This window comes from Nesterenkonia pannonica (assembly GCF_019575955.1).
Lineage (GTDB): Bacteria > Actinomycetota > Actinomycetes > Actinomycetales > Micrococcaceae > Nesterenkonia > Nesterenkonia pannonica.
This window is the reverse complement of the sequence record NZ_CP080575.1, coordinates 865707-978092: the sequence shown is the minus strand read 5'-3', so window position 1 is coordinate 978092 and position 112386 is coordinate 865707. Positions and strand designations below refer to the sequence as shown.

Here is a 112386-nt window from a genome sequence, read left to right as displayed (position 1 = left end):
GGTCGCTGCTTACCCAAAGCTCAGCCTTCATGGGGATACAGGCCGGGAGTACATTCTCTTCGAGGCGGGCGCAGACGATTTCGCGAACCAGAGGTGGCCCGCGCGGGCTCCATGGGTGGAGGACCCGGCATGGGCCCAGTCCCCAGCATCCTGTGGCCCGAGGATCGAGCGTGGGTGCTCGCGACAGAAATCGACGATGACTCCACGCTCATCGCGGGAACGACCGAACTGATCCGTGAGCTCACGCACACCCCCGGCCTCGAAGTGCTGTCGGTGCGAACGGATGCCGACCTGTCGTGGGACGGCGACCCTCTGAACCGTCCTGCCTGGCGCTCAGGTCCTGCGAGCTTCAGAGACCCAGTTCGCTCAGCCCGGGGTGATCAGCAGGCCGTGGACCCTGCGGCCACCGGAACAGCCGGTCGTCCTCGCCGATCGCCTGATCATTGATGGACGCCATCCGCACCCGCATGAGCCCGTTGTCCGCGAACTCCCAGTTCTCGTTGCCGTGGGAGCGGAACCAGTCCCCGCAGCGTCCTGCCACTCATAGACGAACCGTACGGCCAGCCGGTTCCCCTCGTGGGCCCACAGCTCTTTGATGAGGCGGTACTCGAGCTCGTGGCCCCACTTCACGATGAGGAAGTCCTCAATCGCCGCGCGGCCGGTGAGGAACAGGTCCCTGTTGCGCCAGCTGCTGTCCTCGGTGTACGCCAGCGAAACCTTGTGCGGGTCTCGGGTGTTCCACGCGTCCTCCGCCGCGCGCACCTTCTGCGCAGCCGTCTCGGCGTCGAACGGGGCAGCGGCGGACGGCTCTGCTCAGCACTCATCAGCCCAGCCTCTCAATGACTCGTCAGGGAGCCCAGCAGGAAGCTGCGCAGCTCGTGATACTTGGCGTCCTGCTCCACGGTCTCCGCGTCGCGGGGCCTGCCGAAGGGGACAGTGATGTCGTGGATGATCTCCGCGTTGGGCCCTGAGCCCATCACCAGGATCCGGTCGGAGAGCAGCAGGGCCTCGTCCACATCGTGGGTGACCATGATGAACGTTCTCTTCTGCTGCTCGCACAGCCGCAGCAGCTGCAGCTGAAGCTCGTGGCGGGTCAGGGCGTCCAGTGCCCCCAGCGGCTCATCCAGCAGCATCACCTTCGGCTCCAGGGCGAAGGCGCGGGCGATTCCGACGCGCTGCTGCATCCCCGGAGAGCTGGGAGGGGCGCTGATCAGCCGCATGGCTGAGATTCACCAGGTCCAGGTACTTGTCGGCCCGCTCCCGCAGCTCCTCCTTGGTGCTGGTGCTGCCGGGCTCGGTCTCCAGGGCGAAGACGACGTTCTGCCGGGCGGACATCCACGGCAGCAGCACGTGCTGCTGGAACACGATGCCCAGCTGGCGGCTCGGGGCGGTGATCGGCTCCCCTTCCAGCAGGATGGCGCCCTCGTCCGCAGACTCCAGTCCGGCGAGCATCTTCAGGATGGTCGACTTCCCACAGCCGGAGGGCCCGATGATGGTGATGAATTCCCCTCCTGAATGTCGACGTTGGTCTCGGCGACGATTCTCTGGAACCCCTTCTTCCGGTTGGGGAAGCCTTTGGTGATCCTGTCGATCTTCACCACCGGGGGTGCGGTGGTGGTCTCCTGCGGCATGGTCTGTGCAGTCATCTCAGTGTCTCCTTAGCGTCTCAGCCCTTGGGGACCAGCCGCTGCAGCTGCGCGATCGAGCGGTCCAGGATGAATCCCACCCCGCCGATGATCACGATGGCCACCACGATGCTGGGGGTGTTCAGGGCGTTCCATTCGTTCCATACGAAGTGGCCCATGCCGCGTCCTCCGACGATCATCTCGGCGGCGACGATCACCAGCCAGGCGGTGGACAGGGCGGTGCGCAGCCCGGTGACGATGCCGGGCAGCGTGGCGGGCAGCAGCACCTTGAAGGTGCTGGTCCTGGTGTCGGCTTCGAGGCTCTTGGCCAGGTCCAGGTAGAGCGGGTTGACGCGTCGGACTCCGTCGATGGTGGCGATGAGGATGGGCCACAGCGCGGCCATGAAGATCACGAAGATCGCGGTCATCTGCGAGTCCCGGAGCAGCGCCAGTCCCAGGGGCAGCCATGCCAGCGGGGAGACCGGCTTCAGGACCTGGATGAAGGGGTCCAGGCCGTCGTTGAACACCTGCGAGGTGCCCAGCAGCAGGCCCAGGGGTATGGCGATGAGTGCCGCGATCCCGAAGCCCAGCAGCACCCGTTGGATGGAGGCCAGCAGGTGGTAGAAGATGCCCACGTTGTTGGGCCCGTCCAGCAGGAACGCATCCCCGAGCATCTCCAGGAGCCGGTCCCAGGTGGCCGCCGGGGTGGGCGCCAGGCCCCGTCGTCGAGCCCGGCCGTGCCCAGGTGCCACACGGCGATGAACGCGAGGAAGAACGCGAGGAACAGGCCCGTGGTGCGGACCCGATCCCGCGCTCGTTGGGCTCTGGCGCGGCGCTGCAGGGCCTCTGGTGCGCCCTGCTCGGCGGACGATGGGGCGGCGGTGGTCTCGGGTGCTTGGGTGCTCATGCGTTCACCTGTTTGTGGGTCCAGGGCAGGGGTCTGCCGGGTCGAATGTGCGGCCGATGATGGTTTCTGTCTCCCGGGAGAGGTGTCAGCGCCGAGCTCCTCCAGAATGGGCACGGCGGTGTCCGGGTCCAGCACGTCGCGCACGGCCCTCTGGTAGTCCTCCGCGGAGTCGTAGCCCTCGGTGGGGGCGAGATCCCACCGCTGCAGCTGGGTGAGCGCCCAGATGGCGTAGCTCTCGTGGGGGTAGGGCTGGAACCCGATGCGGTCCTCCACCGAGTGCTCCTGGCCGGTGCCGTCCTCGTAGTCGCCGCTGAGCACCGCGTCGAGCACGGCCGGATCCTGGCTGAGGAACGCCCGCCCGGCCATGGTCTCGGCGGCCAGGGACCGGTGGTCGGGCTGGTCGGTCCACATCGCTGAGTCGCCGATGGCGCGCAGCAGGGTCGCGTACGTGTTGGGGTTCGCAGCGGCGAACTCGTCGGCGACGGCGAAGCTGCAGCAGGGGTGCCCGTCCCACAGCTCCTTGGACAGGGTGTAGAGGTACCCGGCGCCGATGGCCACCGCCCGCTGGTTGAAGGGGTCCGGGGCGAGGAACCCGTCGATGTCTCCGACGTTGAGTGCGGCGACCATGTCTGAGGGGCGCATCACCTGGATTCCGACGTCGTAGTCCGGGTCGAGCCCGCCGAGGGCGAGGTAGTCGCGCAGCAGCAGGTTGTGGCCCGAGTAGTCGAACGGGACCGCGAGGGTGAGCCCGTCGAAGTCTTCGGGGCCGTTGACCCGCCCTTCGTGCTGCAGGCCCAGTGTGATCGCCTGTCCGTTGGTGTTGGTGATGTAGGGCAGGCGGGTGGCGCGGTGGCTTACGGCGAAGTTGTGGTGGATGCCCAGGGGCATGGGGATGAGCATCTGGGTGGCGTCGAGCTCGCCGGCGACGAACGCGATCCACAGCTCGCCCCAGCCGGTGTAGCGCTGCAGGGTGACGTTGAGGCCGTACTGCTCGAAGATGCCCATGGCTGCGGCGTTGATGATCGGCGAGGAGCAGGTGATCGGCACGAATCCGACGGTGACATTGCGCTGCTCGAGTTCGCTTACTTACTCCATGGCGGCGGCGAAGTCGATGCCCAGGGGTTGGTCTCGGGGTGCCGCCGGTGGGGTTGCACCCGGAGAGCAGCCCGGCGCCGAGCGCGCCTCCGCCCAGGCCGAGCAGGCTGCGGCGGGTGAGCCTGCCGGGGCGTCTGCTCTGCGACGGCGAGTGCACGTGGGGCGGTTCATGGTCACCACTGGTAGTCGAGGAATTTGCCGTCGAAGGTGACGACGACGCGGTCGCCGCCGGGGTGCTCGCGCCACGGACGCTCATCTGGAAGTTGATGGCGGACATGATGCCGTCGCCGAACTCCTCATGGATGAGCTCCTTGATGGCTGGGCCGTAGACCATGAGCGCCTCATGGAACCGGTAGACGGTGGGGTCGGAGACGACGTCCTCCGTCAGCGCTGCCCGATAGGGCTGCATCTGGAGGGCTTCTGCGGTGGAGTCGTCGAGGTCGAGGAGCTCCTGGACGACGTGTGACTGCTCTGCGGTCATGGGGTGGCTGCCCAGCAGGGCGGCGGTGCTCCACTCCTTGTCGACGCCGAGCTGCTCGGCGATCTGCGCCCAGCTCATCCCTGCGCGGTGCCGGGCCACACGCACCTGCTGGGCGGCTTCCTGCTTGCTCACAAATGGTTTCACAGCGACTGCCTCCTTGAAGGGTGAGAATTCCTCAGCCCGAGTGCATCCGGGCCGACGACTCCTCGAATCTATGGAGAATTACCGCAGCACCCCAAGGCATTCTGCGCAGAGTTATCCGTCATTTTGCGCAGAAACATTATTGAAACATGGGTGTAGGCCGCGTGAAACATGCGTCGCCTAGGATCAGCGCAGGATGCCATAGGACCCTCCTCATCCGACAAAGGAGCAGGACCGCCATGAGCCCCGGTACCGCCGGACTCCTCAGACCCGTCATCGACGCCTCCCCACTCCCATGTGGGTGATCGGCCCGGACGGTGCAGTCACTCTGGTCAATGAGGCGGCCGCCTCGGTGCTGGGATACAGCAGCGAGGGTCAGCTCATCGGCCGGTGCAGCCACGAGGCGCTGCATTCGCGGCGCCCTGACGGCTCCCGTATCCGATCCATCAGTGCCCCATCATCACCACCTCCGGCACGGTGCACCGCAGCCACTCTGAGGATTTCGTGGACCGGCGCGGCCGGATGGTGCACGTGCGGTGGAGGATCACGCAGCTGCGCGACTCGGACCACCGGCTGCTGACCTTCACGCCGGACCCGGAAGGCGCCCCACGATGCCCGGGGTCGGCGTCCGTCGCCTTCGACGATCTGGTGGAGTACGTGCGCCAGGCCTGCTCTGACCCGCTGCTGACCCCGAGCGCCTGGCCCGCCAGGCTGGGGTCTCGCTGCGCACCCTGCAGGCCGCCTTCCGTGAGCACCAGACCTCCCCGCCCGGGAGATCCGCATGGCCCGGCTGCAGAAGGGGCGGGCACTGCTGCAGGACGGCGCCGGGGTGACGGATGCGGCCTTCGCCTGCGGGTTCAGCGACCCGGCGACGTTCAGCCGCGCCTACCGACGGGCATTCGGCTCCGCACCTGCGGGGCCAAGCGGTCCGGCTCCTCACTGACGGGCTGAGGGCGCCAGGTCCGCCCGGAGCGCGCTCACCCGGTGGACTGGGTTTCGTAGCCGGTCGGCTGCCGTGAGGTCTGCCGGATGCTGCGGTAGACCGCCCAGCCGATGGATGCGACGGCCAGCAGGAGAAACGCTGCGGAGATGGGCCGGGTGAGGAACTCGCTGGGATCTCCGATCTGCAGGGCCCGCAGCATGGACTCCTCCAGGGTCCCGCCGAGGATGAGACCCAGGATCACCGGAGGCAGCGGCACCGAGAGCTTGACGAGGATGTAGCCGATCACTCCGAAGACGAGCACCACCCACATGTCGAAGATGCGGTTGTTCAGCGCGAAGGCGCCCACCGCGGTCAGCACCAGCACACAGGGCACCAGGACGGCTTTGGGCACCATGGTGACTCGGGCCAGGAACGGCAGCAGCAGGGTCTGGATGATCAGCACCCTGACGGCGGCGATGATGATGGAGAGGTATATCGAGTTCACCAGGACCGGCTCCCGGTCGAACAGCCCGGGCCCGGGCGCGATGCCATGGAGGATGAGCGCGCCCATCATGATGGCTTGAGCCACGTCGCCGGGGATGCCGAGGCTGATGGTGGGGATGAACGCTCCTCCGGCCACGGAAGAGTTGGAGGCCTCGGAGGCGACCACCCCGCCCGGGTGGCCTTTGCCGTAGCCGTCGGGGTCTCGCTTCTCGGCCTTCTTGGCCCGGTCGTAGCTGATGAAGTTCGCTGATTCGGCGCTTACCGCGGGAGGGTGCCGACGAAGGTGCCGATCATGGAGGATCGGCCCACGTTGCGCTTCTCCCGCCAGATGTCTTTGGCCACGGTGCGCACCGGCACTCGTATCTTGGCGATGTGCCCGGCTGCTGAGCGGGAGTCGATCCGCGATTCCTCCACGTTGATGAGCAGCTGGGAGATGGCGAAGAGTCCGATCAGCACCGGGATGACGTCGAGGCCGCCTGAGAGCTGGGGTTGTCGAAGTTGAAGCGCAGCTGCCCGGTGGGGGCCACGCCCACCATCGCCACCAGCAGGCCCAGGCACCCGGCGATGAGCCCCTTGACCAGGTGCTTTCCGGAGAGCCCGGCCACCAGGGTCAGTGCGAACAGGACCAGGGAGAAGATCTCCCAGGGGCCGAAGTTCAGGGTCAGCCGTCCGATCACCGGCCCGAGCAGGAAGAGCACGATGGCGCCGAGGATGGTGCCGATGACGCTGGCGGCGATGCCGATGCCCAGTGCTCGGGCGGGCTCGCCGTTCTTAGTCATGGGGAAGCCGTCGAAGATGGTCACCACCGACGACGGTGTGCCGGGTATGCCCAGCAGGGTTCCGGCGATCAGGCCGCCGGAGAGGCCGCCGATGTAGATGCCGATCATCAGCGCCAGCCCTTGGACGGGGCCCATGGCAAAGGTGAAGGGGAAGGCCAGCACCAGCGCCATCGTGAACGTGAACCCCGGGATGGAGCTACCACGATGCCGAAGAAGACGCCGAAGAAGATGGTCAGCAGCACCATCGGCTGGGCCAGCTCGTAACGGCCTCAAGAATGTTGGCGATATCCATGTGTTTCCCCTAGGGCAGGAACGTGCGCAGGGCGGTTTCGAAGAGCCAGGACAGCCCGAAGGGCAGCCCCACGGCCAGCAGGAGCGCGGCGATGAGGATGCCGCGGGTGCGCTCGCGGATCAGCAGGGCGAATGAGCCCAGCAGGAAGATGATCGATGCCAGGACGAATCCCAGTGCGTCCATCAGTGCGATGTAGGCGCCGATGGCGGCCAGCAGCGCTTACACCCGCCAGTGGAGGCGGAGGAAGCCTGCGATCCCGGTGAACCGCACGGCGTCCTCCGCCTTGGTGAAGCTGCGGATGAGCATGAGCACCGCCAGGGCGAACAGGGCGGCCAGGATGACCCGCGGCATGAACGCCTACCACGGCTGCGCCCCCGGACGCGGGCGGAGCTGCCCGGACTCTGTCCAGAAGGCGGCCACCAGCACCATCAGCACCAGGGCGAATACTCGGTCTGCCACGTCGGCTCAGAACTCCTGCATCTGGTCGGACAGCCCTGCCATGGCCTCGTCGAGCCTCGTCGAGGTGCGCCTGGTAGTCCTCTGGGCCGAGGTAGTCGGAGTAGGAGCCGAGGTTCTCGACGTCCTCCTGGAACTCGGGGTTGTTCACGGCGGTCTCGATGGCCTCGGCAATGATCTCGATGTGCTCCTCCGGGGTGCCTTCGGGGGCGAAGAAGCCGCGGTCGACCGTGAGCTCATAGTCCACGCCCTGCTCGGCCACAGTGGGCAGGTCCGGCAGGTTCTCGTCGCGCTCCTCGGCGACGATGCCCAGGGGCATGAGGTCGCCGTCTTCGATGTAGCCCTCGGCGGAGGCGTAGTCGCCGGTCATGCCGTCGATCTCCCCGGCGACGAGCCCGGCGTACTGCGGGCCGGTGCCGTCGTAGTCGACATAGTTGAGGATGCCGGTGTCCAGGCCTGCGGCGTCGAGGACGGCGGCGATGGAGTAGTGGTCCTCGGAGCCGGTGGTGAAGCCCCAGTTCACGGTGTTGGGGTTGGCCTCCACGTGGTCGAGGAAGTCCTGGAGGTCCTCGATGCCGTGCTCCTCGGCGAAGTCCGCGGAGACTGAGGGCAGGTGCGGGGTGACGGTTCCCAGGGCGATGGGGTCGAAGGCGTCGAAGCCGTAGTCGACGATGTCGTTGTGGTACGCCGCGGCGACCACCTGGTGCGACCCCAGGATGGTGTAGCCGTCGGGGTCGGAGTCCATGACCTGGCGGGATCCCACCGTGGCGGAGGCGCCCTCGACGTTGGAGGGGGTGATGGTCACCGGCAGCTCCTCGGAGGCGTACTCGGCCATGAGGCGGAAGAGCACGTCGGAGCCTCCCCGGGCGGGTAGGGGATGACCATTTCGATGTCGCTGGAGGGGAAGTCCTCCTCCGGCTCGCCGGCTGGATGCGGCTCCGCCGTCGCCGCAGGCCGAGACGACCAGCCCGGTGATGGCGGCGGCTGAGATCAGGGTGCTGTCTTCTTCATCGGTTCTTCTCCTCATTCTGATTCGGGTGCGAACTCTGTGGGTGTGCGGTGTGAGGGCTCGGGGTGACCAGGCTGGGGTCCGGCGTGTGAAGTAAGCCGCCCCGGAGCCTTGGAGGGCCCGTGCGAGCGAGTCGTTGCGGGTGGAGACGATGTGCTCCTCCAGGGCCGTCTGGGCTGCGGCGTAGTCGCCGGAATTCAGCGCTTCCAGGACCTTCAGGTGGTCCCGGGCTGAGGAGACGAGCTGCTCGAGGGCGATGTAGCCGTACATGCGCAGGGCACGGATGCGGTCGTTGATGTGGCTGAGCACATCGACCAGTGCCGCTCCCCGGAGGCGGCGAGGATCTCGCGGTGGAACTCCTCATCCCAGGCCGTCAGCCAGGGTTCGGCGGTTTACGGTTCGGCGACGACCTTCTCCCACCGGGCCTGCTGCCGCTGCAGGCGCGGACCGTCGTACTCGCCTCGCCCTCAGCCACTCTGCGGATGCCCTGCAGCTCGATGGCCAGGCGGGCTTCGTAGAGGCCGCTGATGGTCTCGGCACTCGGCAGCACCAGTCCGAAGCCGTCGGAGTGCCGCTGCAGCAGCCCCTCGGCGGCGAGGCGTCCGACGGCCTCTCGCACAGGGGTCCGGGAGACGCCGAAGTGCGCGGCGACGGTCTTCTCGGTCATGCGGTCCCAGGGGTAGACGCTGCTTGCGCGGATGTCTTCGCGCAGCCCGTAGTAGACCTTGTCGGCTGCGGAGCCTCCGGTGCCGGGAGCGGCGATATCGACGTTATGCCCATCTGTGGACATTGATGTATACATAGGTGAAGACACTAAGGATTGCGTGTTACAGCCACGTATCTTGGATCGTTCCAAATGGTTAAAGAAGCGCCCCACCTGCACAAACAACGTGCTGACATTCAGCATTCAACAGTTGCCCCCGCTCTGTGAGGAGAGCCATGAGCCACCGCCCCGTTCTTCACCCCGGCACCGGACCCATCCCCGGTGAGCACTACCTGCCCACCTCGCCGGACACCGCCCAGTGGGGGTGGCTTCCCACCTCCGCCTCAGACCCGGTTCTCGAGGTCTCCTCCGGCGCCTCGGTCACCGTCGACACGCTCTCGCACGAGGGGATCCTTCCGGATCAGGGACAGGACCCGGAGCGCTTCTTCGGCCAGTACGAGGTGCAGGAGGTGCTGCAGGATGCGGTGGACGTCGCCGCCCGCGCGGAACGCACCGGCGAGGCCCCGGGGCCTCATGTGGTGACCGGTCCGATCCGCGTGGAGGGCGCGAAGCCGGGCGACCTGCTGCGGGTGGACATCGAGGAGCTGACCCCTCGGGTCCCGTATGGGGTGATCAGCAACAGGCACGGGTTGGGCGCACTGCCGGGCGAGTACCCCCAGGCTGAAGGCAATGTGAGCCTCTTCAGCTGGACCGGTGACCACGAGGGTGTGGAGCACGGGTTCCTGGATGCGGGCGAGGGCCGGACGGTCCGGTTTCCGCTGGCCCCGTTCATGGGCATGATGGGCACCGCCCCGGCAGCGGCGGAGCCCCTGCGGACCCAGCCGCCGGGCGAGTTCGGCGGCAATATGGACATCAAGCATGCGGTGGTCGGCACCACGGTCTACCTTCCGGTGCTCACCGAGGGGGCACTGTTCTTCACCGGGGACCCGCACTTCGCCCAGGGCAACGGGGAGGTCGCCCTGACCGCCCTGGAGGCCTCACTGCGGGCGACGATGCGCCTGAGCGTGATTCCCGGCGAGCGCCGCGGTGAGACGGTAGGCGGTGCGGTGGGGCCGGTGATCGAGACCCCGACCCATTGGATCCCGTCAGGGATGGACGAGGATCTGAATCTGGCGATGCAGAATGCGACGCGCAGCGCGATCGAGTTCCTTCACCAGCGGCTGGGGTCCCGCAGGCGATGGCGATGGCGTACCTGTCGGCGGGTGCGGACTTCGAGGTCAGCCAGGTGGTGGACGGAGTCAAGGGCATCCACTGCATGATCCGCAAGGCGGACTGGTCGGCCTGGGTGTAGAGGGTCAGCCTACCCGCCTCAGAGGCTGAAGGCGACGGTCAGCCATTCGTTCATCACCTCGTGCTGCCAGCTTCCCCACCATGTGGCGGCCAGCAGCAGCATCATGACCAGCACCATCCCCGCCTTTGACCAGGCGGTCCGAGGCCGGGGAAGAACACGATGCCGATGATCATGGTGACCATGAACGTCGATCCGGTGTCCGCCAGGAGATCACCCCGAGGATGTAGCTTCCCATGACGACGGTGAGCACCAGTCCGCTTCCTATCGGCACTCCGCCGTGGCGGAGCACCGGCCACAGCAGCAGCCCGGCCAGGAAGGGTCCGAAGATGACGAGGCCCGCGGACTCCTGAGCCACACTGACCAGCCAGGACGCACGCTCGCTGGCGCCCTGCAGGAATGAGGTGTAGAGGGCCCAGGTCTCCCCAGGCCGAAGAACAGCACCTCGAAGACGACCCACATCAGGGTCGCGGCGAGGACCGGGAACAGCATGACGGTCATGTTCGCTCTGTGGACGCCGTCCTGCTCACCCCGCGCGTGGGGAAGGAACGGCATGGACACGGCCAGCACGGCAGCGCAGACCAGGGCCAGCGGGTGGCTGAGCACGGCCAGCAGCAGTGTGGCGCTAAGCTGTTGAACCCGGCACGGGTGTCGTTCCACATGGCCATGCGCATGGCACCGACGACGGACATCGCGAACAGGGTCATGGCGAGGATCAGCGGGAAGTTGGTCAGGGCGATGAAGGCGAACAGCGGGCTGGCGGCAATGGTGAGAAGACAGGCGGTGGTGACCGAGACGGCGACGCTCTCCCGCCACAGGGCGGCCAGAAGATAGTGCAGGAGCCGCCCGGCGAGCAGGCAGCCCAGCACCGCAAGGATGACGTACGCATGATCATGCGGCAGCAGCGTGACCAGGACTCGAGGGATCAGGCTTACTAGGCTGGGTCAGGCCGCCCTCATCGACGGCGGCGTGCACCTCGGCGACCAGCTGCTGGTTGATGGTGCCCATGGTCAGCTTGTGGGGGTTCAGGAGCAGCACGGCAAGCAGCAGCGGTGAGGCCAAGGCCAGATCGATGGCTCGGTTCCGCCAGAAGAGCCGCGGGGTCCGCTTCGGGACGATGCGACGGTCGGCGGGGGCGCTGGTGCTCCGCTCGGGGGCTTCAGCTGACATGGTTGGCCTCCTGCGCGGGCTCAGCGTCCGCGTGGGTCTCCTGGGTCAGCCCGTGGGCTGTCTTCTCCCAGTAGTGCGGGCGTGTGAGCAGCTGCCACAGCGCCTTGTAGGACGCGATGGAATGCAGCACCCAGTAGAGCGGGTTGAGCAGCGCCCACGGGACCATGGTGAAGGTGCCGCGCCGGTAGGGGCCCATCATCGTCAGGTGCACCATCAGCGCTGAGCCGACGAAGAAGTTAACCATGCCCAGCCCCAGCAGCCACACCGGCAGGTCCAGCAGGCCGATCAGCTCCGGGAAGAGCACGGCCACGGCGGTCACGGCCATGAACGGCAGCACCAGGAGGAAAGTGGCGGGGTGCCGCCGATGAGCAGCAGGAAGGAGAAGAACGCGACGGGGCCCACTTCCTTCATCAGGGCTGCCGGGCGTCGCGCGTGGACGAGCACGGTCTGCATGTAGCCCTTGATCCACCGGCTGCGCTGGCGAATGAAGTTCGGCACCGAGGTGTTGGCCTCCTCCATGGTGGTGGAGCTGATCACTCCCACCCGGTACCCCAGGGCGGAGGCGCGGATCCCGAGGTCGGCGTCCTCGGTGACGTTGTGCGGGTCCCAGCCGCCGAGCTCCCGCAGGGCGGAGGTGCGGAAGTGGTTCGACGTGCCGCCCAGCGGGATGGGCAGCCCCGCGGCGTCCAGGCCCGGGAGCATGTAGTAGAACCAGTAGTTGTACTCCAGGGTGAACATGCGGGTCAGCATGTTTTCGCGGGCGTTGAAGTAGTTCAGGGCGGCCTGGAGCACCACGGTGCTGCTGTCGGCCTGGCGGAAGGCCGCGACGGCCTTCTTCAGCTGGTCCGGCTCGGGGTGTCTTCGGCGTCGTAGATCACGAGGAACTCGCCGCGGGCGAAGCGCAGGCCCACGTTGCATGCCCGCGGCTTGGTGCGGGGCATGCCGTCGGGCACCGTCATGATGTGGAAGTGGGCCGCGGGTTGGATTCCAGCACCGCGTTGCGGGTGGCGTCATCCTCCGCCTCCACGAGGATGAAGACTTCGAGCTTGTCCTGCGGGTAGTCGATGCCGCCGAGGTTGCGCACCAGCTGCGCGACGATGTTCTCCTCGCGGTAGACAGGCACCAGCACCGTGTACATCGGCAGGTCCTCGTCGGGGATCTCCGGCGGCTCGGGGGCGCTGACGAAGCTGGTGATGTCGTGGTCGGCGCCGCGTGTGGCCACCCTGAACTTGAAGAGGGTGGAGCCGAGGAAGACGACGCTTACTGCTGCGATGAGCGCTCCCATCGTGATGGAGGGCCACAGGATCAGGCACACCAGCACAGTGATCACCGTCAGGGTCAGCCCGATCACCTGAGCGCGGGTGAAGACCGTCCGGGCGGAGGCCACCGGGTTCGCCCGGTGCAGCGCCATGGCCGCATCGTCTGCGATCTCCTCGCCGAAGGCCTCCAGGAGCAGCGACGTCAGCTCGTCCGGGGCACTTCGTGCACGTGGATGCGCTCGCCGTCCTCGGTGTGGAGCGCGTGGAGACGGCGTCGCGTCATCGAGGAGGTCGCGGCGATGTGCCGGACGCCCTCAGAGTCCCCGGGCGCGGAATGCGCTTCGCGATGGAGCAGGGGGATCCATTGCTGATGGATCAGGGCATCGAGGCCCAACTGCTGCGCATAGGCACGGTCGACGGCGGCCGGGGTGACACCCTCGGCCGGGGCAGGACGCTCCACTCAGAATTCCTCACCATCTCGGGCGCCCACGCGCCCGCACGGCACTCATACGTCGAATGCGGCTTAGAAGCTCGACACGCAAGGCCTTTGTGAGGAAGGGACCATCGTGTCGGCACACTTAGGACTTTGCAATTCTATACCCCTGGGTCTATTTGACGTGGTGCACTACCATCGAATGGGAATATGTAATGATGCCCACTGTGAACAGGATTTCAGGTCATGATCGATGAGGCGCGCCGACAGGCGGCGCTCGACTCGCTGAACGTTCTCTACACCCCGCCGGATGAGCGGGTGGACAGGATCACCCGGCTGGCCCAGGAGATCTTCGGAGTGCCGATGGTCAGCGTGAATCTGATCGACAGGGACCGGCAGTGGAGCAAATCCTCGGTCGGCTTGGACGTCACGAACGTCCCCGCGAGGAGGCCTTCTGCAGCACGACCATCTACCACTCCGACTCCCTCATCATTGAGGATCTGCAGCAGAACGGCCCCTTCAGCCAGAGCCAGTACGTGACCGGTGACCCGAACCTGCGCTTCTATGCCGGGCACCCCTGGAGGCTCCGGGCGGAGAGCACGTCGGAGCCCTGTGCCTGCTGGACACCAAGCCGCGGCGCCTCAGCGAGGATGACCGGACACTGTTCCGGGACCTTGCCCGCTGGGTTCAGACAGAGCTTGCCCACAAGCAGGAGCTGGACCATGCCGCTGTGGTGCAGCGGGCCCTCTCCCCGCCCAGCTGCCCCAGCCCGCTGGCTTCACCGTCACGGTAAGCTCCGCGTTTACTGGGAGCGTGGCAGGCGACTTCTATGATGTGGCTCTGCGCCAGGGTCAGCTTCGAGTCACTCTTGCGGATGTGATGGGCAAGGGCATCGGTGCCGGGATCGTCGCCTCAGCCATTCGCGCATCGATGCGCACCGCCCCGGACCGTTCGCTGCTGGCCACGGTCTCGGAGATCGACGAGCTGCTGGAGCAGGACATCGGGGAGCTCAACATGTTCGCCACCCTCTTCTGCGCCGACGTCGACACCACCACCGGCACTGTCAGCTATGTCGACGGCGGGCACAGCCTGAGCTTCATCCGTCGCGCGGACGGCAGCTGGAAGCACTTGGACTCCACCGGGCTGCCCTCGCCATGCGCATGGGGATCCGCATCACGTGGGCACGGTGCATCTGGAACCCGGGGATGCGCTGATGATCTGCAGCGACGGTGTGCTGGACCTGTTGGATCTGGATGATCCTTTCGGGCAGGTCGATGCGGTCCTCACCGAGTTCGGCGTCGACGGAGCGGTCGAGGAGACGCTGCGGCTGACCGAACGCATGAAGGCGCCCGACGACGTCACGGTCGCCGTCGTGCGGCGGGACGCCTGAGCAGGGCACAAGGACCCTCGCAGGTCTGAACGACGACGCCGCAGCTTACTCACGGGCCGATGATGGTGGTGGCCCGGGGCTCTCTGCCAGGCGACGGGCCACTCGAGTGATGTCATCGGCGGTGACGGCGTCGATCTCGGCGAGCGAGTCGGAGATGTCGACGAACTCCCCGCGCACCAGCTCAGCCTTTCCGAGCCGCTGCATCCGTGAGGCGGTGTCCTCCATGCCGAGCACCGTGCCTCCGCGCAGCTGGCCCTTGGCGCGTGTGAGCTCCTCGGAGGTGACCGGCTGGGAGGCGATCCGCTCCAGCTGCTCCATCATCACCTGGGTGACGGTGTCGACCTTCTCCGGCATGCACCCTGCGTAGAGGCCGTAGTAGCTAAGCGTCGGTGTAGGGCGCGGAGAAGCTGTAGGTGTTGTAGGCGAGTCCGCGCCGCTCACGGACCTCCTGGAACAGCCGCGACGACATCCCTCCCCGAGGATGGCGTGCATCAGCGACAGGGCGAAGCGGTCCTCGTCTCCGGCGGCGGGCCCGCGGCCGCCGATGATCACCTGTGACTGCTCGATGCTCTTGCGGTGCTTGACCACTCCTTCGTCCACCGGGATGGTCTGCACGTCCCCACTCGGCGGGCTGCGGGCTCTCCGCGGCCGCTGACGTCCCAGTCGCTGGCCTCGAGCGCCTGGGCGACCATGCTGACCAGCTCGTCGTGGTCGACGCCCCCGGCGGCGGTGATGACCAGCTCCTCGGGCCGGTACCAGCGCCTGTAGTGGTCGATGACGTCGTCGCGGGATGCGGCGAGGATCGCTTCGGTGGTGCCGCCGATGGGTAACCCAGCGGGTGCCCGGAGAGCACCTGCTCGGAGAAGCGCTCGTGGACCACGTCGGTGGGGTCGTCCTCGTCCATGGCGAGCTCTTCGAGGATCACGCCCCGCTCGGTCTCCATCTCGTCAGGGTCGATGACCGCGGAGGTGACCAGGTCGGTGAGGACCTCTGCGGCCATGGGAAGGTCGGTGTCCAGCACCCGGGCGTAGTAGCAGGTGGATTCTTTGCCGGTCATAGCGTTGGACTCCCCGCCGACGGTGTCGAAGGCTGCGGCGATGTCCAGGGCGGACCGGGTGCGGGTGCCTTTGAACAGCAGGTGCTCGAGGAAGTGGGTGGAGCCGTACTGGTGATCGGCCTCGTCCCGGGATCCTACGGCGATCCAGTAGCCGATGGTCACGCTGCGCACGCCAGGCATCTGCTCGGTGAGCACCCTGACCCCGGAGGGCAGAACAGTGCGGCGGACGGTGGAGTAAGCGTCGTCGTTGAGCACGCCTTCGGTGGTGGGGTGAATGGTGATTCGCATAGTGCCTCCAAGCTACCCGGATGTAATGCGGGGTGAGTTAGGGTATCCGTGATAAATATTCGCTCATTGTCAGGCCCTGAGGGAGGATGCAGCTATTCGCCGAGTCCTCCCGTATGCCCTAGGAATCATGGTCCTGGGAGCCCGCATGATCTACGCGGTGCTGAAGCTGCTGCCCACGCAGCGCAAAGTGGTGCTGATGACCAGGGATCTGCGCCAGATTCGGGTGGACTTCGCACTGCTGAAGGATTCCATCAGGCGGAATCACCCGGATTATGAGATCAAGGTGATCAAGCACAAGAAGCTTTCCATGGGGTACCTGTTCGCCGCGGTGCGGGAGATGTACCACCTGGCCACCTGCCGGGGCATCCTGGTGGACGGCTACATCATCCCGGTCAGCGTGCTCAATCATCGCAAGGGCCTGCCTGTGGGGCAGATCTGGCACGCGATGGGCGGGTTCAAGAACTTCGCCTACCTGGTGGCGGGCACCCTGAGGGCCCGGACCCGGCGGTGGCGAAGGTGATGCGGATGCATGCGAACTACACGTTCATGTGCGCGGTAGGCACGGTGCCCGCTGAGGTGTTCGCCAAGGCCTTTCAGATTGCGCCGGAGTCGGTGCAGCCCTTCGGCATGGCCCGGGTGGACTACCTGCTGGATGACGAGGGCAGCCAGAAGCGTCGGGAGCGGATCCTCAGGCGACACCCGGAGCTGGCCGAGGGACGCACTGTGCTGTACACGCCCACATCCCGGCTGAAGCGCGGCCTGCCCTATGAGGAGCTGGCTGAGCAGTTCCGCGGCACGGACACCAACTTGGTCATCATCCCGCACCCGGTGGACAAGACTCCGGTGCCCGACGACGGCAGCACCGTCAGCGGCGCCGAGTTCGGCATCATGGACTGGCTCTCGGTGGCCGATGTGATCATCTCCGACTATTCGGCGGTGGTGTACGAGGCTGCGCTGAAGGACATTCCGACGATCTTCTGGGCCTACGACCTGGAGGAGTTCCGGAACACGCGCGGCTTCCCGCTGGACTACGAGGCGGAATCGCCGGGGCCGATCGTCGCCACCGCGGAGGAGGCGGCCAACACGGCGATGCGGCTCAAGCACCTGGACTACAGCCGGTGGCGGGCCCGTCACCTGAACTTCGTCACCGGGCCCTCCGGTGAGCTGCCCGAGGAGGGCCCTGGCTGCGCCGACCGGATCGTGCGGGCCCTGAACCTCAGCTAGGCCTTCACGGGGCCTGAGCGGCCCCTGACGCGCGTCTGGCCTACAGCCAGGCGCGCAGCTGGCCTACAGCAGAGGCTGGCCCTCAGCTTGCGAATGGGCCTGCCAGTCGGCTCAGCCGGAGCCGTAGGTGTAGTGGCCGATGTCTGAGATCTCGAATCCGACGGCGGGGTTGAGTGCGCTGTAGCAGCTCACCCGGTCGTCCAGGGAGGCGCACTCGATGAAGCCGTCGGTGCCGATCTCGTCGTGCGGCATCGTCTCCCGATCGCCCGCGTCACCAACGTGGCTGTCGCAGTCCATCTCGGCGCCGTTGACAGTCATGGAGTAGGTGGTGCCCTCATTGCCGTCGCAGCCGTCGGTGTACTGGTGGTCATAGACGGTGCAGCTGACACCGTCGGAGAAGTCGCAGGCGATGTTGCCGTCGGGGGTGACGAAGCCGCTGACGGTCTGGGCTCCGCGGTCTCCGATGCCTCGGTCGACCCAGTCGTAGCTGAGCTCGTTGAGCATCTGGTGGTCGGGGCCTCGGCCCGGAGCTCACCGACGGTCATCCCGGCGTGCTCGGCGTCGCATGAGTCCTGCAGCCCGGCCAGGGACTCCTGCGCGGTGCTGACGTCTTCGTCGGTCATGCCGTCGCCCTCGGGGCGGCGCTGATCCATGCGGCGAAGGTCTCGGCGTCCTCCTGGGCCTCACAGTTGGTGTCCTCGGGCAGGGAGGCTACGGCTGCCTGCGCCTCGAGGACCTGGTCCTCCTCAGGTTCGGCGTCGTCCTCCTCCGGCGGGGTGGGCTCACCGTCGTCCTCGTCCTCGGCGGGGTCTTGGACGGGCTGCTCCTCGGCCGGTGGGGCTGGCTCGTCGGCGACGGGGTCTTCGTCGCCGGTGAGCAGCGCGAAGGCTGCGACGATGCCCAGTCCGACTACTGCGATGAGGCCGATCACTGCCGCCACGGGAACCATGGAGCGCCGCCGTCTGGCAGCCGACGGCCGGTATCCGGGGTCTGGTGGGGTGCAGGCGGGATGGCTGCGGGCTGCGCGGCCACTGCGGGGTAGGCCTGAGTGGAGGTGTCGTCGTAGTCGGCAGCGGGCTCGCTGGGGACTACGGGCGCTGAGGCGACCTCCTCGGCCGGGACAGAATGTGCTGGCTCCGACTGGGCTGGCGCGGGCGGCGCTGCCTCAGGCTGGGCCGGCGTGCGCTGCACGGGCTCCGGCTCCGGCGGCATGGCAGCAGGGGCCGTGTACGCGGCCGGCTGCGGTGTGGGCGGCTCCTCGTAGGTACTCGTCCTGGACGGGCTGCGCCTGGTAAGCTGCGGGGTAGGGCGCGTAATCCTGGTAGCCCGGCTCGGTGTAGGCGGGCAGTCGGCGGGAGGTGTCGAACATGCCGGCGAGCGGGTCTGTGGCGGCCCGGCCGGAGTTGATGCCGCTGCGGCCGCGCATGGCGATGGCCGAGTCGATCTCTGGATCTCCGAGGGAGGCGAGCGCGTCGATGAGCTCCTGGTAGGTGCCTGGGTTGGCTGCGACGGCAGGCCTGAGCTCCGGGTAGTTCTCAGCGATCCAGTGGAGAACATCCCAGTCGGTGTCCGGATGGCTGGCGAGTGCCTCGAGCTCGGCAGCGTCGTCCTGGGGCGATGTCATGACTCCCCAGCTTACGGCGCTTCAGTGCCGGGAACCAATCAGTGCTGGTCGGCGTACTGCTCGAACGTGCCCTCGCGCATGGCCTCGCCGGCTTCGTCGAAGGCGTCGTAGTCGGCGACGACGATGGACTCTGAGCCTGCGGTGCCGATGCCGTTGTTGGGGAGGGTGAAACTGGTGATGTCCCCGGCGCGGACGCTGCGCATGTCCCAGCCGAGGTCTGCGATGTACCCGGATTCGGAGAGCTCGGAGTCCACGGTCATGTGGGGGTGAAGCCGGTGACCATGTCGTGGACCCGGGCCGGGTTGAGAGGTTCTGGGGCGTGAGGACGCCGCTGAGAACGCCTTCCATGAAGGCTTGGTGGTTGGCCACTCGGGTGTAGTCGCCGTCGCTGAAGGCTTGGCGCTCGCGCACAAAGCTCAGCGCCTCGGAGGAGCTGAGCTCCTGGGAGTAGCTTCGAAGTGGTAGCCATCCTGGGAGGTGAAGCTCTGGGGCGAGTTCACAGTGACCCCGTCCTTGGCCTCCACGAGGCCCTGGAAGCCTTCCATATCGACGGCGGCGACGTGGTCGATCGGCACGCCGATGAGGTTCTCCAGGGTGGCGACGGCGGTCTCGGGCCCGTCGTAGCTCAGGGAGGCGTTGATCTTGGCCTCGCTCTGGTAGGCGATGGGCACCCAGGTGTCGCGCATGATGGACATGATCTGCACGGATTCGCGGTCGTGGGGACGTGGACCCACATGATGCTGTCGGCGCGGGCGGCGTCGGGCAGCCAGGGGACGTTCTCGTCCTCGCCGGAGCCGCCTCCTGCGTCGGAGCCCAGCAGCAGGATGTTCAGCTGCTCGGACTCTGAGCCGTCGTCGGCGGTGGGGCCTCGGGCCGGTCTGCGTCGGGAAGGTCTGGTCCTCGGGGAGGACGTTGACGGACTCTTCGTAGTTGGAGCTCAGGGAGCCGAGGTACAGGGCGACGGCTGCCGCTCCGCCGACCACCACCAGGGCTGCCAGGGAGAGGGTGACGAGCAGGACTCGTCTGCCGAGGGAGCTCTTCTTCCGTCCCCTTTCCTCGGGGGCGGGGTGCTGTCCAAAAGGTGATCCGTCACGGCCCCAGAGTACGGCAGGGGTCAAAGGATCACAGCATCATCACGACCTGGTGTGAACGGCACCTTCGTGGTGCTGAACGGTCACTGCCGCATGGCCCGGTTGGGCGAGAGCGCGGCCAGGGGTCCGCTCTCGAGTAACCGAGGTATTCGTCTTCGCTGAGGCTGAGGACCTCGGCGGCGGTGCCGTGGGCGGTGATGGTCCCGGCGCGGAGGAGGCGCTGGACGAACCGGAACTCGTAGCCGAGGTCGTGCATCATCACCAGGTCGTTCAGGGCCGAGTGGCGCCCGAAGGTGTTCTCCTGGTGCCGGTATCCGGCGGTGAAGGTGCCGGTCCCGGCGTAGAAGTCGGCGTGGAAGAGGCCGATCTCGGCGGGGGCGAACTGCAGCAGGTCGTAGAGGATGCGCTGGATGCCCAGGGGGCGCCGCGGAAGTAGAGGCCGTATTCGAACCGGGCGAAGCGCAGCCAGTCAGGGGCCTGCCGCCCTTCGGCGGAGAGGACGGTGTGCATCAGCGGCCGGGCCACGGCCAGCTTCACGCCGCTGGTGGGGATGGTGTCGGCGAGCTGGTCCCAGTCGGCGGTGAGGTCTTTGGTCTGGAAATAGGCGATGTCGGTGCGTTCGCCGACTTTTCCGGCCCTGCCTCGGAGGGTCTGGGGCTTGTACTGGGTGCGCACGACGATGTCGTAGTCCTCGATGGCCGCTCCGAGGGCGTCGGAGGCCGCGGCGGGCCCAACGACGGCGACGCGCTTGCCGTGGATGAGCTGGTGCATGGTCTCGTCGCCGGGGAGGGTGAGCTCTGCGCGTCGGCGGGCCGCGTGGGCGACGAGGTGGGAGGGGTCGCCGGTGTAGAGGGCGGCGTCGGCGCGCAGCTTTTCGGCGGCGATGCCGCGCGTACGGTGCCGGTGTCCAGGGGCGGGCGGGTGGCGGTGCGCAGCAGGCGGGCGTCCTGGTCCAGGTGGGCGTAGGCGCCGAGGAGGTGCTTGAGCCAGAGGGGGATTCCAACGGGATGCCGCGCAGTTCGCGGACCCTGTTCTCGGCCATAGCCGCGCGCAGGCTCTGGGCGGCCCGGAATTCGCCGAGAAACTGGAGACGCGCGGTGATGGTTTCGATGAGCAACTGGTGCAGCCGGATGACGCGGGGGCGGTACTGCTCCAGCAGGGGCTTGGCCCGGCGCAGCGCTTCGGCGGGCGGCTGCGGCTGGAAGAGCTGGTTGATGGGGACCCAGAAGAGGGAGTCGGCGCCGAGGAGTCCGCGCTTGGGCTTGAGCGCGGAGGCGGCCTCCCATACGCGCTGCCAGTCCAGGTCGGTGCGTCCGGTGGTGCTGAGGATGCCTTCGTAGGCGCGGAGGTCCTGCGGGTTCTTCTCGAAGGCGGCTTCGTAGAGCTGAAGGGCGCGGGTGAAGTCTGCGTTGTAGGGTAAGCGGGCCTCAGCGGCGGCGGCGAGCAGGTTGCCGACGGTGGGCTGGGCTTCGGCGCGGTCCAGGAGCTCCTGGTAGCTGACGTGTTCCGTTCGGGGGCCAGGGATGAGTCCGCAGACGGCGTCGAAGATCACGTCGGTGTGGTCGACGGGTGGTGCCGGCAGCGCCTCGCGCAGCATGCCGGCGAGGAGCCCGCGGTAGGACCCGCTGGCTTCGGCTTCCCTGCGGCGACCGTGCCGGGCTCTACAGCGTCGGCGACGGTGCTGATCGCTTTGGCGACCGGGGTGAGGAGTAGCCCGCCGGACGGCTCCCTTGAGCACGGCGGCGCCTGCGATCTTTCCGCGCAGCCCGTGCAGTGACACAGCCATGGTCTTTCTCCTATCGCAGGGCGCTTCCGGTTTCGAGAGCGCGGACATATTGATCTGGGGTGAGGCTGAGGACCTCGGCGGTGCGCCCGTGGGCGGTGAGGAGGTAAGCCTGCTGCAGCCGCTGCAGGAAGGTGAAGTCGAATCGCAGGTCGTGGTTGACGATGAGGTCGTTCATGGCGGATCCGGGGCCGAAGACGGTGTCCTTGTCCTCCCGGTATCCGACGGCGAAGGCGTCGGTGCCGGTGTAGAGGTCGGTGTTGAACACGGCGATCTCGGCGGGCTCGAACTGGGCGAGGTCGTAGACCATGCGGGGATGCCGAGCAGTGCGCCGTGGTGGGAGAGCGCGAACTCCTGCCGGTAGAACCGCAGCCAGGGCTGCTGGGCCGCGCCGTGGCGGCTGATGCTGCTGGGCCGGGCCACGGCGAGCTGCAGCTGACCGGCGTCTACGGCCTCCTGCATGGCGGTCACGGAGGCGTGGATGTCGTGGTCGTTGAGGTAGACGATGTCGGTGCGGCTGCCTTGGGCGTCCTGGTGCTGCTGGACGAACTCGGGGGCGAACCGGGGCCGGACGATGACGTCGTAGCTGTCGATGAGCTCCCGAGTCGGTCTCCGGTGTCGACGGGGCCGACGATGGCCACGCGTTTCCCGGCGACGAGCTGCTCGGCGGCCCCTTCGGCCTGCATGGGCTGCTGGGCGCGGGCGGCGCAGGAGTATTCGAGGTAGGGGCCGGTGCTGCCGCGCAGCAGGTGCACGTCGGCGGCGAGCTTGCGCAGCTGCTGGGCGGCCAGGGGGCTCTGAGGCTTCCAGGGCATGGGGTCGATGAGGGCGAGGGCCTCGTCGAGGCGGTCGAGGTAGACCTCGGCGGCGAGGAGCTTCTGCCGGTGGTAGGCGTGGCCTGCGGAGACGCTGCCGAGCCATTCGCGGGTGCGTTCGGCGAGCTGGCGGCGCAGCCGGAAGTAAGCGGTGAGGTGCCCGGCGAACTGCAGCCGGTAGGTGATGAGCGCGGTGGTGGGCCAGGAGAGTAGGCCGCGCGCTCCCCGGTGGCTTCCAGACGGGCTACGGCGCTGTGTGCGCGTGCGGGTGTGATGGGCGCTTCGGTGAAGAGGTCGGCGAACTCTGCGGTGAGGCGGCTGCGCCGTCGGCTGCCGGTTCCGGGCAGGCGCAGCCCCGGGAGCGTTCGTAGAGCAGGGCGCTGCGCCAGAGGCGGGGCCAGTCGTGGCTGGTGCGGCAGCCGAGGGTGACGACGGCTCGGAAGACCTGCCCGTCGCGGGGTTGAGCTGCAGGGAGCTCTCGTAGGCGCTGAGGGCGTCGTCGAGGCGTTGGATCTGCGGCTTGCGGTACCGCTGGCCGAGGTCTTTGTACCCGGCGGCGGTGGGCCTGGCGGCGACGGCCTCTTCGAGGAGGGCGAGGCCGTGATCCTGGTCGCCGTGGGCGAATTCGAGGTCGCCCTGCTCGCGGAGCACGGCGGGGTGCCCGGGCGCCAGCTCGGCGGCGGCTCGTAGGGCTTCGCGGGCTTCGTCGACCTGGGGCTCTCCGCCGGGCCGCAGTCCCAGGACGGGGTCGCGGGTGAGGCCCTTTTGCTGGCGCGCTGCAGGGAGCGGGCCAGGGCGAGGTGCCGACGGGGTCGTGGGGTCGAGTGCGGCGGCGCGCTGGCGCATGGCCAGGGCTGCTTCGAATTCGCCGAGCTTCATGTAGCGCACGGCCATGCGTTCGAGCTGGTCGGCGTCGGTCGCGGAGGCGAGGTCGAGCTGGTCCAGCACCTGTTGGGCGCCGCGCGGGTTGGCTTCGAACAGCACAGTGGCGGCTTGGGCGTGTAGACGTCGCAGGGCGGGGTCCTTGCCCGCGAATTCGGCTTGGGCGGGGTGGGCACGGCCCGCGCGGAGGCGATGACGGCGCGCGCCAGGCTTACTCGGCACCGGGTATGCGTCCGAGGACGCGCACGGTGCGCCGTACTTACTTCTGCGCCCATCACGAGTGTCTTCAGCATCACTGCTGAGTTTACTGCCAGGTACGGACGGTCATGACAGTGCAGAATGGCACGCGATGATTCTTTTTCCGTCTCTGCGTCAGGTCTCCCGTGCCCGTGATGAGCTGCGGCGTCGGCGGGCGCTGCGCTCCCGTGTCCGCAGCGCTGTGAAGGCGGTCTCGGGGACGAGCCTCTGGTGACGGTGGGCGTCACCGCGCACAACGAGGGTGAGCGCATCACCCGCTGCCTGGAGAGCATCCTGGAGCAGTCGTTGGGGGCTGGCCACATCGAGGTGATTGTGGTGGACGACGGCTCGTCGGACGGCACCGCGGACACGGCTGAGGCCTTCGCGGATTCGGTAAGCTGGGCAGGCTTTGAGGTGCATCGCCAAGGCAATACGGGCACGCCGTCGCGGGGCCGGAACCTGATCATGGAGCGGGCTCGCGGCGAGTTCGTGTTTCTGGCGGACGGGGATGACTATCTGGGCCCGCAGGCGCTGGAGGCGATGACGAGGGAGGCCGCGGTGCGGGATGCCCAGGTGGTCACGGGCCACTATGTGGGGGTGAACCGTCCGGCGCCGAACATCCGGGACGCGCAGGGCACTCGTGTGCACGAGTATCACTCGGGCTGGCTGAACAGCCTGCATGTGCAGAAGCTGTTCCGCACGGAGTTCCTGAGGTCGCTGCCGTACCGGTTCAATGAGCAGCTGATCTACTGCAACGATCACCCGTTCATGGTGGCGGCGTTCCTGTATGCGCAGCGGACGTCGCGGGTGGACGACGTGGACTGCTACTTCATCACCTTGGAGGCCGATGACCCCTCGGAGGTGCAGCGCACGGTCTCACGGGGCAATATCTCTCGGGCGGAGATCACGGCGGTGCAGCAGCTGCGGTTCCTCCATGATGTGTTCGGGCTGCTGGCGCTGGCCAGGGGCGGCGCCGGAGATGTGGGCAAGCTGGCGGGGCGGATGCGGGTCCATTATTGGAACCGGTTCCTGAAGAATCAGCTGCCCGCCCTGATTCTGCGCAAGCAGGAGCCGTCTCTCGCACTGGAGCTGGCCCAGCACGCCCGGTACATGACGGTGCTGTATGGGGTGCAGGCGTCCACGTCAGGCCTGACGGAGGAGGCACTGATGATGCTTGAGGCGCTGGGCAGCGATGACGCCCACACCGTCCAGGGTGCGGCCCTGGAGGTCCGCGAGCGCGCCCGGGCTAAGGCCGACGGGGCCTCCGCCTGATGCGCATCTCCTCGCCTGACCCGATACCTCGAGCTGAACGCGACTTTCTGCTGCAGCACACTGACGCGACGGAGACAGATTTCGCGCCTGAGAGGCTTCGCGAGAACCGGGTCGAGGTCATGGCCAGCACTGAGCTTCTTGACGCACAGGCAATTGAGTCGGCCTTGACCACCAAGGAGGTGGCCAAGCGTCTCGGGGTCTCGGACGGGGCGATTCGGCAGCGCCTGAAGCAGGGCAAGCTGTATGCAGCCGGCACCGACAGCTCAGGGCGGCAGCATCTTTTCCCAATGTGGCAGTTCTCCGACCAGGGGCTCTTCCCCACCTTGAGAAGGTCGTCAGCGCCCTTCCGGACGACTACCACCCGGCAGATGTCGAACACTTCATGACCACCCCGCGCCACGAGCTCGGCGATCGCTCTGCTTCTGAGTGGCTGAGCGGGGGCGGCGAACCCGGCACCCTCGTGCAGTTCGCCGAGGCCCTGACCTGGCGATGATGGTCGCACGTCGCAAGAATCCTCGGGCGCCTGCGCTCCAGACGACCGCTCGCTTCGGGTGGCCTGCAGTCACATTCGCAGGCTAGGGGTGTCAGGCGAGCCCGAGCTCGTGGAGCCTGGCGGTGACGAGCGGGACGTCGTCGGGGCGGTCGACGGGCATGGAGTCCTCTGACATTTCGAGAACGTCGACGGGCAGCCCGAGTTCGAGGAACCGCATCACCTCGTTGTCCTCGATCTCCTCCAGCGGGGTCTTCTTCCCCGGGGCGGCGAAAGCCTGGAGGACCTCCAGCGGGTAGGCGTAGACGCACACCTGCCGGTAGCCGACCTGGAATTCGCCGCTGTGGCCGTGGGGCACCGGGGCCCGGCCGATGTAGATGAGCTGCCTGTTCTGGCCGAAGAGCAGCTTGATGTACTTCGAGTCCTTCCACTGCTCCTCGGTCATCTCGCAGTAGCCGATGTAGGTGCGGGTGCGGTCGGCGCGGGCGGCCTCAATGATGATGCGCAGGTCTTCGGGGTTGAAGACGGGCTCGTCGCCTTGGACGTTGATGTAGGTCTTGGCGGGGATGCGCGCGGCCACTTCGGCGACGCGGTCGCCGCCGGTGGGGTGGTCATCGCGGGTCATCTCGTAGCGCACGTTGTGCTCCCGGCATGCTTCGGCGATGCGCTCGTCATCGGTGGCGACGACGACGTGGTCCCGGTCGACGACCTCGAAGCAGCGTTCGGCGGTGCGGATGATCATGGGCCTGCTTAGCGAGGTCCACCAGGGGTTTGCCGGGCAGGCGGGAGGATCGGTAACGGGCAGGGATGATGACGAGTTCGTCGAGCATGGTGAGTTGTCCCTCGGGTCGGAGTGCGCGCCTGTGATCGACGCCAGTATGCCAGCAGATGGGACTGCCGCTGAGCCCGACAGATCCGGTGTAATACGCTCGAATCGAAACGGCTGACGAGTTGATGTCAACGGAATGAGCGGATTGATGACCATGACGGATGAAGCACGTCGGCTGGCGGCGCTCGATTCCATGAACGTTCTCGATACACCCCGGATGAGCGGGTGGACAGGATCACCCGTCTGGCTCAGGAGCTCTTCGGGGTGCCGATGGTCAGTGTGAATCTGATCGACCGCGACCGCCAGTGGAGCAAGTCCTCGATCGGTTTGGACATCACGGACGTCCCCGTGAGGACGCGTTCTGCAGCACCACCATTCACCACACCGATTCGCTGATCATTGAGGATCTGCAGCAGGACGGCCCCTTTGTGGAGAGCCAGTACGTCACCGGTGATCCGAACCTCCGCTTCTATGCGGGGCACCCGTTGGAGGCTCCGGGCGGCGAGCATGTGGGGGCCCTGTGTCTGCTGGACACCAAGCCGCGGCATCTCAGCGGCGAGGATCGGAAGCTGCTCCAGGATCTCGCCCGCTGGGTGCAGATAGAGCTTGCCCATAAACAGGAGCTCGATCATGCCGCGGTGGTGCAGCGGGCCCTCTCCCCGGTGAGCTGCCTCAGCCTGCCCGCTTCACTGTCACGGCGGGCTCCGCGCCCGCGGGGAGCGTGGCGGGTGACTTCTATGATGTGTCGCTGTCTCAGGGTCAGCTGCGGGTCACGCTTGCGGATGTGATGGGCAAGGGCATCGGTGCGGGATCGTCGCCTCAGCCATTCGCGCCTCGATGCGCACCGCCCCGGAGCGGTCGCTGCTGACGACCGTCGCCGAGGTGGATTCGCTGCTGGAGGAGGATGTCGGGGATCTCAACATGTTCGCCACCCTCTTCTGCGCGGATATCGACACCACCACCGGGACCATCAGCTATGTGGACGGCGGGCACAGTCTGAGCTTCATCCGCGGTGCTGACGGCACGTGGAAGCATCTCGGTTCCACCGGGCTGCCCTTGGCGCTGAGCATGGGTGAGCCTCATCAGGTCGGCACGGCATATCTGGAGCCCGGTGAGGCGCTGATGACGTGCAGCGACGGCCTGCTGGATCTGTTGGATCTGGATGACCCGTTGGGTCAGATCGATGGAATCCTTGCCGAGTGCGGCGTGGACGGGGCGGTAGAGGAGACGATGAAGCGGGTCGAACGTGCGAAGGCACCCGATGACGTCACGGTCATCGTGGTCCGGCGGTACGCGTAGCCCGATAGAAGCTCGGGCATTTCGGCACTGAGACGACGGCGGTCCGCCGCTCGTTCCTTATGGAAGAAAGCTGGCCGGTCACTCTGGCCACTACGCAATGATTCTCTTCAAAAATGAAATAGATGGTCCGCTCTGCCGCATTTGTGCTGCGGCTGAGCAGAGGGCCAGCAAGAAACAGTTTCAGGCATCCTGCCTTGTGAGGTCAGGGTTCCGCGCCTCAGAAGGCGCTGACATGCGGAATCACATCGCTGTAAATATCCAGCCTTCGGTCAGGCGAGGGCATCCGCGTGGAGGCCTTACACAGGCGGGCGTGAGACGTTAAAATGAAACGAAAGTTCAAAGAGGAGCTTTCATCTATCTGTAAGGCAGGAAACTGTGCAACAGAGCTCTCGTCTCCCTCAGCAGCTTCAACCTCCCAATATGACGAGCCTCCTCGGCGCGAGCATGCCGAGAGCGCCTCCGTGACGGCGTGCGAGCTGGCCTCGCCGATCAGTCATACGCTGTGGATGACTCAGTCGTTGTCGGAAGCAGCGTCGAAGCTTGCGGACGGCAGCGAGGCGGTGGTGGTGCTGAATTTTTCCTCCCAGCCCATCGGTGTGATCACCGAGGCGGACTTGAAGGCCGTTGCTGCCCGTGAGCCGCAGTCATGGACGTGGAAGCGGTCGGCCTGCCTCGTTCCAGAATTGCGCAGGTGGGTCCGGCCTGATGCTTCTCTGGAGGACATCCTCGCGTGGTATCAGCGGGAGCAGGTGTGGCCGTTGCTGGTCTTCGATGGTCAGCGGGCCGGAGGGATCATTTACCCCAGCACCGTGTTCCAGTGGTGCGCTGAGCATGACCCGGAGGCGTGGGAATCTCTCGACCAGGGCACCGAGGCGGCGTCAGAGTCTTAGGACGCCCACTCCCCGCCCGCCCGCACAGAGACGCTCATCGTATGGACGCACGAAGCATGTGGTTGAGCATGGGGACGCTGCACCGGCGTGGCTGGCCGTATGCCGGATATTGAAACTCAGTGATGTCCGCCCCGGGCAGCACGGCGGTCACTCTCCCAGCTTCCGCGGAGTCGAGTGATGGAGCGACAATGTCAACGGCCGCGGCGGCTAACCCAGGGAATGCCCAAGTCGCGCTGACCGCGAGGGCTCCCAGTTCTGAAGCCATTGTGTCCAGAACGTCCACGCTGATGCTTCCGCCTTTATGCTCCTCCGTTCCGCGCGTAAGCTGCTGGATCTCTCCTGGGGCAAGGAGAGTTTCTCGATCTACCCCGACTCGAGCCAGGTCCGCCTCCTTCAGTCTGGGGATGCGGGCCTTCAAGTAGGCGCATTCCTTGCGCCTGCTCACTTCGCGGTCGAGCAGATCCCCACCGTGGACTCTCCGTCTCCGACCACGTGGAACGGAACACGCACTACTGCGGCCACGGCTTCCTCCCCAACGACGTAAATTCGTATCGTCAAGCCTGGCATATAGTCCTCGATCGCCACCTGTCGCTCGCTCGGGAGCGGTCAGCGACTGCTTCGTCAGCGTGTCGCCAAGCTTCCTCGAACTCCGCCCCTGGGCGCACTGCAACGCTGATGCCGCGTTTTGCTTGGGGCGAAGCGGGGCGCAGAGTGACGGGCCCAGGACGCTCGGCGACGTAGCGATCGGCCAAGCCCTTCTGCGATGCATGGAATGCTCGTCCATCGAGCATCGGAAGTTCCGCTGCTTGCAGATGGTGGCGGGCTGCCACGGGAGACTCTGCTGCTTTTCGAGCGAGGTAGCTCACTAGCGTGGTGTATTGCCCGTCGATACCTCCAACGATCGTTCCCGAACGTTCAAGAACGAAGCTCGAGACCACCTTCTTCACCGCAAGCCTTCTGAGGTGTTTTGCATCTTTGGCGATCATCTCGCGATGTCCAAGGAGTTCGCGCTCTTCCCAATAATTGGCCTGAGCAGCCTCACCCAATAGCGCCTGTGAGATGAAACGTGTCACCGCGTTGTTCTGAAATGTGGACCGGGATGACGGAGGCTGGGGACGTCGGTGGGCGCCGAAGTATCTGGCATGAGTCCTACAATACTCGTCGAGCTCCCACAGCTATCGCGCGGTTCATTGCAGAAAGATTAGAACCCCACATCCTCGGGTCAGCGTGACGAGGCCTGAGTACCGTCTGCAAGGCGTGCGATATCGTCTTCGAGCTGAAAGCGCTGACTCTCGAGCGTGGCTAGGAGCCTGCGCTCGGCGGCTTCAATCCTGTCCTGTGTGGATTCCAACGTCTTGAAGCGTTCTGCTGTGCGGTTATCCACGCGCCGGGTCGAAGCATGCACCATCTTGGTCAAAGAGTAGATCTCACGGACCCTAGAGCGCACCAATTGCGAGGATCTGGTCATCGCGGCGAGGCTGAAAGCCACAAAGAGAACGAACAGCCCGAAACTGCCCAGCGCTGCCAAAGCTGCGATGCGCCAGGCTTCTAGAAGCACTGATACGGCGGACGCCGCTATACCGAAAGCTATGACCGCCAAGAAAACCAGTTGATTCTTCGATATCCCCTTCACGATGCGGAAACCTCCTGTGGCTGGTCCGATGCCGCTGCGATCAGTTCGCTGATGAGTTCAAGGAAACCTCCGCGATGCTGCTGTTGGGCGAAGGCTACGCCAAGGCGGGACTGGCGCGCATACGCTTCGTCATCATCCACATACCGCCGGAGAAGTTCTTGTACACCGTCCGGCTCAGAGTACAGGGCCGCGTCACCATAGACGGGCCTATAGTCAGGAGGAGTACTGGGATGCAGCCTGCCGCCATTGCCTCAAGGATAGGAAGCTCCTCGGCGCGCACTCCGGATCTCTGCGGATAGTGCACGTAGAAGTCGATCGAACGATAGAAGGTCTTCCGCGAGAGATCGCCTTCCTGGAAGTTGACCCATGCTGCAAGCAATCGTTTGGAGTTGAGCGCTTGGAGCACGTAATTGGGACTTCCGTACAGCCGGACATCCGCGCTCATATCGGTAGGCCAAACCCTGAAGATATTGTCCTCCCCTTGCAGCCACGCGGCGGTGGTGTCACCCGTCCAGCGGCCCAAGACCGGACGCGAGCCCCTGGGCCCCGACGCCGCGCCTCCCACCGTCTTGGGTCGAAGCCCGTAACGAAGTCGTCGGTGGAAATCTCTTCCTCTGGAAGACATTGGTCAAGAGCGACTCTGACATCGTCACCCTCGGGACACCAGACAGGTCTGACACCGAAGAACTCAGCGGCGTGCTCAGCGCAGTCTTCCGGAACGTACCGTATGTTGTAGAACTCACTATCGACTGGTGTCTCATTGCCGATGACCGCAAGTTCCCGAGGCTTCCACAGGCTCTTTCCCTTGGGCATGAACTGCAGCAGCGCTGCTTGCCGGAGGACCACGAGCTCGACATTGTAGTAGTCCTCGTCCGCGAGTACGTGGGTGACCTTGCCCGAAGTGATCATCTGCTGAAACTGCATCGAGAAGGTACGAGCATATTCGGAGAGATGTCGTGCGTTCTCGAGGTGGAACAGGCCGACGCGAAACCCGGCGGCTACGAGCTGCTCGATCTCCTCTGCGGCCGCAGCCTGCGTCTCACCGGTTTCGCACCAGTCAGCAGCGTAGACGACGTCCAGATTCTCTCGCTCCTGTGGGGGCAGAGTGAATCGATAAGGCACGGGATCGGGTTCGCACTAGAAGCCTCGGCTCGGAGATCGCGAGGGTCGGATGAACGGTGCCAGGTCTTGTAAGCGCTCCAGAAGGCTCGTCGCGCCGGGTGCTGCCATCCGGGACGAAAATCGGCCCTCGAGAGAGACTCAGGCAGGATCCTCATGAAGATCAGGGGTTCTTGGATGGCGTAGACCGGGCTGCCGCTGTATGCCGAAACCCGGTCGCGCAGTTCGTTGTCGGCAGCCTTACGAGCCGTGAGGTAGCCGCCCACTTCCCGCAGGATCCGGGTTCGAACCATGAGAGTCGGCGCGCTCGGTATGAAGGGGTGTAACCCCGCCTAACGCGCACCAGATCTTCAGTCATATTCACCGTGTAGACCTGGTTGCCGGGGCGGCGAGGGTTGCGCAGCAAGTGGTTGACCTGTGTTTCGAGGCGCTGCGGGTGAGACCAATCATCTGCGTCCTGACCCGTGACGAACTCTCCGCGAGCTCGCGCGATCCCCACGTTTCGAGCCACGTACGTGCCACCGTTCGTATCCAGTCGCAAGACCTGCAGACGAGGGTCTAGGGCCTCAAGCTCGTCAAGAACAGGGCCGTACTCCTCAGGCGAGGCGTCGTCCACGATGAGCAGTTCGAGGTTCCGCCAGCTCTGCGCCAGGATAGACCGCGCCGACTGCAGGATGTCCTCTCGCGGCGGCTTGAAGCTGGTCATAATGACTGTCACCAAGGGACCCTCCGGCTGAGGACCCTGCACCGGGGGCGCCGTAAGACGGTTGAAAGGGACCTGTTCTCCGGCCTCAAGACGGACCGGCAATAAATCGTTGCGGGTGAACTGCCGGTTGAACCGTTCCAGCCAGTTGTCATAGGCACCGGGACCGAGGTCGTCGCGCACGAACGGGCTCCGGGCGTCCGTCGGCAGATAGCTAAAGAAGTGGGTCTTTATATCTCCCCGTGAGTTCGCCAAGCTCTCCAGGTCCGAGAAGCGCTGCTGCTCAAAGTAAAGGTCAGCGAGGAGCTTGTTGTACCGGCGCGCCTCGCCTAGACGCACTAACTCCGGGGTCACGAGCTCGAGCGCCCTGGTCGCGAATGCGAGATCGTCTGGCTGCACAGGATTGAGCGCGACCGCATGTGCCAGTCTTCCCAGGGGAGCGGATCCACTGAGTAGGCGCTCAACCGATTGCTGAGCAGACAGGTCTTGAGCTCACTGAAGCTCAGGTTTCCATAAACGGCGGCATAGGACAGCAGTTCACGCATATGGAGCGACTCGCTGCGCAGAGCCGTCCGCTCAAGCGCCAGGCCTTGTGAACTGGCCTGTTTCAAATACTGGTCGAAGAGCCGACCACGGAGCAGATACTGATCAGCCCGCACGCCGCGCCTCCAGTATGTTGAGAAGAAGCTCAGTGACCCGTTCCCAATCCAGGTCATAGGGCACGTTGTTCGCTTCTTTTTCGCGGACGGTTTCGTGTTTGGGCTCGCCGACCATGGTGGCTACATTCGGACCCTGCATGTGTATCTCTTCGTAACGCCCCAAGCCGCTGTGATGCACGACGCCGGGCAGCTCAAGGATGCGTGAGGCCAACATCGAGCCCGTTCCGTAGCGGGAAACGAATGCGTCAGCGTCGCCCAGGCGTCTCAGCTTGTCGGATGGGCTCGCACCGACCAAAGCTTCTGTGCCCGAGGAAATACCCTCAAGGCGGCGCCTGACTGCCCCAAAGCGCCTCCTCTCACCCCGGAGCCGGTCCAGATCGTTCGGACGTGGCGTGTGGGGCAGAGTCCACCCGTCAAGGAGCACGTAAACGTCCGCACCCATCCGATGGGCGACGCGTTGAACGATCCTCGGAATATCCTCGCGAAGCGTCCTCCACGTCCCCTTCTCATTGGAGATGTCAAAAGCCAAGGTGATGTCCGGGCTCTCCGCTCCACCGCGGCCTCTGGTGAGGCTGCGCAGGTTGGACGCTCTGACCATGTGGTCAAACCGTTTGATTGCTTCCTGCTGAGCAGGCTCCTGCGCTCCGGAGTAGCCGATTTTGAAGTGGAACTTCTTTGGAGCTGGGCAGAGTGGTTCAAGTACTCGGCGTTCGAGGTGTACGACGTGTAGTCCGGATACAGCACATTCAGCGGCAGATAGTCGCCACCCTGGAGCTGGATCAGATCCACGGCCCTCTTGTGTTCGTTCTCCTTCTCCCACGAAGCGTCAATGTCGTTGAACGCCGGAAGGACATCATAGAAGTAGTGGTAAGGCCTATGGTGCGCCAGTATGAAGCCAGCGAAATGGTGCACACTCTTGCGTCGGCGCTTGGCCAGATCTACCGCTCCGAAGAGCTCTGCTACGTGACTGTCCTGAAGGCGAAAGCTGACGACTAGGTCTCGGGCTGGGAAGTAGAACGCGTCGAGGGAGGAAAGCCGCTGGATGATGTATACCGGCTCAGTTCCGTCGTCAATAGCGAGGGCCTGATACAGGTTTTCCTGGTTGAATGAGTCATAACAGTTTGCGGCAACGCCGGTCAGTGGGTGACGAAACGGCCGTTTCTCACCATTCACGCAGCGAGTCGCCATTTCACGAATCTCCTGGTCACGGTGAGACCTGGTGGCGTAACGCTCGAGCTGAGAGATTTCAGGCGCGCTGAAGTATCTCCCCAACCGCGTCGCATCCCACTCCCAAAGCTTCAGCACTTTCGGAGGTCTTTGTTTGGGGCTCATGCTCTCCCCGCGGCAGCCAGCGCGGCTTCCACCTTGACGACGTCTTCGGGAACGTCCACGGCGAGGCTTCCGGGTTGAGTCTCCACCATGCGAATCGTCTTGCCGAGCTCTAGGAAGCGCAGAATCTCGATGTCTTCGCTGTGCTCCAGTGTGCTCTTACGACCGAACTCTCGGAAGGCGGCAAGCTCTTCACGGGTGAATGCATAGATGCAGACTTGCTTCTTGTACCTGGCAGGCGCATTCTCCTGGTCCTTGTAACCGGGCAACGCCACTCGGGACATGTACACCATCTCGTCACGTTCGTTGGAGATGACCTTCGGGATATTGACGCTGTGTGGATCCTCGTCTCCGCTGATCCAGGCGTAGCCGTTGATGATGTCGTCCATATGACTCATCTTGGCGTCCCGAACCTTAATGATGTCCTCGGGGAACGCGAGGGGTTCGTCACCCTGCACGTTGATGAAAATGTCCGCGTCGATCTTCACGGCGGCTTCGGCAAGGCGGTCAGTTCCGGTGAGGTTGTCACCAGTCATTACAGCGTTGAACCCGGCGTCCTCGACCTGACTAGCAATGCGCTCATCCTCAGTGGCTACATACACATTGTCAGCGCCGAGGGCTTTGGCAGAAAGCTCTGCCACCCAGAGCACCATGGGCTTGCCAAGCAGAGGTACTAGAGGCTTGCCGGGGTATCGGCTGGACCCGTATCGAGCGGGGATCATGGCAACGCTTCGCACTTACTACCTCTTAGGTTCGCTGAAAGTATTCTGCAGAGACTGGATCCCAGTTCAGAGGGCGTACACGGACTCTGTATGTATGCCGTACTGGGTCGGGGTGATCGCAGTCAGCGGCAGGGAGTCCGTGTGGGATTGATAGGACTCCATCAGGCTCTGCATCTCCTGATCTCGCGGGTCACCTGCACCGTACCCGTCGAAGCCTGCAAGGAATACACGCTGGGCTCGACCCGATGCTGCGGCGGCCAGCGCGTAGTTTACCACTAATGAGCTCGGCATGATGCAGTAGCGGTCGCCGAACTCCACCCGTCCCGCATCTACGACGAGGCCGAAGTCGAAGACGTTCTGGCCCTCCAGCGTCTGCCGAACCTCATCAGGAAGCATGGATAGTGGGGCAATGAGCGGCTGTGGCAGTGCTGCGTGCTTGGCACCGTCGGCCAGCAGCCGTACTGGGTGGGACGCTACACGCAGGTCGATCAGGTCCGGTGAAACGCCCATCTGCGTGTTCAGTGCCACGACAACCGGCTTGTGGTTGCGAATAAACGTTTCGATGGCGTGCTGATGCTTGCCCACGGCCGGACCTGCTCCCAGGAGCAGCACGTCCCGGTCCTCGAAGACCTCTGCCGGGCTCCACGTTCCCTGAGGTTCCTTGCCATAGAAGTGACGCGCGTGCTCCAACGTGGTGGCGTTGTACTTCTTTCCGCCTTCACGCCGGAGGTGGTCAATGACCGAGAGAACGTCCTCTTCGTCGTACCGCGAATCGGCGAGCATCGTTTGAATGTAGGTGGGGTGAATTCCGTACTTGCTTAGCGAGGTAATAGTAGGAGTTGGTTCCCCAACCGTAATGCTCCTGGAGGGGTTTAAAATGGTTTCGAATGAGGGCCATAAGCGGCACCAAGTTCAACTCCTGGCCGCGACGGGCAGCCACTTCGATGGCGACTTCTTCGGTCCGGGCGTTACCGGGACCGCGTCCCATTCCCGTCATAGTGGAGTCCACCCAGGTGACGCCTTCATCGAGCGCGCGAAGCACATTGGAGAGTGCGAGGCCCATGTTCTCGTGGGTATGGATGCCCATGGGTCCATCCCATTCGGTCCGCATCCATTGGATGATCTGCGCGGCCTGCTCGGGGGTCATAGAGCCGAAGCTGTCGGCGAAGTAGAGCACGTCCATCGGGTACTTGGCCGCTTGCCGAGCGAGATGCTTGATCTCGTCTTCGTTGCGATCCGCCACCTGCATCAGATTGAAGCCGACCTTGTAGCCCTTGTCTTTGAGCCACGTGACGGCGGGCAGCGCCTTCTCAAATTCGTGCACGTGGCTCGCAATGCGAACGAGCCCCACAGGGGATTCCTTCTCCTCCGCGGGAAGAGCCGCTCTAGCACTTCGTGCTGCGCCACCTCTCCGACGAGTTCGGCGGCGTTCACCATGACCCCGACGGTGAGGCCTTCCGGCAGCGGCAATCCTCGGAGGTAGTCGTCTGTTGTGTACGACGCCGCCCCTGCAAAGCCCGTCTTCTTCAACGAACGGAACCCCAACTCAATTACATCAACGCCGCTGTCGTTCATAGCGTCCAAATAATCCAGGACGGTGCTCTCGGGGAAGTCCCACGCGTTGTAGTACCCGCCGTCGCGGAAGGTGCAGTCCAAAAGATCACGGTGGAGCCAATCTGAATGTGTAGAAGTCTGATCCTGCACCTTGGAGAGTACTACAGGGTCAGCGGCTCTCGTCCTGTAAAGCCGCCGGTGAGCTCAACAACTTTGATCACCCCATCGATGCTGGGGTGCGCTGCCGCGGAGCTTTCGATGTGCTGGCGCTGGATGTAGCGGTCACTTTTGCTGGGTTCAGTGAGCACGTAGGGCTCCAGTGGCGTGGAACATGGAGTTCGTTCATACCGTTAGCCGTGGTCTCCGCAGGCTCTCGCTTGGCGGCTTTAGCGCGCGTCTCCCACAGAAAGACGTGTGCAATGTGGTCGCCAGTAGCTACGGTTTCCAGTCGTTCCGGAAGATCATCGGCAAACCCGTGGACGTCCTCTTGGTCATACTCCGAAACCCACACGACGTCATGATTACTGTTCTGGTCGAACTCCCTGGGCTTCGCGAGGATCACATTGGGTCCTAGCCCGACCAGCCCGTTCTCGACCTGTTGCCTCAATCGCTTGATCCATACGGAGTCCCCGTGAGAACTGTGTCGCGGGGATAGCGGATCACCGGGCGAGTGACTACATCCAGGATTTCCTGGAAGAGGGTAATCATTGGCGTGCTGGGCTGATCCACGACGCGGCGCAGCAGTTCCAGGCCCACCCAAGAGGGGTGGAGGGAATCATCACTGTAGAGGAGGTGGCACTCTGACCGCAGGATGACCTCACGCATGCCGAGCACCTGATCGCCGAATTCCTGCTCCACCTCGTGCAGATTCCACACCGGGTGTTGGTAGTTGCCCGACTCTTGGTATTTACCGGCCGCACGATTCATGGCTTCGCGTCCGGCTAGTGACCAGAAAAGGAATCGACAGCTAGGGTTTCTATTCCTTATTTCGCGCAACCAAGATATGGATTCATCCCGCAGGGCACGATCGTTCTCTGGGGTGATAAGATCTCGATGTACACGTGTATCCGCCTCGTCTTCGCTACCATCAATAAGGGTTGCGTTGCCCAAGCGGAAGTCGGGGACCACGAGTAATGTAGGCACATCTTTGTTGGCGAAGTCTTCGCAAAGGAAGAAATCAGTCGCAAACTTCTGGCCCCTCTTAGCGTGCCATCTCTTGATCCGACGGCGAGGGGCTGCGACTTGGCCGTACTTCGTGCCGGTCCGCCAGCGCAAAACGTGAGAAGTGCCAGCTATAGTCACTGGTTCCCAGTCAACCTGCTCGCGATTATTCACTACAGTCATCAGATCAGTAGTAGCTGAATGAGACCTGGGGGCCAGTTAACGGAGCACCGCAAGGAGTCGCTCAACGACATCTTCCCAGCTTAAGTCGTACGACACGGTGTGAACCCTCTTGCCTGGTTCCTTAGCGTCAGGTTCGCCAACGAGTACTTCTACCTTAGGACCCTGAATATGTATGTCTTCGTAGTTCGCCAGGCCGCTGTGATGAACGACACCTGGGCGGCGAAGCATACGTGACACAAACATAGACCCCGTGCCGTAGCGAGAAAGGAAAACATCCGCCCCCGCTAACCGCTGGATCTTATCCCGAGGGCTGGCACCCACGAGGAGTTCTACACGCGCAGCGACCTCCTGGAGACGCTCCCTAAGCGCATCGGCTACCTTCTTCTCTTCACGGACCCGCCTTAGGTCCCGAGTGCCTGGCGTGTGAGGCAGAGTCCAGCCGTCCAGCAGTACTTCGACTTCCCTCTCGAGTTGCTCACCCAGGCGCCGAACTACGCGTGGAAGATCCCTCTCAAGTGTTGTCCAAGTACCCTTCTCATCGGAGACGTCAACAGCGAGCGTCAACGTTCCCGCCCTCGAAGGCGATTCCTGGACATCGTGTCTAAGGATCCGCGAACTAAGCACGAACTCATCGAAGCGCTCAATACTCGCTTCGTGCGCCTCGTCATGGAGGCCGAAATATCCAACTTTGAAATAGTACTGATCTCGCAACTTCGTTCGATGATTTAGGAAAACCGTCGACGCCGTGTAGCTCGCATACTCAGGATAGAGCGAGTTGAGCGGAAGGTAGTCACCCCTTGGAGCTGAACAAGTTCGACGTCTTGACGAACTTCTGCCGACCCCTCCCAAGATCGGTCTATATCAGTAAATGCCGGAAGTACATCATAGAATAAGTGATAAGGTCGGTGGTGAGAGAGGATAAAACCAGCGAACTCACGACCCTCTTTCAAGGGAAACTTTTCAAACTTTATTTCGGAAAATAGCTTCTCAATATGATCTTGGTGCAACCGAAATGAGATGAGAAGGTTCCGCCGAGGAAAATAAAGAGCCTCGATCGATGAAACACGCTGGATTACAAAGACGAGTTCGTCACCGTGACCGAACGCCACTATATTATATGTGTTCTCATGACTGAGGGAGCCGCGACAGGGAACTGGATTTCCTGTAAAAGGATGGAAAAATGGAGACTTCTCCTGCCGCATACATCGCAGAGCCACTCTATTCAGTTCTTCATTGCGAGCAGCACGTGTTGCATATCTCTGAAAGTTTTCAACTTCGTCTTGCTTCAAAACTCCTTGCACTTTCGAGGCCGACCAGGTTCGAAGCTTAATCACTTCGGGCAACGCCATAACGATTACTTCTCCTCATCCTTAGACCTTGGTGAAAGAGCTACAAGTCGCTCCGCATAATCGGCTGCTGCAGGTTGCGTCGCGATGAAATCCCACCCACACCTTTGTTGGGTTCGCATAGCGTGAGGATCATCCCAGTACGACCGGAGTAGAGAGTGAGTTCTGCCGGGGGCGGCGTAAAGAGCCGCGTCGCCATAAACAGGCTTCATCGCTGGGTGCAAGATACACACCACCCCCAGCTCAAGGGCCCGAACAAGCGTCGGCTCTATGTAGGGGTCCCAGGGAGTGTTCACGTAGTGCACCAGGAAATCGAGAGACCGCAGGTACTCGTCGTAGGGAACCATCTCGGGTGGCACTACAGACCAGTTCGACGGGAGGCGTTCCTTGGGCAGGACGCCCCGGTTCTGCAGTATTTGCACGCTGCTCAACAACGAGATCTCGAAAAGTTGGTCCTCGGGGTACGCGTCACGAATGATATCCGGGTGCGGCCAGTGCCGCTCTTCTTCATCAAGGACGCGTCCCACCACCGCACGCGTTGCCCGTCGTTCCTGGCGAGAGTCTGGGTCAGGGGCCAATACAGGCGTTCGCCAAAGTTGAGTATGTACGCCTGTGGTACTGAGGAGCTCACGTAAGGCTTCCTCAACGACAGGGCCCTGACCAGCCCAGACTGGGACGACGCCGAATGTGTTCGCCACGTTGCGATTGACGCGTTGGACACTGTAATTGCGCTCCCCGCCGTGCGGGAGAGTCGGGAACTGGCTGGCGACGATCGTCACACGTTGGGGCTGAATACCCGTCGGCGCCCCAGGTTTTAGCTCCATGGCGCTCGGCCATGCGAGAACGAGGTGCGCGGCAGTGGCGGTGGTGTTCCATGTAACCCACTCGACGGTCCCCAGCCGCCAAGCTTCCTCTATCTCAGGGGCAAGGCGACGCTTCGACGCAGCAGCATACAATCCGCCTTGCAAAGGCATAATACCGACTTTCATTCCTGCGCGAGCAGCTGCATCGATCTGACGGCGCATAGTCAGTGCGGGTCCGCCCAAGAGTCCGAACTCAGATACGAACACGATATCGAAATGCGAGAGTTCGTCCTTTCGACGCTCGGGCCGGAAAGAAGACGGTGAATAGAACGCTCGCTCTTCTTCAGGAAGAAGCCGTGCCGCTCGTCCCCGCTGAATCTCGGTGTGCCAGTAGCTATAGGCCCATTGGTAAACCTCACGATCCGGATGACGGTACCCGAGCCCGAAGTCGGAACTTGTAAGGTTGTCATCTCCTAGGAGGGAGAACGCCATGGGCGCATTGATCAGCGGCTTAAGTTTCTGTCCGAAGACCAATTCGTACCGTTTCCGGTACTCGTTGTCAGCGGACTTTCGAATAGGGTCCCAGTAACCGAGCTTCTCCATGACTTCGTCCCGTCGGAACATGATGCAGGCAAAGCTAGGATGAATGACGCGGTCTGGACCCCATCGAATCTGGAACATCATGTCTTCGTCGACTCGGGCCCAGTTCACGATGTTCGCATGCTTGGTGGGGTTATCCATCAGCTCCCGCGCCTGCAACTCAATTCGTTGAGGGTGGTGCCAGTCGTCCTTGTCGGCTATCGTGACAAAATCTCCCCGCGCCATTTCAAAGGCGTCATTGCGGACCGAGTAGGCACCACGGTTTGCTTCGCAAAGGACAAGTCTTATTCGATCGTCTTGCGCCGCCCATCGTCGCAGCTGGTCGTGATAGGCCGTCGGATTACCATCCTCATCCTTGGGAGGTGACGCATCATCCACAATGATGATCTCAAGATCACGCCAAGTTTGGTCGAGCAAAGAGCGAATCGCTACGTCTGTGGCGGCGTTCGGCTCATAAATTGGCATTATCACGGTTACAAGCGGCAGGTCAGGCGACACTAGGGATGCTGCCTCAGCTTCACTTGAGAGCTGATAAAAATCTGGCTCTGCACCAGTCTCTATTCGGATCCCGGCGAGGTTCTCTTCGTCGAGCATGTCGTTAAGCTGGTGAAGCCACTGTTCAGTAGAAGCCTTTTCACCCGGGCTCCGCAGATTAGTATTATGGGTATTAAGCTCCAGGTATCGCTGGGAATAAGCCCGCGTTGCATTGCTTTCTTCGTAGTCAAGGACTTCGCGAGCTTTGGCGGTGAATCGCCGCTGCGTTAACAGATCTGCGTAATAGGAACGGTCTACGCCATTGGTGAAGGCTTCGAGCCCGAAGGTGTGGTTGATGTACTCGTAGATCGAGTAGACGTCGCCGAAGTCCTGCGCAGCCAACCGCTGGCTGTAGACCACCTGAGCGAGCGTGAATAGACTCGGCAACCAGATACTCTCAGCCATAGCGCTTTGAAGTCGGCTATCTTCACTTCGCAAGCGAGCGAGTTCAAGAAGTTCCATAAGTGAGGCGTAATCATGCTGACCACCAGTGGAAGCCATAGCAAGGACGTCCCGCGCCTCTTCAGATTGAGTTTCTCTGGCCAGGCTGGAGAACCAAGTGAGCCGGGAGGAACCGTTGCGGCGAATCTCTCTCGCCCAATAGTTGAGGGTGGGCAACAGTTCGTTTGAGATGCCTTGCGCTGCTCTGCGGGCGACGGTGACAACACCAGGCGCGTAGTCAGGTCGGCGACCGCTCGAATCGCCCAGGCGCAAGTCGTAAGTACTCTCTACGGATGCACCCGGTGTGTGTAGGCCATAAGTGGTGAACGCAGTGAGAGTCACAGGAAGCTGACCAACGTATTGCCCAAGAAAACGCACCCCACCCCGGCCGGAGGCAGGCGCCGAAACCAATTCCAGTTCCGCCCGGTGCTCACCCACACGAAAGGCGACTCTCTTGTGACGGACCTGTCCCACGAGACTAAGAATGACCTCGGTCCCAGAGAGCCTAAGAGACTCGACAATGATCGTGTCTTCCTGCTTGGGGTTGCGCCGCCACCATTGCATCTTTTGGCGCTCCGCGGGTAGCGAGACGCTCTCTCCACCAAACACGTGCCGTCCAGCATCCGCGTTAACGCAGAGTTCTATTTCATGATGAGCGTCATCGTAGAATTTTGGGGAATGGCCGCTTGGAAACCGTGTTGCCCGCGCTGTGGATGTGTGGGGTCGAGGTAGATCTCGCACTCCACTTCTTGGCCATCCACGGTGAGCACGGGCTTCAGGGTTTCGCCACGGCGACAAAGCCAGCCCCGCACTAGGCCTCGCTCATAACCATGGTATTCGCCGTAGATCTGGTCACCAATAGAGACCCGGGAGTCCGGACCTTCGATGATTTTGGACAGTCGCGCGCGACCGCCCGCTTCTAGCAGCTCTACTCGATGTGGCTGACCATCCCGAAGGAAGGCCGGTAGCTTCGCAGAAAATCCTACGGGTTTGTTACTCGTGCTATCTGGGTAGACTGCGTTGAATGGTTTATCCGCAGTGATCGTGGTGATGGTGGTCCCGTCCACCCGAAGCTCGAGAACCGCTGGGGCGTTCTCGCCGTCGGACTCGTAGCACCAGCCGATCACGATGTTCGAATCGAACTTGGCGGTCTCCAAGATCATTTTCTCTCCAAAGGGCCAACATGAGGAATGTGCAATCAACTTCCGGCAGACTAACAGCACCATGACAGCGCCGAACCTTCAGCCTTCGACCGGTGATACATCCATGCAAAAGCGCAATAGGACATTTCTGCGACCGCAGGTGCCCGCGCGCAATTACCGCCCGGAGGTTCATGGGCTACGTGGTCTGGCGATCCTCGGTGTAGTTATGTTCCACCTCTACGGGGAGGGGCGCGTATCGGGCGGCATTGACATTTTCCTCGCGATCTCGGGCTTCCTGTTCACAGGGATGTTGCTGCGTGAGGCCGCTGAAAACGGCGGGGAGGTGGATTTGGCCCGCTACCTCGGACGCTTAGTGCGGCGCCTGCTTCCCCCGCTGTCTTGGTTATCAGTGCGACCGTCTTGGTGGGGATGGCACTCCTGCCGGTGACGCGATGGGAGCAGCTTTTCGCCGAGGCACGAGCATCGCTGCTGTACGTCCAGAACGTGGAGCTGATCAGCTCACAGCTGGCATACGAGGCTGCCGGGCCGGACAGCAGTCCGTTTCAGCATTTCTGGTCCCTGTCAGTCCAGGGGCAATTCTTTCTGGTGTGGCCCCTAGTTGCCGTCATTGCCGTGATGGTAGCGAATCGCACGCGACTGTCGGCGGCCTCGGCGATGTTCGCCCTCACAGGTGCTGTCCTCGTGACCTCGTTCGTCTTCAGCATCTATATGGGCTATGCACATCAGGAGGCGGCGTACCTGATGACGAGGACTCGTTTCTGGGAGCTGGCTTTCGGCGGGATTCTGGCACTGGTCATATCTGGCCTCAACCTTCCTAGGATGTGGCGTGACACAGCAGGATGGGCCGGACTAGCACTGGTTGTCTCGTCTGGCTTTGTGCTCGATGGGGCTAATGTGTTTCCTGGGCCGTGGGCCCTGTGGCCGCTGCTCGGCATGGCGTTGGTGCTCCTCTCCGCTGACGCAGAGGCCGGGGACCATGCACGATGGGGAACGGTCGCGCATTTGCTCAGCACCCTCCGATTGGCTGGGTGGGAACGTTGGCATACAGCTTGTACCTGTGGCACTGGCCGCTGCTGATCTTCTACTTGGAGCTGCGGGATCACGAGTCCGTGGCGTGGACGGGAGGCTCCTTCCTCCTGGTAGTTTCCTTCCTCCTGGCTTGGCTGACGTTCCGCCTTGTGGAGCAGCCGCTGGTGCGTACGGAGATTTCTTCTCCTAATGCGCTGGTGGCTGTGGCGGCTGCGGCCCTATTGGCCGCAGCCGCTGCTCTCACATGGGCAGTGAGCACGCAGGCAGTCGATACTCCGGGCGGCCAGCCTGCTCCGCCAGCGCAGGAGCGCCCCTCCCAGGGGGCGATGAGGATGAGGACGAAGGGGACGCACCGGACAGCTCCCTTCCGGAGGGATATTCGCTGGCCGGGGTGGACAGAGACGCGTTCCCAGGCGCGCGGGCGATCGTGGACGGCGAGGACGACCTTTTCGGGGCGACGACTTCCTTCCGGATGTGCGCGAGCTCTCCCGAGATGAGCCGATGTACTACGGATGGGATTGCCGCCAGGAGTCAGGTGACGACCCGGGTACCGGCGAAGTGGAAATATGTGAGGACCCGAACGCCCCCGAGAATCCCACCGCTACCGTCATGCTCGCAGGGGATCCCACGCAGGTCAGTGGCATCACGCGTATGCCATGTTGGGTGAAGCGTATGGATGGGAAGTCATCCTGGCGGACAAGAGCGGCTGCCGCTTCGGCTCCGTGGAGAACCCCGACGACGACAAATGCGCAGAATGGAACCGCAACTTCCCCGCTGTGGTAGAGGATAGGCAACCCGACATTGTGGTGACGCCTGGCACGGTCATCTTGGCTGAGTCCGAGGAGGTGATCGAACCGGGGACCCCTGAACGTTGGGACGAAATATCAGGTGCCGGAGCCGAGCTAGTCCTCATGCGCGGCACGGGTCGACCAGTTGATGATGCGGATGAGTGCCTTGCTGAAGCCGATGAAGACGAGTCTGAAGGGTGCGGCCCCGAAGAGGACTTGATTGAAGACTCAAATCCGTTGGAGAACACACACCTGCCTGAGAACACCGCGGTCGTGGATCTGACGGCTGATTATGTCTGCCCCCGAGGCAGGTGTGATGGGGTCATTGGGAACATCGCTGTCTATCGGGACGGTAGCCACCTCTCCACGTACTACGTCGAGACTCTGGCCCCGATGCTCGAAGAGGCTCTGCGGCGCGAGAAACCAGACCTTTTCGAAAACGCGCTTTAAGAGGGATCCGTTACACGAGAGCTGGCGAACCTTCAAGCAATTAACCCGAGACGACGTAGGACTAGAATCACACGGAGACCGAAAGGTACCCAGCCCGGAAGTACCGACCGAGTTGCGCAAGCCCCGTTGAATTCGAGAGTAACAATGTAACCCTACTAGCGGAAATAGGTAAGCCTTTCCGTAAAGAACTGTAGTTCGTTACGGAAAGGCTACCTGGCGTTCCTTTAGGAAGCCTAAGCCGCAATGGTCTCCAGGCCTGCACTTGTGGAACTCTTTCGAGTCTCCAAACGCGCCTCGGCCTCGTGCCACTCACCCTTCCACGCAACGTATCCCGCTTTCCAAGGCTTCCTATGACCAGCCCAGTGAATGAGAAGCGGGTCTGCGACCGGCTCCTGCGTTGGGAGCGAATTCCAACGAGGGTCCAGCTCAACCCGAGTGTTCCCCGCGTAGCAGTTGAGCAGCTGCTGGTCATTTATGCCATATGCCGCGACCCAGGGAAGGTACTGGTGGCCGAAATCATCTCTGCGCATCTTCTCAAGGTTGAGCACCATGATTCCCGCGTTGAAGGACCGGAAGTCGTACGTCAGGTGCTTCGCTACCCGGTGTAGGTAGTCATTGGCACGTTCGGGGTCGCCGCTCATCTTTTTCGCATACGCCCATGCTGTCCTAAAGCCACTAACAACTGTTCTCGTGACAGCATCGCGAGCTGCTAGCGGCGCGTCACCCAGCTCAGTGTCGTACAAGTCACCCACGTCACCGACTGCCAGCGCATCGATATCGTGATAAACGACCTTCTCGAGACCATTCAAAGGTACGGGAGCATCAAACGGTCCATAGTTGAGACGGTGATGTGAGAGAGCATCCCCGTGATCTCGCCATAGTCCAAAGAGTCACACGGAATCCACGTGAATTCGACTTCTGGGAAAAGGTCAACGACTGCGTCCATGTCGTTCTGAGAATGGTCACGGCAGAGCACGTATACGTGAAGGGGTCGCTTGGTATTACTCACCATTCCCTCCACAACGACTTGAGCTTCGTGCTTCAGGTTCCCATCGAGTGCGATGGCAACGTGGACCGACTCTCCTTGAGAATTAACTCTCGCGGCATCGTGCCTCATGTTCTCGCTAACGGACCGAACAACCTCCTGCATGTTGAACGGGAGTTCAGGTAAAGGCGCTGCACTTGAGCTGAATCGCACGTCTGCTTTTTCAACTTCCGGTGCGCAAATTTTCTGCCACGCCTCGTACACCTCGTCTTTAGAAGCACCGTCTACGATCACAGTCAGAATTTGATCGAGCAGCGAATTGATTCTGTCACGCATTTCCCTACGACCCTGCTCATCAGCGTCAAGCAACCCGTTGAAGCGAATGTCAGCCGAGTTTCGGGGCCTGAACTCTACGTTCACTCCAGCTGCCCATGCGGGGAGGTAACAGTGGAGACGCGAACTCGTAACTTTCGAATACTCGCGTTGGTAATTCTCGATGAGTTTGACAGCTTCGGCGATGTTGGTCGCCACACTGTCATCGCGGACTGCGTCCCAAGCCTGGGTCATTTCCTCTACGCCTCTCGGCGCTCTGGTATCCACGTAAATCTCCGGCTTGCTCGGATCTGTCGGTTGCGGGCCGAAAAGATTACCTGAGGTAGTCGTCAAACATCCCGAGAAGAAAGCGGGAACACCTGCTGCCTTCAAGAGGTAGACGGTGTTCCAATCACGACAGCCGATCGGAGAGTGTTTTTTAAGTACTCGACACCCTCAGGGGTCAGCATATCCAGTCGATTAATGTGGAACGAAATGAAAATCGGGTTAAGATTCTCATGGAAGGGGAAGTCCCTTCCCATACCGAAGAGGTTGTGCGCATACCAACCAAACGCTAACGTCCACGTGTCTTTTGGAATTGGATCAAGGGTCGAGGCGTCCCTATTCATAGTGACAAGGTGCAGGCGTTTCTTGGTCCCTTCAACTTGTCTTTCTGCAGGAACGCGTGCCGCCAGAGCCCTGAATGACTGCGAAAGCTCTTCATCCCCACAAATTCCAAACCCTGTCTCCGAACCACGTGAGACGATGCTGCAATGGTTTGGACGTAGTCCCCAATGTTGGAGGATGCGCGCCCACGGTCCGGAGCCTTGTAGGCCATCACAGCGAAAGGAACATCCCCGACTCTACCGCGTCCGGCACAGACGGCTCGTTTCCCTGGCGGGCCCATTGGCCCAACCATTCGAGCTCCTTAAGATCGTTTTCGTCCTCCTCATTTGATCCCTTGAAACGGTCTCGCACGAGTTCATAGAAGCGAGCGGCGTCCCCGTACGTGCGGCCAGCGAGAAGACCCGAAAGGACGTCGACACACGTTGGCAGATCGTAGTTCTCGGCATGATCGAAGATCCCCTGCGCGAAAGCGGCCATGTCGTTCGGTGCACTCCAAGCCGCTGCTAAGAGGTACTCACCCGGGGCATATTTCAGAACGTCACCCTTGGGCGCTTGGGAGAATCGCTCCCAGGCGAGTTCATCGCGGAAGGTACCCGCAGCTACCAGAGCCTCTCCGATCAAACCCGCTCCACTGACGGATGACTGCTGTTGCAGTGCCTGCGCTAATCCCCAGCACGTACATGATCGCCCTCCGCGACCATGTATCGAACAGCTCCTACGATCGCTTCCGTCAGGTTGTGTCCACGTTCAAGAAGGTGAACGAGCTCATTGCCAGCACGGTATCGCTTAACCGACGCTTGCATCTCTGCAAGGGTCTCTTCTGTGATGAGATGCTCCCCAAGGACCTCGTCGAGCTCACGGGGCTTGACCCCATGCTTGTCGCCGCGAGCCTCCGATAGGACAGCCGGTATTGACGGGCTTCTTCCTTGACAGTCTTGAGGTCGGCTTTGCCAGATTCCTTGGCAACTCTGAGGTCCGTTTTGTTGGCTTCCTTAACGAGGCCTCGAAGCTCTTTTTCTTTCTCGGAAGTCAGTTCCGCACCGATCATCTCGCGTACCTCACTAGGAGGCACCCTCAATGCCGACGCAACGAGCCGCCGGTAGGCGAGTTCGTAAGGACCCGACTTACGCCGTCCCTTGGCGCGTGACGCATGTGCCCTCTCCAACGCGGAATCACGGAGCTCCCTCTCCTTATCGGGAGTCAATTCCGCACCGATCATCTCACTCACTTCACGAGGGCGAACCTTCAAGGCCGAAGCGACCAAACGTCGATATGCTGACTCGTAAGTCCGGTCATCGCGCCGCGTCTGCTGCCTGAAGGTTCGCCGTGACTGGCGCACCTGCTGTCGGACCTCCCGCTCTGCCTCGGCAGTCAATTGATCGTCTACATGCGACTTGAGCTCTTTGGGATCAAGCTCTAGAGCGGTTCCCGCGAGGCGGCGGTATGCCCTCAAGTGGTTTCGGCGCTCTTCCTGAAGTCCTTGGTTAACTTCTCGAAGCTCGAGAACCTCTTGACGAAGGCCCTCAAGTTCAGCGATGGCCACCTCTTCCGTGACGACACCGTGTTCAGACTCCTCTAAATTCAAATGGTCCGCGAACTCGTCGACCGAGGCATCCAATAGCTCTTCTTGTCGCGTAGAGTTTTTCGAGGTGCGACGGGAAAATATCATGGGTGGTGGAAATACCTTTCTTGAGCCTCAGAGGCGACGAGCTTTTCAGTCGCGGGCGAATTGCCTGAGTTGGAGGGTTCGAACAAAGTCAGGTCCGCAGAATACCGGATAAGGCTGTAGAAGACTTTTGAGAGGGAACAGGTCTGACGCAGGCGAGCCCATTGAGACCAGACTCGAGTCCTGCCTTTGAAGCGTGGTCGATTCTCTTAAGTGTCACTCCTCTTCCCTGGCAACCAACTGCTGTCAGACGAGGACCAAGCGAAATCGCGAATGTCCGGCTCCACCACGAATAGTTCTCCAGAACCAGTGACGCTGAGTTGCACGCTCGCGAAGTGGGTGCTGCCCTCAAGCGCGGCTGCATCCTCCTCTAGCGCCTCGTCTGCCTCCTGGAACTGGGCTTCGGACCACGCCTGATACTCAGGAGCCTCGCGGTCCAGGGGTGCAGGGTCTTCGGCACGACTCAATAAGTACGGAAAACGAACTTCAACAGTGTCGCCTGCCGTGTCGGGAGCCTCATGACACTCCACCGAGGCGAGCCCTGCTTCTCCGTTCTCGCTCAACTCAACGTCGTCGGCCAGAGCCGGTTGTTGCCCATTGGCAGCGAGCTCCTCCGCGTTATTGGCTCCGACTGGGCCAAGACTCAGAAGCAATCGCTGTTCGTCCGTGAAGTCTGCCTCGACCAGCTGAGGCGAACCCTCGGTGTCACCCTCAGCGATGAACGTCGAGGCCCACTCCTCCGTATCCTGGATACGCGCGAGGTTGTTCTCGTCATAGTGGTACTCGATCTCCAATGTGCACCGAGCGTCTTCTGACTCAAATATGCGCACCGTTGCTGCCTCAAGGACACGGTCCTGAGCGTAATCCTGTGCCCGGTCCGACTCATCGTTGTCCACCACATACTCTGGCAGCTCAATACGAACCTCGTCCTCGTAAGGACCGGCCCCGGCCTCTTCTAAGTCCACATCCAGCCGATAAACGCCACCCTCAGACTCTTCCGGCCCCTGATCATCGGCACCGCTCTGTCCCTCGTCATTCTCATCAGCACATGCGCCCAGGAGAAGCAGGGACAGGGCGGCCAAAGACGCCGGAATTACTTTGAGCATCTGTTTTTCACGCATCAAGTCGGTGCCTCCATCAATTCGTGTATCAGTACTTGTGGTGCTCGGAATCAGTGATGTGCTTCTTCGTGGAGCCCACATGCACTTGCGCCTTGCGGACCTGCTCCACATACTCCCGGAAGTCATCGGTCATCAGGTCCACCGCCACCGCGTCGAAGTGCGCCCACTCCGTGTTTCCCAGCTTCACGTGCTTCTCCACCATGCCGGCACCGGCCGCGACGGCGAGCGCTGAGGCCATCCACCCGAAGTCATGGCTCGAATAGCCCGGCACAATGCGCGGTCCCGGCTTGTCCGCCTGCCGCTCCGCCAGATCCGCGTAGTGCCGCACCACGCCGATGTTGGTATGCTCGTCCGGGGTCGGGTACGCCGAATTGCAGTGCAGCAGATACAACGTGTCCTGCCTGGTGAACGTCGAAAGCAGCCACTCCTCATACGACTGATCCGTCATCCCCGTCGAAATCACCAACGAGCCCGTGTAGTTCTCCGCGACGTAGCTCAAGTAGTCGCGCTTCTCCGAGATCGTGGAGGGAAGCTTGATCAGCGGAGCATCCATCTCCATCATGAACTCGAAGCTCGGCTGATCCAGGACGCTGGCGAACCAGCCGATCCCCAAGTCCTTGCACAGCTCGTCCAAGAACCGGAACCCCTCACGGTCCAGCTCGAGCTGCCGCGGTAATCCCCGAACGTCGTGCCGAACGGCGACTTATATGCCCGCGCCAGCTGCTCGGGGCGTAGAAGCTCTCCACCTCACGCTTCTGCACCTTCACCCAGTCCGCACCGGCAGCATGTGCCGCACGCACCAGCCTCCAAGCGTCCGAGGTCGCCGAAATGATTCGTGGTGAGCTCCGCGGTGACTTCCACGTGCGGAGTCTCCGGCTCCGGCTCATCCCGGATCGCTGGGATCTTGCCGGTGGGCTCCGAGATGAGCATCCGGAACTTCTCGTTGAGATCCTCAACGGTCAGGCTCGAGAACTCGTGGGTGCCCACGTGATGCACCGTGAGGTTCGAATCGTCCAGCACGTACAGCGCGTTGCGCAGAATGTACTGCTGCAGGTGGATGCCAGCCCCACGACCCGAGGTCAGGTGCGGTGCGTACTGAGTCGTCGCCGCCCGGGCCATGCCGGCGTTCGGCGTGAAGTCGAAGCCCACCATGTAGACCGTCTGAGGGCGCCCCTTGTGATCCGCGATCGCCCGGGAGATCTCCAGGGCGGTGAGGAACATGGCCTCCTCGATCACGACCTCCTCCCGGCTCTGGAACCGGGAGAGCATGATGTCTTCCTCATCGTTGGACAGCGGCATGAACGGCAGCCTCACCACCGTCTTGCCCGGAACATCAAAATCCGTGGACGTCACATACGCATGCGAGCGCAGCCCTCATCCAGGATCGACTCCGCCACCCACCGCTCGTGGAAGATCGTGATGTCGGTGGGCTGGATGCGCTCCGCGTCATTGACCCCGATGACCGTGTGGTGCTGAAAAATCCGCCCGGTCGCTTGATCCGCCGAGGGCCCTTGCCCAGGATGACGATGGTGTCGCTCGTGGACCGCTCCGCCGCCTCCGCAACAAGATGCTGCAGGCCCCGGGGCTGCCTGCGACGACGGTAGCCCTGGCAACGTCTGACCGCTGGTGATTCGCTCGCTCATCGCCCCCGAGTCTAGCCCTCCCCTCGGCCACCAGTGCCAGCAGGTACTGCCCGTAGTCCGTCTTCTTCAGCTGCTCGCCCTGCCGAGCCAGCTGCTCGGTGCTCACCCAGCCGTTGAACCAGGCGATCTCCTCCAGGCACGCGATCTTCAGCCCCTGCCGGTGCTCCACCGTCTGCACATACTGCGACGCCCCCAGCAGCGACTCATGAGTGCCGGTGTCCAGCCATGCGAAGCCGCGCCCGAAGCGCTCCACCTTCAGATCCCCGCGCTCCAGGTAGGCGCTGTTCACGCTGGTGATCTCCAGCTCCCCACGGGCTGAGGGCTTCACGTTGCGTGCGATGTCCACCACATCGTTGTCGTAGAAGTACAAGCCCGTCACCGCGAACGGGGACTTGGGCCGTTCGGGCTTCTCCTCGATCGAGGTGGCGTTGCCTGCCTCATCGAACCCGATCACCCCGAACCGTTCAGGGTCCTTCACCTGGTAGCCGAAGATCGTCGCCCCCGCTGCTGCTCCGAGGCGCGCACCAGCTTCTCCGTGAAGTGCTGCCCATGGAAGATGTTGTCCCCAGCACCAAGCACACGCTGTCGTCACCGATGAAGTCCTCACCGATCAGGAACGACTGTGCCAACCCGTCCGGCGAGGGCTGCTCGGCATACTCAAAACGCACACCGAACTCGTCCCCTCCCCAGAAGGCGGCGATACATGGGGAGATCATCCGGAGTGGAGATGATCAGGATCTCCCGAATGCTTACCAGCATCAGCACCGAAATCGGGTAATAAATCATCGGTTTGTCATAGATCGGCAGCAGCTGCTTCGAGACCCCCGAGTGATGGGATGCAGGCGCGTGCCCGTCCCGCGGCGAGAATGATGCCCTTCCGTGCCATAAATCCCCGATGCTCCTCAGGGCCGCCGCGCGAGATATGGCGGCCTGACCGCATCCTACCGGCGAAAAAGCCATATGCTGAGGCGATGAGCACCATTCTGGTGACCGGCGGCGCCGGATTCATAGGATCAATTTCGTTCACCACCTCATACAGAACACCGATTATGACGTGGTGGTCCTCGACCGGCTGACCTATGCCGCCAATACCGAATCCCTCGTAAGCCTGCCGCCCGAGCGGTTCAGACTGGTGGTGGGAGACATCGCCGACGCAGACCTCGTGGACTCTCTCGTCGCCGAGGCAGACGCCGTGGTGCACTACGCCGCAGAGTCCCACAACGACAACTCGCTGCAGGACCCCTCCCCTTCCTGCACACCAACATCGTCGGCACCTACACCCTCCTGGAAGCCGCCCGTCGTCACCGCACACGCTTCCATCACGTCTCCACCGACGAGGTCTACGGCGACCTCGCCCTCGACGACCCCGCCAAGTTCACACCCGAGACCCCTACAACCCGTCGTCCCCTACTCCTCGACCAAAGCTTACTCAGACCTGCTGGTGCGCGCCTGGGTCCGCTCCTTCGGGCTGGAGGCCACCCTCTCCAACTGCTCCAACAACTACGGACCGCGGCAGCACGTCGAGAAGTTCATCCCCGCCAGATCACCAACATCATCGACGGCGTCCGCCCCCGCCTCTACGGCACCGGCCACAACGTGCGCGACTGGATCTACGTGGACGACCACTCCTCCGGGGTCCACGCCATCCTCGAGCGCGGCACACCCGGCGAGACCTACCTGATCGGCGCCGACGGCGAGCGCAGCAACCTCAACGTCATCCGGGGCATCCTGCGTGAGATGGACCAGCCCGAGGACGCCTTCGACCATGTGACGGACCGCCCCGGCCACGACCTCCGCTACGCCATCGACGCGACCAAGCTCCGCGACGACCTCGGGTGGCAGCCCCAGCACACCGACTTCGACGCCGGACTCCGGGACACCATCGACTGGTACCGGGACAACGAACCCTGGTGGCGCGACCGCAAAGGACCCACTGAGGCGCAGTACGCGAAGGCCACCCACCCATGAGTGAGCTGCCCACCGGCAAGGACCTGAGCGTGCACGAGACCCCATCCCCGGGCTGAAGGTCATCGACCTGCCCGTGCACGGGGACGCCCGCGGCTGGTTCAAGGAGAACTGGCAGCGCGAGAAGATGACCGCACTCGGCCTGGCGGACTTCGGGCCGGTGCAGAACAACATCAGCTTCAACGCCCAACCCGGGGTCACCCGCGGCATCCACGCCGAACCATGGGACAAGTACATCTCGGTGGCGACGGGCCGGGTGTTCGGTGCCTGGGTGGACCTGCGCGAAGGGCCCACCTTCGGCGCTGCCTACTGGTGCGAGATAGACCCGACCGTGGCGGTGTTCGTACCCCGCGGGGTGGGCAACGCCTTCCAGGCCCTCGCGAAGCACACCGCCTACACCTACCTGGTCAACGCCCACTGGTCCGCTGAGGCCCAGTCCGAGTACACGTTCCTCAACCTCGCCGATGAGACAGCTGCCATCTCCTGGCCGATCCCCTGGAGGATGCGGTGCTGTCTGAGAAGGACCAGGCCCACCCCGGCTGGAGGCGGTCACCCCATGCCGCCGAAGAAGACACTGGTGATCGGCGCGAACGGTCAGCTGGGGCGAGCGCTCAGCGCACGCTGGGCAGGGCGCTCCGATGTGGACGTGGTGGGCCGAGAGACCGTCAACCTTGCCGTCCCAGAGACCTTCGACAGCATCAGCTGGTCCCAGTACTCCACCATCGTCAACGCGGCCGCCTACACGGCCGTCGACGAGGCCGAAACGCAGGAGGGCCGACGAGCGGCGTGGGCGGTCAATGCTGCCGGACCATCGACTCTGGCGCGCATCGCCGCCGAGAACCGGCTGACCCTGGTGCATGTCTCCACCGACTACGTCTTCGACGGAACACAGGAGATCCACACGGAGGACGAGCCGTTCAGTCCCCTGGGCGTCTACGGGCAGTCCAAAGCCGCCGGGGACACAGCCGTCGCCACCGCGCCGCAGCACTACATCCTGCGCACCTCATGGGTCATCGGCGACGGTCCCAACTTCGTCCGCACCATGGCCTCCCTGGCCGAACGCGGCGTGGACCCGCCCGTGGTCAGTGATCAAGTCAGTAGCTCTCCTTCGCCGATGAGATTGCCCGCGCCATCGACCACCTGCTGACCACGCGCGCCGGGCACGGGACCTACAACGTCTCCAACGCCGGAGAGCCAGCCTCTTGGGCGGACATCGCGAAGAGGGTCTACGAACTGACCGGCCACGACCCCGAGAGGGTCACCCCGTCACCACCGAGCAGTACTTCGCGGGCAAGACCGGCGTCGCACCCCGTCCCGCGCACAGCACCTTCGACCTGAGCAGACTTGAGGCCACAGGGTTCACGCCTGCGGACCAGTTTCAGGGGCTTGAGGAGTATGTCCGGTTTTCAGACGAGAAGGCGGATGGCGACAGCTAAAACGTTTGTATGCGGACCGTCGCAGATCATGTTCAGTAGTTACGCGTGTTCAGTTAGACTGAACAACGCCAGCTACTGAACGGAGTCAGTCGTGGATACTTTCGCAGAACGGCTACAAGACCAGCTAACCGGTTACGACCTCGAACTGAAAACGCCTCAACCCCTTGGCCTCTACGAAGAGTACGAGTTCGAAAGGGCGGGGCAGCTGATTCGCGGACGACAGAATGAACACGTGACGGCGGTCTTTCTGCCGAAAATGACCCTCACCGCTCTCGCTCACGCGCTTCCGCCTCCTGTGCGCCGCAGCGCTCCCGTCTTCGCATTCGGCCACCGCATCATGCCCCGAGCCGCTGACGCGTTCAGAGAGGAGGGAATCAACTACCTGGACGAGGTAGGCAACGCGTACATACGTTTCGCTGACGTCCTCATAGACGTACGCGGTCGAATCCCCAATGCCTCCCTCAAGACCAGCATGCGTCCCGGCCCCCAGAAAACTCTCTTCACGCCCCGCCGGGCCCAGGTCATCTTCGCCCTGCTTACTTGGCCGGAACTCCTCAGCGCTTCCCTCCGGGATATTGCCTTCTACAGCGGCGCATCCACTGGCCAAGCACATGACACGATCAAAATCCTCCGCGAACGCCAATTCCTCATCAGCAGGAACGACGAGGCTCTCACCCACCGTGATGAGCTCATAGACATATGGACTTCGGAGTACCCCAGCGGACTGGGATCACCCACCAGGAACGTCGCTTCACAGGTGACCCCCAACACCTCGTGGTGGACGACGACACAGTTGCATATGTGAGTGGGGAGGCGGTACTCGGAAATACGCCATCTCACCCTCACCCTCTACACCTCGGCATTCAACGCAAGACTTGCCGCTGCCAACAGATGGAAACGCACAGAGGCCGACGCGAACATATTCGTGAGACCTCAGTTCTGGCTCGACCCTCGGCGTCGCTCTGAAGAGATCCCTCAGGGCACCGTTCAGCGTGCACCCGAACTGCTCATTTATGCCGATCTCATGGCATCCCGCGAACCTCGACAGATCCAGATGGCCAAGGAGCTTAGGCATGCCACTTCCTTCAAACACGCAGCTGATCCACAGCTCCTCCACGCACCCCAATGCATCGCCCAAGAGCTCTCAAGAGTCGGCGCAGACCCAACGCAGCTGATGCTGGTCGGCGCCTCGTGCCGCGACATCCTTCACTCCACAATGGGTCACGCCTTTCCTCTCCGTGGCACCGAAGACTGGGACTTTGGCATCGCCGTCGCAACATGGGATCAGTACGACAACATTGCTTAAGCAGTTTCCCGAAGCCGGAACAAATGGCCTACGTCGCAGAATCGCAGGCTACGCAGTAGACCTCACGCCTTTCGGGCCCATAGAAGATGACCGCGGCCTGGTCACAAGGCCCCTGTCCAACACATTGACGTCTTCGGCTTCCGCGATGTCTACGACCGGTCAGAAACGCTGCCTCTAGGAAACGACCTCACGGTGCGAATCCCCAACCGCAGGGGTATGCCGCACTCAAAATGCGTGCCTGGATCGACCGGTCCCAGCCCGGTCGGGGCGAATACAAGGACGCGATCGACATCGCAACGGCCATCGTGTGGTTCATCTCCTCAGACGAGATCGAGACATGGCTCTACGAGGAAGACAAAGACAATGCCCTGCTGATGGCCGCAGACTTTGATCCCGCACTCGCCGCAACGATGCATTTGAGCACGCAAATCCAAGCTCATCTATCGCCGAGCGTCGCAAAGGAGCTGTTCCGCCAGTGGCGTCAGACGGACATCGATCTTCTTCTCCGAAACATCCGCTCCCATGAGCTCCCCAACTGGCCCACTGCGAAGGCGCAACAGCGCAACCTGCTGACAGCAATCGGTCAAGGACGCCTCTAGATCGCATCTCAAGGCAACCCTCTTCCGCTCGGTGGTCCGACGCACTACATTCAGGCCATGACCTTCGCGAACGTGGGCACCCTGGAGACCAAGCCGGGCCAGCGGGATGCCGTCATCGACATCCTCACCCGGCCCAACCCCTCCTGGCGGAGGTAGGCTGCCTGTTCTACGAGGTGGGATCATCCGAGGACCAGCCGGACACCGTGTTCGTCACCGAACTCTGGATCTCCGCCGCCGCACACCAAGAATCCCTTCAGCTTCCCTCCGTGCGCGAAGCCATCACTGAGGCGATGCCGCTGCTCACCGGAAAGATGGACGGATTCCAATACGACGTCACCGGTTCACCCCTGCGCGAATAGCCCCCGCCCCAGCAGCACCACATAGGGGCTCCTTGACACACCCTGGACCGAGCAGGACATCCCCAGCCAGCAGGGCAGGGTCGCGATCGTCACCGGCGCCAACACCGGCCTCGGCTTCGAAACCGCCCGTGCCCTCGCCGATCACGGCGCACACGTCGTACTCGCCGTGCGGAACGTCGACAAAGGCAAGGCAGCTGCCGCCCGCATCAACGGCGACGTCTCCGTCCAAGCCCTCGACCTGTCATCGCTGGAATCAGTACGCGCCGCAGCCGCCGACCTGCGCGCCGCGCACCCAGCCATAGACCTGCTGATCAACAACGCCGGGCTCATGTTCCCGCCTCGGAGCACCACAGCCGACGGCTTCGAACTCCAGATCGGCACCAACCACCTCGGCCACTTCGCACTGACCGGACTGCTCCTGGACCACCTGCTGCCCGTGCCGGGGTCCCGCATCGTCACGCTGAGCAGCAACGGCCACCGCTTCCGCGGAGCTGACATCCGGTTCCACGACCTCCAGTGGGAGCAGAAGTACAGCAGGGTGGGCGCCTATGCTCAGTCCAAGCTCGCCAACCTGCTGTTCACCTACGAGCTGCAGCGACGGCTCGAACCCTCCGGCACCACCGTCGCGGTCGCCGCCCACCCCGGGGTGTCCAACACCGAACTCATGCGCCACACCCCTCGCCTGCTCCAGAGGCCGGTCTCCGTGCTGGCGCCCCTGCTCACCCAGTAAGCACAGATGGGGGCACTGCCCACCCTGCGCGCAGCCACCGACCCCGCCGTCACCGGCGGCCAGTACTACGGCCCCGACGGCAGAGGAGAGGTGCGCGGACACCCCGTGCTGGTCAGCTCAAGCGCCGCAGCCAACAACGAGGACGTCCAGAAACGCCTCTGGGCCGTCTCCGAAGACCTCACCGGGGTCACCTTCTAGCTGTACCCGGCCTTCAGGCTGGTGGCAGTCGGCTGATTGGAGGGGTGTCCTGCGAACGCCCTGCGGGTCGGCATAGTGTATGGGCGCGAGGACCGTGCGGCCCGGCCTGCTTCACCCTCGGCCGCGTACCGGTCGATCAGAGTCTTTATGCACTTGCGAGAGACAGCTATCGCCGCCACGATGTGGGCCTGTTTCCATCCGGTCTGATGGCGCTGGACGATCAGCCGACGACTACAAACGGTCAAACGGGCCCTACCGTGGGACATCAGAACCTCCGGGTTGGAACGACCCTTCGGCACGCCGCAGCGCACTCGGAGGTTGCCCTCCGTTCAACCAGGCTTGCCGCCACCGACATCCTGACCAGTTACAGCTGCAGCATCTACGCTGCACCGCCCTGGGCTTCCATAACCTGGCCAACTACATCACCTGCGCACTGCTGGACACTGGTGGATTCAGGCCGCTGCTCCGCCCTTATCTGTGATGAGTCATACACCTGCTGAGGCGTTCAGTCGCTGGACCGTCAATACGGAAGGCTGATCTTATGCTCCCCGCATCAACCAAAATCCGAGGTGACCCTGGCATGTCGATCTCACCTTGGACGCCCTCCGGGACACTGAGGGCGAGATCGAGGGCATCACCGGTGCGCTCCCACCTGCAGCGAATGACGCCATAAGCGGTTTTGAGCGAGGACTCAGCCCACGTCAACTCTCCGGTCAGCTCACCAGTGGGTGGCCTAGGTGCAAATTTCACGCGCGTGTAGCCGGGGCGGCGGGCGAGATCCCCGACCACACGGTGCAGCCAATCAGCTACGGAACCTAGCGCGTAGTGGTTGAAGCTTGTCATCTCACCGGGGTTAATGCTCCCATCGGAGAGCATCGAATCCCATCGTTCCCATACCGTGGTGGCGCCGTTCGTGACGGGGTGCAGCCACGAAGGGCTCTTTCGTTGGAGCATGAGCCTATACGCATCATCGATGTGACCAGTCCGCGTCAGAGCATCGGTCACGTACGGGGTGCCGGCGAACCCGGTGCTGACGGTATGCCCCGAGTCGCGCACCAGCTCGGCGAGCCGGTCACCAGCGGGCTTCAGCATCGAGTCCTGCAGGACGTCGAAGACGATGGCGAGCGTGTACACCGTGGTGCAGTCGGAGAATATCCGGCCATTCGCGTCCACGTAGTGCTCTGCAAATGCCGTCGCAGAACGCTGGGCCGCCTGCCCGAACTCTGCTGCGTCTCCGGACTTCCCGAGAATCTCCGCGGATGCGGCGACAATCCTCGCCGTGCGCACTAGGCAGGCGGTCGCGACCACTCCGGGATCGGCCTTCGCCTGGGCAGGGTTATGCGGGGAGGCGTCGGGATCCAGCCAGTCCCCGAATTGGAACCCCCAGTCCATAACCCCTGATCATCGATCAGACCGAGGACCCGGCGAAGATGCGCCGCCATCGAAGGGTACTGGTCCGCCAGAACCTGTCGGTCCCCGTAGGCCTGCCACAGTGCCCATGGCACCCAGACGGCCGCATCCGACCAGATGGCGGTGGAGTCAGCGGCCCCGAACTCCTCCGGCATTCCCTGATACTTCAGCAGGTCCGGCACCACGTAGGGCACCAGTCCAGCCCCAGCGCGCTGCTCAGCCGCGAGGTCCCCAGCCAGTCCTTGAGAAAGTCTCCGACATCGTAGAGATAGGTGGCCGTCGGTGCGAACACGGCGATGTCCCCGTCCATCCGAGCCTCTCGTCACGCTGCGGGCAGTCTGTGGGCACGTCGAGAAAGTTGCCGCGGAGGCCCCAAACGACATTCCGGTGGAAGGAGTTGAGCAGTTCGTTGGACGTGGTGAAGGTGCCTGTGCGTTCCAGCTGCGAATGAACGACTACGGCGCTGAGGTGATGCGGTTCCAGCACACCTGGGAAGCCGGTGACCTCGACATATCGGAAGCCGTGGAAGGTGAAGCTCGGTTCGAAGATGTCGGCCTCACCTGAGAGTGTGAATTGGTCCGTAGCCCGGGCGCTGCGGAGCGGTCGCGTCCCCAGCTCCTCGTCCTCCAGGACCTCGGCATGACGCAGGGTGACGACTCTTCCCTCAGGTCCTTGGACGTGGAGCCTGACCCAGCCGACCAGGTTCTGACCGAAGTCCACCAGGGTTTTGCCTGCGGGTGACTGCCAGATGGCCTCAGGGGCAATCGACTCGTGGCGCCGGACCGGCGGACCAAGCTGTTCGACGAGCTCACCCCGGAAGGAGATTCTCTCTGCCCGCTGGGTGGACTGTGCCTTCTTGCGTCGTGAGACGCTCTTCCCTGGGGTTCCGCGGCTGCGGCGCCGTGCATCGATGCTCTGCCCGTCGTAGAGGTCGTCGGCAAGGACCTCGGATGCCTCGACTATCCAAGTCTCGTCGGAGCAGATCGTCTCCACGTGCCCGTCCTCGAACAGCATGTCCAGCTGCAGCAGGAGACCTCGTCTGTCACCGTAGACGTGGCGCATCCCCTCCCAGCCCAAGCGACCGCGGTACCACCCGTTGCCTATCGTCGCTGAGACGACCTGTTCAGCCGCTGCTGGGTCCAGCAGGTCCGTCACCTCGTAAGTCTGGTAGCGCAGCCGCCACTCGTAGCTGGACCAGCCGGGGCTGAGCACGTCGCCGGAGATCGCCGAGCCGTTGAGCGTCACCTCATAGACTCCCAGCGCGGTAGCGCGCAACACTGCTCGAGTGAGGGAGCCGTGACCTTCCGGCATGTGAAAGCTCGTGCTGAAGCGGGGAGCCGCGGCGAGTTCCTCGACTGAGGCGATCAGCCCCGCAGTCAGGGTTGGAGGAAGGTCGAGATCGGCACGGCGCTCCTTGCATCTTGTACGGCCCCTGGCCGCCTGGAAAAGTGTAGTGGGTCCATTGATGATCCTCCCCAAAGGGCTGGCCCGTCTGGGTGGGCGCGATCAGTGCTGGGCGGAGGCGTCCGGTGCGGAGGCCGCAGCTTCCTCGACTCCTTCGGATTTTTCCTGCTGCAGCACGTGCGACATCCGCGAGACCCAGAAGAAGCCGATGCAGGCCGCGATCACGATGATGCCAGCGAGGAAGAAGAACAGCACCTGCGGACCAAGCTCGATGAGAGCAGGTGTCACGAGCGCCACGGCCGCGGCCACGGCTCTGGTAAAGGCGATGCCGATACCCTGTGCGGTGCTGCGGTGCTCAGTGGGAAACAGCTCCTGGGACCAGACCTTGAACAGTGGCTCACCTGCGAAGCCGTTGGCGAAGTTGTAGATCACGCCCATAATCACCAAGGTGACTACCGTGACGCCGAGGACTCCGGGAATGAGGAAGCTGATGATGACCGCGATGGCACCCACGGCGAAGCCGACCATTCGGTATTTGGAGTCGACGATCGTCATCAGCAGGAGCATGCCGAGGAACCCGCAGGCGAGACCAATGAGATTCATCGCTGAGGCCACTGAAACGTCAGTGCCTCCCACATTTACGTAGAGGTAGACAGTGAACTGGCCGAGCGTGTTCGCCGCGATGTTGGAGAATGCGAAGAACAGTGACAGTCCGATCAGCGCGGGCCGGAAGCTGCCGGTCAGAAGCACCTTGATGCTGGTGCGGTCCAGCCTGCCGGTGTCCACCGCCAGCTTATTGGCGGTCCACATCGGCGATTCCGGCAGCCACATGCGCAGCACCAGCACCAGCAGCGACATCACGAGCAGGTGCGCATACATGATGCGTGCGCCGTCTGCACCCATCCCGCCTACGAAAACGCCGAAGACGTTGACCACCGGGATGGCCGTGATCCACAGAACATGTGAAAGCGAGACCATCTTGCCGTGGTGCCCCTCGGGTGCCACCTCGGCGATCATCGCCAAAGAGGGCGGCAGGTCCGCACCTGAAGCAAAGCCGATCAGAATGATGCCGATATACAGCGCGCCCACACCCGGGGCGGCGACCAGGATGGCGGCTCCGATGGCGTAGACGATGATCGTCAGCGTGAAGATCCTCTTACGGCCGAAGCGGTCGGAAAGATTGCCTCCCACCAGTGCGCCGACGGCGATCATTTCCCGTCAGGAGCGCGGAGAGCTGGCCGAACTGCGCAGGGCTGATTCCCAGCTCGTCCTGAAACAAGGTGAGGGCGGTGCCTGTGGTGACGATGGCACCTGCGTCCAGGTACGACGCCATCCCAGCGACAGCGGCGGTCCACCACGCTTTGCGGCGTTCAGCGCGCGTAGGTGTGCTCTGCATATGAAGGCCTCCTCGGCAGAAGTGACTGCTGTCACGTTATGTACGTCACAGAGAGTACGACGTTGTAGAACGTTTTACAACAGGGCAAGAACGCTGCATGCCGAGGAGCGTCCGGGTCTCGAGTGGTGTGCTGAGGATTCAGGCGAGGCGTGCCGTGGTGCTTCGCAGGCGCAGCGTCGGCCGGATCACACGGTGCACGGCCTCTCGGCGTCCGTGGATCCTCTCCAGAAGCAGCTCAGCACTCGTGGTCCCCGTCTGCGCGGCTGACTGGTCGACGGTGGTTAGGGAGATCCGACCCACGCCCGCGAGGTAAGTGTTGTCATAGCCGCACAAACTCAAGTCTTCGGGCACGCTCAGTCCCCGGTCCTCCAGGGCGCGCAGCACCCCGAGAGCTGCGATATCAGCGCCAGCGAAGACTGCAGTCGGCGCCTGCCCCGAGTCGAGAAAGAGCCGGGCAGCCTCGTGGCCCCCTTCTTCGGTGAAGCTGGTCTCCGCGACATGCGGTTCGAGACCGTGGCTCTCCATGGCTCGTCGATACCCCAGCTGGCGAGCGGTCTGGGATAGCACGTGAGGCTCACGCAAACCTTCAGCCGGATGGCTGGTGTGCGCGATCCGCTCGTGTCCCAGATCCACCAGATGGTCCACCACAAGTCCCGCGCCGTAGTACTCGTCGTCGACCACCGTGTCGAAGTGCTCGCCGCCGCCGTGCCTGGCGACCACGACGAGCGGTATCCTGCGACCAAGGTCTTCCAACCATTCCGTGGGGGTCTGCGGGGCGACGAGGATGAGTCCGTCGACATTCCGGTCCAGCATCGCCTCCACAGCGCTCCGCTGCCGACGACTGTCCCGACCGGCCGGAATGATGATCTCCTGGTAGGGCCCCTCTTGCACATGGCCGGTGATCGCCTGGACGATCTCCGGCTGGAACTGTGAAGGTAATCCACCAGCACGATGCCGATCGTGAATGTTGCGCCGCGCATAGCCCGCGCGCCGGTGTGCGGACGGTAGTTCAATCGTTGCGTCGCGGAGAGGACGCTCTCTCGCATGTTCTCGCTGACCCCGTAAGCGCCTCGCAGCACCTTCGAGACCGCCGACACCGAGACCCCCGCCTCCCGAGCGACATCTCGAATCGTGGGTCTGGGTCGGACCTCGTCGGCAGAATCTCGACTCATGGACGCAACATCATTCATGAGTCCGGAGCATACAAGTCGCGTCCGTCAACCATTGCTCAGCGAGGAGAGCTGCTGGCGCAAGCGGCTTCAAAAGCAGGAGCTTTAGTGCCTAGTGCTGAGCCCTTGAGCCTTCTCTGCGATTGCTTCTGTGGCGGCCCAGGATGCGAGCAGCCTGAGTCCCTCCTCGGAGGAACTTCCAGAGACAGCGGGATACACGGTCAGGGAGTGCCCGGGGGCATCTTCAAGCTCCATGACCTGATAGTTCAACTCCAGAGTCCCTACCACTGAGTGATGGAATGATTTCGCCCCTGAGTAGTGGCGGCGCACATTGTGCGCGGCCCACCGTGCGCGAAATTCTTCACTGCGCACCGAAAGCTCCCCGACGAGGTCAGCTATGCCCTTATCGTGAGGCCAGCGACCGGCGTCTCGGCGCAGAATGGCGACGTTGACGTTGGCCGCCCGTTCCCAGTCGGGGTAGAAGTCGTAGGCCCGAGGGTCGAAGAAGATGAACCGAGAATGGTTCGTAAGCCGCGCCGTGCCACGATACATATCGGAATAGAGCGCATAGCCAAGCTGGTTCGCTGCAACGATGTCCATCCGATTATTGCCCACAAACGCTGGCGCCCCCGTGATCGCGTCGAGCATGTGCTGCACTGCTGGCGCCAGGCCCGAGGATACGGGGCTTTCTGCCGGGGCCGGGCACTGCTGCCTGCTTTGGCCAGGTCGAAGAGGTGGTCATGTTCGGCCCTGTCCAGCTCCAACGCTCGAGCAATTGCATCTAGAACACTGTCCGAGACACCGGTGAGATTCCCACGCTCGAGCCGCGTGTAGTAGTCGATGCTGACACCGGCCAGGCGAGCCACCTCTTCCCGACGCAACCCCTCGACGCGACGACGCCCCCGAAGGTTTCGATGCCTGCCTGCTCGGGTGTGATGCGTGCACGTCGTGACGCGAGAAACTCTCGTACCTCTGCTCGGTTGTCCATAGATCCCACGGTAGAGGGTCCCCAACGTTCTAGAGAGGTACTGCTGTAACCCGTTTCACCAGACACCTTGTCCGCCTTTCTGGAAGCGCGTTGCATAGAAGAAGTTCATCCCGATCGGGCTCGGACACAGCTCGGTTCCGCGGAACTTGGCTTCAGCATCCTCTGGAAGGAATCCACTATGACGTCACCCGGTCTGTTCAGGGTCATGCCGCTCAACGGGCTGCTGGCCCTTGTGGCGCTAGCCGTCGGTCTCACCGGGTGCGGCCGGGGCAGCGACGGCAATGCAGGAGAAGAATCAGTCGCCCCAGCGACCCATGCCACACCCTCGGAGACTGCCGCAACGCCTTCATCATCAGCTGCAGCTCCGACTTCGACGCCACTGGTCGTGGAGTTCCAGGGCCAGCAGCTAACCGGTCAACTCGACGCTTCTGCGACAGCAGCATCTCTGCTGGAGCAGCTGCCGCTGACCCTCACATTCAGCGACTTCGGCGGCCAGGAGAAGATCGCCGATCTTCCCTCACCGCTCGATCTCAGCGACGCGCCGGAAGGAAGTGCTGCCACCCCAGGAACGATCGGCTACTACTCCCCAACCAAAGTCTGGTCCTCTACTACGCAGAGGTAGGCCACTACTCGGGGATTGTGCCGATCGGCACGTTCGAGGGCAGAAGTTCTCGAAGCAGAAACGAATGACGTGACCATGACCCTCCGCGCGATCGACTGACAATCCCGCGCCGCGGGCAGCCACAACCCCGCATCAGTTCCATCACCTCAGAATTGGAGATACCCCATGAAAGCCACGTACATGTTCGGCGTAAGCGACGTCCGCGTCATTGACGCCCCTGACCCAGTCCTTCAAGAGCCCACCGACGCGGTCGTCCGGATCGTTCGAGCGTGTGTCTGCGGGTCCGACCTGCATCCGTATCACAGCATGGAGACCAGCTCCGAGGGTGCCGCCATGGGACACGAGTTCATCGGAGTGATCGAAGAGACAGGCACAGAGGTCCGCACTCTCACCAAGGGCGACCTCGTGATCTCCCCTTCTCGTTCTCCGACGGAACCTGCGAATTCTGCCAGGAGGGCCTGTTCACCTCCTGCGTCCACGGCGGCTTCTGGGACATGCCCGGGATGGGCGGTGCCCAGGCCGAAGCAATCCGGGTCCCGCTCGCTGACGGCACACTCGTCAAAGTGCCGGGCGTCGCAGAAGACTCACCACTGCTGGGCTCCCTGCTGACCCTCTCCGACGTCTACGGCACCGGATGGCACGCCGCCACTCGCGCCGGAGTCACCCAGGGAGACAGCGTCGCCGTCATCGGCGACGGGGCAGTGGGTCTGCTGGCAGTGCTCTCTGCCAAGCAGATGGGCGCTGAGCAGATCATCCTCATGGGACGCCACGAAGCTCGAACCGCCCTCGGTGCTGAGTTCGGCGCCACCGACGTCGTCGCCGAACGCGGAGAAGAAGGCATCGCAAAGGTCCGAGAACTGACTGGCGGGCACGGCGCGGCGAAGGTCCTCGAAGCGGTCGGACATTTGCCCGCCTATGAACAGGCCTACGGCATCGTACGTCCCGGCGGAGTGATCAGCCGCGTGGGTGTCCCCAGTACGAAGAAGCGCCCATCGGCTTCACGAGCCTCTTCGGAGGCAACGTGACACTGACCGGAGGACCTGCCCCGGTGCGCGCCTACATCGAAGACCTGATGCCCGCCGTCCTGGACGGCACTGTCAACCCGGCAAGGTCTTCGATCGCACCGTCGGTCTCTCCGACGTTCCCGACGCCTACCTCGCCATGGACAACCGTGAGGCACTCAAGATCATGGTCACACCCTGATCTGCGAAACTCGCGAAACCGCGCGCATGCCCACACTCAGAGCAGCACAGGACATCGCTCCAGATGCCACACCCACCGCAGACCTCTCCTATCGCAGCTGCGGGAGACACCAGGAAGGGCCGTACCATGACCACGATCGCCATCATTGGAGCAGGACGAGGACTCGGCGCGGAGATCGCGCGCCGCTTCGGGAAAGAGGGTTTCGACCTGGCCCTGATCTCACGCAGTCAGGAGCGCCTCGACACCCTCGCAACGGACCTGCAGACCGAAGGGTTCTCCGCCAAAGGCTACGCCGCCAACGTTCGAGATCCCGAAAGTCTTGCCAACGCGCTTGACGAGGCAGTCCAGGAGCAGGGGCCCATCGAGGTGCTCACCTACAGCCCGCTGCCCCAGAAGGAATTCCTACGACCCCTGCTCGAGACCACCGCGCACGACTTGCAGGGCGCCGTCGAGTTCTCCATCTATGGACCGGTCACTGCAGTCCACCAGGTGCTCCAAGGAATGCGCTTCCTAGGTCGAGGCACGGTGCTGTTCGTCAACGGAGGCAGCGGAGCCCGCCCCAGCGCCCACGTTGCGGGCACGTCCATCGCGTTCGCAGGCGAAAGTGCCTACGCCCAGATGCTTCACGATGAGCTAGCCGAAGAGAACATCCACGTCGGGCAGCTCATCATCCCCGGCGCTATCGCCCTCGGCGATTCGCACACCGATCCCAAGATCTTGGCGGAGACCCTCTGGTCGATGCACCAGGACCGTAATGCCTTCCGGGTCTTTGCCCGCGATTTCGAGGGCTGAGATGAGCATCCAGAAGCAGCCGAAAACCTTCACCGTTCAGGGCCCGGATGAGTCGTTCACCGGGGACGGGTACTTCAACACCTACTACTCGGGTGAGCCGACACTGCACGTCACCGTGCGGCCGAGGAGACGTGCAGCCGTACGGTGAGGCCGTCATCGAACTCCACCCAGGTGACATCGTCTACACCCTCCTGGAGAACTGATGGAACTCAACGAACTACTCGCCGCACTGGCCGACGGTCAGCGCATCACGGGAGACTCCCCGCTGCACGAGGTCATGCACCGGGTGAGTCAGGACGCGCTGCGCATCACAAGTCAGATCAACGGCAGCTACCACGACCCCGCAGATATCCGGGAACTCTTGGGCAAACTGACTGGCAAGCCCGTTGCCGACTCTCTGATGGTGTTCCCGCCGTTCCACTCGGACTTCGGCAAGAACATCACCTTCGGCGAACGGGTCTTCATCAATGCGGGGTGCAGCTTTCAGGACCAGGGCGGGGTGAGCATCGGGGATGATTCCTTGCTCGGACACAACGTAGTCCTGGCCACCCTCAACCATGATCTCGCCCCGGGCCGACGCAGGGATATGCTGCCTGCACCCATCGTTGTGGGACGCAATGTATGGATCGGAGCCAACGCGACCATTCTGCCGGGAGTGACCATCGGTGACGACGCCGTGGTGGCAGCGGCCGCCGTCGTGACGAAAGATGTTCCCCGGAACGGTGGTGGTGGGGTCCCCAGCACGCGCGGTGCGCGAACTCCGCGACTGAGCGACAGACCAAATCCAGCACCGGACCTCCTTGTCAACAGCGCAGGCATCTACCAGCACCAGTTGCTTCTCGACGACCTCGACTCCCGCCCCTCCTGACGCAAATATCCCTACTTAGTTCGTCACGGCGAAAGGACAAGACGCATGCTGAAAGAACGCAGGCTCGGCCAACAAGGCCTCACCGTCGCTGAGATCGGCTTCGGCACCATGGGAATGACAGCCTTCTACGGCACGGGGCCAGCAGCACCGAGCACATCGCGGTGATCCGCCGTGCTCACGAGCTCGGCGTCACCCTGTTCGACACCGCCGAGCTCTACAACGGAGGTGATGGCTCGAATGAGCTTCTGCTGGGAGAAGCGATCGCGCCGTTCCGCGACGAGGTGCAGATCGCGACGAAATTCGGCTTCACCTATGACGATCAAGGCAACTCCAATGGGCACGACTCGAGCCCGGAGAACATCCGACGCGTGACAGAGAACAGTCTGCGTCACCTCGGCACTGACGTGATCGATGTTCTTTATCAGCACAGACAGGACCCCAACGTTCCGGTGGAGGAAGTCGCTGGGGCCGTCGGTGAGCTGATCGCTGAAGGCAAGGTGCGCCATTTCGGGCTCAGCGAAGTCGGTCCAGAGACCTTGCGTCGAGCCCACGCCGTCCACCCGGTTTCGGTACTGCAGACTGAGTATTCACTCTTCGAGCGAGGCGTTGAGGCTGAAGTCCTTCCAACTGTCCGCGAGCTTGGCATCGGGTTTGTCCCCTACTCGCCACTCAGCCGGGGGTTCTTGACCTCCGAGGTGAAGCCCGCCGAGGGTACGAGGAGAACGACTTCCGTCATCACGACGCCCGTTGGCAAGGCGAGAACTACCGGGTCAATAAGCACGCAGTCGACCAGATCCACGAGCTCGCCGACCGGAAGGGAGTCACCGCCGCTCAGCTTGCCCTGGCCTGGCTCCTGGCTCAGGGTCCGACATCGTTCCGATTCCCGGTACGCGCAGCACGGCGCGACTCGAAGAAAACCTCGCCGCAGCGGACGTGGACGTCACAGATGCCGACCTCGACGAGATCGAGAAGATCATCCCGCACGGGGCTGTCGGTGCCCGCTATAATCCCGAGCACCTGCCCACCTGGGTCTGAGACTCACCATTGCTTGGCTGGCGCCGTGACCCTGCGGAAGGAACATTTCTTGTCTCGGATATTCGTCACTGGATCCACCGACGGACTTGGTAGGAACACAGCCATTGAACTGCTCGATCAAGGACATGAACTGGTCCTTCACGCTCGCAACCCGGAGCGGGCGCGTTCTCTCGATGACCTCACGGCACGCGGGGCACGCGTCGTCGTCGGTGACCTAAGTGTGATCGACCAGGTGCGCGGTATTGCCGAACAGGCCAACGACATCGGTCGGATGGACGCCATCATCCATAATGCCGGAGTGCTCCACGGTCCAGCTCTGCTCCCCGTCAACGTTGTCGCTCCCTACCTGCTGACTACGCTCATTCACCGACCAGAACGGCTCGTGTACCTGAGCAGCGGGATGCACAAAGGCGGACGCTCCGAGCTGGCCGGCACGGACTGGTCCGGGGGCCAAACTAATCGCACTTACTCAGACTCGAAGCTATTCGTGACAGCATTCACGATGTTCGTCGCCCGCGCGTACCCCGAAACCCTCTGCAACGCTGTTGATCCCGGCTGGGTCCCCACCCGCATGGGAGGTTCTGCAGCTTCGGACGATTTGCGGCAGGGACACATCACTCAAGCATGGCTAGCTGCAAGTACTGACCCGGAGTCTCAAACCACCGGTGAGTACTGGCACCACAGGCATCAGCAAGCGCCCCACCCTGCAGCACTGAATCGTGACTTTCAGAACGAACTGGTCGCCCAACTAGCAAGTCATACGAAAGTGTCTCCTCCGTCCCACCCCTGACGCCCCGATGACACGCACGATCCGGCGGTCGGCCAAAGCGGGGCGCACGTCGACTGCTCGCGCCGCGGTTTTCTGGCTTTCAATTGCACCTGCGGTCGCAGCGCAGACTGACTCCGGCCGGGGCACTGACTCCTCAGCGGGTTTCCTCCTCGCAGGGCACAGCACCAGTGGGGCCGCACCTCACAGACGTCACGTATCCCAGCATCCGTTCTGGTGACGTCACCAAGGTTTGTCACCATTCGCGTGGAGCCTCGGTCTCCCCGTGGACTCGCGTTCCACGAGTTCGGGTTGGAATACCTTGTGGTGGATTGGTGAGTTGGGGTCCTGGATAGCAAGCTGCAGTAGGTGGGCCGCATGTTGGCCCATCTCCGCCGAAGGCTGACGAATAGAAGTGATGGGAATCGTAGCGTTCGCTGCGAACTCTATGTCGTCGTAACCGATCAACAACATGTCATCCGGAACGCCAACCCGCGCACGAGCCAAGGTCTGCAGTGCACCCAGAGCAACCAGATCATTGGCAGCAAATATGGCGTCGGGGCGTTCTCGAGCGGAGCGATTCAGCAGATCTTCAGTTGCAGTGCGCCCAGAGGAAGCATCCATGGCTTCCGTAGGAACGTACTCCACCGTGATCTTTGGGTCCTGGCGAGCTCTTTGCTGGGCTCCGCGGAGCCTGTGCTGCACCTGCCGCAGCACGTGCGGCCCTCCGATGACAGCAATTCTCTGCCCGCCCTGCGCGATGAGATGGTTCGCTGCCAACCACCCACCGCGCTCGTCGTCGACCGAGACCGAGGACAGCTCGTCCGCGCCAGTCTTTCGATCGATGACGACGACGGGAATGCCATGCTTCTGAAGCTTACGCAATCGAGGCAGCACGTTGCCCACAGGGGCAATAAGGATTCCAGCCACGCGCTGCTGCTCAAACAGATTGAGATACATGGATTCCCTGTCGCTCTGCTGGGAAGAATTGCTCAGCAGCAGGGGTCGGCCCAAATGCATCAGGTGCTGCTCCGCCCCGGCGGCGACGTCCGTGAAGTAGGGGTTCCTCGCGTCGAGGACGATCATGCCGACCGCAGGATTGAAGCCCGCTCGCAGCTGACGTGCGGCATCGTTACGAACGTAGCCCAACTCCTGGATCGCCACGTGGACCTTCTCCAGCGTGCGAGCGGAAACCCGTTGCGGACGATTGAGCGCATTCGAGACCGTCGCAGGGAGACCCTGCCCGCAACGCCACATCGCGTATCTGAGCCATAGCCATAAGCGCTAACGATACTTGGGCGTTGACAGTCTCAAGAGCGGCAACCTATGATCTGAGTCACAGAATTGAATCGATTTACATAGGGTCCATGCTCGTCGTGCGGACCCAGATCGCCACTCGCACCCGGAGGTTTCATGGTCACTCACGCGGATGCGCCAGTCCTCGAGCTCGAGGGCGTGCGCAAGACGTTCGGCAGCGTCGTCGCGCTCGCCGACGGCACGCTCTCGGTGCAGCCCGGGTCCGTGCACGCCCTGGTCGGCGAGAACGGCGCAGGCAAGTCCACGCTCATCAAAATCGTGGCCGGACTGCACAAGCGTGACGAAGGCGCCTTCCGGTTCCGAGGAGTCGACGCAGAGTTCTCCTCCACAGCAGACGCGAAAGATGCTGGCATCGCCGTCATCTACCAGGAGCCCACACTCTTTCCCGACCTGTCTGTCACCGAGAACATCTTTATGGGTCGGCAGCCGCTGAGCGGCGGTAAGCGCATCGACCGGCAGACCATGGTCACCGAGGCTCTCCAGATCTTCGATCGGTTGGGCGTGGACCTCGACCCCCATCGCCCTGCCCAAGGGCTGTCGATCGCAGACCAGCAGATCATCGAAATTGCCAAGGCCATCTCCTTGGACGCACATCTGCTCATCATGGACGAACCCACCGCAGCGCTGTCCGGAGTTGAAGTAGAGCGTCTTTTCAATGTCACTCGCAGCCTCAGGGATGAGGGCCGCGGAATCGTGTTCATCTCCCACCGTTTTGATGAGGTCTTCGACCTCAGCGACACGATCACCGTCATGCGCGACGGCTCCTACATCGGCACAGTGAGGACGAACGAGACCAGCAACTCTGAACTGGTCACCATGATGGTGGGCCGCGAAGTCAATGAGCTGTACCCCAAGACTCCGACAGAGATCGGCCAGACCGTGCTCGAGGTTGAAGGGCTTAACTCCAAAGGAACCTTTCATGACGTTTCCTTCAGCGTTCGTGCCGGCGAGATCGTCGGCCTTGCAGGCCTTGTCGGTGCGGGTCGAAGCGAAATAGCGCGCGCCGTCTTCGGAGTCGATACCTATGACTCCGGAACGGTGAGCCTCGGAAATCAGCGGGTTCCCAAGAGCAAACCGGCCGCAGCGATCGAGGCCGGAATGGCCCTGATTCCAGAAGACCGCCGTCAACAGGGACTGGTCGTCGAGTCCTCAGTCGCCGAGAACATCGGAGCCGCCATTCGTAAGCGACTTCAGAAGTTCGGCATCATCACCCGGGCCGCAGAAAACCGCGCAGCCTCATCATGGGCAGGGCGCCTGCAGGTCAAGACGGCGGCGATGTCCATGAGCGCCGCCACCATGAGCGGCGGCAACCAACAGAAGGTGGTAATCGCCAAATGGCTGGCCACCGACCCCAAGCTGCTGATCATCGACGAACCCACCCGAGGCATCGATGTTGGCACAAAGTCCGAAGTCCACCGTCTGCTATCCCAATTGGCGGGAGAGGGAATGGCAATTCTAATGATCTCCTCCGAGCTCCCCGAAGTGCTGGGCATGGCTGACCGCGTTCTGGTCGTCAGCGAAGGCCACATCACAGCCGAGCTGGACCGGGAAGATGCTACGCCGGAGAAAGTGATGCACGCCGCCACAGCCCGCCGCGAGGAAGCAGTCGAAAGGTCTGGGAAAAGCCAGACCGACGACCTGGTGACCGCTGGGGAGGTGCAGGGAGATGAGCACAGCAGCGCCGTCGAAACCCAAGCAGAGGGGGAACACCCAACGGTTCGTCAAGAACGTGGTGACCTCCCGCGAGATGGCCATTGTTCTGGTGATCTTCGCTGTCATAGCGGCCGCCACGAGCCTGAACCAGAATTTCCTCTTCAGCTCCCAAGGTTGGCGAGACCTGCTGCTCACTCCCTCCATCCTGATGGTTCTTGCCATCGGCTCAGCGATCGTCATCGTCACGCGCAACGTCGATCTGTCGGTGGGCTCCACGCTTGCGATCACTGCATACATGACCGGTAGGCTTTTCATCGACTTCCCCGGCATACCGATCATCGGGGTTATTCTCATCGGCGTCGCGGTGGGTGCGGGTCTCGGTCTGATCAACGGCCTCCTCGTCGCCTTCGGCAAAGTCCCGGCGCTGGTCGTGACGCTGGGGACCATGTACATCTACCGCGGCATAGTCCTCACCTGGGCAGGCAATGACCGCATCAACGCCTCAGACATGCCCCGCGAATTCCTCAGTCTGGGGACCATGCAGATCGCCACGATCCCGCTGCTGACCATCGCGGCCGTGCTGGTGCTCATCGCCGCGGGCTATTGGTTGAGTTCCACGCGCAGCGGTCGGGAAATGTACGCGATCGGCTCCAACCCGGAGGCTGCAACGCTATATGGGCTGCTTACTATCAGACGGATCATTGTGGCATTCGTGATCGGTGGGGCTCTTGCAGGCTTGGCGGGTGTGATGTACGCGGCCCGTTATGGCACCGTCAGCGCCGGGGCCGGTATGACCTGGGAGCTCAACGCCATCGGCGCGGCCGTTATCGGTGGCGTCGCCATATTCGGCGGCTCAGGCACGGTCTGGGGCGCCGCACTGGGAGCCATCCTCCTGATGACCATCAACCGCACACTGCCCATCATGGGCGTGCCGGACTTCTGGCAGCGGGCTGTCGTAGGCGCACTCATCATTGGCGCGATCGTCTTGGACCGCTACTTGGCCGTACGTCAGACGCGCAAGCTCCAGGAAGCAAGGGATGAGACATGAACAGCACCACCACTCGAGCTGGGGCCGATTCCTCCGCAGCGGAGAAGGTGAGCCTGGGCGAGGACGCCCCGCGCACCTACAAGCAGTACCACCGCCCCTGGTTCTTCCGCACCTTCATCACCACCGAGTTTCTGATCATCGCACTGCTCGCAATGGTGTGGATCTGGGCGAACATCTCGGTGGACGGCTTCTCCGGGCCGCTCACAGTCCGCTATCTGCTGCTGGACATCGCGCCGCTGATGATGATCGCCCTGCCGATGACGCTGATCATCGTCACCGGCCAGATCGACCTTTCGGTGGCAAGCACTATGGGACTCTCCTCGGTTGTGGTCGGAATCGCCCACGTCCAGTGGGGTCTGTCCCTGCCTATGGCGGGCATGCTGGCAATCCTGGTCGGCGTGGCCTGCGGAGCGTTCAACGGCTTCTTTGTGGCCTATGTCAAACTCCCCTCACTCGCCGTCACGATCGGCACCCTGGCACTTTTCCGTGGACTCGCCGTGGGTCTGCTGGGCACGACGGCGCTGACCGACTTCGATCCCGACTGGACGTCCTTGGCCGGGGCATCAATAGGTGACACCCGCGTGCCCCTGGTGGTCGTTCCGGTGGTCGGGCTGATCGCAATCTTTGTGGTCCTTCTGCACTTCACGCCGTTCGGACGGGGCCTCTACGACATCGGCCACAACGATGTCACCGCTCGCTTCAGCGGCGTCAACGTGGCCCGCAGCCAGATGATCACCTTCGTGCTCTCTGGAGCAGTATCCGCCTTCGCCGGGATCTACTACACCCTGCGCTATGGCAATTCACGCGGTGACAACGCCATGGGCTTGGAGCTGGAAGTTATCGCAGCCGTTCTTCTGGGCGGCGTCCTCATCTTCGGCGGCCGCGGCGCACTCCACGGCGTTCTGGCGGGCGTGCTGCTGATCGGAGTCATCTCTTCAGCGCTGCGGCTCGAAGGAGTCACCGTCAACGTCATCAACATCATCATCGGCGTCCTGCTGATCGCCTCAGTGATCACACCCCAAATTGTCGGAGGTCTCCAAAGGCGGAGTCCCAAGAAGAGAAAGGCAGCATCATGAAGAGGAACACCTTTACCACCACGTCAGCCCTGACCGCGGCTGGAATGACAGCTGCGTTAGTCCTCGCCTCGTGCGGGGAGACGACAACGGAGACGCAAACGGAGGAGGCGATGCTGACGGCGAAGACCTCAGCGTCACCTTCATCCCGAAGAACCTCGGGAATCCGTACTTCGAAACCTCGAACACCGGCGGTGAAAACGCTGTAACCGAGTTCGGCGGAGAGTTCTCTGAGGTAGGCCCCCAGGAAGACACGCCTGACGGTCAGGTTCAGTACATCAACACCGCCGCTCAGCAGGGTGAGGACGCCATCGTCATCTCCGGCAGCGACCCTCCGCACCGTGTGACGCGCTCAATGAGGCAAGTGAAGCCGGAGCCGCAATCGTGACCTTTGACTCCGATACCGACTCAGAGTGCCGCGACGTGTTCGTGAACCAGGCTGATGCAGAGGGCATTGCTCAGGCGCAGGTGGATTTGGTGGCCGAGCAGATCGGCGGCGAAGGGCAGATCGCGATTCTCTCCGCTTCGGCGAATGCCACCAACCAGAACCAGTGGATCGAGCTCATGGAAGATGAGCTCGAGTCGAACCACCCGGACATCGAACTGGTCGAGATCGCCTACGGTGACGACGACGATCAGCGCTCATTCGACCAGACCGCTGCGCTGCTCCAAACGCACTCTGACCTCGATGCCATCGTGTCCCCGACTACCGTCGGGATCGCTGCGGCAGCACGCTACATCTCTGATTCTGACTATGCCGGAGAGGTGCTCGTGACGGGACTCGGAACACCCAACCAGATGCGTGAGTATGTGGAGGATGGCACTGTAGAAGCGTTCGCGCTGTGGAACCCAGAGGAGCTCGGCTACCTCGCGGGTTGGGCAGCTCACGCTGTAGCAACAGGTGAGATCACCGGCGAAGAGGGCGACACCTTTGACGCAGGCGACCTCGGCGAGTACACCGTGGGCGAAGACGGCGAGATCGTATTGGGAGATCCGTTCGTCTACGACGCCGACAACATCGACGACTTCGATTTCTGAGTCGACGTCGCGACTGAGCGCCCGGCCGGCACGCCCGTGGTCGGGCGCTCAGCCTGGAGGGATCCCCGAGGAGTATGAGGACACGTATGCGACGAGTGTGTTTCCAACTGCAGGTCAACCCCGACCGGCTGGAGGAGTACAAGGAGCGGCATCGGAAGGTATGGCCGGACATGCTCAGGGCGCTCAAACGCTCAGGGTGGAACAACTACGCGCTGTTCCTGCGTCAGGACGGACTGCTCATCGGATACATGGAGACAGCCTCATTGGACGCTGCTCAGGCCGCCATGGATCGCGAAGATGTCAACGCTCGGTGGCAGGCGGAGATGGCGGAGTTCTTCGTGGACCTCGAGGGAGCCCGCCCCGACACAGGTTTTATCGAGCTGGAAGAAGTTTTCCACCTCGAAGATCAACTTGCCACGTATGAAGGAAATTGAGGAGACATGCCAACTTTCGAAGAGATCGCCCTGCAGCTGGCGCATCAGGCTATCGAGGTGCCGTCCTGGGCGTATGGAAATTCCGGCACCCGGTTCAAAGTGTTCGGCTCGCCCGGAACCCCACGCAATGTGGAGGAGAAGATCGCCGACGCCGCGACAGTCCACCGGTTCACCGGCCTGGCTCCAAAAGTGGCCCTGCACATCCCTTGGGACATGGTGGACGACTTCGGCGCCCTCACCCGGTACGCCGCAGACCAGGGCATCGACATCGGCACTATCAACTCCAATACCTTCCAGGACGAGGACTACAAGTTCGGCGGGCTGACTCACCATGACCCGGTGATCCGCCAGAAAGCAATCGACCACCACCTTCAGTGCCTCGAGATCATGGGTGACACCGGGTCCAGCGACCTCAAGATCTGGCTCGCTGACGGCTCCAACTATCCAGGACAGGCTGATATCCGCAACCGGCAGGACCGGCTGGCGGACTCTCTGAAAAGATCTACGCCCAGCTCAGCGCGGACCAACGGCTTGTGCTGGAGTACAAGATCTTTGAGCCTGCGTTCTACCACACCGACGTACCTGACTGGGGAACTGCTCTGGTCCAGGTTCAGGCATTGGGGATCAGGCCCTGGTCTGCCTCGACACGGGCCACCATGCGCCCACCACAAATGTGGAGTTCATCGTCGCTCAACTGCTGAGGGAAGCAAACTGGGCTCATTCGACTTCAATTCGCGCAACTACGCCGACGACGATCTCATCGTCGGTTCAGCCGATCCGTTCCAGCTGTTCCGGATCCTCTTCGAGGTCATTCGCGGAGGAGGCTACGAACCGGACTCTGGTGTCGCGTTCATGCTGGACCAGTGCCACAACATCGAGAAGAAGATTCCCGGCCAAATCCGCAGTGTGCTCAACGTTCAGGAGATGACCGCGCGGGCGCTGCTGGTGGACCGTGAAGCGCTTGCTGAAGCGCAGACCGCCGGTGATGTGCTCGGTGCCCACCAGGTGTTTATGGACGCCTTCTACACCGATGTCAGGCCGGACCTTGCGAGCTGGCGTGAATCCCGCGGGCTGCCCGGTGACCCGATGGCGGCCTACGCAGAATCCGGATACCCAAAGATCGAGGCCGACCGAGTCGGCGGAAGCCAAATGTCCTGGTGAGGAAGGGATCTATGACTACCGAAACTGTGAAAGCACTCATCGGACGCTCAAACCGACTGGGCGCGGACCCCAAGAACACCAACTACGCGCGGGAACACCTCCGCCAAAGGAGTGGACCGGGACCCGGCGACGGGCGGCGACGTTGAGCTGCTCTGGGTCAAGGGCTCCGGAGGTGATCTGGGCACCCTGAAGGAGGAGGGCCTCGCTGCGCTGAGGCTGGACCGCGTGCGCTCGATGGTGGATACCTATCCCGGCGAGGATCGCGAAGACGAGATGGTCGCCGCCTTCGACTACTGCTTGCACGGAAAGGGCGGCGCTGCGCCGAGCATCGACACCGCCATGCACGGCCTGGTCGATGCTCCACACGTCGACCACCTCCACCCTGACTCCGGCATCGCCATCGCCTGCGCGGCGGATGGTCCCGAACTGACGCAGAAAATCTTCGGAGACAAAGTCGTCTGGGTGCCGTGGCGCCGCCCCGGCTTCCAACTCGGTCTCGACATTGCCGAGGTCAAGAGCCGAAACCCCAGGCGGTGGGGTGCATTCTGGGCGGACACGGCATCACCGCATGGGGAGAGAGTTCCGAAGAGTCTGAGAGGAACTCGCTATGGATCATCGACACTGCTGCCGCGTACATCGACGAGCACTCTGTGGCTGAACCCTTCGGACCGTCACTCTCCGGCTATGCTCCGCTGCCGGAGCAGGAGCGGCGCGCAAAGGCAGCCGCGCTCATTCCCACGATCCGGGCGATCGCCAGCACGGATAAGCCCCAGGTCGGGCACTTCACCGAGGACGCGGCAGTCCTCGAATTCCTTGCCCACAACGAACACCCGCGCTTGGCCGCTCTGGGCACCAGCTGTCCAGATCACTTCCTGAGAACGAAGGTCAAACCGCTGGTCCTGGACCTGCTTAGCAGACGCATCCGTGGAGGATGTGAAGAACCGACTGCGGGAACTTCACCTGACGTACCGAGAGGAGTACGAGGGCTATTACGCGCGCCACGCCACTGCGGAGTCTCCGCTATGCGCGGCGCTGACCCAGCCATTGTGCTGGTCCCCGGGTCGGAATGTTCAGCTTCGGCAAGGACAAGCAGACTGCCCGAGTCGTAAGCGAGTTCTACATCAATGCCATCAATGTGATGCGCGGAGCGGAAGGCCTCTCGTCCTATTCCCCCATCGATGAACATGAGAAGTTCCGCATCGAGTATTGGGCGCTGGAGGAGGCCAAGCTGCAGCGCATGCCCAAGCCCAAAGAGCTGGCCACTCGCATCGCTCTGGTGACCGGGGCAGCGTCGGGAATCGGCAAGGCCATCGCCGAGCGTCTGGTGGCCGAGGGTGCCGTCGTCGCTGTCGCTGATCTGAATCTCGACAAGGCGCAGGAGGCTGCGGCGGAGATCGGCGGGCCGGACCAGGCCGTCGGTGTTGTCGTGGACGTCTCCGATGAGAGCGCCGTGGAGAAGGCGGTCGATGAGACCTTGCTCGCCTTCGGTGGGCTGGACATCGTCATCAACAATGCCGGACTCTCCCTGTCCAAGTCCCTCTTGGAAACGTCGGAGAAGGACTGGGACCTGCAGCACAATGTGATGGCCAAAGGTTCCTTCCTCGTCTCCAAAGCAGCCGCAGCGGCACTCATCGAACAGAACTTGGGCGGCGACATCATCTACATCTCGTCCAAGAACAGCGTGTTCGCCGGACCGAACAATATTGCCTATTCCGCTACGAAGGCCGACCAAGCGCACCAGGTGCGCCTCTTGGCTGCTGAGCTGGGCGAGCATCAGATCCGGGTCAACGGAATCAATCCGGACGGTGTGGTTCAAGGCTCTGGGATCTTCGCTTCGGGGTGGGGCGCCAACCGTGCCAAGACCTACGGCATCCCGGAGGAGGATCTGGGCAAGTTCTACGCCCAGCGCACCATCCTCAAACGTGAGGTCCTGCCGGAGAATGTGGCAAACGCCGCCTTTGCGCTCCTGAGCCACAACTTGTCGCACACCACCGGGCTGCATGTTCCCGTAGATGCTTGCGTCGCTGCCGCGTTCCTGCGCTGAACCACTCACTATGGGTACTACATGGCACGCAGCAGTCGACCTTGGAGCGTCCTCCGGTCGCGTGATGCTCGGGCGCATCGGGCCGGAGACCCTCGAGCTGCGCGAGGCTGCTCGGTTCCCCAACAGTGTGGTCCATCTGCCTGATGGGCTGCACTGGGACCTCGTGGGCCTCTTCCAGCACGCGCTGGAAGGCCTCGCCGCCGCTGTGCGTGAAACCCGCGGCGACGGTGGACTGACGTCCCTCGGCGTTGACTCCTGGGCGGTGGACTACGGACTGCTCAGGGGCTAAGCACCGGAGAGACGAAGTCTGCTGGGCACACCGTTCCACTACCGAGATGGACGGACCCGTTCAGGCGTCGAGCAGATTCACCGGACGACACCCTTCGCAGAGCTGTATGGACGCTGCGGGTTGCAGTTTCTGCCGTTCAACACCCTCTATCAGCTGGCGGCCGAGGAACTCCTGCCCTGGCCGACCAGCTGCTGCTCGTCCCGGACCTGCTCGGGTACTGGCTCACCGGAGAAGTGCTGACCGAGCAGACCAACGCCTCCACCACAGGCCTCTTAGACGTACACACACGAGCCTGGGACACCGACCTCATGCGCACACTGGGCATCTCAGACGCACTATTCGCCCCAGTAGCCGCACCCGGCACCACGCTGGGCAACGTTCGTCCCGAACTGAGTGAGGTCGTGGGGCAAGCGAGCCTCGCCGTCACACTGGTCGGCTCCCACGACACGGCGTCGGCCGTGGTCGGGACGCCGCTGTCGACACCCAACGCCGCGTACATCTCCTGCGGGACGTGGGGACTGGTCGGCCTGGAACTGGACCACCCCGTGGTGACAGAGGCCTCGCGAGAGGCGAACTTCACCAACGAGGGCGGTGTAGACGGCCGTACCCGGTTCCTCACGAACGTGATGGGAACCTGGTTACTGTCCGAGACTCTCACGGCATGGAAGCGGGCTGAGGGGCACCAGCAGACCCTGTCTGAGCTCCTGGAAGCAGCTGCTGCTGTCCCAGAGGATCGGGCTGCAATCTTCGACGTGCAGGATCCGAGGTTCGTCCCACCCGGAGATATGCCTGCACGAATCGCTGATGTCTGCTCCGAGCAGGGGCTGCCAGCCCCGGCTTCCCGAGCTGAGGTGATCCGCAGCATTGTGGAGTCGATAGCCCAAGGGTTCGCCGATGCTGTCATGACGGCCGGAACGCTCGCCCGCAGGCCGGTGGACGCCATTCACCTGGTCGGCGGCGGCAGTCTCAACCCGCTCCTCTGTCAGGCGACCGCTGACAGATCCGGATGCCCTGTCATCGCTTACCCCGTAGAGGCCACGGCCATCGGCAACCTTCTGATCCAAGCCCGCACCGCGGGCACCATCGAAGGCACCTTGGAGGATCTCCGTGGGCTCATTGCCCGCACTCAACAGCTGACCACCTACCAGCCCCGCATCTCACGGGCTGCCGAAAGCGGAGGCAGCAGTGTCGCCGCGCAGAGGAGAGAACATGTCGGATCAGTCGACCCCTAGGGCCTCGCAGACTCGAACCCGGCAACGGGTGCAGCGTCAGCTGCCCAAGCCTGCGGATCTCGCGCCCTCATGAAGTTCAAGAAGTTCGACTTCAACGCCTCGCGTCGTCGCCTGAGTGCTGCCCTGACTATCGAAGATCTCTACAAGATCGCGAAGCGTCGCACGCCTAAAGCTGCCTTCGACTACACCGACGGCGCCGCTGAGGGCGAGCTGTCATTGAACCGCGCCCGCCAGGCTTTCCAGGATGTGGAGTTCAATCCCTCGATTCTCCGCAGAATCACATCCGTTGACATGTCGTCCGACATCATGGGCGGGCCCTCTTCCCTGCCGTTCGCGATCGGGCCAACCGGATTCACCCGTCTGATGCACACGGAGGGTGAGATTGCCGGAGCGTCCGCTGCCGGAGCGGCCGGAATTCCATTCACACTCTCCACTCTCGGCACCACGTCTATTGAGGACGTTCAGGCTGTCAATCCGCACGGACGCAATTGGTTCCAGCTCTACGTGATGAAGGACCGAGAAATCTCTTATGCGTTGACCGAGAGGGCAGCGGCAGCAGGCTTCGACACCCTGTTCTTCACCGTCGACACTCCGGTTGCGGGGCGCGGCTGCGGGATAAGCGCAACGGCTTCTCTATTCCGCCGCAGCTGAGCCTCGGCACCGTCCTGAACGCGATTCCCGGCCGTGGTGGTGGTTCGACTTCCTGACGACGCCGCCCCTGGAATTCGCGTCACTCTCCAGCACTGGGGGCACCGTCGGTGAGCTGCTGGACAAAGCCATGGATCCGTCCATCTCGTTCGAAGATCTCGCGATCATCCGGGAGCTCTTTCCCGGCAAGTTGGTGGTCAAAGGTGTGCAGAATGTGGAGGACGCCAAGAAGCTCGCCGACCTGGGGGTCGATGGGATAGTCCTGTCGAATCACGGCGGGCGGCAGCTGGACCGCGCCCCAGTCCCGTTCCACCTCCTGCCTAAGGTGGCCCGTGAGGTTGGCTCCGAAGTGGAGATCGGGCTGGACACCGGAATCATGAACGGCGCAGACATCGTCTCCGCTGTGGCACATGGGGCGAAGTACACGTTTGTGGGCCGTGCATACCTTTACGGGCTGATGGCCGGTGGCCGGGCCGGTGTGGATCGTGCTATTGAGATACTGGCGGAGCAAGTCGAGCGGACCATGAAGCTGCTGCAGGTCGCTGACCTCAGCGAACTGCGACCGGAACACGTCACACAGTTGACGCGCTTGGTCCCTGTTGATCGACACCGTTGATATTCAGAGGGATGACCGCGCCAGCCGCCATGGAACGCCCTATGGACCCCGGCCCAGGTATTAATTCAACAACCGACGTCGCCACACCGCACTCGGCGGTCTTCCACTGACCAGTCGATTGTCACCGGCGCAGCGGCCGGATGCGCCTAGCGACCCTTCATACGGGCACCGATTCGGAGCTCCAGGTCACCCAGCTCATCCAGCACTTCCGAGGCCGCCCACACCCGGTTGCGCTTCCGCTCCGTCAGAGCACGGATCAGCCCAGCGTCGCGCAGCGCTGCGACCACACGGTGAGCGCTGCTGTCCGACAGGCCCAGATCGTCCTCAAGATCGGCGTCGGTAAACACAGGGTTCCTCTCCATACGCGCCAGCACGACGTCCATGGCGCTGCCAGACCGCGGGCCGCCCATCTCCTTGCGCCAAAGGTCCGGCAGAAGCCGCAGGAGCTGAGCCGTCGTCGACGATTCGTCGGCAGCCACCCGCGCGGACAACGAGAAGAGCCGGATGATGGGCTCCGCGTCCCCACCGTGATACTCATTCAGTGCCCCGAAATACTCGTCACGCTTCGCATACAGAGCAGCCGCCACAGGAACCGTCACGTGCTCCGTGGAGCCTCGTCTGCGCATAATCGCCGACGCCAGCGCCCGACCAATACGGCCATTACCATCCGTGAAGGGATGAATCGCCTCCAGCTGAGCATGGGCAATCGACGCCTGCACCAGGACCGGGATGTCGTCTCTGCAGGAGAAGGCGAAGAGATCCTCCACCAAGCCCTCCACATGATCCGGAGGCGGCGGCACATAGTCAGCGCCCCTGGGCGAATAGTCAGAACCACCGATCCAGTTCTGGACGTCCCTCCAGCGGCCTGCATACAACGATTCAGTACGATCATGCCGCATCAGCTCCGAGTGGGCCTGAAGCACGGCCTCCTCCGTGGGCCCGTTCTGCACCAGATGATTGATGGCCCCTGTTGCCTGAGCCATCGAGACAGCAGACTCGTTGGACTTCACACCATGCAGCGCCCGCGCATAGTCCTCAACAGTTGCCATCTCATGCTCAATCTTCGAGCTCGCAATGGATTCAGCCCGCAGCAGCATGCCGCTCAAGGGCCTCAGACTCGCGCCGTGCTCGTGATCCAACGCGGCGACAGACCGCAGAGCATCTTCACACTCAGCGACAAGGCCAGCCGACAGGCTCAGCTGCAGATCCGATATCCGGGCAGGAACTGACACCTCAATCGCCCGAAGCTCCTTGTCAGCCCGCGTCCCGCCCGGGACCGACTGCGCCCACGGACGCACCAGCAGATCCGCCGGTTGAACGGGCAGGCCACCGAAACCTTCTGCCTCACTCATGGGATGAGAATACCCGCTAACCCCAAAAGTGCGGCCTTTCTGGGATTAACGAGTTCCCAGATCCCACGACAAGGCCCCGCCGGTTCATGACCGACGGGGCCTTGCTCAGCTGCTCGAAGGGGCGGCTCAGTAGCGGTAGTGGTCCGGTTTGAACGGCCCGGCCACATCCACGCCGAGGTAGTCGGCCTGGTCCTTGGACAGCTCCGTGAGCGTCACGCCCAGTGCGTCCAGGTGCAGGCGCGCGACCTTCTCATCCAGCAGCTTCGGCAGCACATACACCTGGTTCTGGTACGCATCCACCCCGTCGTAGTCAGCCTTGTGGGACTTCGCGAACAGCTCCACCTGGGCCATCACCTGGTTGGTGAACGACGCGCTCATCACAAAGCTTGGGTGCCCGGTCGCGTTGCCCAGGTTCAGCAGACGCCCCTCCGAGAGCACAATGATGCTCCGGGTGCCCGCCTCATTCTGGTCAGCCTGCGGCCACACGAACTCATGCACCTGCGGCTTGATCTCCACACGCTTCACACCCTGGAGACGCTCCAGCCCAGCCATGTCGATCTCGTTGTCGAAGTGGCCCACGTTGCCCACAATCGCCTTGTCCTTCATGCGGCGCATGTGATCCAGCGTGACGATATCCTTGCCGCCGGTGGTGGTGACGAAGATGTCGCCCTGCTCCACCACCTGATCCAGCGTCTGGACCTGGAAGCCGTCCATGGCCGCCTGCAGCGCGTTGATCGGGTCCACCTCAGTGACCACCACCCGCGAGCCCTGACCGCGCAGCGCCTCCGCAGCACCCTTGCCCACATCGCCGTAGCCGCAGATCACAGCCGTCTTGCCTGCCAGGAGCACATCGGTGGCGCGCATGATGCCGTCCGGCAGGCTGTGCCGGATCCCGTACTTGTTGTCGAACTTCGACTTGGTCACCGCGTCATTGACGTTGATCGCCGGGAACAGCAGCTTGTCCTCACGGGCCAGCTGGTACAGCCGGTTCACACCCGTGGTGGTCTCCTCCGTGACACCCAGCAGCTGCTCGGCCACGTTCGTCCACCGCTGCGGGTTCTCCCCAACGAGCGGCGCAGAGTCTCCAGGATGATGCGGTACTCCTCCGGGTCATCCTCCTGGCCTGAGGGCACGCCGCCTACCGCCTCAAACTCGGCACCCTTGTGCACCAGCAGGGTCGCATCCCCGCCGTCATCAAGAATCATGTTCGCGCCCTTAGACGGGTCCGCGTCAGCACCCGGCCAGTTGAAGATCTGGGTGGCCGTCCACCAGTAGTCCTCCAGCGTCTCGTTCTTCCACGCGAACACCGGCACGCCCTGCGGGCTCTCCGCGGTGCCGCCGGGGCCCACCACCACAGCGGCCGCAGCCTCATCCTGCGTGGAGAAGATGTTGCAGGAAGCCCAGCGGACCTCCGCGCCCAAGGCCGTCAGCGTCTCAATCAGCACAGCCGTCTGCACCGTCATGTGCAGCGAACCAGCAATGCGAGCCCCGCCAGCGGCTTGACTCCCCATACTCCTCGCGCAGCGCCATCAGGCCCGGCATCTCGTGCTCAGCCAGCCGAATCTGGTGGCGGCCAGCCTCATGCAGCGAGATGTCAGCGATCCTGTAGTCAAAAGTCGTCATGGAGCCAGCCTATCCGGCCCGCGCGCGGGTACTCTGATCCGGTGACTTCCAACGCAATGCGCCTGTTCAGCTCCGAATCGGTGACCATCGGCCACCCGGACAAAATCTGCGACCAGGTCTCCGACGCCATCCTCGACGCGCTCCTCACCGTCGACCCCAACTCGCGGGTCGCCGTCGAGTCGCTGACCACCACCGGGCTGGTCCACGTGGCCGGGGAAGTCACCACCTCCGGGTACGTCGAGATCCCATCCATCGTCCGCGACACCATCACCGGCATCGGCTACGACTCCTCCGCCAACGGGTTCGACGGCGAACGCATCGGCGTCTCCGTGAGCATCGGCCAGCAGTCCCCGACATCGCCGGAGGAGTCTTCAACTCCCTGGAGGCGCGCGGCGGCGCCGCCGACCCCGCGACGCCCAGGGCGCCGGGGACCAGGGCATCATGTTCGGCTACGCCACCAACGAGACCGACACCTACATGCCCACCCCCATCGCACTGGCCCACCGGCTCTCCGCGAGGCTCACCCACGTGCGCCAGTCCGGGCTGCTGGATCACCTGCGCCCCGACGGCAAGACCCAGGTGACCGTCCGCTACGACGGGGACAGGCCCGTTGCCCTCGACACCGTGGTGGTCTCCACCCAGCACACTGCAGAGACCAGCCAGGAGCAGCTGCAGGCCGAGATCAGCGAGCACGTCATCGCCCCGGTGATGCAGGGCGCCGACCTCGACATCAGCAGCGTCGACGAGATCATCAACCCTCCGGACCCTTCGTCATCGGCGGACCGGTCGGCGACGCAGGGCTCACCGGCCGCAAGATCATCGTCGACACCTACGGCGGGTTCGCCCGCCACGGCGGCGGCGCCTTCTCCGGCAAGGACCCTCCAAGGTGGACCGCTCCGCCGCCTACGCCATGCGGTGGGTGGCGAAGAACGTCGTCGCCGCCGGGCTGGCCGACCGCGCCGAGATCCAGATCGCCTACGCCATCGGACGCGCCCACCCCGTGGGCATCTACGTCGAAACCTTCGGCACCGAACAGGTGGACCCCGGCCAGATCTCCGACGCCATCCGCGAGGTCTTCGACCTGCGACCCCTGGGCATCATCGAAGACCTCGACCTCAAGCGCCCCATGTACGCCGAGACGGCCAAGAACGGCCACTTCGGCCACGCCGCGTTCCCCTGGGAGCAGACCAACCGGGTCGACGCCCTCCGCTCCCACTTCAACGCCTGACACCTTCGGAACCATATGAGCACCCTCGGCTACAAAGCCTCCTTCACCGACATCTACACCGCCCCGGACCCCGCGGCTACCTGCGCGAGCTCTCCCAGTACGACTACCAGGTCCCCAGAACGCGCTGCCCTGGATCCTCCCGCAGCTGCCCGCCTATTGCACCCGAAAGCACCCAGGTGCTGGACCTCTGCTGCTCCTACGGCTTCAACGCCATGCTGCTGAACCACACCGCCTCCCTCTGGCAGCTGCGGGCCCGGTACCAAGACCCAGCCCTCGACGAGGTAGCTCCCGCCGACCTCATCGCCCAGGACCGGGACTTCTACGCCTCACTGCGCCGCCAGCGGGCCCAGATCCGCGGGCTCGACATCTCCCAGCCCGCCATCGACTACGCGACCGGCGCCGCCTGCTGGAGGCCGGGTGGGCCGAGAACCTCGAAGAGCACGCCCCGTCTGCGAGCCTGGCTGAAGGCATCCGCGGCACCCAGCTGATCACGTGCACCGGCGGCATCAGCTACATCACCGACGCCACCATCACCCGGGTCCTCGAATGCCTCGAGCGTCCCGGCGAGGTGCGCGCAGCCCTCTTCGCCCTGCGGCAGTTCGACATGGGCCCCATCCAGGAAGCCTTCGCCCGCTTCGGCGTCACCCTCACGCGCCAGCCCGGCGCACACCTGCGCCAGCGGCAGTTCGTCAGCCAGGACGAGCACACCCAGGCCGTGAAGGAGACCGAGAAGCGGGGCCTGACCCCACCGGGCTGGAAGCCGACGGCTGGTACTACGCCGACGTGTTCCTCACCCAGCCCTGACGGGAGCTCCAAGTGACTGACCTGCAAGCATTCGGCTGACGGCCAGGTCCGTTCACCAGGATGAGGGACGTGGCTAGGCACTGACCTCGACCGAAGGACCCCTGATGCGCTCACTGTGGTTCGACACCCACCCCGTCACCACGCCCACTGAGACCCTCACCCCCGGCACCCACTACGACACTGTGGTCGCGGGCGCTGGGCTCACCGGGCTCATGGCAGGAGTGCTGCTCGCCCGAGCGGGCCACCGGGTCGCCGTCCTCGAAGCGCGCACCATCGGCGCCGCCGCCACCGGCAACACCACCGCGAAGGTCTCCTGCTGCAGGGCACCAACTTCGCCAGCATCCGCAGCCACCAGTCCGACGAGGTGCTCCAGGCCTACGCTGAGGCGAACCGAGAGGGCCAGGCCTGGCTGCTGCGCTGGATGGACGACCACGGCCTCGAGTACCAGCGGCGCACCGCCTACACCTACGCGAACACCGACGAGGGCCTCCCCACCTGGCGCGCGAGCTCGAAGCGGCACGAGCCGCCAGCATCGGCGCCTACTGGGTGCAGGACACCGAACTGCCCCATGAGGTGGCAGGTGCCATCGCGCTCGACGATCAGGCGCAGATCCACCCCACCGAAGTCCTCGACGCCCTCGCTTACGAGCTGCGCACCCGCGGCGGGACCATCATTGAGAACACGCGGGTCATTGACGCGGACTCCGCGCAGCCCACCACGATCGACACCACCGCCGGGCAGATCAGCGCCGACCACCTCATCCTCGCCACCGGAGCGCCCATCCTCGACCGCGGCGGATACTTCGCCAAGATGAAGGGCCAGCGCTCCTACTCGCTGGCCTACCGGATGCCCGAAGGCACAGACATTCCCAAGGCATGTACCTGGCTGTGGACTCCCCAGCCTCAGCACCCGCACCGCCACCATCGACGGCGAGGAGCTGCTGCTGGTCGGCGGCAACGGCCACGTCGTCGGCCGCGCCGAATCCCACCAGGCCGCCGTCGACCAGATCGACGAATGGACGTTCGCGCACTTCCCCGGCGCCGAGCGCACCCACGCCTGGTCCGCCCAGGACTACCGGCCCGCCGACTACGTGCCCTTCTTCGGCAAGCTGCCCCTGGGCGGCGAGAGCACCTACGTCGCCACCGGCTACAACAAGTGGGGCATGACCAACGGCGTCGCCGCCGCACTGGCCATCTCCTCACAGATCCTCGAAGGACAGACCCACTGGGCCGAAGCCATCACCCAGCGCTCCGCCACCGCCAGCGGCATCGCCACCGGGGTGAAGGACAACCTCGAGATCGGCGTGCAGATGACCAAGGACTGGGCTGGCGCCGAACTCCGCTCGCTGCCCGCGCAGGCCCCGGCCGACGGGCACGGCATCGTCGGCCGGGAGAACGGCGCCCCGTGGCCGTCTCCACCGTGGACGGCACCACGCGCAAAGTCTCCGCCGTGTGCCCGCACCTCGGAGGCATCCTCAGCTGGAACGACGCCGAGTGCACCTGGGACTGCCCCTGCACGCCTCGCGCTTCGACGCTGAGGGCAACATTCTTGAGGGCCCCGCTGCGCGGCCTCACCACGCTGGACACCTGAACACCCCACACAAGGAGAACAATGAGCGAACTCAACGCATCAGACCTCATCGACCGGATGAACGACATCGGCACCTGCATGTTCACCACCGTGGACGCCTCGGGACTGCTGGTCTCACGCCCCATGTCGATCTCCGCGATCGACGACGACCACCACGTCTGGTTCTTCACACCCTGGACTCGGACAAGGTCGCAGAGGTCCTCGGAGAAGGCCAGGTCAACCTCGCGTTCAGCGCTGACAAGACCTGGATCTCCGTGGCTTAAGACAGCAGACGTCGTCAAAGACGAGGAGAAGCGCGAGCAGCTGAAGGACATGGGCGCCGAAGCCTACTTCAGCGACGCAGCAGACGACCCCCGCGCCGCCCTGCTGCGCGTGACCCCGAGTCGGCCCACTACTGGGAGGGCCCAGGAAAGGCCGTGCGCCTGGTCAAGCTCGCCGCAGCCGCCGTCAGCAGCGGACAGCCCAACATGGGCGACCAGGGCGCAGTGAACCTCTAAAGCCCCACCAGCGCTGGGGCGCGAAGCCCTGCAGCATCAGGCACCGCCAGGCTGATCCGAGGATCAGTCGGCGGTGCCTTTCTGCTGCCTGCCGTGCACTGCCAAAGGGACCGTCCATGCGCGCCGCAGCGCCACGAACCGGAACACGAACACCGCAGCCGCCGTGCCCACCGCCGCGAAGCCGTTGAAGAACCCCAGCTCCAGCGCCGTCACAGTCACCGCCGAGCCCAGCATCGCTTGGCACCGCATACACGCCCTTGGGGTTGAAGATCTCCGGGATCTCGTTGGCGACCACATCCCTGAGGATGCCGCCGCCCACCGCCGTGGTCAGCCCCAGCAGGGCCGCCGCCACCGGATTCAGGCCCGCCGCGAAGGCGATCGACGTGCCCATGACGCAGAAGACCGACAGCCCGACCGCGTCGAAGACCAGCAGGGTCCTGCGCAGCCGATCCTCCCGGATGGCGCGCACGTAGACCGCCGTCACCGCCACCACCACCGGGATCAGGTACTGCGGCGCCGCGAAGGCCGTCGGCACACCCTCGTTGAGGATGACGTCACGGATGACACCGCCGCCGAGGCCCGCCAGGCTGGCCAGCAGCAGGGAGCCGATGATGTCCACGCCCTTCTTCGCCGCCAGCAGCGCGCCTGAGACCGCAAACGCGAACGTGCCGATCAGCTCAAGAGCCAGCAGAACCTCAGCAAGAGGCATCGGCCTCCCTTTCATCGCATAGGAAGGCCGGGACCCCGAAAGGGTCCCGGCCGATTCCGGATCGAACAGTGAGCCGGTGCTTACTCGGCAGGCTCCTCGTTGACCTGGTTGACCGACTTCTTCTCGCTTACTCCGAAGCGTCCTCGTCCACCACAGGGATGAGGGAGAGCTTGCCGCGATCATCGATCTTGGCCAGCTCGACCTGGATCTTCTGACCCACGCCCAGGACGTCCTCGACGTCCTCCACGCGCTTGCCCTCGTTGAGCTTCTTGAGCTCAGAGATGTGCAGCAGGCCGTCCTTGCCCGGGGTCAGCGAGATGAACGCGCCGAAGGTGGTCAGCTTCACCACCGTGCCCAGGTACCGCTCGCCCACCTCAGGAACCGTCGGGTTCGCGATGGCGTTGATGGCTGAACGGGCAGCGTCAGCGGACTCGCCGTCCGTGGCGCCGATCAGGACCGTGCCGTCATCCTCGATGGAGATGTCAGCGCCGGTGTCCTCCTGGATCTGGTTGATCATCTTGCCCTTCGGGCCGATGACCTCACCGATCTTGTCCACCGGCACGGACACCGAGATGATCCGAGGCGCAGTGGCCGCCATCTCGTCCGGTGCGTCGATCGCAGCGTTGATCACGCTGAGGATGTGCAGCCGGGCCTCGCGGGCCTGCTTCAGCGCTGCGGAGAGCACCGAGGCGGGGATTCCGTCGAGCTTGGTGTCCAGCTGGATCGCGGTGATGAACTCGCTGGTGCTTAGCGACCTTGAAGTCCATGTCGCCGAACGCGTCCTCAGCGCCCAGGATGTCGGTCAGGGCGGCGTAGCGGGTCTCCCCGTCCACCTCGTCCGAGACCAGGCCCATGGCGATGCTTACCACGGAGGCCTTCAGCGGCACACCGGCGTTCAGCAGCGACAGGGTCGAGGCGCAGACCGAGCCCATCGACGTGGAGCCGTTGGAGCCCAGCGCCTCAGAGACCTGGCGGATCGCGTAGGGAACTCCTCACGCGAGGGCAGCACCGGCACCATGGCGCGCTCTGCCAGGGCGCCGTGTCCGATCTCGCGGCGCTTCGGGAGCCCACGCGGCCCGTCTCGCCCGTGGAGTAGGGCGGGAAGTTGTAGTTGTGCATGTACCGCTTGGTGTTCTCCGGGGAGAGGCTGTCGATGGTCTGCTCCATCTTCAGCATGTTCAGCGTGGTGACACCCATGATCTGGGTCTCGCCGCGCTCGAAGATCGCCGAGCCGTGCACGCGGGGCAGCACCTCGACCTCAGCGGTCAGCTGTCGGATGTCCGTCAGGCCGCGGCCGTCGATGCGGAACTGGTCACGCAGGATGCGCTGACGGATGACCTGCTTGGTCACCGCGCCCAGGGCTTTGCCGACCTCGCCGCCGCGGCCCTCGAACTGCTTGCCCTCGCCGGCGAGCTCCTCGACCAGCTCCGACTTGTACTGAGCATCAGCGGACTCGCGCTGCTGCTTGTCAGCGATCTGGTAGATGCCGGTGAGCTTCTCCTCAGCGGCGCTCGTCACGGCCTCCAGCACGTCGTCCTGGTAGTCCTTGAAGATCGGCACGTCGACGGAGTCCTGCTTAGCGCGCTCGACCAGGGATGCCTGCGCCTCGCACAGCACCTTGATGAACGGTTTGGCGGCCTCCAGGCCCTCCGAGACGATGTCCTCGGTGGGAGCCTGCTTGCCCTGCTCCTTGATGAGCTTCCAGGAGTCGTTCGTGGCCTCGGCCTCAACCATCATGACGGCGACGTCGTCGCCGACCACACGGCTTACCACCACCATGTTGAAGATGGCGGTCTGCAGCTGGGAGTGCTTCGGGAAGGCGACCCACTCGGCGCCCTGTCCGTCGTCGATCAGCGCGATGCGCACGCCGCCGATGGGGCCGCTGAACGGCAGGCCCGAGAGCTGAGTGGACGCGGAGGCGGCGTTGATGGCCACCACGTCGTAGAGGTCGTCCGGGTTGATGGAGAGGATCGTCTCCACCACCTGGACCTCGTTGCGGATGCCCTTGGTGAAGGCCGGACGCAGGGGACGGTCGATCAGGCGGCAGGCCAGGATCGCGTCCGTGGTGGTAAGCCCTCACGGCGGAAGAAGCTGCCGGGGATGCGGCCCGCGGCGTACATGCGCTCCTCGACGTCCACCGTCAGGGGAAGAAGTCGAAGCCCTCGCGGGGTGCTTGCCCACGGTGGTCGCCGAGAGCAGGGTGGTCTCCTCGTCGAGGGTGACCAGCACGGAGCTAAACGGCCTGCTTGGCCAGGCGGCCCGTCTCGAAGTGGATGGTTGATGTGCCGTGGCGGCCGTTGTCGATGACGGCCTCGGCGGTGTGAACCTCAGGGGCTGCAGCCTGTGCAGTCATAGGGGTTTCCTCTCATGTTCGATTGCATAACGATGCACACGAGAGCGGACCTGCTGACGGGGCGGCATGACGGTCTTCGATCGAAGCCCCAGGACGTATCTCCTGAAGCCACTACCGAGGACCGGACATACCCGCACCCTGCACGCAGCGAAGGCGGGCCGTACGTGCCAGCCCCATAGGAGAGGCCGACGCAGTGATGCTCTCGGTGTGCTTGCTCCCCTTCAGGGAACAGTCTCAGTCTGGCATAAGAAACGGGCGACCCCAACTGTGTGGGACCGCCCGTCGCTCAAGCGCAGTGCTGGTGGCTCGCCTAGCGGCGAATGCCCAGACGCTTGATGAGCGCACGGTAGCGCTCGATGTCATTGCGCTGCAGGTAGTTCAGCAGACGACGACGGCGACCCACCAGCAGCATCAGGCCGCGGCGAGTGTGGTGGTCGTGCTTGTGCTCCTTGAGGTGCTCGGTCAGGTCAGAGATGCGCTTGGTCAGCACAGCAACCTGGACCTCGGGGAGCCGGTGTCGCCCTCTTTGGTGGCGTACTCCTTGATGATCTCCTGCTTCACGGCGGGATCAAGAGCCATGGGTGTCTCCTCAGACGTTGTACCGCGATCAGACGACGGCCCCGAGGGGCTGCCAGCCGCCGCGGACTGCAGCAGGCAACTTCTCAACTGTACTGGAGCCGGTGCACCGGAGCAACGTGGACCGCGGTGATCATCGGCACCTGCACCGCAGTGTCGTCGCCCAGGCCCAGCTCCCCCTGCAGGTAGTCGCTCAGGTTCCGCCGCCTGCGCTCACGCTCGCCCTCGTCGGCGCTCAGCCATGAGCTCAGCGTCTGGGCATAGCCGACCATCTCCTCCACCGTCATGCGGCGGCTCCACCGAAGCTTCGTCGTCTGGGCAGACCCGAACAGCGAAGCCTCCAGAGCAGGCGCCCACCCGGGCCGATACACATCACCGGCCCGCATGATGCGGGTCAGCCGGTGCGCGGTCTCATCCGAGGTGTCGATGTAGTTCCAGAGCAGAACCAGCTAAGCCGCCGGGCCTGAGCAGCCGTGCGGCCTCCTGCTGCGCCCGAAGAGGATCGAACCAGTGCCACGCCTGCGCGGCGGCCACCACGTCGAATGATGCGCCTACCAGCCCGGTCTCCTCCGCCGGGGCGTTCACCACCGTCAGCGGCCAGGTCCCAGCCCGCTGGGCCATCACGGCCGTCATCGACACGCTGGGCTCCACTGCCGTCACCCGCGCCCCGGCCGCCAGCAGCTGCCGGGACAGGATCCCGGTCCCTGCCCCCAGATCCACGGCATCAATCCCGAGGTCTGCCTCATCAGCTCCGTGCTCAGCGCTCTGATCAGCACCGCGCCGCTCCCCAGCACCGCGGAGACCGCGGCGTCCGGGTAGTGGGGCGCAGCGCGTCGTAGGCCTGCGCCTGCTGAAGATCCTGATCCGAGAACGATTCGCCGAGGGTACGACGCCGCCCGGCGCTGGTGATCAGCGGGGCAGCGTCCGTGCGGGCCTTGGGCCGCCGCGGTGAGCTCACGGCCTCACCTCACGCCGAGAGCTGGGCGAGCACCCGGCGGGTCTGCTCCACATCCTCGGCCATCTGCACGCACAGCTTCTCGATCCCCTCGAAGGCGACCATGCCGCGCAGACGCTCGAGGAACTCCACGCGCACGTGCTGACCATAGAGGTCGAAATCCTCAATATTGGCGTCGCTGCGATCAATCACGTGTGCCTCGACCACACGCTCCACCGCCTCGAACGTGGGGTTGGATCCCACGCTGATCGCGGCAGGCCACTGGGTTCCGGACTCGTCGAAGAGCCACCCGGCATACACACCGTCGGGCGGGATCATTCCTTCGGAGTCCGCCGCCAGGTTCGCGGTGGGGAAGCCCAGCTCGCGCCCCCGGGCGTAGCCGTAGACCACCTCGCCCACCACAGCGTGCGGCTTAGGCCCAGCATGCGCGTCACCGACGCCACCTCGCCCTCAGCCAGGGCCGAACGGATCGCCGTGGAGGAGCACCGCGCGTGCAGCTGCTCCCCGTCGGCGCCGGTGATCTCCAGATCGTCCACGCCGACCACGTCGAAGCCGTACCGGCCCCCAGATCGACCATGGTGGTGAAGTCGCCGTCGCGAGCGCGGCCGAAGTGGATGTCATGGCCCACCACCACCGCCGCAGCGTTGAGGGCGTCCACGAAGTACCGGGAGACGAACTCCTCCGCACTGAGCATGTACAGCGCCTCGTTGTACGGAAGCACCAGGGCGGCATCCACCCCGGCCGCCTTAATGCGGGCCAGCTTCTCGCCGAGGCCGGTCAGCAGCTCCGGGGTGGACTCGGGCCGGTGGACGAACGCCGGATGGGGATCGAACGTCACCGCCACAGAGCGCGCCTGGTAGCGGGCAGCCTGCTCCCTCAGCGCGCTGAGGACCTTCTGATGCCCCAGATGCACGCCGTCGAAATTGCCGATCGTGATCGCTGAAGGCTCCGGCTCAGCAGGAAGCTGCTCAAGACCGCGGTAAATCTGCACGCGCCTACCCTACGCGCTCCGCGGGCGGTGGATCATAAGCCAGAGCAGCCCAACGAACGGCAGGATCAGCGGAATGTAGCCGTACCCCGCCCCGAAGTGGCTCCACACGGTGCTCCGGTTGAACAGCTCAGGCTCCAGCACCGTCCACAGGCCCACGCCGATCACGCCGATCAGCTCGACCAGCACCGCCGCCAGTGCCACCTTCCACCACAGCACACTGGTGTGCGCCAAGGCATAGGTGGCCAGAATGTACACCGCCGCCGCGAAGGCGCTCAGCGAGTACGCCACCGGAGAGGCCTCAAAGTTCGTGGAGATCTGGTAGAGCGCCCGAGCGAAGCTGGAGATCGCGAACACTCCGTACGCGGTGATGATCAGCATCCCCGCACCACGGTTCCGAGGCGTCTTCTCTCCGAAGCCGGGATCCGCAGCACCGGACCCCTCAGAGGGCTCCCGCCCGCACGCTCAGACCTGCCGCTCACAAAGCGCTGCCGAACCATATCTCCTCCAAGCGGTAGATCATGACGAAGACCACCAGACCGACGAAGCTCATCACCAGGTTGGACCAGCGGGTCCTGTCCAGCACAGCCCAGATGAGCACACCCACCGGCAGCAGCACAGCGGTCAGCACGTAGCCCCAGAACTCCCAGGCCTCACCGACGATGCCGACCCCGCCGAAGGCCTGCCTGATGCCCGCGTAGATCCCATAGACGATGAGGAAGAGCTCAATGGCGGCCACCGAGACGATGCTGCTGTCCGCCGGGCCGGGGCTCAGAGCCGTCATCACCCAGCAGATCAGGGTGGAGAGCGCACAGATCGCCGTGCCGATGACGAACATCACCGTGGGATCCACAAGTTACCTCCTTCCGCTGAACCGCCAGAATTCTACTCCCCAGACGTGTGTCCCCGGACGGGGCCTCAGGGCGCGAAGACCAGCTCCGGCTTGGCGTGCATGGCGTGCGGGATCGTCGTCGCAGCAGCCGCAGCGTCCGGAGAGGATGACGCCCCGGGCTTGGCAGGAATGTCCCGCAGCAGCGCCACCAGCTCACCGTCGGGTCCGTAGGCGGCCGTCAGCTCCTCCGAGCCGGAGGCGGTGATGCGCCGCCCGTGGCCCAGGTGCTCAGCCTCCTCCGCACCCAGCGTGCGCCGAGGGAAGATCTGGCCAGCGGCCTCCGCCAGACCGATGTATCCGAAGTCCTCGCTGAGCTGCTCGATGCTCAGGCACTGGCCCTCCGTGTAGGGCCCCACGGCGGTGCGCCGCAGAGCAGTCAGGTGCCCGCCGACGTCCAGCATCTCGCCCAGATCACGGGCCAGGGCCCGCACATAGGTGCCCGAGGAGACGCGCACCTCCACATCCAGGTCCACGAACCGTCCGCCGTCGATGTGCCGGATCTCCTGCACGGCGAAGCGGTGTACCGTCACCGGCCTGGCCTCCAGCTCCACCGACTCGCCCGCACGGGCCCGGTCGTAGGCGCGCTTACCGTCGACCTTGATGGCCGAGACCGTCGACGGCACCTGCATCAGCTCACCGGTGAGCCTGGAGACAGCCTCCTCGACCCGCTCGGCCGAGACCTCGTTGGCGTAGCGGGTCTCCAGGGCCTCGCCCTCAGCGTCGTCGGTGGTGGTGGCCTGGCCCAGGCGGATCGTGGCCGTGTAGGTCTTGTCGACGCCGACGATGTGGGTCAGCAGCCGGGTGGCCTTGTTGATGCCGACCACCAGCACCCCGGTGGCCATGGGGTCCAGAGTGCCGGCGTGGCCGACCTTCCGGGTCCCGGCCAGCTTGCGGACCTTGCCGACCACGTCGTGGCTGGTCCAGCCCGCGGGCTTGTCCACCAGGACAAGCCCGGAGCCGACCTCCAGCTCCTCAGGCCGCTGCCGCTTGCCCAATCAGCGGTCCTCAGGAGAGGGGCGATCGCCCTCGGCGTTGGCCTCGCCCGCATCAGCGTCGGAGCGGTACGGGGACTCAGAGGACGCTTACTCGGCGTTCTTCCGGAGCTCGCGGACCTTCTCGTCCTGCTCGCGCGCCTTGGCCAGCAGGTCCTCGAGGTGAGCCGCCGACTCGGGGATCTCGTCGGCGACGAACTCCAGGGTCGGGGTCAGCCGGACGCTCAGCTGGCGTCCCATCTCGCTGCGCAGCAGCCCCTGGTTGACCCGCAGGAGGTGCTCAGCGGCACCTCTCTCATCCTCATCCGCGGTCATCACGGTGTAGTAGATGGTGGCGTTCTGCAAGTCGTTGGTGACGCGGGCGTCGGTGACGGTGATCAGCTCAGCCCGGTCGTCCTTGATGCGGGAGCGCAGGGCCTCCGCGATGATCACTTTGATGCGGGACGCGAGCCGGGATGCGCGTGCGGGATCTGCCATGGTGTCTCTCCTCTCAGAGGGTCTGGATCCACCCTATCGGCGGATCCCTCACAAAAAGCTGGGATGTCAGACGGAGGCGGCGCCCGCTTACCGCAATGGCCGAACGGACGCCGCCTCACCGTCGGGACGGGATCAGGTGCGCGGGATCTCGCGCATCTCCCAGGTCTCGATGGTGTCGCCTTCCTGGATGTTGTTGAAGGAGCCGAGTCCGATGCCGCACTCGAAGCCGTCGCGGACCTCGGTGGCGTCGTCCTTGAACCGCTTCAGCGAGTCGATGACCAGGTTGTCGCCCACGACGCTGCCGTCGCGGATCAGACGGGCCTTGGCGTTGCGGCGCATGATGCCCGAACGGACGATCGAACCGGCGATGTTGCCGAACTTCGAGGAGCGGAAGACCTCCCGGACCTCTGCGGATCCGAGCGACACCTCCTCGTACTCCGGCTTCAGCATGCCCTTCAGCGCCGACTCGATGTCATCGATGGCTGCGTAGATCACCGAGTAGAAGCGCATGTCGACGCCCTCCTCCTCGGCCAGCTGGGTGACGCGCTCCGCAGGACGGACGTTGAATCCGACGATCACGGCGTTGTCGACCGTGGCCAGGTTGACGTCGTTCTGGGTGATCGCACCCACGCCGCGGTGGATCACGCGCAGCTGAACATCGTCGCCCACGTCGATCTGCAGCAGCGCATCCTCCAGGGCCTCCACGGCACCGGAGACGTCGCCCTTGAGGATGAGGTTGAGGGTGTCGATCTTGCCCTCGGCCACCACCTGGTCGAAGTTCTCCAGCGAGACGCGCTTGCGGCGCTTGGCCAGCAGGGCGTTGCGCTCAGCAGCCTCACGCTTCTCAGCGATCTGGCGGGCGGTGCGGTCATCGTTGGTGACCAGGAAGCTGTCACCGGCGCGGGGCACCGCCGACAGACCCAGCACCTGCACGGGCCGGGACGGGCCCGCCTCGTGCACAGCCTCGCCGTGCTCGTCGAACATGGCGCGCACGCGGCCGAAGCCGTTGTTTAGCCACCATGTTGTCGCCGACCTTCAGCGTGCCGGACTGCACCAGCACGGTGGCGACCGGGCCGCGTCCGCGGTCCAGGTGCGCCTCGATCGCGACGCCGCGCGCCTCCTTGGCCGGGTTGGCCGTCAGCTCCAGGGCTGCGTCAGAGGTGAGCAGGACGGCCTCGAGCAGCGCCTCGATGTTGATGTCGTTGCGCGCGGAGACGTCGACGAACATCGTGTCGCCGCCGTACTCCTCGGGCACCAGCTCGTACTCGGTGAGCTGGCCGCGGATCTTGTCGGGCTGGGAGCCCTCCTTGTCGATCTTGTTGACCGCCACCACAACCGGCACGCCTAAGCCGCCTTGGCGTGGTTCAGGGCCTCCACCGTCTGCGGCATGACGCCGTCGTCGGCGGCGACCACCAGCACAGCAATGTCCGTGACCTTGGCACCACGGGCACGCATGGCGGTGAACGCCTCGTGGCCCGGGGTGTCGATGAACGTCAGGGCACGCTCTTCGCCCTCGTGCGGGACCTCCACCTGGTAGGCGCCGATGTGCTGGGTGATGCCGCGGCCTCACCCTCGGTGACCTTCGAGGAGCGGATGGCGTCCAGGAGGCGGGTCTTGCCGTGGTCGACGTGACCCATCACGGTGACCACCGGAGCGCGCTCCTCCAAGTCCTCGCCGGACTCGTTGGCCGCCTCGTCCTCGAGGTTGATGTCGAAGGACTCCAGCAGCTCGCGGTCCTCGTCCTCGGGGGACACGATCTCGACCTTGTAGCCCAGCTCCTCGCCGAGCAGCTGGAAGGTCTCCTCGTCCAGGGACTGGTTGGAGGTGGCCATCTCGCCGAGCTTCATCAGCACTGCGATGAGCGCGGCGGGCTCTGCATTGATCTTCTCCGCGAAGTCCGCCAGGGAGGAGCCGCGGCGCAGGCGAAGCACGGTGGTGCCGTCGCCCTTGGGGACGCGCACACCGCCGACCTCGCGAGTCTGCTTCTCCTCAAGCTCTGCGCGCTTGGCGCGCTTGGACTTGCGAGCCTTCGACTTTCCGCCGCCGCGGCCGAATGCGCTTAGCCGCACCGCCGCGACGAGGACCGCCGCCGCGACCACGGGGCGGGCCGCCGCCGGGACGGCCCGGAGCTCCTCCGCCTGGACCGCCGCGGCCCGGGGCTGCAGGCGCCGGAGCCTGACCGGGCATCATCGAGGGCTTGGGAGCCCCGGCTTGCCGTCAGTGCGTGCCGAGGTGCACCGGCGCCGGGACGCTGCCCGGGCCGCGGTGCGCCCGCTGGACCGCCCTGACCGCCGCGCGGACGAGGTCCGCCCGTGCCGCCGGGACCGCCCGAGCCGCGCATGCCCTGCTTGGGCGCGAAGGGATTGTTGCCCGGACGGGGCTGACCGCCCCGGGGCGAGGAGTAACTGACCGCCGGAGACTCCGAAGGGTTGTTTCCGCCGGTGCGCGGAGCAGGCTTGGGGCCGCCCGGCTTCGGCGCAGGCTTGCCCTGGCCGGACGTCGGCGCATCCGCAGCCGGAGCCTCGGAGGGCGAACCGCCCTGGGCCTTGGGCTCAGGCTTGGACTCGGCGCCGGTCTCGTCCTTCTGGACTGCAGGCTGAGCTGCCTGGCCCGGTGCGGGCTGAGCAGCCTGCGGGGCTTCCTGTGGGGCCTCCTGGGGAGCTACTCAGGAGCGGGATCAGGCTTCTTCGGCCCGGGCTTGGGACCGCCGGGCTTCGGCGCGGCGGATCCCGGCAGGCGCCGACCGCGGGCCGGGTGTTAGCGCGGAGCCGGACTTCTCCGGCGCCGGGGCAGATTCCGCCTTGGGAACGCGTTCCGGAGCTTCTTGGCTACCGGCGGCTCAACCGTGGACGACGGGGACTTGACGAACTCGCCCAGCTCTTCGAGCTTGGCGAGCGCTTGCTTCGATGTGACACCGAGTTCTTTGGCGATCTCGTGTACGCGGGCCTTGGCCACATTTCTCCTAGTCTGGCCTGCTCGATGCTCCGCTGAATGTCACAGCGGAGCTGTGGCTCTCAGCGGCTCACCGACATGGGCCGTTGAACGTGCTTAAGATTTCCCGGCAGGAGGGTGTGGGCGTCATTGGGCGCTCATCCTGCCGCTTTCATCGGGTGTTCATTCCTTCAAACCCGTTCTCTTGTCGGTGGACACGTGTGCTGCGACGGCGTCGTACTCCAGACCCTCAGTGCTCGCAGCAGCTCGGAACGCTCTGCTGAAAGCCCTGCGCTTCAACGCGGAGTCGAAGCACTCCCGGCTCAGGTGCAGCCATGCCCCGCGGCCGGGCATCCGGCGTGCGGGATCTGGACGCACCTGACCGTCCTGAAGGACGAATCGGACGACGTCATCCTGATCGGAGCGCGCGACAGCCGACGCAGGTCCGAACTGGGACCAAACCAGTCTACACCCCGCTCTTTCGGTCAGCGCGCGGCGGCGTCGGAAACAATGTCGATGCGCCACCCGGTGAGCTTGGCCGCCAGGCGCGCATTCTGCCCCTCTTTGCCGATCGCAAGGGAGAGCTGGTACTCCGGCACCACAGCTCGTGCGGAGCGCTGAGCCTCGTCCAACACGGTGACAGAGCTCACCTTGGAGGGCGAGAGGGCGTGTGCGATGTAGGACGCCGGCTCGTCGTCGAAGTCGATGATGTCGATCTTCTCGTCGTTGAGCTCGGTCATCACAGCGCGGACCCGGGAGCCCATGGCGCCGATGCAGGCACCCTTGGCGTTGATGCCCGGCTGGGTGGCCCGGACCGCGATCTTGGTGCGGTGGCCTGCCTCACGGGCGATGGACGTGATCTCCACCGTGCCGTCGGCGATCTCCGGCACCTCGTGGGCGAAGAGCTTCTTGACCAGGCCCGGGTGGGAGCGGGAGAGCGTGATGGACGGACCCTTGAAGCCCCGCCGGGCCTCGACCACGTAGGCGCGCAGCCGCGAGCCGTGCGTGTACGTCTCGCCGGGCGCCTGCTCCTGGGGAGGAAGGACCGCCTCAATGCCGCCGATGTCGACCTGCACCATCTCAGGATGGCGGCCCTGCTGGACGATCCCGGAGATCAGCTCACCCTCACGGCCCTTGAACTCGCCGAGCACCTGGTCATCCTCAGCATCGCGGATGCGCTGCATGATGACCTGGCGGGCGGTTGAGGCGGCGATGCGCCCGAAGTTGCTGGGGGTGTCGTCGAACTCCCCACGATGCTGCCGTCCTCGTCGAGCTCCTTGGCCCAGATCGTGACGTGGCCCGTCTTCTCATCCACCTCAGCGCGGGCACGCTGCATAGCCCCGGCGACTTCTGATAGGCCAGGAGCAGCGCTTGCTCGATGGTAAGCATCAGCCGCTCAGGGGAATGTCACGCTCAGCGACGAGCATGCGCAGCGCGCTCATATCGATATCCACTTGTTGCCTCCCAGCCTGCCGCCCGTCCAAACCGCGGCATGCCCAACGTCGTTACTCCTGGTGTGAAAACTCTACCTGTACGCGTGCTCGAGCCACCGAGGACATCGGCACGCGTGTTTCCGGCCCCTGCTTAGGGGTCATGCCCTTCTTGGGGGCTCGATGATCTCCTGGACCGTGATGCTCTCGTCGTCCACGTCCTTGAGACGGCCGACCATGGGCGACTCGCCCTCCCGCTCGACCTCAATCTTCCGCCCGAGGTTCCGGCGAAAGTGCCGAGGTTCGGTCAGCGGCCGGGACGCGCCCGGGGTCGAGACCTCCAGCTCATAGGCGGCCACCTCGGCCAGCGGCCCAGACTCAGCGTGCTCATCCAGGACCACCTCCATCGCCTGCGAAAGGCTCGCGAGCGTGTCCAGATCGACGCTGTCGGTGCCCGAGAAGTAGTCGACCACCACCTGCAGGTGGCCCGTGGCCCCGGCTTCAGCCGAAGCTCCTCCAGGTAGAGGCCGTGCGCCTCCACGGTGGGTTCGATCAGCCCGGCGAGCCGCTCGGCCCGCTCGTCGGGGAAGCGGCGATCATCTCCAGCGCGCGGTGGTACAGCCATACCGCCCATTCTGCCAGGGATATGCGCCGCCGCCGTCCAGCGGGCTCAGCGCTGGGACGCGACGCGCTCCGCGATCCGCGTGGCCGCCTCATCCGACGGCAGCTCTGTGACGTCACCGGTGCGGCGGTCCTTCAGCTCGACCGTGCCGTCCTTGAGGCCGCGTCCGACCACCACGATGTTGGGCACGCCGAGAAGCTCAGCGTCGCCGAACTTCACGCCCGGGAGACCTTGGGCCGGTCGTCGTAGATCACGTCCACGCCGGCCGCCTCCAGCTGGCGCGCCAGCTGATCCGCATACTCGAAGATCTCCTCGCCCTTGCCGGTGGCCACCAGGTGCACCTGGGCAGGAGCCACCGACAGCGGCCAGATGAGGCCCTTGTCATCATGGTTGGACTCCGCCAGCGCAGCCAGCGCACGGGTGACGCCGAAGCCGTAGGAGCCCATCGTCACCGTCTGCAGCTTCCCGTCAGCGTTGAGCAGCTGCAGGCCCAGCGCCTCCGCGTACCGGCGGCCCAGCATGAAGATGTGGCCCATCTCGATGCCGCGACGGGTCTCCAGCGGGCCGGACCCGTCCGGTGCGGGGTCGCCGTCGCGCACCACCACCGACTCGATCGTGCCGTCCCAGCCGAAGTCGCGGTAGGCGACCAGCCCGAAGACATGCTGATCCTGCTCGTTCGCCCCGGTGATCCACCGGGTTCCGGAGACGATCCGCGGATCCACCAGGTAGGGATGCCCGTCGCCGACTCGGTGGGAAGCGACGCTCCCAGGTGAGGCGCGTCCGTGGAGATCCCAGGGCCGATGTAGCCGCGCACCAGACGGGGATGCGCCTTGAGGTCGGCCTCGTTCGCCGCCTCCAGCTGGACCTCCCCTCCACTCCGAGCTTGGGGCCGATGGTCGCCTCGGCGCGCTTGAGTCCACCTCGCGGTCGCCCGGAACGCCGATGACGGCCAGAAGCCGCTGGCCCTCCGGAGTCGTCACCGAGACCACCACGTTCTTCAGCGTGTCCGCGGCGGTCCACGCGCGGTCCTCCCTGGGGTGATCAGCGTTGGCCGCAGCCACCAGCGTCTCGATGGTGTCCGTGCCCGGCGTATGGTGCACCTGCGCCGCGGGGGCGTCGCTGTACTCGATCGGCTCGGGCGCAGGCGTCGTCACGGCCTCCACGTTGGCCCGGTACCCGCCTAAGCCGACTCCACGAAGGTGTCCTCGCCGACAGGATTCGGGTGCAGGAACTCCTCGGAGGCTGCTCCGCCCATGGCGCCCGATTGCGCGCTCACCGGCACCGTGCGCAGGCCCAGCCGCTCAAAGATGCGCACATACGCAGCGCGGTGAGCGTCATACGCCGCCTGCTGGTCCTCCTCCGTGAGGCAGAAGCTGTAGGAGTCCTTCATGATGAACTCCCTGCCCCGCAGCAGGCCCGCACGAGGACGTGCCTCATCCCGGTACTTCGTCTGGATCTGGTACAGGTTCAGCGGCAGGTCCTTGTAGCTGCTTAAGCGATGTCCTTGACCAGCTGGGTGAACACTTCCTCATGCGTCGGCGCCAGCAGGTGGTTCGGCACCCGCACGGTCTGGGTCTCCCCGTCCTGGTCGGTGTACTCGACCTGCTCCGCCTTGCGGTCCGGCACGCGGAAGATGCCGTCGCCGTACTCCTCCCAGCGGCCCGTGGCCTCATAGGGCTCCTTGGGCAGCAGTGCGGGAAGTGCACCTCCTGGGCCCCGATGGCGTGCATCTCCTCGCGGATGATCTGCTCGATCCTGCGCAGCACGCTCAGGCCCAGCGGCAGCCAGGTGTAGATGCCCGCACCCGCGCGGCGGATGTAGCCGCGCGGACCAGCAGCTGGTGGCTGGCCACCTCAGCCTCTGAGGGCCTCGCGCAGCGTGCGCAGGAACAGGTGGGACAGGCGAACGGTCACGGAGAACCTCTTCAGACGGTGGCGGCAGAAATCTGTGGGGAGTCTACCCGCGCGCAGAGGCGGGGCCCCGCCATCAGGGACCCCGCCTCTGCGCTGCCTGCAGTCGGATCCAGGATCAGGCTGCTGACCTCAGGCTCTGCAGCGTGGCACCGTTCTCCGGCCTGTAGGGCCGCTCCTCCTCGTCGCCTCCCTCGGCGAAGGCGTCCAAGGAGATGACGCCGTAGGTCCAGCCGCGGCGGCGATAGACCGCTGAGGGCTGGCCGGTCTCCACGTCGAGGTAGAGGTAGAAGTCGTGGCCGAGCAGCTCCATCGCGTCGACCGCCGCATCCACGCTCATCGGCTCCGCCGAGAACACCTTGCGCCGGATGCGGATGGGCTCATCGGCGTCCTCCTCAGCCTGCGGGGCGTCATCGGCCCGCTCAGCATCGGTGACCTGCTCATAGATCGGACGATCCGGGTCCACCGGCGTCAGACCGGCGAGTGCGGCTCCGAGGCCCGGAGGCGTGTGGCTGCCGCCGTTGGCCCGCCCGCTTCCATTGCCATGAGCCTTGGACTTCTTCTTGTCGCGCGCTCTGCGGAGACGCTCGCAGAGCTTGTCCCACGCCGTCTCGAATGCGGCGAACTTGTCAGCCGCCTGAGCCTCGGAACGGATGATGGGGCCTCGTCCGATGACGGTGAGCTCCACCACCATGGTGGTCTCCGCGCTTCGGTGCCCGGTCTGGGAGGAAAGCTTGACCTCCATCCGCTGCCCCTTGTCGGCCAGGGAGGCGGCTTTGTCGCTCTTCATCTCGACATGGTCTCTGAAGTCCTGCGGAACACTGATGCCTCGTCCGGTGTAGGTCACCTGCAGGGTCATTTCCGGTCCTCCTCGCTTTCGCGCGTGTCGCGCACTGACGGGACCTTGAGGTGCTTTCGAGGCCACCGCCGGTGCGATGGGTCTCGTCTAAGTGATACCCATACTTGACCCTATGCCCGAGCAGACCTCGGTGTGAAGAGCATTCCCAACATTCCTCGTGGGCGCCGAGAATGACGGGCCTCACCGTGCCGCTGCGGCCAGCACCACGCCCCTCGCACCTGCGCTCCTGCGGCACTGAGCGCCATGCTCAGCCGCTTCAGCGTGGACCCAGTGGTGAGCACATCATCGGCCAGAAGGACGGTCGCCCCCGGCAGCACCCGGCGTCCCTCTGCCGTCAGCCGAGGCACGGGGCGCTGCTGCGTCGGTAAACTGCGGTGCGGCCCTTCTGCCCAGCGCCCGGCCGCAGCGAGGCCGCCTCATCCGTCGGCCCCCAGCGCACCAGCCCGAAGGTAGGCGTGACAGCTGGCGGCAGATCAGCCGCGGCGAGCAGCTCATGCAGAGGAGAGCGGCCGCGGCGGAGCCGGATGCCAGGGTGCCCGGAGGGGTCACCAGCAGCGCCGACTCATGCGGGGCCAGCAGTGAGGCCGCCGCCAGGCGCGCTGCCCGTCCCAATGCCGGTGCCAGAGCTGCCCGCAGCCTGACCCGCTCGTGGTCCTTGAAGGCCACCACGGCCTGCGAGACCACCCCGCTGTACGCCGCTGCGCTGAGCACAGGCAGCACGAACAGCCCGTCCGCACCAGCCCTCGGATGAGCATCAGGCAACCCCTCCAGTCCGGCTCCGGCAGGACCGGGAGAGCGCTGGCGCCCTCCTGCGCCCAGAACGGCGCCCTGAGCATCAGCCGCAGATCCTCCGCGCACTCCTCGCACAGCACGCAGGCGGGGGCCCAGCAGCCGACGCACTGCTGCGGCATGACCAGGTCTGATGCCGCGGCGCAGGCGCCGCGCGCTGCCGTCCCTGCCGATGAGAACCACAGGGCGTCCAAGGCGGCGTCGAACCCATCGCGAACCGACATAGGCCCAGCGTCCCCTCACCGGGCCCTGCGCCGCACCTCCTGTGGAAGAGGCAGCCCGCCCTGCGGGGAGGCCGGGAGGTCAGCCGGGGTAGGCGAAGTCGCGGATCTCCACGTCGTCGTTGGGCTCCCACTGCTCGCCGAGCTCGTTGAGGAACGGGTTGATGCTGCCCTCGACGTAGATTCTCTGGCCCCACCGGAGCCTTCACCGGCGGCCACATTCTGCAGCCCGGCCACGCCGTTCTCCAGCACCTCCTGCTCGCCGGTCAGCCAGACGCGCTCAATCTCTCCGACATCCGTGGGCGGATCGTCCGACTCCGGATCCCCGGGACCGGGTCCCACACCAGAAGGCTGTCGTTGGTCGCCCAGCGCACCTCACTGATGTCCAGGGTGGGCTCCAGCACACGGCCCGGGCCGATGCTTCGCGGAGTGCCGGCGGAGTTGCGGCCGATCGCTGCCACGTACAGCGTCCTCACCCCGCCGTCGTCGACGACCAGCGCCACCCGGGTGCCGTCCTGGGCCACGCGCAGCGAGGTCACCGTCCGGCCCTCCAGCCAGTCTGCAGAGACCGACTGAGGAGCCGACTCCCCATCGTCGTTGTGCTCCGCAACCTGCACCGAGGCCTCGTCGTCCTCGCTGTCCACCGTCCAGGTCCAGCCGTAGTTGTCCATCGAGGGGCGTGTCAGATCCTCACCCTCCACGGCGACGGTGGGCTCATCGTCCCCAGCCGCACGTGATAGAGCGTCTCGGCATCGCCGTCGAGGAACCCGAAGACCTCGCCCTCCTCATCGCGCGGGTGCGCTTGCGCCTGCGGAGAGTATTCGCTGAGATCCGGAAGCTCGGACAGCTCCAAGGTGGTGGTCCCCTCCTGCAGAGCAATCTCGTCGCCCACGATGCCCACCATCGTGGAGGTCGTGTACGGCGTCTGCTCGATCTCGGGGCGCTGCTCCGCCGGTACCTCAGCCTCATCGGGGATCGCCACCTCGGCAGCCCCCGTGCTGATCTCCACACTGGAGACGGTGTTCAGCTGGGTGAGCGCCATCTCCAGCTGCGACTGCATCAGAAGCAGCTCAAACTGGCTCGCACCCCCACAGCCGACGGGTCCAGCCCCACCGTCGCCACCTGGCTGTCACGGTTCACAGACACCGTCGGCGGCGTGGCGTCGTCCGGAGCGCCCAGCGCAGAGACCACGGCGCCGCTGAGCCACTCAGCCGGGCCCTGCTGCAGGCGGCCCGCGATCTGGGCAGGCATGCCCGGGCGGTTCAGGAACCAGCGCGTGTCCGGGACCGCGAACCGATGCTGCGGGTCGAAGAAGTACATGGTCACATCGGTGAAGATGGCCCGGAACTGCGCGTCATCGAGGATCGTCATATCAGGCGGGAGGCAATCCGCCACTCACCCTCGACCTCCTCCATCTCCAAGGAGAAGGACTCCGCGCTGCGCGGGTGGCTCATCGTTCCGACCGCATCCACCGAGGAGTCCACCGGCACCTGCAGCGTGAACGCCGAGTCACCATCAGGTATCAGCTCCGGCTCATCGGAATAGACCCGGGTCCCCTGATCGGGGACCCACTCCTGGGACGCCTCCGGGGTCAGGTACTGCCGCGCCACGGCATAGTCGTCCTGAGGCCCCGCCCCGCCTGGAGGAACCCCTCGACGATCTCCTCGGGCGCGGCCCCCTCTGCGGGAGGCTCGGGGTTGATGTTCACACTGAACTCCGGCAGCGGCGCCGCCTCCGAGGTGCTCACCGGGCCCTCCGTGGGAACCGCGGGGGCGCAGGCAGTGCCCGTCAGCAGCGCCGCGGCAGCCGCCAGGGCCGCCCAGGTCCGAGACCTCATCGCACTCCTCCTCATCATCGTCCTCAGCCGCACCGGGCTCAGGGGCGTCCTCGGCCCGAGCCGCCGCGCTGAGCGGCTGGTCATTCAACGCCTGCTCATGGACCCTCTCGTGAGCCGCCGCCGCGCTGATGAGGTCCCGATCCTCCACACTCTGCCGCTCATGGGTGGCGTAGCTCGGCGGCAGGGCCAGCGGCGCAGCCCGGTAGGGAGCCTCCTGCGAGCGCGGAAGGACCAGCCGGAAGCAGGACCCCTGCCCCTTCTGGCCCCACGCATCCAGCGAACCGGAGTGCAGCCGTGTGTCCTCCGTCGCGATGGCCAGGCCGAGCCCGGACCCTCCCGTGGTGCGGGCCCGCGCAGGATCAGCCCGCCAGAACCGGTCGAACACCCGGGAGACCTCCTCGGAGGTCATGCCCACGCCATAGTCACGGACCGCCACACCCACCGCCGTCGGCGACGCAGCGATCACAATGTCCACCGGCCTGCCCTCAGAGTGCTCGATGGCATTGTTGATGAGGTTCCGCAGAATCCGGTCGATCCGGCGGTGGTCCACCTCAGCGCGGAAGTCCTCGCCCTGCACCACCAGATACACCGGAGTCTCGGACTGGTCCGCCAGGGGCTTCGCCGTGAGAAGGACCTCCTTGGTCAGGCCCAGCAGGTCCACCTCGTTCAGGGACAGCTCCGCGGCCCCTGCGTCGAACCTCGACATCTCCAGCAGGTCCGCCAGCAGGCCCTCGAAGCGCTCCACCTGATGGTGCAGCAGCTCTGAGGTCCGCTGCGTCATGGGGTCGAAATCCTCGCGGGACTCATGAAGCATGCTCGCAGCCATGCCGATCGTGGTGAGCGGGTGCGCAGCTCATGCGAGACGTCGGAGACGAAGCGCTGCTGCATCTTCGACAGGTTCGCCAGCTGGACGATCTGATCCTGAAGGTTCGACGCCATCCGGTTGAACGACTGGCCCAGCCGGGCGATCTCGTCCTCGCCCACCACCGCCAGACGCTGATCCAGCTGACCGTCCGCGATGCGCTCCGACACCTCCGCAGCCTGGGAGACCGGCCGCACCACGGTCCGGGCGAGCCACAGGGCGATCGCGATGTTCAGCACCAGCAGGATCCCCACACCGATCATGAGGATCCGGAAGACGAAGTCGATGTTCTCCTGCACCGAGGAGAAGTCATAGATGAAGAAGGTGCCGTACGTGCTCCCTGAGGAAGCGAGGTGATCCGCAGGCCGAAGATCACACCGGGAACCGTGTCGCCGTTCTCGTTGACGTAGCTGATCGACTGCCAGTACTGCTCCTGGCCTCCCAGGACCGCATCCCGCATCTCGTCCGTGATGACCTCGTCAGGGTCCACCCCACCCGTGGCGCGCGGCTGCACCGACAGGTTCTCCGCATCCTCCAACGGCACCAGCATCGTCTCCCGGGGCAGGCTCGTCGCCCCGAGATGTCGCTGAAGGTGCTGGTCACATAGTCATTGACCGCAGTGGTCTCCGTGGAGGGCAGAGTGTCCAGACTGCTGCGCACATAGCCCAGGCCGCTCGTGGCCTCGGTCTCCACCTGCTCGAAGCGCTCCTGAAAGAACCCGTCCGTCACCTGCGAGATGAGGAACGAGGCCACCAGCCCCGTGCCCAGCAGCGTGAACAGGCCGGTCAGCAGCACCGCACGAAGGCGAAGCGACCGGGTCCACAGGCGGTGCAGGTTCAGCACCCGCTAGGACGCCTTCGCCTTATAGCCGACGCCGCGGACCGTCTGAATGATCTCCGGGCTCTCCGGGTCGCGCTCGATCTTGGAGCGCAGCCGCTGCACGTGCACGTTGACCAGACGAGTGTCCGCCTGGTGCCTGTAGCCCCAGACCTCCTCCAGCAGCTGCTCGCGGGCCCACACCTGAGACGGCTTCTTCGCCATCGTCGTCAGCAGATCGAACTCCAGCGGCGTCAGGGAGATGCGCTCATCGCCCCGGCGCACCTCATGGCTAAGCGACGTCGATGCTCAGATCCCCACGGTCAGCAGGGTGTCCGCGTCAGCCTTCGGCGCCAAGTCCGAGGGGCGCAGACGCGCCCGGACCCGGGCCACCAGCTCAGCAGGCTTGAAGGGCTTGGGCACATAGTCGTCAGCGCCCGCCTCCAGGCCGCGGACCACATCAGCAGTGTCGGACTTCGCGGTCAGCATGATGACCGGCGTATCAGCCTCATCCCTGATCTCCCGGCACACCTCGATGCCGTTCTTGCCCGGAAGCATCAGATCCAGGAGCACCAGGTCAGGATCACTGGCCCGGAACGCCTCCAATGCCGCATCGCCGGTCTCGCAGAACGTCGGCTCGAACCCATCATTGCGCAGAACGATGCCGATCATCTCGGCAAGCGCCTCATCGTCGTCGACCACCAGAATCTTTGCTTTCATGGAGCCCTCAGCAACCTTCCTCGCATCGTATCGACGCCCAGGATATATGGTGGTCACATGGTGGGCGCGCGCATGGAGACCGGCCGGGGCTCCCTCAGCGCACTTCCGCCCCAGGAGGCCGGGACCAGCAGCGTCTACCCGCTGCGGCCGCTCAGCCTCAACGAGATCTTCGCCGCGGCCCTCGCCATCATCCGCCACTCCCCAAGGCCGCGCTCGGCATCCCCTTCGTCGCGGGGACCATCACCCTGCTGCTGACCCTGCTGACCTACGCCGTCGCCCCCTCCTCCATGAACCGGATCCTGGCCGATCCGCTCGCCTATGAGGACCAGGAGATGGCCCTCTCGCTCATGGGGGAAGCGTCCTTCCTGGCCGTCACCGCCCTCACGGGCTTCGTCTCCTCCCTCCTGTGGGTCGCCGCGGCCACGCTGCTGATCATTCCCGCACTGCGCTCAGGGCTGGGGCTGAAGACCAGCTTCGGCCAGGCGCTCCGGCACCCCGGCCGTCTGGGGCTGGCTGAGCCTCCACCTGCTCATGCTGACCGTCCTCCTGTTCGTGGGACTGATGGTCGGAGCCTTCGTCGCGCTCTTCATCATCATCATCACGCTGTTCATCGGGGCGGTGGTCGTCGTGCCCGTGAGCCTCCTGGCGCTGGCATGGATCACCACCGCGCTGCTGCATGCACCCCTGGTGATCATCACCGAGCGACGCACCGCCTTCTCCGCCGTCGCCCGCTCATTCCAGCTCAACCGCGGACTCTGGTGGAGGAATATGGGGGCGGTCTCCCTGCTGCTCGTCATGGTGCTGATCATCATCAGCATCGCAGCAGTGCCCCTGGGCATAGCCTCCGGCGTCGCATCAGCCGCAGACCAGGGGCAGGCCCCGATGAGGGCGCCGCCGTGTGGATGATGATCGGCCTGCACGTCTTCGAAGCCGTCCTCAACGCCGTCGGCGTGGCGCTCATGGGCGCCGGCGTCGCGATGATCCACATCAGCAGCCGCATCCGTCAGGAAGCCCTCGACGTGCGGCTCAGCCGCACCGTCCGGCAGATGCAGGCCGACGGAGACGAACCATCGCCTGCGGCGCTCGCACAGACATGGAGGGCACCATGACCCCGGCGGCCTCCTACACCCCCGACGAGGCGCGCGAACTGCTGCGCAGCGAACTCTCAGAGGCCCAATACCAGCGCGAGCTCTCCGGGCCGCTCCGCGAAGCGTTCGACGACTTCCTGCGATGGCTCGACGCGCGATTCGCCGACGCCACCGGCCTCGACGTGCCCTTCGGGCCGCTGCTGCTGCTGGTGCTGGCTGCGGCGGCCGTCATCACCGTGGTGCTGCTGATCCGCCCCCGCCTGGAGCGAGCACCCTCGGCCGAGCCGCAGGTCGACATCGACCCGACGGCGAGCGCAGCGCAGCTGCGGAGCCGGGCCGAGGAGCACGCCCACCGCGGCGAGCATGCCGAAGCCTTCCGCGACACCTACCGCGCGATGGCCCGCTCCGCGGAGGAGCGCGCCATCGTCACCGCGCAGGCAGGCCGCACCGCCACCGAGATCGCGCGGGCCCTGGACGCCCGGTTCGGCTCCCGCGCGGGCCGTCTGCAGCAGGCCGCCGAGGACTTCAGCCGCTCCCTCTACGGGGCGGAACGCTGAGTCGGGAGCAGTACGAGGCCCTCCGGCAGCTCGACGAGGAGCTCGCAGCCGCCGAGCCCGCCGCGGCTGCCTCCGGCCCGAGGCTGGTGGCGCCGCAGTGACAGCACCCGCTCCCACCGCCGTGGGCCTGGGCTCCGCGGCGCGGCGCACCTCGCCCGCGGACAGTTCTGGATCATCCTTCTGGTCCTCGGCGCGCTCACCGCCGCGGCGATGCAGCTCATGGACCAGGGCGAGGCCCGCCCCTACGCGCTGGGCAGCACCGAGCTCGACGGCTACGGAGCCTTCGCGGCCGTCATGGAGGACGAGGGCATCACCGTGCATGCCGCCTCCTCCGGAGCTGAGGCCCGCGAGCTGATGGGGCAGCTGCCCGACGCCGGCGTCGTCACCATGCTCCCTCCCAACCTCGGACGAGGCCCCGAGGGCAGCTGAGCGAGGAGCTGCTCAGCCAGGTCTCCGACGGTCAGCGGCAGGCGCTCTGGATCCTCGGCGACTCATGGGCCGCCGAGCATGTGCCTGAGGAGCTGCCCCAAGGGGCGCTGCCCCTCGAGACCGGCCCGGCTAACACTGCCCCGAGATCCCCGCCGGATCCGAATGCCAGATCGACGCGGCCCAGTCGTCCGAGAGCATCCAGGCCCCGGAGTGGTCATCCCCGGCGATGAAGGGTGCTTCCCGTGGACCCCGAGGGCCACCTGCTGGCAGACACCCCTGAAGGACTGGTCCTCGGCGCCCCGACACCTTCGCGAACCGGCAGATCGAGCGCGCCGGAAACGCGGCCCTGGCCCTCAGCCTCGCCCAGGACCTCTCCGGCGAGGACGACCAGCTCATCTGGTACACCCCTCCGCGGACGACAGCCCTGCCGGGGAGGAGGACTGGCTGACCCCGGTCAGCTCCTCGACGATTGGATGCTGCCGCTGATGGGGTGGCTGGTGCTCGCGGCCCTGATCGGAATCCTCGCCGCGGCCGTCGCTACGGGCCCGTCGTCGCCGAGCCCATGCTTACCAACGTGCCCGCCGGGAGCTCACCGAAGGCCGTGCCCGGCTGTATCAGCGCGCCCACGCGCACAGCCGTGCCGCCGATGCCCT

The 112386-nt window shown here is 64.3% G+C and carries 115 protein-coding genes and 32 pseudogenes; 53 read left to right on the top strand and 94 right to left on the bottom strand.

Going from position 1 to position 112386, the window contains the following annotated elements; all coding sequences use genetic code 11:
* Nucleotides 1-349: 349 nt before the first annotated feature.
* The 8 genes and pseudogenes from K0H76_RS07220 to K0H76_RS07185 all read right to left on the bottom strand — a co-directional run.
* A pseudogene (locus K0H76_RS07220) lies at nt 350-824 on the bottom strand (nuclear transport factor 2 family protein).
* 12 nt (nt 825-836) lie between these two features.
* The gene (locus tag K0H76_RS07215; protein WP_258934964.1) at nt 837-1133 is read right to left on the bottom strand and encodes a hypothetical protein; all 297 of its coding nucleotides are present in this window, start codon (nt 1131-1133) and stop codon (nt 837-839) included.
* A complete protein-coding gene (locus K0H76_RS07210; RefSeq protein ID WP_258935359.1) occupies nt 1120-1458 on the bottom strand; it encodes an ATP-binding cassette domain-containing protein in 339 nt (112 codons plus the stop codon). Before K0H76_RS07210 ends, K0H76_RS07215 begins: the two co-directional genes overlap by 14 nt.
* Complete coding sequence (locus K0H76_RS07205) at nt 1455-1646, bottom strand: hypothetical protein (protein ID WP_258934963.1); 192 nt, start codon at nt 1644-1646, stop codon at nt 1455-1457. The genes K0H76_RS07210 and K0H76_RS07205 overlap by 4 nt, the downstream gene beginning before the upstream one ends.
* A 20-nt stretch (nt 1647-1666) precedes the next feature.
* Nucleotides 1667-2221 carry an ABC transporter permease gene (locus K0H76_RS07200; RefSeq protein ID WP_258934962.1) on the bottom strand — a complete coding sequence of 185 codons (555 nt, stop codon included), beginning with the start codon at nt 2219-2221 and terminating at the stop codon, nt 1667-1669.
* Nucleotides 2113-3579, bottom strand: coding sequence for an ABC transporter substrate-binding protein (locus K0H76_RS07195; RefSeq protein WP_258934961.1), 1467 nt, complete (start codon nt 3577-3579; stop codon nt 2113-2115). The genes K0H76_RS07200 and K0H76_RS07195 overlap by 109 nt, the downstream gene beginning before the upstream one ends.
* 39 nt (nt 3580-3618) lie before the next feature.
* The gene (locus K0H76_RS07190; RefSeq protein WP_258934960.1) at nt 3619-3798 is read right to left on the bottom strand and encodes a hypothetical protein; all 180 of its coding nucleotides are present in this window, start codon (nt 3796-3798) and stop codon (nt 3619-3621) included.
* A gap of 118 nt (nt 3799-3916) precedes the next feature.
* Nucleotides 3917-4186: pseudogene (locus K0H76_RS07185) on the bottom strand (cyanate hydratase); the annotation flags it as partial.
* On the opposite strand from K0H76_RS07185, the gene K0H76_RS07180 reads away from it, so the two are divergent.
* Nucleotides 4112-4276 carry a hypothetical protein gene (locus tag K0H76_RS07180; protein ID WP_258934959.1) on the top strand — a complete coding sequence of 55 codons (165 nt, stop codon included), beginning with the start codon at nt 4112-4114 and terminating at the stop codon, nt 4274-4276. The pseudogene K0H76_RS07185 and the gene K0H76_RS07180 sit on opposite strands and share 75 nt — an antisense overlap.
* Nucleotides 4277-4695: 419 nt before the next feature.
* On the opposite strand, the gene K0H76_RS07175 is transcribed toward K0H76_RS07180, so the two are convergent.
* A complete protein-coding gene (locus K0H76_RS07175) occupies nt 4696-5004 on the bottom strand; it encodes a hypothetical protein (protein ID WP_258934958.1) in 309 nt (102 codons plus the stop codon).
* Between the two features lie 26 nt (nt 5005-5030).
* On the opposite strand from K0H76_RS07175, the gene K0H76_RS07170 reads away from it, so the two are divergent.
* Entirely contained in the window at nt 5031-5192 is a 162-nt protein-coding gene (locus tag K0H76_RS07170; RefSeq protein WP_258934957.1) for a helix-turn-helix domain-containing protein, read from the top strand.
* Nucleotides 5193-5226: 34 nt separating this feature from the next.
* Here the strand turns inward: K0H76_RS07170 and K0H76_RS07165 are convergent.
* From K0H76_RS07165 to K0H76_RS07155, 3 genes and pseudogenes are all read right to left on the bottom strand, one after another.
* A pseudogene (locus K0H76_RS07165) lies at nt 5227-6589 on the bottom strand (tripartite tricarboxylate transporter permease).
* 134 nt (nt 6590-6723) lie between these two features.
* Nucleotides 6724-8520, bottom strand: coding sequence for a tripartite tricarboxylate transporter substrate-binding protein (locus tag K0H76_RS07160; protein WP_258934956.1), 1797 nt, complete (start codon nt 8518-8520; stop codon nt 6724-6726).
* A gap of 64 nt (nt 8521-8584) precedes the next feature.
* Entirely contained in the window at nt 8585-9001 is a 417-nt protein-coding gene (locus K0H76_RS07155; RefSeq protein WP_258934955.1) for a GntR family transcriptional regulator, read from the bottom strand.
* Nucleotides 9002-9150: 149 nt separating this feature from the next.
* Here K0H76_RS07155 and K0H76_RS07150 point away from each other — a divergent pair, with 149 nt between their 5' ends.
* Entirely contained in the window at nt 9151-10194 is a 1044-nt protein-coding gene (locus K0H76_RS07150) for an acetamidase/formamidase family protein (protein WP_258934954.1), read from the top strand.
* Nucleotides 10195-10395: 201 nt separating this feature from the next.
* On the opposite strand, the gene K0H76_RS07145 is transcribed toward K0H76_RS07150, so the two are convergent.
* From K0H76_RS07145 to K0H76_RS07115, 7 genes are read right to left on the bottom strand one after another with little or no spacing between them, the layout of a single operon-like run.
* Nucleotides 10396-10683 carry a hypothetical protein gene (locus K0H76_RS07145; RefSeq protein WP_258934953.1) on the bottom strand — a complete coding sequence of 96 codons (288 nt, stop codon included), beginning with the start codon at nt 10681-10683 and terminating at the stop codon, nt 10396-10398.
* Nucleotides 10684-10720: 37 nt separating this feature from the next.
* Nucleotides 10721-11092, bottom strand: coding sequence for a hypothetical protein (locus K0H76_RS07140; RefSeq protein WP_258934952.1), 372 nt, complete (start codon nt 11090-11092; stop codon nt 10721-10723).
* Between the two features lie 22 nt (nt 11093-11114).
* Nucleotides 11115-11393 (bottom strand): hypothetical protein, encoded by a 279-nt coding sequence (locus K0H76_RS07135; protein WP_258934951.1) that lies wholly within the window; start codon nt 11391-11393, stop codon nt 11115-11117.
* Nucleotides 11383-11718, bottom strand: a complete 336-nt coding sequence (locus tag K0H76_RS07130) for a hypothetical protein (protein ID WP_258934950.1) — start codon at nt 11716-11718, stop codon at nt 11383-11385. The genes K0H76_RS07135 and K0H76_RS07130 overlap by 11 nt, the downstream gene beginning before the upstream one ends.
* Complete coding sequence (locus K0H76_RS07125; RefSeq protein WP_258935358.1) at nt 11709-12233, bottom strand: glycosyltransferase; 525 nt, start codon at nt 12231-12233, stop codon at nt 11709-11711. Before K0H76_RS07125 ends, K0H76_RS07130 begins: the two co-directional genes overlap by 10 nt.
* Entirely contained in the window at nt 12230-12352 is a 123-nt protein-coding gene (locus K0H76_RS07120) for a hypothetical protein (RefSeq protein ID WP_258935530.1), read from the bottom strand. The genes K0H76_RS07125 and K0H76_RS07120 overlap by 4 nt, the downstream gene beginning before the upstream one ends.
* Nucleotides 12349-12804 carry a hypothetical protein gene (locus tag K0H76_RS07115; RefSeq protein ID WP_258934949.1) on the bottom strand — a complete coding sequence of 152 codons (456 nt, stop codon included), beginning with the start codon at nt 12802-12804 and terminating at the stop codon, nt 12349-12351. The genes K0H76_RS07120 and K0H76_RS07115 overlap by 4 nt, the downstream gene beginning before the upstream one ends.
* Nucleotides 12805-12881: 77 nt before the next feature.
* On the opposite strand from K0H76_RS07115, the gene K0H76_RS07110 reads away from it, so the two are divergent.
* Together K0H76_RS07110 and K0H76_RS07105 are read left to right on the top strand one after the other, a co-directional pair.
* Nucleotides 12882-13205 carry a hypothetical protein gene (locus K0H76_RS07110; RefSeq protein ID WP_258934948.1) on the top strand — a complete coding sequence of 108 codons (324 nt, stop codon included), beginning with the start codon at nt 12882-12884 and terminating at the stop codon, nt 13203-13205.
* Between the two features lie 126 nt (nt 13206-13331).
* A complete protein-coding gene (locus K0H76_RS07105) occupies nt 13332-13625 on the top strand; it encodes a hypothetical protein (RefSeq protein ID WP_258934947.1) in 294 nt (97 codons plus the stop codon).
* Between the two features lie 22 nt (nt 13626-13647).
* Here K0H76_RS07105 and K0H76_RS07100 read toward each other — a convergent pair whose 3' ends face one another.
* Nucleotides 13648-13809, bottom strand: coding sequence for a hypothetical protein (locus K0H76_RS07100; RefSeq protein WP_258934946.1), 162 nt, complete (start codon nt 13807-13809; stop codon nt 13648-13650).
* A 110-nt stretch (nt 13810-13919) separates the two neighbouring features.
* Here K0H76_RS07100 and K0H76_RS07095 point away from each other — a divergent pair, with 110 nt between their 5' ends.
* Nucleotides 13920-14342 (top strand): serine/threonine-protein phosphatase, encoded by a 423-nt coding sequence (locus K0H76_RS07095; protein ID WP_258934945.1) that lies wholly within the window; start codon nt 13920-13922, stop codon nt 14340-14342.
* Nucleotides 14299-14475: a hypothetical protein gene (locus K0H76_RS07090; protein ID WP_258934944.1), complete on the top strand. Its 177-nt coding sequence runs from the start codon at nt 14299-14301 to the stop codon at nt 14473-14475. Before K0H76_RS07095 ends, K0H76_RS07090 begins: the two co-directional genes overlap by 44 nt.
* Before the next feature lie 379 nt (nt 14476-14854).
* Here the strand turns inward: K0H76_RS07090 and K0H76_RS07085 are convergent, their stop codons facing one another.
* The 3 genes and pseudogenes from K0H76_RS07085 to K0H76_RS07075 form a co-directional block, all read right to left on the bottom strand.
* The gene (locus K0H76_RS07085) at nt 14855-14944 is read right to left on the bottom strand and encodes an insulinase family protein (RefSeq protein WP_258935357.1); all 90 of its coding nucleotides are present in this window, start codon (nt 14942-14944) and stop codon (nt 14855-14857) included.
* A 79-nt stretch (nt 14945-15023) separates the two neighbouring features.
* Complete coding sequence (locus K0H76_RS07080) at nt 15024-15209, bottom strand: hypothetical protein (protein WP_258935356.1); 186 nt, start codon at nt 15207-15209, stop codon at nt 15024-15026.
* Nucleotides 15210-15346: 137 nt separating this feature from the next.
* A pseudogene (locus K0H76_RS07075) lies at nt 15347-15712 on the bottom strand (insulinase family protein); the annotation flags it as partial.
* A gap of 235 nt (nt 15713-15947) precedes the next feature.
* Here K0H76_RS07075 and K0H76_RS07070 point away from each other — a divergent pair.
* Together K0H76_RS07070 and K0H76_RS07065 are read left to right on the top strand one after the other, a co-directional pair.
* Nucleotides 15948-16340: a hypothetical protein gene (locus tag K0H76_RS07070; RefSeq protein WP_258934943.1), complete on the top strand. Its 393-nt coding sequence runs from the start codon at nt 15948-15950 to the stop codon at nt 16338-16340.
* Nucleotides 16340-17044 carry a CDP-glycerol glycerophosphotransferase family protein gene (locus K0H76_RS07065; protein WP_258934942.1) on the top strand — a complete coding sequence of 235 codons (705 nt, stop codon included), beginning with the start codon at nt 16340-16342 and terminating at the stop codon, nt 17042-17044. Before K0H76_RS07070 ends, K0H76_RS07065 begins: the two co-directional genes overlap by 1 nt.
* Before the next feature lie 111 nt (nt 17045-17155).
* Here K0H76_RS07065 and K0H76_RS07060 read toward each other — a convergent pair whose 3' ends face one another.
* The 8 genes from K0H76_RS07060 to K0H76_RS07025 form a co-directional block, all read right to left on the bottom strand.
* Complete coding sequence (locus tag K0H76_RS07060; protein ID WP_258934941.1) at nt 17156-17548, bottom strand: hypothetical protein; 393 nt, start codon at nt 17546-17548, stop codon at nt 17156-17158.
* 115 nt (nt 17549-17663) lie between these two features.
* On the bottom strand, nt 17664-17984 hold the full coding sequence (locus tag K0H76_RS07055; RefSeq protein WP_258934940.1) for a hypothetical protein: 321 nt from the start codon (nt 17982-17984) through the stop codon (nt 17664-17666).
* Nucleotides 17972-18235: a hypothetical protein gene (locus K0H76_RS07050; protein ID WP_258934939.1), complete on the bottom strand. Its 264-nt coding sequence runs from the start codon at nt 18233-18235 to the stop codon at nt 17972-17974. The genes K0H76_RS07055 and K0H76_RS07050 overlap by 13 nt, the downstream gene beginning before the upstream one ends.
* Entirely contained in the window at nt 18210-18668 is a 459-nt protein-coding gene (locus K0H76_RS07045; RefSeq protein ID WP_258934938.1) for a hypothetical protein, read from the bottom strand. Before K0H76_RS07045 ends, K0H76_RS07050 begins: the two co-directional genes overlap by 26 nt.
* 38 nt (nt 18669-18706) lie before the next feature.
* The gene (locus tag K0H76_RS07040) at nt 18707-18928 is read right to left on the bottom strand and encodes a hypothetical protein (RefSeq protein ID WP_258934937.1); all 222 of its coding nucleotides are present in this window, start codon (nt 18926-18928) and stop codon (nt 18707-18709) included.
* A gap of 156 nt (nt 18929-19084) precedes the next feature.
* Nucleotides 19085-19786: an LCP family protein gene (locus K0H76_RS07035; RefSeq protein ID WP_258934936.1), complete on the bottom strand. Its 702-nt coding sequence runs from the start codon at nt 19784-19786 to the stop codon at nt 19085-19087.
* Nucleotides 19787-19790: 4 nt separating this feature from the next.
* A complete protein-coding gene (locus tag K0H76_RS07030) occupies nt 19791-20021 on the bottom strand; it encodes a hypothetical protein (protein WP_258934935.1) in 231 nt (76 codons plus the stop codon).
* Nucleotides 20022-20029: 8 nt separating this feature from the next.
* Nucleotides 20030-20530 carry a hypothetical protein gene (locus tag K0H76_RS07025; RefSeq protein ID WP_258934934.1) on the bottom strand — a complete coding sequence of 167 codons (501 nt, stop codon included), beginning with the start codon at nt 20528-20530 and terminating at the stop codon, nt 20030-20032.
* Here K0H76_RS07025 and K0H76_RS07020 point away from each other — a divergent pair.
* From K0H76_RS07020 to K0H76_RS07010, 3 genes are all read left to right on the top strand, one after another.
* Complete coding sequence (locus tag K0H76_RS07020; protein ID WP_258934933.1) at nt 20513-20725, top strand: hypothetical protein; 213 nt, start codon at nt 20513-20515, stop codon at nt 20723-20725. The genes K0H76_RS07025 and K0H76_RS07020 overlap by 18 nt on opposite strands.
* 154 nt (nt 20726-20879) lie before the next feature.
* A complete protein-coding gene (locus K0H76_RS07015; RefSeq protein WP_258934932.1) occupies nt 20880-21179 on the top strand; it encodes a hypothetical protein in 300 nt (99 codons plus the stop codon).
* Between the two features lie 81 nt (nt 21180-21260).
* Entirely contained in the window at nt 21261-21536 is a 276-nt protein-coding gene (locus tag K0H76_RS07010) for a hypothetical protein (protein ID WP_258934931.1), read from the top strand.
* A gap of 19 nt (nt 21537-21555) precedes the next feature.
* On the opposite strand, the gene K0H76_RS07005 is transcribed toward K0H76_RS07010, so the two are convergent.
* Nucleotides 21556-21852, bottom strand: coding sequence for a hypothetical protein (locus K0H76_RS07005; protein WP_258934930.1), 297 nt, complete (start codon nt 21850-21852; stop codon nt 21556-21558).
* Between the two features lie 157 nt (nt 21853-22009).
* Nucleotides 22010-23461 carry a hypothetical protein gene (locus K0H76_RS07000; protein ID WP_258934929.1) on the bottom strand — a complete coding sequence of 484 codons (1452 nt, stop codon included), beginning with the start codon at nt 23459-23461 and terminating at the stop codon, nt 22010-22012.
* 246 nt (nt 23462-23707) lie between these two features.
* Between K0H76_RS07000 and K0H76_RS06995 the strand changes: the two genes are divergently transcribed.
* Nucleotides 23708-24748, top strand: a complete 1041-nt coding sequence (locus K0H76_RS06995) for a glycosyltransferase family 2 protein (protein WP_258934928.1) — start codon at nt 23708-23710, stop codon at nt 24746-24748.
* The gene (locus tag K0H76_RS06990) at nt 24748-25134 is read left to right on the top strand and encodes a helix-turn-helix domain-containing protein (RefSeq protein ID WP_258934927.1); all 387 of its coding nucleotides are present in this window, start codon (nt 24748-24750) and stop codon (nt 25132-25134) included. The genes K0H76_RS06995 and K0H76_RS06990 overlap by 1 nt, the downstream gene beginning before the upstream one ends.
* A gap of 198 nt (nt 25135-25332) precedes the next feature.
* Here K0H76_RS06990 and K0H76_RS06985 read toward each other — a convergent pair whose 3' ends face one another.
* Together K0H76_RS06985 and K0H76_RS06980 are read right to left on the bottom strand one after the other, a co-directional pair.
* Nucleotides 25333-25980: a hypothetical protein gene (locus K0H76_RS06985; RefSeq protein ID WP_258934926.1), complete on the bottom strand. Its 648-nt coding sequence runs from the start codon at nt 25978-25980 to the stop codon at nt 25333-25335.
* Nucleotides 25981-26315: 335 nt separating this feature from the next.
* Complete coding sequence (locus tag K0H76_RS06980; protein ID WP_258934925.1) at nt 26316-26699, bottom strand: hypothetical protein; 384 nt, start codon at nt 26697-26699, stop codon at nt 26316-26318.
* Nucleotides 26700-26904: 205 nt separating this feature from the next.
* Here K0H76_RS06980 and K0H76_RS06975 point away from each other — a divergent pair, with 205 nt between their 5' ends.
* Both K0H76_RS06975 and K0H76_RS06970 read left to right on the top strand, forming a co-directional pair.
* Nucleotides 26905-27366, top strand: a complete 462-nt coding sequence (locus K0H76_RS06975) for a serine/threonine-protein phosphatase (RefSeq protein WP_258934924.1) — start codon at nt 26905-26907, stop codon at nt 27364-27366.
* A gap of 461 nt (nt 27367-27827) precedes the next feature.
* Nucleotides 27828-28256 carry a hypothetical protein gene (locus tag K0H76_RS06970; RefSeq protein ID WP_258934923.1) on the top strand — a complete coding sequence of 143 codons (429 nt, stop codon included), beginning with the start codon at nt 27828-27830 and terminating at the stop codon, nt 28254-28256.
* Between the two features lie 554 nt (nt 28257-28810).
* Here K0H76_RS06970 and K0H76_RS06965 read toward each other — a convergent pair.
* From K0H76_RS06965 to K0H76_RS06955, 3 genes are all read right to left on the bottom strand, one after another.
* Nucleotides 28811-29329: a hypothetical protein gene (locus K0H76_RS06965; protein WP_258934922.1), complete on the bottom strand. Its 519-nt coding sequence runs from the start codon at nt 29327-29329 to the stop codon at nt 28811-28813.
* Between the two features lie 149 nt (nt 29330-29478).
* A complete protein-coding gene (locus K0H76_RS06960; protein WP_258934921.1) occupies nt 29479-29889 on the bottom strand; it encodes a hypothetical protein in 411 nt (136 codons plus the stop codon).
* Nucleotides 29890-29983: 94 nt separating this feature from the next.
* Nucleotides 29984-30454 carry a hypothetical protein gene (locus tag K0H76_RS06955; protein WP_258934920.1) on the bottom strand — a complete coding sequence of 157 codons (471 nt, stop codon included), beginning with the start codon at nt 30452-30454 and terminating at the stop codon, nt 29984-29986.
* A gap of 59 nt (nt 30455-30513) precedes the next feature.
* Between K0H76_RS06955 and K0H76_RS06950 the strand changes: the two genes are divergently transcribed.
* Nucleotides 30514-31083 carry a hypothetical protein gene (locus tag K0H76_RS06950; RefSeq protein ID WP_258934919.1) on the top strand — a complete coding sequence of 190 codons (570 nt, stop codon included), beginning with the start codon at nt 30514-30516 and terminating at the stop codon, nt 31081-31083.
* A gap of 88 nt (nt 31084-31171) precedes the next feature.
* Here K0H76_RS06950 and K0H76_RS06945 read toward each other — a convergent pair whose 3' ends face one another.
* The 10 genes from K0H76_RS06945 to K0H76_RS06900 form a co-directional block, all read right to left on the bottom strand.
* Complete coding sequence (locus K0H76_RS06945; protein ID WP_258934918.1) at nt 31172-32110, bottom strand: glycosyltransferase; 939 nt, start codon at nt 32108-32110, stop codon at nt 31172-31174.
* A 249-nt stretch (nt 32111-32359) separates the two neighbouring features.
* Nucleotides 32360-32899: a hypothetical protein gene (locus K0H76_RS06940; protein ID WP_258934917.1), complete on the bottom strand. Its 540-nt coding sequence runs from the start codon at nt 32897-32899 to the stop codon at nt 32360-32362.
* Between the two features lie 799 nt (nt 32900-33698).
* Nucleotides 33699-34421 carry a 3-deoxy-manno-octulosonate cytidylyltransferase gene (locus K0H76_RS06935; protein ID WP_258934916.1) on the bottom strand — a complete coding sequence of 241 codons (723 nt, stop codon included), beginning with the start codon at nt 34419-34421 and terminating at the stop codon, nt 33699-33701.
* 66 nt (nt 34422-34487) lie between these two features.
* Nucleotides 34488-35204 (bottom strand): hypothetical protein, encoded by a 717-nt coding sequence (locus K0H76_RS06930; RefSeq protein ID WP_258934915.1) that lies wholly within the window; start codon nt 35202-35204, stop codon nt 34488-34490.
* Nucleotides 35155-35772 (bottom strand): hypothetical protein, encoded by a 618-nt coding sequence (locus tag K0H76_RS06925; RefSeq protein WP_258934914.1) that lies wholly within the window; start codon nt 35770-35772, stop codon nt 35155-35157. Before K0H76_RS06925 ends, K0H76_RS06930 begins: the two co-directional genes overlap by 50 nt.
* 364 nt (nt 35773-36136) lie before the next feature.
* A complete protein-coding gene (locus K0H76_RS06920) occupies nt 36137-36283 on the bottom strand; it encodes a hypothetical protein (protein ID WP_258934913.1) in 147 nt (48 codons plus the stop codon).
* A 295-nt stretch (nt 36284-36578) separates the two neighbouring features.
* Nucleotides 36579-37103, bottom strand: coding sequence for a hypothetical protein (locus K0H76_RS06915; protein ID WP_258934912.1), 525 nt, complete (start codon nt 37101-37103; stop codon nt 36579-36581).
* Nucleotides 37104-37355: 252 nt separating this feature from the next.
* A complete protein-coding gene (locus tag K0H76_RS06910; RefSeq protein WP_258934911.1) occupies nt 37356-38030 on the bottom strand; it encodes a hypothetical protein in 675 nt (224 codons plus the stop codon).
* A 643-nt stretch (nt 38031-38673) separates the two neighbouring features.
* The gene (locus tag K0H76_RS06905; protein WP_258934910.1) at nt 38674-41481 is read right to left on the bottom strand and encodes a glycosyltransferase; all 2808 of its coding nucleotides are present in this window, start codon (nt 41479-41481) and stop codon (nt 38674-38676) included.
* Between the two features lie 203 nt (nt 41482-41684).
* A complete protein-coding gene (locus K0H76_RS06900) occupies nt 41685-42206 on the bottom strand; it encodes a hypothetical protein (protein WP_258934909.1) in 522 nt (173 codons plus the stop codon).
* Nucleotides 42207-42614: 408 nt separating this feature from the next.
* Between K0H76_RS06900 and K0H76_RS06895 the strand changes: the two genes are divergently transcribed.
* Both K0H76_RS06895 and K0H76_RS06890 read left to right on the top strand, forming a co-directional pair.
* Complete coding sequence (locus K0H76_RS06895) at nt 42615-43283, top strand: acyltransferase (RefSeq protein ID WP_258934908.1); 669 nt, start codon at nt 42615-42617, stop codon at nt 43281-43283.
* A gap of 608 nt (nt 43284-43891) precedes the next feature.
* The gene (locus K0H76_RS06890) at nt 43892-44473 is read left to right on the top strand and encodes an SGNH hydrolase domain-containing protein (RefSeq protein WP_258934907.1); all 582 of its coding nucleotides are present in this window, start codon (nt 43892-43894) and stop codon (nt 44471-44473) included.
* Nucleotides 44474-44706: 233 nt separating this feature from the next.
* On the opposite strand, the gene K0H76_RS06885 is transcribed toward K0H76_RS06890, so the two are convergent.
* The 8 genes and pseudogenes from K0H76_RS06885 to rfbA form a co-directional block, all read right to left on the bottom strand.
* Nucleotides 44707-45282 carry a hypothetical protein gene (locus tag K0H76_RS06885; protein WP_258934906.1) on the bottom strand — a complete coding sequence of 192 codons (576 nt, stop codon included), beginning with the start codon at nt 45280-45282 and terminating at the stop codon, nt 44707-44709.
* Nucleotides 45279-45989 (bottom strand): hypothetical protein, encoded by a 711-nt coding sequence (locus tag K0H76_RS06880; protein WP_258934905.1) that lies wholly within the window; start codon nt 45987-45989, stop codon nt 45279-45281. Before K0H76_RS06880 ends, K0H76_RS06885 begins: the two co-directional genes overlap by 4 nt.
* A 618-nt stretch (nt 45990-46607) precedes the next feature.
* On the bottom strand, nt 46608-47018 hold the full coding sequence (locus K0H76_RS06875) for a hypothetical protein (RefSeq protein ID WP_258934904.1): 411 nt from the start codon (nt 47016-47018) through the stop codon (nt 46608-46610).
* A gap of 109 nt (nt 47019-47127) precedes the next feature.
* Nucleotides 47128-48015: a hypothetical protein gene (locus K0H76_RS06870; RefSeq protein ID WP_258934903.1), complete on the bottom strand. Its 888-nt coding sequence runs from the start codon at nt 48013-48015 to the stop codon at nt 47128-47130.
* Between the two features lie 257 nt (nt 48016-48272).
* Nucleotides 48273-49265, bottom strand: coding sequence for a hypothetical protein (locus K0H76_RS06865; RefSeq protein WP_258934902.1), 993 nt, complete (start codon nt 49263-49265; stop codon nt 48273-48275).
* The gene (locus K0H76_RS06860) at nt 49213-49818 is read right to left on the bottom strand and encodes an N-acetylneuraminate synthase family protein (protein ID WP_258934901.1); all 606 of its coding nucleotides are present in this window, start codon (nt 49816-49818) and stop codon (nt 49213-49215) included. Before K0H76_RS06860 ends, K0H76_RS06865 begins: the two co-directional genes overlap by 53 nt.
* A gap of 113 nt (nt 49819-49931) precedes the next feature.
* Nucleotides 49932-50537 carry a hypothetical protein gene (locus K0H76_RS06855; protein WP_258934900.1) on the bottom strand — a complete coding sequence of 202 codons (606 nt, stop codon included), beginning with the start codon at nt 50535-50537 and terminating at the stop codon, nt 49932-49934.
* Between the two features lie 318 nt (nt 50538-50855).
* A pseudogene (gene rfbA, locus K0H76_RS06850) lies at nt 50856-51713 on the bottom strand (glucose-1-phosphate thymidylyltransferase RfbA); the annotation flags it as partial.
* 85 nt (nt 51714-51798) lie between these two features.
* Here rfbA and rfbB point away from each other — a divergent pair.
* The 7 genes and pseudogenes from rfbB (at nt 51799) to K0H76_RS06815 (ending at nt 57420) form a co-directional block, all read left to right on the top strand.
* Nucleotides 51799-52795: pseudogene (gene rfbB, locus K0H76_RS06845) on the top strand (dTDP-glucose 4,6-dehydratase).
* A gap of 43 nt (nt 52796-52838) precedes the next feature.
* Nucleotides 52839-54228: pseudogene (locus K0H76_RS06840) on the top strand (bifunctional dTDP-4-dehydrorhamnose 3,5-epimerase family protein/NAD(P)-dependent oxidoreductase).
* A gap of 91 nt (nt 54229-54319) precedes the next feature.
* Entirely contained in the window at nt 54320-55033 is a 714-nt protein-coding gene (locus tag K0H76_RS06835; protein WP_258934899.1) for a hypothetical protein, read from the top strand.
* Nucleotides 55034-55764: 731 nt separating this feature from the next.
* Nucleotides 55765-56133, top strand: coding sequence for a hypothetical protein (locus K0H76_RS06830; protein WP_258934898.1), 369 nt, complete (start codon nt 55765-55767; stop codon nt 56131-56133).
* Between the two features lie 57 nt (nt 56134-56190).
* A pseudogene (locus tag K0H76_RS06825) lies at nt 56191-56492 on the top strand (antibiotic biosynthesis monooxygenase).
* An 85-nt stretch (nt 56493-56577) separates the two neighbouring features.
* Entirely contained in the window at nt 56578-57222 is a 645-nt protein-coding gene (locus tag K0H76_RS06820) for an oxidoreductase (RefSeq protein ID WP_258935355.1), read from the top strand.
* Nucleotides 57223-57228: 6 nt separating this feature from the next.
* Nucleotides 57229-57420, top strand: a complete 192-nt coding sequence (locus K0H76_RS06815) for a hypothetical protein (RefSeq protein ID WP_258934897.1) — start codon at nt 57229-57231, stop codon at nt 57418-57420.
* Here K0H76_RS06815 and K0H76_RS06810 read toward each other — a convergent pair.
* The 8 genes and pseudogenes from K0H76_RS06810 to K0H76_RS06775 form a co-directional block, all read right to left on the bottom strand.
* Nucleotides 57417-57686 carry a leucine zipper domain-containing protein gene (locus K0H76_RS06810; RefSeq protein WP_258935354.1) on the bottom strand — a complete coding sequence of 90 codons (270 nt, stop codon included), beginning with the start codon at nt 57684-57686 and terminating at the stop codon, nt 57417-57419. The genes K0H76_RS06815 and K0H76_RS06810 overlap by 4 nt on opposite strands.
* A 205-nt stretch (nt 57687-57891) precedes the next feature.
* Nucleotides 57892-58263: a hypothetical protein gene (locus K0H76_RS06805; protein ID WP_258935353.1), complete on the bottom strand. Its 372-nt coding sequence runs from the start codon at nt 58261-58263 to the stop codon at nt 57892-57894.
* A pseudogene (locus K0H76_RS06800) lies at nt 58264-59024 on the bottom strand (alpha-L-rhamnosidase); the annotation flags it as partial.
* A gap of 22 nt (nt 59025-59046) precedes the next feature.
* Nucleotides 59047-60075 (bottom strand): family 78 glycoside hydrolase catalytic domain, encoded by a 1029-nt coding sequence (locus K0H76_RS06795; protein ID WP_258934896.1) that lies wholly within the window; start codon nt 60073-60075, stop codon nt 59047-59049.
* A gap of 261 nt (nt 60076-60336) precedes the next feature.
* Entirely contained in the window at nt 60337-61425 is a 1089-nt protein-coding gene (locus tag K0H76_RS06790) for an MFS transporter (protein WP_258934895.1), read from the bottom strand.
* Nucleotides 61426-61768: 343 nt separating this feature from the next.
* Nucleotides 61769-62521, bottom strand: coding sequence for a substrate-binding domain-containing protein (locus K0H76_RS06785; protein ID WP_258934894.1), 753 nt, complete (start codon nt 62519-62521; stop codon nt 61769-61771).
* A 167-nt stretch (nt 62522-62688) separates the two neighbouring features.
* A pseudogene (locus tag K0H76_RS06780) lies at nt 62689-62802 on the bottom strand (LacI family DNA-binding transcriptional regulator); the annotation flags it as partial.
* A 102-nt stretch (nt 62803-62904) separates the two neighbouring features.
* Nucleotides 62905-63787: pseudogene (locus tag K0H76_RS06775) on the bottom strand (helix-turn-helix transcriptional regulator).
* 178 nt (nt 63788-63965) lie between these two features.
* On the opposite strand from K0H76_RS06775, the gene K0H76_RS06770 reads away from it, so the two are divergent.
* The 7 genes and pseudogenes from K0H76_RS06770 (at nt 63966) to K0H76_RS06740 (ending at nt 69097) form a co-directional block, all read left to right on the top strand.
* Nucleotides 63966-64409 carry a cyclophilin-like fold protein gene (locus tag K0H76_RS06770; RefSeq protein WP_258934893.1) on the top strand — a complete coding sequence of 148 codons (444 nt, stop codon included), beginning with the start codon at nt 63966-63968 and terminating at the stop codon, nt 64407-64409.
* A 165-nt stretch (nt 64410-64574) separates the two neighbouring features.
* Nucleotides 64575-65612 (top strand): annotated as a pseudogene (locus K0H76_RS06765) (alcohol dehydrogenase catalytic domain-containing protein).
* A gap of 126 nt (nt 65613-65738) precedes the next feature.
* Nucleotides 65739-66404, top strand: a complete 666-nt coding sequence (locus K0H76_RS06760; RefSeq protein WP_258934892.1) for an SDR family NAD(P)-dependent oxidoreductase — start codon at nt 65739-65741, stop codon at nt 66402-66404.
* A gap of 1 nt (nt 66405) precedes the next feature.
* Nucleotides 66406-66552, top strand: a complete 147-nt coding sequence (locus K0H76_RS06755; protein WP_258934891.1) for a hypothetical protein — start codon at nt 66406-66408, stop codon at nt 66550-66552.
* Nucleotides 66553-66606: 54 nt separating this feature from the next.
* Nucleotides 66607-67174 (top strand): annotated as a pseudogene (locus K0H76_RS06750) (sugar O-acetyltransferase).
* A 146-nt stretch (nt 67175-67320) separates the two neighbouring features.
* Nucleotides 67321-68307 (top strand): annotated as a pseudogene (locus tag K0H76_RS06745) (aldo/keto reductase).
* Between the two features lie 49 nt (nt 68308-68356).
* A complete protein-coding gene (locus K0H76_RS06740) occupies nt 68357-69097 on the top strand; it encodes an SDR family NAD(P)-dependent oxidoreductase (protein ID WP_258935352.1) in 741 nt (246 codons plus the stop codon).
* A gap of 219 nt (nt 69098-69316) precedes the next feature.
* On the opposite strand, the gene K0H76_RS06735 is transcribed toward K0H76_RS06740, so the two are convergent.
* Together K0H76_RS06735 and K0H76_RS06730 are read right to left on the bottom strand one after the other, a co-directional pair.
* The gene (locus K0H76_RS06735) at nt 69317-70237 is read right to left on the bottom strand and encodes a substrate-binding domain-containing protein (protein ID WP_258935351.1); all 921 of its coding nucleotides are present in this window, start codon (nt 70235-70237) and stop codon (nt 69317-69319) included.
* Between the two features lie 13 nt (nt 70238-70250).
* Nucleotides 70251-70330, bottom strand: a pseudogene (locus tag K0H76_RS06730) (hypothetical protein); the annotation flags it as partial.
* 156 nt (nt 70331-70486) lie between these two features.
* On the opposite strand from K0H76_RS06730, the pseudogene K0H76_RS06725 reads away from it, so the two are divergent.
* The 9 genes and pseudogenes from K0H76_RS06725 to K0H76_RS06685 all read left to right on the top strand — a co-directional run.
* A pseudogene (locus K0H76_RS06725) lies at nt 70487-71977 on the top strand (sugar ABC transporter ATP-binding protein); the annotation flags it as partial.
* Between the two features lie 160 nt (nt 71978-72137).
* Nucleotides 72138-73091, top strand: a complete 954-nt coding sequence (locus tag K0H76_RS06720) for an ABC transporter permease (RefSeq protein WP_258934890.1) — start codon at nt 72138-72140, stop codon at nt 73089-73091.
* Nucleotides 73088-74167, top strand: coding sequence for an ABC transporter permease (locus tag K0H76_RS06715; RefSeq protein ID WP_258934889.1), 1080 nt, complete (start codon nt 73088-73090; stop codon nt 74165-74167). Before K0H76_RS06720 ends, K0H76_RS06715 begins: the two co-directional genes overlap by 4 nt.
* Nucleotides 74164-75202 (top strand): annotated as a pseudogene (gene rhaS / locus K0H76_RS06710) (rhamnose ABC transporter substrate-binding protein). The gene K0H76_RS06715 and the pseudogene rhaS overlap by 4 nt, the downstream one beginning before the upstream one ends.
* A gap of 86 nt (nt 75203-75288) precedes the next feature.
* On the top strand, nt 75289-75636 hold the full coding sequence (locus K0H76_RS06705) for an L-rhamnose mutarotase (protein WP_258934888.1): 348 nt from the start codon (nt 75289-75291) through the stop codon (nt 75634-75636).
* Between the two features lie 6 nt (nt 75637-75642).
* Nucleotides 75643-76797: pseudogene (gene rhaI / locus K0H76_RS06700) on the top strand (L-rhamnose isomerase).
* Nucleotides 76798-76808: 11 nt separating this feature from the next.
* Nucleotides 76809-78841: pseudogene (locus K0H76_RS06695) on the top strand (bifunctional aldolase/short-chain dehydrogenase).
* 10 nt (nt 78842-78851) lie between these two features.
* Nucleotides 78852-80362: pseudogene (locus K0H76_RS06690) on the top strand (rhamnulokinase).
* Nucleotides 80340-81626: pseudogene (locus tag K0H76_RS06685) on the top strand (alpha-hydroxy-acid oxidizing protein). Before K0H76_RS06690 ends, K0H76_RS06685 begins: the two co-directional pseudogenes overlap by 23 nt.
* Nucleotides 81627-81772: 146 nt before the next feature.
* Here the strand turns inward: K0H76_RS06685 and K0H76_RS06680 are convergent.
* Nucleotides 81773-82675, bottom strand: a complete 903-nt coding sequence (locus tag K0H76_RS06680; protein ID WP_258934887.1) for a Fic family protein — start codon at nt 82673-82675, stop codon at nt 81773-81775.
* A gap of 429 nt (nt 82676-83104) precedes the next feature.
* Nucleotides 83105-84601: pseudogene (gene ahcY / locus K0H76_RS06675) on the bottom strand (adenosylhomocysteinase).
* 56 nt (nt 84602-84657) lie between these two features.
* Between ahcY and metK the strand changes: the two are divergent.
* From metK to K0H76_RS06645, 6 genes and pseudogenes are all read left to right on the top strand, one after another.
* Nucleotides 84658-85829 (top strand): annotated as a pseudogene (gene metK / locus K0H76_RS06670) (methionine adenosyltransferase).
* Between the two features lie 15 nt (nt 85830-85844).
* Complete coding sequence (locus tag K0H76_RS06665; protein WP_258934886.1) at nt 85845-86051, top strand: hypothetical protein; 207 nt, start codon at nt 85845-85847, stop codon at nt 86049-86051.
* Entirely contained in the window at nt 86006-86317 is a 312-nt protein-coding gene (locus K0H76_RS06660; RefSeq protein WP_258934885.1) for a hypothetical protein, read from the top strand. The genes K0H76_RS06665 and K0H76_RS06660 overlap by 46 nt, the downstream gene beginning before the upstream one ends.
* Nucleotides 86318-86397: 80 nt before the next feature.
* Nucleotides 86398-86649, top strand: coding sequence for a hypothetical protein (locus tag K0H76_RS06655; RefSeq protein WP_258934884.1), 252 nt, complete (start codon nt 86398-86400; stop codon nt 86647-86649).
* Nucleotides 86650-86737: 88 nt separating this feature from the next.
* Nucleotides 86738-88195 (top strand): annotated as a pseudogene (locus K0H76_RS06650) (FAD-dependent oxidoreductase); the annotation flags it as partial.
* 49 nt (nt 88196-88244) lie between these two features.
* Nucleotides 88245-88712 (top strand): pyridoxamine 5'-phosphate oxidase family protein, encoded by a 468-nt coding sequence (locus tag K0H76_RS06645; protein ID WP_258934883.1) that lies wholly within the window; start codon nt 88245-88247, stop codon nt 88710-88712.
* Nucleotides 88713-88783: 71 nt separating this feature from the next.
* On the opposite strand, the pseudogene K0H76_RS06640 reads toward K0H76_RS06645, so the two are convergent.
* The 26 genes and pseudogenes from K0H76_RS06640 to mtrA all read right to left on the bottom strand — a co-directional run bounded on the left by K0H76_RS06640 (nt 88784) and on the right by mtrA (nt 109659).
* A pseudogene (locus tag K0H76_RS06640) lies at nt 88784-89429 on the bottom strand (TRIC cation channel family protein).
* A gap of 127 nt (nt 89430-89556) precedes the next feature.
* Nucleotides 89557-91782: pseudogene (locus K0H76_RS06635) on the bottom strand (polyribonucleotide nucleotidyltransferase).
* 310 nt (nt 91783-92092) lie between these two features.
* A pseudogene (gene rpsO / locus K0H76_RS06630) lies at nt 92093-92361 on the bottom strand (30S ribosomal protein S15).
* Nucleotides 92362-92444: 83 nt separating this feature from the next.
* Nucleotides 92445-92744 (bottom strand): hypothetical protein, encoded by a 300-nt coding sequence (locus K0H76_RS06625; protein ID WP_258934882.1) that lies wholly within the window; start codon nt 92742-92744, stop codon nt 92445-92447.
* Between the two features lie 25 nt (nt 92745-92769).
* Entirely contained in the window at nt 92770-93078 is a 309-nt protein-coding gene (locus K0H76_RS06620; RefSeq protein WP_258934881.1) for a class I SAM-dependent methyltransferase, read from the bottom strand.
* Nucleotides 93079-93127: 49 nt separating this feature from the next.
* Nucleotides 93128-93316: a hypothetical protein gene (locus tag K0H76_RS06615; RefSeq protein WP_258934880.1), complete on the bottom strand. Its 189-nt coding sequence runs from the start codon at nt 93314-93316 to the stop codon at nt 93128-93130.
* Nucleotides 93317-93325: 9 nt separating this feature from the next.
* Nucleotides 93326-94304 (bottom strand): annotated as a pseudogene (locus K0H76_RS06610) (bifunctional riboflavin kinase/FAD synthetase).
* 9 nt (nt 94305-94313) lie between these two features.
* Complete coding sequence (locus K0H76_RS06605) at nt 94314-94682, bottom strand: hypothetical protein (RefSeq protein WP_146341842.1); 369 nt, start codon at nt 94680-94682, stop codon at nt 94314-94316.
* Between the two features lie 97 nt (nt 94683-94779).
* A complete protein-coding gene (locus K0H76_RS06600) occupies nt 94780-95139 on the bottom strand; it encodes a hypothetical protein (RefSeq protein ID WP_258935350.1) in 360 nt (119 codons plus the stop codon).
* Between the two features lie 80 nt (nt 95140-95219).
* Nucleotides 95220-96188: a tRNA pseudouridine(55) synthase TruB gene (truB, locus tag K0H76_RS06595; protein WP_258934879.1), complete on the bottom strand. Its 969-nt coding sequence runs from the start codon at nt 96186-96188 to the stop codon at nt 95220-95222.
* Between the two features lie 87 nt (nt 96189-96275).
* A complete protein-coding gene (rbfA, locus tag K0H76_RS06590) occupies nt 96276-96662 on the bottom strand; it encodes a 30S ribosome-binding factor RbfA (protein ID WP_258934878.1) in 387 nt (128 codons plus the stop codon).
* A gap of 132 nt (nt 96663-96794) precedes the next feature.
* Nucleotides 96795-99617 (bottom strand): annotated as a pseudogene (infB, locus tag K0H76_RS06585) (translation initiation factor IF-2).
* Between the two features lie 159 nt (nt 99618-99776).
* Nucleotides 99777-99971 (bottom strand): YlxR family protein, encoded by a 195-nt coding sequence (locus K0H76_RS06580; RefSeq protein ID WP_258934877.1) that lies wholly within the window; start codon nt 99969-99971, stop codon nt 99777-99779.
* Between the two features lie 107 nt (nt 99972-100078).
* A pseudogene (gene nusA / locus K0H76_RS06575) lies at nt 100079-101047 on the bottom strand (transcription termination factor NusA).
* A gap of 137 nt (nt 101048-101184) precedes the next feature.
* The gene (locus K0H76_RS06570; protein ID WP_258934876.1) at nt 101185-101499 is read right to left on the bottom strand and encodes a hypothetical protein; all 315 of its coding nucleotides are present in this window, start codon (nt 101497-101499) and stop codon (nt 101185-101187) included.
* 194 nt (nt 101500-101693) lie between these two features.
* Nucleotides 101694-103558: pseudogene (locus K0H76_RS06565) on the bottom strand (proline--tRNA ligase).
* Nucleotides 103559-103673: 115 nt separating this feature from the next.
* Nucleotides 103674-104414: a ribosome-associated translation inhibitor RaiA gene (gene raiA / locus K0H76_RS06560; RefSeq protein WP_258934875.1), complete on the bottom strand. Its 741-nt coding sequence runs from the start codon at nt 104412-104414 to the stop codon at nt 103674-103676.
* Between the two features lie 282 nt (nt 104415-104696).
* Nucleotides 104697-105386, bottom strand: coding sequence for a hypothetical protein (locus K0H76_RS06555; protein WP_258934874.1), 690 nt, complete (start codon nt 105384-105386; stop codon nt 104697-104699).
* A 56-nt stretch (nt 105387-105442) separates the two neighbouring features.
* Entirely contained in the window at nt 105443-105676 is a 234-nt protein-coding gene (locus tag K0H76_RS06550) for a hypothetical protein (protein WP_258934873.1), read from the bottom strand.
* Between the two features lie 14 nt (nt 105677-105690).
* The gene (locus tag K0H76_RS06545; RefSeq protein WP_258934872.1) at nt 105691-106125 is read right to left on the bottom strand and encodes an LpqB family beta-propeller domain-containing protein; all 435 of its coding nucleotides are present in this window, start codon (nt 106123-106125) and stop codon (nt 105691-105693) included.
* Nucleotides 106107-106484, bottom strand: a complete 378-nt coding sequence (locus K0H76_RS06540; protein ID WP_258934871.1) for a hypothetical protein — start codon at nt 106482-106484, stop codon at nt 106107-106109. The genes K0H76_RS06545 and K0H76_RS06540 overlap by 19 nt, the downstream gene beginning before the upstream one ends.
* Complete coding sequence (locus K0H76_RS06535; protein ID WP_258934870.1) at nt 106484-106795, bottom strand: hypothetical protein; 312 nt, start codon at nt 106793-106795, stop codon at nt 106484-106486. Before K0H76_RS06535 ends, K0H76_RS06540 begins: the two co-directional genes overlap by 1 nt.
* Complete coding sequence (locus K0H76_RS06530; RefSeq protein WP_258934869.1) at nt 106792-108087, bottom strand: ATP-binding protein; 1296 nt, start codon at nt 108085-108087, stop codon at nt 106792-106794. Before K0H76_RS06530 ends, K0H76_RS06535 begins: the two co-directional genes overlap by 4 nt.
* Nucleotides 108039-108422 (bottom strand): HAMP domain-containing protein, encoded by a 384-nt coding sequence (locus K0H76_RS06525; protein WP_258934868.1) that lies wholly within the window; start codon nt 108420-108422, stop codon nt 108039-108041. The genes K0H76_RS06530 and K0H76_RS06525 overlap by 49 nt, the downstream gene beginning before the upstream one ends.
* A 73-nt stretch (nt 108423-108495) precedes the next feature.
* Nucleotides 108496-108966 (bottom strand): hypothetical protein, encoded by a 471-nt coding sequence (locus K0H76_RS06520; protein ID WP_258934867.1) that lies wholly within the window; start codon nt 108964-108966, stop codon nt 108496-108498.
* A 3-nt stretch (nt 108967-108969) separates the two neighbouring features.
* Nucleotides 108970-109659 (bottom strand): annotated as a pseudogene (mtrA, locus tag K0H76_RS06515) (MtrAB system response regulator MtrA).
* A gap of 57 nt (nt 109660-109716) precedes the next feature.
* On the opposite strand from mtrA, the gene K0H76_RS06510 reads away from it, so the two are divergent.
* From K0H76_RS06510 to K0H76_RS06490, 5 genes are all read left to right on the top strand, one after another.
* Nucleotides 109717-109914 carry a hypothetical protein gene (locus K0H76_RS06510; RefSeq protein ID WP_258934866.1) on the top strand — a complete coding sequence of 66 codons (198 nt, stop codon included), beginning with the start codon at nt 109717-109719 and terminating at the stop codon, nt 109912-109914.
* A 276-nt stretch (nt 109915-110190) separates the two neighbouring features.
* The gene (locus tag K0H76_RS06505) at nt 110191-110565 is read left to right on the top strand and encodes a hypothetical protein (RefSeq protein WP_258934865.1); all 375 of its coding nucleotides are present in this window, start codon (nt 110191-110193) and stop codon (nt 110563-110565) included.
* Complete coding sequence (locus K0H76_RS06500) at nt 110562-110768, top strand: hypothetical protein (protein WP_258934864.1); 207 nt, start codon at nt 110562-110564, stop codon at nt 110766-110768. The genes K0H76_RS06505 and K0H76_RS06500 overlap by 4 nt, the downstream gene beginning before the upstream one ends.
* Nucleotides 110765-111304 carry a DUF4129 domain-containing protein gene (locus K0H76_RS06495; RefSeq protein ID WP_258934863.1) on the top strand — a complete coding sequence of 180 codons (540 nt, stop codon included), beginning with the start codon at nt 110765-110767 and terminating at the stop codon, nt 111302-111304. The genes K0H76_RS06500 and K0H76_RS06495 overlap by 4 nt, the downstream gene beginning before the upstream one ends.
* Before the next feature lie 210 nt (nt 111305-111514).
* On the top strand, nt 111515-111733 hold the full coding sequence (locus K0H76_RS06490; RefSeq protein WP_258934862.1) for a hypothetical protein: 219 nt from the start codon (nt 111515-111517) through the stop codon (nt 111731-111733).
* Nucleotides 111734-112386: the final 653 nt, after the last annotated feature.

What these genes read in the sequence shown, in the direction of transcription:
- K0H76_RS06985 (WP_258934926.1), bottom strand. Translation starts at nt 25,980, where the DNA reads ATGATCATCCGCACCGCCGAACGCTGCTTCGAGGTCGTCGACCGGGAC.
- K0H76_RS06770 (WP_258934893.1), top strand. Translation starts at nt 63,966, where the DNA reads ATGACGTCACCCGGTCTGTTCAGGGTCATGCCGCTCAACGGGCTGCTG.
- K0H76_RS07155 (WP_258934955.1), bottom strand. Translation starts at nt 9,001, where the DNA reads ATGTCCACAGATGGGCATAACGTCGATATCGCCGCTCCCGGCACCGGA.
- K0H76_RS07090 (WP_258934944.1), top strand. Translation starts at nt 14,299, where the DNA reads ATGATCTGCAGCGACGGTGTGCTGGACCTGTTGGATCTGGATGATCCT.
- K0H76_RS06935 (WP_258934916.1), bottom strand. Translation starts at nt 34,421, where the DNA reads ATGATCCCCGCTCGATACGGGTCCAGCCGATACCCCGGCAAGCCTCTA.
- K0H76_RS06535 (WP_258934870.1), bottom strand. Translation starts at nt 106,795, where the DNA reads ATGACGATCCTCGATGACGCGCAGTTCCGGGCCATCTTCACCGATGTG.
- rbfA (WP_258934878.1), bottom strand. Translation starts at nt 96,662, where the DNA reads ATGGCAGATCCCGCACGCGCATCCCGGCTCGCGTCCCGCATCAAAGTG.
- K0H76_RS07105 (WP_258934947.1), top strand. Translation starts at nt 13,332, where the DNA reads ATGATCGATGAGGCGCGCCGACAGGCGGCGCTCGACTCGCTGAACGTT.
- K0H76_RS06900 (WP_258934909.1), bottom strand. Translation starts at nt 42,206, where the DNA reads ATGATCTTGGAGACCGCCAAGTTCGATTCGAACATCGTGATCGGCTGG.
- K0H76_RS07065 (WP_258934942.1), top strand. Translation starts at nt 16,340, where the DNA reads ATGCGGATGCATGCGAACTACACGTTCATGTGCGCGGTAGGCACGGTG.
- K0H76_RS06705 (WP_258934888.1), top strand. Translation starts at nt 75,289, where the DNA reads ATGCGACGAGTGTGTTTCCAACTGCAGGTCAACCCCGACCGGCTGGAG.
- K0H76_RS07045 (WP_258934938.1), bottom strand. Translation starts at nt 18,668, where the DNA reads ATGACATCGCCCCAGGACGACGCTGCCGAGCTCGAGGCACTCGCCAGC.
- K0H76_RS06930 (WP_258934915.1), bottom strand. Translation starts at nt 35,204, where the DNA reads ATGCTCGCCGATTCGCGGTACGACGAAGAGGACGTTCTCTCGGTCATT.
- K0H76_RS07070 (WP_258934943.1), top strand. Translation starts at nt 15,948, where the DNA reads ATGGTCCTGGGAGCCCGCATGATCTACGCGGTGCTGAAGCTGCTGCCC.
- K0H76_RS06625 (WP_258934882.1), bottom strand. Translation starts at nt 92,744, where the DNA reads ATGCGGGCCGGTGATGTGTATCGGCCCGGGTGGGCGCCTGCTCTGGAG.
- K0H76_RS07215 (WP_258934964.1), bottom strand. Translation starts at nt 1,133, where the DNA reads ATGCTGCTGGATGAGCCGCTGGGGGCACTGGACGCCCTGACCCGCCAC.
- K0H76_RS06505 (WP_258934865.1), top strand. Translation starts at nt 110,191, where the DNA reads ATGCTGACCGTCCTCCTGTTCGTGGGACTGATGGTCGGAGCCTTCGTC.
- K0H76_RS07040 (WP_258934937.1), bottom strand. Translation starts at nt 18,928, where the DNA reads ATGACCGTGGACTCCGAGCTCTCCGAATCCGGGTACATCGCAGACCTC.
- K0H76_RS06815 (WP_258934897.1), top strand. Translation starts at nt 57,229, where the DNA reads ATGGGGGCACTGCCCACCCTGCGCGCAGCCACCGACCCCGCCGTCACC.
- K0H76_RS06865 (WP_258934902.1), bottom strand. Translation starts at nt 49,265, where the DNA reads ATGTGGGCTCCACGAAGAAGCACATCACTGATTCCGAGCACCACAAGT.
- K0H76_RS07060 (WP_258934941.1), bottom strand. Translation starts at nt 17,548, where the DNA reads ATGCTCAACGAGCTCAGCTACGACTGGGTCGACCGAGGCATCGGAGAC.
- K0H76_RS06715 (WP_258934889.1), top strand. Translation starts at nt 73,088, where the DNA reads ATGAACAGCACCACCACTCGAGCTGGGGCCGATTCCTCCGCAGCGGAG.
- K0H76_RS06890 (WP_258934907.1), top strand. Translation starts at nt 43,892, where the DNA reads ATGTTGGGTGAAGCGTATGGATGGGAAGTCATCCTGGCGGACAAGAGC.
- K0H76_RS07190 (WP_258934960.1), bottom strand. Translation starts at nt 3,798, where the DNA reads ATGAACCGCCCCACGTGCACTCGCCGTCGCAGAGCAGACGCCCCGGCA.
- K0H76_RS06805 (WP_258935353.1), bottom strand. Translation starts at nt 58,263, where the DNA reads ATGACAAGCTTCAACCACTACGCGCTAGGTTCCGTAGCTGATTGGCTG.
- K0H76_RS06810 (WP_258935354.1), bottom strand. Translation starts at nt 57,686, where the DNA reads ATGTCCCACGGTAGGGCCCGTTTGACCGTTTGTAGTCGTCGGCTGATC.
- K0H76_RS06500 (WP_258934864.1), top strand. Translation starts at nt 110,562, where the DNA reads ATGATGATCGGCCTGCACGTCTTCGAAGCCGTCCTCAACGCCGTCGGC.
- K0H76_RS07170 (WP_258934957.1), top strand. Translation starts at nt 5,031, where the DNA reads ATGGCCCGGCTGCAGAAGGGGCGGGCACTGCTGCAGGACGGCGCCGGG.
- K0H76_RS06605 (WP_146341842.1), bottom strand. Translation starts at nt 94,682, where the DNA reads ATGCTGATCATCACCGCGTACGGAGTGTTCGCGATCTCCAGCTTCGCT.
- K0H76_RS07100 (WP_258934946.1), bottom strand. Translation starts at nt 13,809, where the DNA reads ATGGTCCAGCTCCTGCTTGTGGGCAAGCTCTGTCTGAACCCAGCGGGC.
- K0H76_RS07135 (WP_258934951.1), bottom strand. Translation starts at nt 11,393, where the DNA reads ATGTCAGCTGAAGCCCCCGAGCGGAGCACCAGCGCCCCCGCCGACCGT.
- K0H76_RS06645 (WP_258934883.1), top strand. Translation starts at nt 88,245, where the DNA reads ATGAGCGAACTCAACGCATCAGACCTCATCGACCGGATGAACGACATC.
- K0H76_RS07115 (WP_258934949.1), bottom strand. Translation starts at nt 12,804, where the DNA reads ATGGCGCTGCACCGGGCGAACCCGGTGGCCTCCGCCCGGACGGTCTTC.
- K0H76_RS06540 (WP_258934871.1), bottom strand. Translation starts at nt 106,484, where the DNA reads ATGCAGTCGCAGCTGGAGATGGCGCTCACCCAGCTGAACACCGTCTCC.
- K0H76_RS06665 (WP_258934886.1), top strand. Translation starts at nt 85,845, where the DNA reads ATGAGCACCCTCGGCTACAAAGCCTCCTTCACCGACATCTACACCGCC.
- K0H76_RS06600 (WP_258935350.1), bottom strand. Translation starts at nt 95,139, where the DNA reads ATGTTCGTCATCGGCACGGCGATCTGTGCGCTCTCCACCCTGATCTGC.
- K0H76_RS07025 (WP_258934934.1), bottom strand. Translation starts at nt 20,530, where the DNA reads ATGCACCAGCTCATCCACGGCAAGCGCGTCGCCGTCGTTGGGCCCGCC.
- K0H76_RS07120 (WP_258935530.1), bottom strand. Translation starts at nt 12,352, where the DNA reads ATGACGGTGCCCGACGGCATGCCCCGCACCAAGCCGCGGGCATGCAAC.
- K0H76_RS07085 (WP_258935357.1), bottom strand. Translation starts at nt 14,944, where the DNA reads ATGTCGTCGCGGCTGTTCCAGGAGGTCCGTGAGCGGCGCGGACTCGCC.
- K0H76_RS06495 (WP_258934863.1), top strand. Translation starts at nt 110,765, where the DNA reads ATGACCCCGGCGGCCTCCTACACCCCCGACGAGGCGCGCGAACTGCTG.
- K0H76_RS07205 (WP_258934963.1), bottom strand. Translation starts at nt 1,646, where the DNA reads ATGACTGCACAGACCATGCCGCAGGAGACCACCACCGCACCCCCGGTG.
- K0H76_RS06760 (WP_258934892.1), top strand. Translation starts at nt 65,739, where the DNA reads ATGACCACGATCGCCATCATTGGAGCAGGACGAGGACTCGGCGCGGAG.
- K0H76_RS07005 (WP_258934930.1), bottom strand. Translation starts at nt 21,852, where the DNA reads ATGGTCTACGACCTCGCCCAGTTCGAGCCCGCCGAGATCGCCGTGTTC.
- K0H76_RS06530 (WP_258934869.1), bottom strand. Translation starts at nt 108,087, where the DNA reads ATGGCTGCGAGCATGCTTCATGAGTCCCGCGAGGATTTCGACCCCATG.
- K0H76_RS06490 (WP_258934862.1), top strand. Translation starts at nt 111,515, where the DNA reads ATGCAGCTCATGGACCAGGGCGAGGCCCGCCCCTACGCGCTGGGCAGC.
- K0H76_RS06895 (WP_258934908.1), top strand. Translation starts at nt 42,615, where the DNA reads ATGGCACTCCTGCCGGTGACGCGATGGGAGCAGCTTTTCGCCGAGGCA.
- K0H76_RS06720 (WP_258934890.1), top strand. Translation starts at nt 72,138, where the DNA reads ATGGCCATTGTTCTGGTGATCTTCGCTGTCATAGCGGCCGCCACGAGC.
- K0H76_RS06830 (WP_258934898.1), top strand. Translation starts at nt 55,765, where the DNA reads ATGCGTGCCTGGATCGACCGGTCCCAGCCCGGTCGGGGCGAATACAAG.
- K0H76_RS06680 (WP_258934887.1), bottom strand. Translation starts at nt 82,675, where the DNA reads ATGGCAACTGTTGAGGACTATGCGCGGGCGCTGCATGGTGTGAAGTCC.
- K0H76_RS06990 (WP_258934927.1), top strand. Translation starts at nt 24,748, where the DNA reads ATGCGCATCTCCTCGCCTGACCCGATACCTCGAGCTGAACGCGACTTT.
- K0H76_RS07150 (WP_258934954.1), top strand. Translation starts at nt 9,151, where the DNA reads ATGAGCCACCGCCCCGTTCTTCACCCCGGCACCGGACCCATCCCCGGT.
- K0H76_RS06510 (WP_258934866.1), top strand. Translation starts at nt 109,717, where the DNA reads ATGGTGGGCGCGCGCATGGAGACCGGCCGGGGCTCCCTCAGCGCACTT.
- K0H76_RS07130 (WP_258934950.1), bottom strand. Translation starts at nt 11,718, where the DNA reads ATGGCCGTGACCGCCGTGGCCGTGCTCTTCCCGGAGCTGATCGGCCTG.
- K0H76_RS06755 (WP_258934891.1), top strand. Translation starts at nt 66,406, where the DNA reads ATGAGCATCCAGAAGCAGCCGAAAACCTTCACCGTTCAGGGCCCGGAT.
- K0H76_RS06975 (WP_258934924.1), top strand. Translation starts at nt 26,905, where the DNA reads ATGCGCACCGCCCCGGAGCGGTCGCTGCTGACGACCGTCGCCGAGGTG.
- K0H76_RS06980 (WP_258934925.1), bottom strand. Translation starts at nt 26,699, where the DNA reads ATGATCGAGCTCCTGTTTATGGGCAAGCTCTATCTGCACCCAGCGGGC.
- raiA (WP_258934875.1), bottom strand. Translation starts at nt 104,414, where the DNA reads ATGACCCTGCAGGTGACCTACACCGGACGAGGCATCAGTGTTCCGCAG.